At 58.8% G+C, this 82,145-nt stretch carries 76 protein-coding genes, 4 tRNA genes, 2 pseudogenes and 1 riboswitch (1 of these 83 running past the window's edge); of the genes and pseudogenes, 25 read left to right on the top strand and 57 right to left on the bottom strand.

The window, feature by feature from the left end:
* The 6 genes and pseudogenes from ACM6JQ_RS05765 to ACM6JQ_RS05740 all read right to left on the bottom strand — a co-directional run.
* Positions 1-1,245: pseudogene (locus ACM6JQ_RS05765) on the bottom strand (type IV secretion protein Rhs); the annotation flags it as partial.
* A gap of 238 nt (positions 1,246-1,483) precedes the next feature.
* Positions 1,484-1,891 carry an SEL1-like repeat protein gene (locus ACM6JQ_RS05760; RefSeq protein WP_007919747.1) on the bottom strand — a complete coding sequence of 136 codons (408 nt, stop codon included), beginning with the start codon at positions 1,889-1,891 and terminating at the stop codon, positions 1,484-1,486.
* Positions 1,892-2,263 (bottom strand): hypothetical protein, encoded by a 372-nt coding sequence (locus ACM6JQ_RS05755; RefSeq protein WP_003223109.1) that lies wholly within the window; start codon positions 2,261-2,263, stop codon positions 1,892-1,894.
* Positions 2,260-2,601 (bottom strand): helix-turn-helix domain-containing protein, encoded by a 342-nt coding sequence (locus ACM6JQ_RS05750; protein WP_007919748.1) that lies wholly within the window; start codon positions 2,599-2,601, stop codon positions 2,260-2,262. The genes ACM6JQ_RS05755 and ACM6JQ_RS05750 overlap by 4 nt, the downstream gene beginning before the upstream one ends.
* Before the next feature lie 113 nt (positions 2,602-2,714).
* Positions 2,715-3,170 carry a YkvA family protein gene (locus tag ACM6JQ_RS05745; protein ID WP_007919749.1) on the bottom strand — a complete coding sequence of 152 codons (456 nt, stop codon included), beginning with the start codon at positions 3,168-3,170 and terminating at the stop codon, positions 2,715-2,717.
* 294 nt (positions 3,171-3,464) lie between these two features.
* Complete coding sequence (locus ACM6JQ_RS05740) at positions 3,465-4,181, bottom strand: FKBP-type peptidyl-prolyl cis-trans isomerase (RefSeq protein ID WP_007919751.1); 717 nt, start codon at positions 4,179-4,181, stop codon at positions 3,465-3,467.
* A gap of 270 nt (positions 4,182-4,451) precedes the next feature.
* On the opposite strand from ACM6JQ_RS05740, the gene ACM6JQ_RS05735 reads away from it, so the two are divergent.
* Together ACM6JQ_RS05735 and ACM6JQ_RS05730 are read left to right on the top strand one after the other, a co-directional pair.
* Positions 4,452-6,260 (top strand): di-heme-cytochrome C peroxidase, encoded by a 1,809-nt coding sequence (locus ACM6JQ_RS05735; RefSeq protein WP_414893375.1) that lies wholly within the window; start codon positions 4,452-4,454, stop codon positions 6,258-6,260.
* The gene (locus ACM6JQ_RS05730; RefSeq protein ID WP_123374684.1) at positions 6,257-7,423 is read left to right on the top strand and encodes a catalase family protein; all 1,167 of its coding nucleotides are present in this window, start codon (positions 6,257-6,259) and stop codon (positions 7,421-7,423) included. Before ACM6JQ_RS05735 ends, ACM6JQ_RS05730 begins: the two co-directional genes overlap by 4 nt.
* A gap of 113 nt (positions 7,424-7,536) precedes the next feature.
* Here the strand turns inward: ACM6JQ_RS05730 and ACM6JQ_RS05725 are convergent.
* The 4 genes from ACM6JQ_RS05725 to ACM6JQ_RS05710 all read right to left on the bottom strand — a co-directional run bounded on the left by ACM6JQ_RS05725 (position 7,537) and on the right by ACM6JQ_RS05710 (position 8,070).
* Positions 7,537-7,613: transfer RNA gene (locus tag ACM6JQ_RS05725), tRNA-Asp, on the bottom strand.
* A gap of 19 nt (positions 7,614-7,632) precedes the next feature.
* Positions 7,633-7,708, bottom strand: a tRNA-Val gene (locus ACM6JQ_RS05720).
* 190 nt (positions 7,709-7,898) lie between these two features.
* Positions 7,899-7,975: transfer RNA gene (locus tag ACM6JQ_RS05715), tRNA-Asp, on the bottom strand.
* Positions 7,976-7,994: 19 nt separating this feature from the next.
* Positions 7,995-8,070: transfer RNA gene (locus ACM6JQ_RS05710), tRNA-Val, on the bottom strand.
* A 159-nt stretch (positions 8,071-8,229) separates the two neighbouring features.
* On the opposite strand from ACM6JQ_RS05710, the gene rdgC reads away from it, so the two are divergent.
* The 3 genes from rdgC (at position 8,230) to sugE (ending at position 10,701) form a co-directional block, all read left to right on the top strand.
* Positions 8,230-9,150, top strand: coding sequence for a recombination-associated protein RdgC (gene rdgC / locus ACM6JQ_RS05705; RefSeq protein ID WP_007919763.1), 921 nt, complete (start codon positions 8,230-8,232; stop codon positions 9,148-9,150).
* A gap of 151 nt (positions 9,151-9,301) precedes the next feature.
* On the top strand, positions 9,302-10,267 hold the full coding sequence (locus tag ACM6JQ_RS05700) for a bile acid:sodium symporter family protein (protein ID WP_095114098.1): 966 nt from the start codon (positions 9,302-9,304) through the stop codon (positions 10,265-10,267).
* 119 nt (positions 10,268-10,386) lie between these two features.
* Positions 10,387-10,701, top strand: coding sequence for a quaternary ammonium compound efflux SMR transporter SugE (gene sugE, locus ACM6JQ_RS05695; RefSeq protein WP_003223093.1), 315 nt, complete (start codon positions 10,387-10,389; stop codon positions 10,699-10,701).
* A gap of 112 nt (positions 10,702-10,813) precedes the next feature.
* On the opposite strand, the gene ACM6JQ_RS05690 is transcribed toward sugE, so the two are convergent.
* The 4 genes from ACM6JQ_RS05690 to ACM6JQ_RS05675 form a co-directional block, all read right to left on the bottom strand.
* Positions 10,814-12,688, bottom strand: coding sequence for an MFS transporter (locus ACM6JQ_RS05690; protein ID WP_095114099.1), 1,875 nt, complete (start codon positions 12,686-12,688; stop codon positions 10,814-10,816).
* 99 nt (positions 12,689-12,787) lie between these two features.
* The gene (locus tag ACM6JQ_RS05685; RefSeq protein ID WP_414893374.1) at positions 12,788-13,939 is read right to left on the bottom strand and encodes a TDT family transporter; all 1,152 of its coding nucleotides are present in this window, start codon (positions 13,937-13,939) and stop codon (positions 12,788-12,790) included.
* A 105-nt stretch (positions 13,940-14,044) separates the two neighbouring features.
* Positions 14,045-14,356, bottom strand: a complete 312-nt coding sequence (locus ACM6JQ_RS05680) for a cupin domain-containing protein (RefSeq protein WP_095114101.1) — start codon at positions 14,354-14,356, stop codon at positions 14,045-14,047.
* 51 nt (positions 14,357-14,407) lie between these two features.
* The gene (locus ACM6JQ_RS05675; protein ID WP_414893373.1) at positions 14,408-15,595 is read right to left on the bottom strand and encodes an MFS transporter; all 1,188 of its coding nucleotides are present in this window, start codon (positions 15,593-15,595) and stop codon (positions 14,408-14,410) included.
* 91 nt (positions 15,596-15,686) lie between these two features.
* Here ACM6JQ_RS05675 and ACM6JQ_RS05670 point away from each other — a divergent pair, with 91 nt between their 5' ends.
* Together ACM6JQ_RS05670 and ACM6JQ_RS05665 are read left to right on the top strand one after the other, a co-directional pair.
* A complete protein-coding gene (locus ACM6JQ_RS05670; RefSeq protein WP_095114103.1) occupies positions 15,687-16,229 on the top strand; it encodes a TetR/AcrR family transcriptional regulator in 543 nt (180 codons plus the stop codon).
* A gap of 258 nt (positions 16,230-16,487) precedes the next feature.
* Positions 16,488-19,958, top strand: coding sequence for a NahK/ErcS family hybrid sensor histidine kinase/response regulator (locus tag ACM6JQ_RS05665; protein WP_414893372.1), 3,471 nt, complete (start codon positions 16,488-16,490; stop codon positions 19,956-19,958).
* 88 nt (positions 19,959-20,046) lie between these two features.
* Here ACM6JQ_RS05665 and rmuC read toward each other — a convergent pair whose 3' ends face one another.
* Together rmuC and ACM6JQ_RS05655 are read right to left on the bottom strand one after the other, a co-directional pair.
* Positions 20,047-21,411 carry a DNA recombination protein RmuC gene (gene rmuC / locus ACM6JQ_RS05660; protein ID WP_177321054.1) on the bottom strand — a complete coding sequence of 455 codons (1,365 nt, stop codon included), beginning with the start codon at positions 21,409-21,411 and terminating at the stop codon, positions 20,047-20,049.
* Positions 21,412-21,586: 175 nt separating this feature from the next.
* Positions 21,587-21,910 (bottom strand): hypothetical protein, encoded by a 324-nt coding sequence (locus ACM6JQ_RS05655; RefSeq protein WP_007919780.1) that lies wholly within the window; start codon positions 21,908-21,910, stop codon positions 21,587-21,589.
* 962 nt (positions 21,911-22,872) lie between these two features.
* On the opposite strand from ACM6JQ_RS05655, the gene ACM6JQ_RS05650 reads away from it, so the two are divergent.
* From ACM6JQ_RS05650 to ACM6JQ_RS05640, 3 genes are all read left to right on the top strand, one after another.
* Positions 22,873-23,097, top strand: coding sequence for a hypothetical protein (locus ACM6JQ_RS05650; RefSeq protein ID WP_003214941.1), 225 nt, complete (start codon positions 22,873-22,875; stop codon positions 23,095-23,097).
* Positions 23,098-23,370: 273 nt separating this feature from the next.
* Complete coding sequence (locus ACM6JQ_RS05645; RefSeq protein ID WP_095114106.1) at positions 23,371-23,853, top strand: hypothetical protein; 483 nt, start codon at positions 23,371-23,373, stop codon at positions 23,851-23,853.
* A gap of 146 nt (positions 23,854-23,999) precedes the next feature.
* Entirely contained in the window at positions 24,000-25,271 is a 1,272-nt protein-coding gene (locus ACM6JQ_RS05640) for an OmpP1/FadL family transporter (RefSeq protein ID WP_095114107.1), read from the top strand.
* A gap of 179 nt (positions 25,272-25,450) precedes the next feature.
* Here ACM6JQ_RS05640 and ACM6JQ_RS05635 read toward each other — a convergent pair whose 3' ends face one another.
* The 14 genes from ACM6JQ_RS05635 to cobO form a co-directional block, all read right to left on the bottom strand.
* Positions 25,451-26,011 (bottom strand): glutathione peroxidase, encoded by a 561-nt coding sequence (locus ACM6JQ_RS05635; RefSeq protein WP_123374677.1) that lies wholly within the window; start codon positions 26,009-26,011, stop codon positions 25,451-25,453.
* 54 nt (positions 26,012-26,065) lie between these two features.
* Positions 26,066-26,188, bottom strand: a complete 123-nt coding sequence (locus ACM6JQ_RS05630) for a hypothetical protein (RefSeq protein WP_007919790.1) — start codon at positions 26,186-26,188, stop codon at positions 26,066-26,068.
* Positions 26,185-27,393 carry an MFS transporter gene (locus ACM6JQ_RS05625; RefSeq protein WP_007919792.1) on the bottom strand — a complete coding sequence of 403 codons (1,209 nt, stop codon included), beginning with the start codon at positions 27,391-27,393 and terminating at the stop codon, positions 26,185-26,187. The genes ACM6JQ_RS05630 and ACM6JQ_RS05625 overlap by 4 nt, the downstream gene beginning before the upstream one ends.
* Positions 27,394-27,446: 53 nt before the next feature.
* Positions 27,447-27,851: a MarR family winged helix-turn-helix transcriptional regulator gene (locus ACM6JQ_RS05620; RefSeq protein WP_007919794.1), complete on the bottom strand. Its 405-nt coding sequence runs from the start codon at positions 27,849-27,851 to the stop codon at positions 27,447-27,449.
* A 176-nt stretch (positions 27,852-28,027) separates the two neighbouring features.
* Positions 28,028-28,756, bottom strand: a complete 729-nt coding sequence (locus ACM6JQ_RS05615; RefSeq protein WP_414893371.1) for an adenosylcobinamide-GDP ribazoletransferase — start codon at positions 28,754-28,756, stop codon at positions 28,028-28,030.
* Between the two features lies 1 nt (position 28,757).
* On the bottom strand, positions 28,758-29,333 hold the full coding sequence (cobC, locus tag ACM6JQ_RS05610) for an alpha-ribazole phosphatase family protein (RefSeq protein ID WP_414893370.1): 576 nt from the start codon (positions 29,331-29,333) through the stop codon (positions 28,758-28,760).
* Positions 29,330-30,385, bottom strand: coding sequence for a nicotinate-nucleotide--dimethylbenzimidazole phosphoribosyltransferase (cobT, locus tag ACM6JQ_RS05605; protein ID WP_414893369.1), 1,056 nt, complete (start codon positions 30,383-30,385; stop codon positions 29,330-29,332). The genes cobC and cobT overlap by 4 nt, the downstream gene beginning before the upstream one ends.
* Positions 30,382-30,903, bottom strand: coding sequence for a bifunctional adenosylcobinamide kinase/adenosylcobinamide-phosphate guanylyltransferase (gene cobU / locus ACM6JQ_RS05600; RefSeq protein WP_414893368.1), 522 nt, complete (start codon positions 30,901-30,903; stop codon positions 30,382-30,384). Before cobU ends, cobT begins: the two co-directional genes overlap by 4 nt.
* Positions 30,904-31,054: 151 nt before the next feature.
* Entirely contained in the window at positions 31,055-32,506 is a 1,452-nt protein-coding gene (locus ACM6JQ_RS05595; RefSeq protein WP_414893367.1) for a cobyric acid synthase, read from the bottom strand.
* Positions 32,503-33,495, bottom strand: a complete 993-nt coding sequence (gene cobD, locus ACM6JQ_RS05590) for a threonine-phosphate decarboxylase CobD (RefSeq protein ID WP_007919813.1) — start codon at positions 33,493-33,495, stop codon at positions 32,503-32,505. Before cobD ends, ACM6JQ_RS05595 begins: the two co-directional genes overlap by 4 nt.
* On the bottom strand, positions 33,488-34,396 hold the full coding sequence (gene cbiB, locus ACM6JQ_RS05585; RefSeq protein WP_007919815.1) for an adenosylcobinamide-phosphate synthase CbiB: 909 nt from the start codon (positions 34,394-34,396) through the stop codon (positions 33,488-33,490). The genes cobD and cbiB overlap by 8 nt, the downstream gene beginning before the upstream one ends.
* Positions 34,393-35,043 carry a 5,6-dimethylbenzimidazole synthase gene (gene bluB, locus ACM6JQ_RS05580; RefSeq protein WP_414893366.1) on the bottom strand — a complete coding sequence of 217 codons (651 nt, stop codon included), beginning with the start codon at positions 35,041-35,043 and terminating at the stop codon, positions 34,393-34,395. Before bluB ends, cbiB begins: the two co-directional genes overlap by 4 nt.
* Positions 35,040-36,440: a cobyrinate a,c-diamide synthase gene (locus tag ACM6JQ_RS05575; protein WP_414893365.1), complete on the bottom strand. Its 1,401-nt coding sequence runs from the start codon at positions 36,438-36,440 to the stop codon at positions 35,040-35,042. The genes bluB and ACM6JQ_RS05575 overlap by 4 nt, the downstream gene beginning before the upstream one ends.
* Positions 36,437-37,048 carry a cob(I)yrinic acid a,c-diamide adenosyltransferase gene (cobO, locus tag ACM6JQ_RS05570; protein ID WP_003223053.1) on the bottom strand — a complete coding sequence of 204 codons (612 nt, stop codon included), beginning with the start codon at positions 37,046-37,048 and terminating at the stop codon, positions 36,437-36,439. The genes ACM6JQ_RS05575 and cobO overlap by 4 nt, the downstream gene beginning before the upstream one ends.
* 81 nt (positions 37,049-37,129) lie before the next feature.
* A riboswitch (cobalamin riboswitch) is annotated at positions 37,130-37,361 on the bottom strand.
* Positions 37,362-37,524: 163 nt separating this feature from the next.
* Between cobO and ACM6JQ_RS05565 the strand changes: the two genes are divergently transcribed.
* Positions 37,525-38,109 carry a hypothetical protein gene (locus ACM6JQ_RS05565; RefSeq protein ID WP_095114116.1) on the top strand — a complete coding sequence of 195 codons (585 nt, stop codon included), beginning with the start codon at positions 37,525-37,527 and terminating at the stop codon, positions 38,107-38,109.
* Positions 38,110-38,175: 66 nt separating this feature from the next.
* Entirely contained in the window at positions 38,176-39,489 is a 1,314-nt protein-coding gene (locus ACM6JQ_RS05560) for a PQQ-dependent sugar dehydrogenase (protein ID WP_414893364.1), read from the top strand.
* Between the two features lie 132 nt (positions 39,490-39,621).
* On the opposite strand, the gene ACM6JQ_RS05555 is transcribed toward ACM6JQ_RS05560, so the two are convergent.
* The 5 genes from ACM6JQ_RS05555 to ACM6JQ_RS05535 form a co-directional block, all read right to left on the bottom strand.
* Positions 39,622-40,158: a C40 family peptidase gene (locus ACM6JQ_RS05555; RefSeq protein WP_007919825.1), complete on the bottom strand. Its 537-nt coding sequence runs from the start codon at positions 40,156-40,158 to the stop codon at positions 39,622-39,624.
* Between the two features lie 219 nt (positions 40,159-40,377).
* Positions 40,378-40,995: a C40 family peptidase gene (locus ACM6JQ_RS05550; RefSeq protein ID WP_007919826.1), complete on the bottom strand. Its 618-nt coding sequence runs from the start codon at positions 40,993-40,995 to the stop codon at positions 40,378-40,380.
* Positions 40,996-41,209: 214 nt separating this feature from the next.
* Positions 41,210-41,914, bottom strand: coding sequence for a DnaA regulatory inactivator Hda (gene hda, locus ACM6JQ_RS05545; protein ID WP_007919828.1), 705 nt, complete (start codon positions 41,912-41,914; stop codon positions 41,210-41,212).
* Positions 41,915-42,121: 207 nt separating this feature from the next.
* Complete coding sequence (locus tag ACM6JQ_RS05540; protein WP_007919830.1) at positions 42,122-43,195, bottom strand: AI-2E family transporter; 1,074 nt, start codon at positions 43,193-43,195, stop codon at positions 42,122-42,124.
* A gap of 34 nt (positions 43,196-43,229) precedes the next feature.
* Positions 43,230-44,288 (bottom strand): DUF2066 domain-containing protein, encoded by a 1,059-nt coding sequence (locus ACM6JQ_RS05535; RefSeq protein WP_007919832.1) that lies wholly within the window; start codon positions 44,286-44,288, stop codon positions 43,230-43,232.
* A gap of 373 nt (positions 44,289-44,661) precedes the next feature.
* Between ACM6JQ_RS05535 and purM the strand changes: the two genes are divergently transcribed.
* From purM to ACM6JQ_RS05520, 3 genes are read left to right on the top strand one after another with little or no spacing between them, the layout of a single operon-like run.
* Entirely contained in the window at positions 44,662-45,720 is a 1,059-nt protein-coding gene (purM, locus tag ACM6JQ_RS05530; RefSeq protein WP_007919839.1) for a phosphoribosylformylglycinamidine cyclo-ligase, read from the top strand.
* Positions 45,720-46,370 (top strand): phosphoribosylglycinamide formyltransferase, encoded by a 651-nt coding sequence (purN, locus tag ACM6JQ_RS05525; protein ID WP_007919841.1) that lies wholly within the window; start codon positions 45,720-45,722, stop codon positions 46,368-46,370. The genes purM and purN overlap by 1 nt, the downstream gene beginning before the upstream one ends.
* Before the next feature lie 8 nt (positions 46,371-46,378).
* The gene (locus tag ACM6JQ_RS05520) at positions 46,379-47,092 is read left to right on the top strand and encodes a DUF3108 domain-containing protein (RefSeq protein ID WP_095114118.1); all 714 of its coding nucleotides are present in this window, start codon (positions 46,379-46,381) and stop codon (positions 47,090-47,092) included.
* Positions 47,093-47,379: 287 nt separating this feature from the next.
* Here ACM6JQ_RS05520 and ACM6JQ_RS05515 read toward each other — a convergent pair whose 3' ends face one another.
* Together ACM6JQ_RS05515 and ACM6JQ_RS05510 are read right to left on the bottom strand one after the other, a co-directional pair.
* A complete protein-coding gene (locus ACM6JQ_RS05515) occupies positions 47,380-49,005 on the bottom strand; it encodes a methyl-accepting chemotaxis protein (protein ID WP_414893362.1) in 1,626 nt (541 codons plus the stop codon).
* Between the two features lie 130 nt (positions 49,006-49,135).
* A complete protein-coding gene (locus tag ACM6JQ_RS05510; RefSeq protein ID WP_123374664.1) occupies positions 49,136-50,191 on the bottom strand; it encodes an amidohydrolase family protein in 1,056 nt (351 codons plus the stop codon).
* A 128-nt stretch (positions 50,192-50,319) separates the two neighbouring features.
* Here ACM6JQ_RS05510 and ACM6JQ_RS05505 point away from each other — a divergent pair, with 128 nt between their 5' ends.
* Positions 50,320-50,736, top strand: coding sequence for an OsmC family protein (locus ACM6JQ_RS05505; protein ID WP_007919858.1), 417 nt, complete (start codon positions 50,320-50,322; stop codon positions 50,734-50,736).
* Between the two features lie 61 nt (positions 50,737-50,797).
* The gene (locus ACM6JQ_RS05500) at positions 50,798-51,664 is read left to right on the top strand and encodes a pirin family protein (protein WP_414893361.1); all 867 of its coding nucleotides are present in this window, start codon (positions 50,798-50,800) and stop codon (positions 51,662-51,664) included.
* A 245-nt stretch (positions 51,665-51,909) separates the two neighbouring features.
* Here ACM6JQ_RS05500 and ACM6JQ_RS05495 read toward each other — a convergent pair whose 3' ends face one another.
* The 4 genes from ACM6JQ_RS05495 to ACM6JQ_RS05480 all read right to left on the bottom strand — a co-directional run bounded on the left by ACM6JQ_RS05495 (position 51,910) and on the right by ACM6JQ_RS05480 (position 55,619).
* On the bottom strand, positions 51,910-52,638 hold the full coding sequence (locus ACM6JQ_RS05495; RefSeq protein ID WP_095114122.1) for a dienelactone hydrolase family protein: 729 nt from the start codon (positions 52,636-52,638) through the stop codon (positions 51,910-51,912).
* A 68-nt stretch (positions 52,639-52,706) separates the two neighbouring features.
* Positions 52,707-54,611, bottom strand: coding sequence for a molecular chaperone HtpG (gene htpG / locus ACM6JQ_RS05490; RefSeq protein WP_034156253.1), 1,905 nt, complete (start codon positions 54,609-54,611; stop codon positions 52,707-52,709).
* Positions 54,612-54,693: 82 nt separating this feature from the next.
* Complete coding sequence (locus ACM6JQ_RS05485; RefSeq protein ID WP_007919863.1) at positions 54,694-55,146, bottom strand: PaaI family thioesterase; 453 nt, start codon at positions 55,144-55,146, stop codon at positions 54,694-54,696.
* On the bottom strand, positions 55,143-55,619 hold the full coding sequence (locus tag ACM6JQ_RS05480; RefSeq protein ID WP_414893360.1) for a PaaI family thioesterase: 477 nt from the start codon (positions 55,617-55,619) through the stop codon (positions 55,143-55,145). The genes ACM6JQ_RS05485 and ACM6JQ_RS05480 overlap by 4 nt, the downstream gene beginning before the upstream one ends.
* Positions 55,620-55,777: 158 nt before the next feature.
* On the opposite strand from ACM6JQ_RS05480, the gene ACM6JQ_RS05475 reads away from it, so the two are divergent.
* The gene (locus ACM6JQ_RS05475) at positions 55,778-56,014 is read left to right on the top strand and encodes a hypothetical protein (RefSeq protein ID WP_007919867.1); all 237 of its coding nucleotides are present in this window, start codon (positions 55,778-55,780) and stop codon (positions 56,012-56,014) included.
* Positions 56,015-56,092: 78 nt separating this feature from the next.
* On the opposite strand, the gene ACM6JQ_RS05470 is transcribed toward ACM6JQ_RS05475, so the two are convergent.
* A complete protein-coding gene (locus ACM6JQ_RS05470) occupies positions 56,093-56,494 on the bottom strand; it encodes an MAPEG family protein (RefSeq protein WP_414893359.1) in 402 nt (133 codons plus the stop codon).
* Positions 56,494-57,231, bottom strand: coding sequence for a DUF599 domain-containing protein (locus tag ACM6JQ_RS05465; protein WP_007919871.1), 738 nt, complete (start codon positions 57,229-57,231; stop codon positions 56,494-56,496). Before ACM6JQ_RS05465 ends, ACM6JQ_RS05470 begins: the two co-directional genes overlap by 1 nt.
* A gap of 233 nt (positions 57,232-57,464) precedes the next feature.
* On the opposite strand from ACM6JQ_RS05465, the gene ACM6JQ_RS05460 reads away from it, so the two are divergent.
* From ACM6JQ_RS05460 to ACM6JQ_RS05450, 3 genes and pseudogenes are all read left to right on the top strand, one after another.
* A complete protein-coding gene (locus ACM6JQ_RS05460; RefSeq protein WP_414893358.1) occupies positions 57,465-57,644 on the top strand; it encodes a hypothetical protein in 180 nt (59 codons plus the stop codon).
* A pseudogene (locus ACM6JQ_RS05455) lies at positions 57,645-57,863 on the top strand (hypothetical protein); the annotation flags it as partial.
* A 114-nt stretch (positions 57,864-57,977) separates the two neighbouring features.
* The gene (locus tag ACM6JQ_RS05450; RefSeq protein WP_414893357.1) at positions 57,978-58,700 is read left to right on the top strand and encodes a hypothetical protein; all 723 of its coding nucleotides are present in this window, start codon (positions 57,978-57,980) and stop codon (positions 58,698-58,700) included.
* Between the two features lie 95 nt (positions 58,701-58,795).
* Here ACM6JQ_RS05450 and brnQ read toward each other — a convergent pair whose 3' ends face one another.
* From brnQ to sdhC, 10 genes are all read right to left on the bottom strand, one after another.
* Entirely contained in the window at positions 58,796-60,109 is a 1,314-nt protein-coding gene (gene brnQ, locus ACM6JQ_RS05445) for a branched-chain amino acid transport system II carrier protein (protein WP_007919876.1), read from the bottom strand.
* A 402-nt stretch (positions 60,110-60,511) separates the two neighbouring features.
* Entirely contained in the window at positions 60,512-61,393 is an 882-nt protein-coding gene (sucD, locus tag ACM6JQ_RS05440) for a succinate--CoA ligase subunit alpha (RefSeq protein WP_007919877.1), read from the bottom strand.
* The gene (gene sucC / locus ACM6JQ_RS05435) at positions 61,393-62,559 is read right to left on the bottom strand and encodes an ADP-forming succinate--CoA ligase subunit beta (RefSeq protein ID WP_007919879.1); all 1,167 of its coding nucleotides are present in this window, start codon (positions 62,557-62,559) and stop codon (positions 61,393-61,395) included. The genes sucD and sucC overlap by 1 nt, the downstream gene beginning before the upstream one ends.
* Positions 62,560-62,758: 199 nt before the next feature.
* Positions 62,759-64,195, bottom strand: coding sequence for a dihydrolipoyl dehydrogenase (lpdA, locus tag ACM6JQ_RS05430; protein WP_007919881.1), 1,437 nt, complete (start codon positions 64,193-64,195; stop codon positions 62,759-62,761).
* Positions 64,196-64,292: 97 nt separating this feature from the next.
* Positions 64,293-65,513 carry a 2-oxoglutarate dehydrogenase complex dihydrolipoyllysine-residue succinyltransferase gene (odhB, locus tag ACM6JQ_RS05425; protein WP_007919883.1) on the bottom strand — a complete coding sequence of 407 codons (1,221 nt, stop codon included), beginning with the start codon at positions 65,511-65,513 and terminating at the stop codon, positions 64,293-64,295.
* Between the two features lie 44 nt (positions 65,514-65,557).
* On the bottom strand, positions 65,558-68,389 hold the full coding sequence (locus ACM6JQ_RS05420) for a 2-oxoglutarate dehydrogenase E1 component (protein ID WP_007919886.1): 2,832 nt from the start codon (positions 68,387-68,389) through the stop codon (positions 65,558-65,560).
* 251 nt (positions 68,390-68,640) lie between these two features.
* Positions 68,641-69,345: a succinate dehydrogenase iron-sulfur subunit gene (locus ACM6JQ_RS05415; protein WP_007919888.1), complete on the bottom strand. Its 705-nt coding sequence runs from the start codon at positions 69,343-69,345 to the stop codon at positions 68,641-68,643.
* A gap of 11 nt (positions 69,346-69,356) precedes the next feature.
* Positions 69,357-71,129: a succinate dehydrogenase flavoprotein subunit gene (gene sdhA / locus ACM6JQ_RS05410; protein WP_007919889.1), complete on the bottom strand. Its 1,773-nt coding sequence runs from the start codon at positions 71,127-71,129 to the stop codon at positions 69,357-69,359.
* 3 nt (positions 71,130-71,132) lie between these two features.
* Positions 71,133-71,501, bottom strand: coding sequence for a succinate dehydrogenase, hydrophobic membrane anchor protein (gene sdhD / locus ACM6JQ_RS05405; RefSeq protein WP_007919900.1), 369 nt, complete (start codon positions 71,499-71,501; stop codon positions 71,133-71,135).
* Entirely contained in the window at positions 71,495-71,869 is a 375-nt protein-coding gene (sdhC, locus tag ACM6JQ_RS05400) for a succinate dehydrogenase, cytochrome b556 subunit (protein WP_038363944.1), read from the bottom strand. Before sdhC ends, sdhD begins: the two co-directional genes overlap by 7 nt.
* 362 nt (positions 71,870-72,231) lie before the next feature.
* Between sdhC and gltA the strand changes: the two genes are divergently transcribed.
* A complete protein-coding gene (gene gltA, locus ACM6JQ_RS05395) occupies positions 72,232-73,521 on the top strand; it encodes a citrate synthase (RefSeq protein WP_007919904.1) in 1,290 nt (429 codons plus the stop codon).
* A gap of 1,077 nt (positions 73,522-74,598) precedes the next feature.
* Here the strand turns inward: gltA and ACM6JQ_RS05390 are convergent.
* The 3 genes from ACM6JQ_RS05390 to ACM6JQ_RS05380 all read right to left on the bottom strand — a co-directional run bounded on the left by ACM6JQ_RS05390 (position 74,599) and on the right by ACM6JQ_RS05380 (position 77,665).
* Positions 74,599-76,257, bottom strand: a complete 1,659-nt coding sequence (locus tag ACM6JQ_RS05390; RefSeq protein ID WP_007919906.1) for a cation acetate symporter — start codon at positions 76,255-76,257, stop codon at positions 74,599-74,601.
* The gene (locus ACM6JQ_RS05385; protein ID WP_007919908.1) at positions 76,254-76,565 is read right to left on the bottom strand and encodes a DUF485 domain-containing protein; all 312 of its coding nucleotides are present in this window, start codon (positions 76,563-76,565) and stop codon (positions 76,254-76,256) included. The genes ACM6JQ_RS05390 and ACM6JQ_RS05385 overlap by 4 nt, the downstream gene beginning before the upstream one ends.
* Before the next feature lie 248 nt (positions 76,566-76,813).
* Positions 76,814-77,665 (bottom strand): glycine betaine ABC transporter substrate-binding protein, encoded by an 852-nt coding sequence (locus tag ACM6JQ_RS05380; RefSeq protein WP_007919916.1) that lies wholly within the window; start codon positions 77,663-77,665, stop codon positions 76,814-76,816.
* Positions 77,666-77,951: 286 nt separating this feature from the next.
* Here ACM6JQ_RS05380 and ACM6JQ_RS05375 point away from each other — a divergent pair, with 286 nt between their 5' ends.
* On the top strand, positions 77,952-79,547 hold the full coding sequence (locus ACM6JQ_RS05375; RefSeq protein WP_414893356.1) for a beta (1-6) glucans synthase: 1,596 nt from the start codon (positions 77,952-77,954) through the stop codon (positions 79,545-79,547).
* A 95-nt stretch (positions 79,548-79,642) separates the two neighbouring features.
* Here ACM6JQ_RS05375 and ACM6JQ_RS05370 read toward each other — a convergent pair whose 3' ends face one another.
* A complete protein-coding gene (locus ACM6JQ_RS05370) occupies positions 79,643-80,011 on the bottom strand; it encodes a hypothetical protein (protein WP_007919927.1) in 369 nt (122 codons plus the stop codon).
* Positions 80,012-80,235: 224 nt separating this feature from the next.
* Here ACM6JQ_RS05370 and ACM6JQ_RS05365 point away from each other — a divergent pair, with 224 nt between their 5' ends.
* Together ACM6JQ_RS05365 and ACM6JQ_RS05360 are read left to right on the top strand one after the other, a co-directional pair.
* The gene (locus ACM6JQ_RS05365; protein WP_007919928.1) at positions 80,236-81,534 is read left to right on the top strand and encodes a serine protein kinase PrkA; all 1,299 of its coding nucleotides are present in this window, start codon (positions 80,236-80,238) and stop codon (positions 81,532-81,534) included.
* Positions 81,527-82,145, top strand: partial view of a VacJ family lipoprotein gene (locus ACM6JQ_RS05360; protein WP_007919929.1) — the 5' portion only. Its footprint extends 170 nt past the window's final position; the window shows 619 of its 789 coding nt (coding positions 1-619); it begins with the start codon at positions 81,527-81,529; the stop codon falls past the right edge of the window. Before ACM6JQ_RS05365 ends, ACM6JQ_RS05360 begins: the two co-directional genes overlap by 8 nt.

Below are 82,145 nucleotides of genomic sequence, written 5' to 3'. Positions count from 1 at the left end.
AGTCAGGGTCAGCAGTTCTTCACCGGTGACCATCGATACCGGGCAGCCGTTGGTGCAGGTGCGCGGCACGCAATCGGCGCTGTCGCCGTTGGGGTTTTTCGCCTGATCCGGCGAGTCGTCGTGAGGCTCGTCTTTCTTCAACAAGGTGTTGCGCTGCGCATTCCAGCGCAATTGCATCCGGCCCTTTTTCACCCCGGTGGCGATGCCTCGGGCGGCAACGCTTTTGTATTGATCGACGTATTTGATGAACCCTTCGACGATGCCGAACATCGCCTTCACCAAACGCTTCACCGCCGACAGCAATTGCACGGCGCGATCCGCCAGACGCAGCGTCAGATAAGCGATGCCTGCGCCACCACTGACAAACGTCAAGACGACGCTGATCAGCACATCGATGAGCAACTGCACCATCATCATCGACGCCGCTTCCGCCGTTTTGCCGGCGACTTCACTGGGCGGCAGCATCTCAAGCCAAAGGCTGGCAGTGCGCAGCAATAAGCACAGTGCAGCTTCGTCACTGACCAGCAGTTGCAGCTTCTCCATGACCTCGGGCGCAGTTTTCGCCAGCTCGATCAGATCTGCCGCGCCACTGCCCAAGCGCTCAACAAACTGGCCGGGATCCTGGAGAATGTCCGAGAGCAAACCAATGCTGTCCCACACCCCCTCGATGGCCGCCCAGCTCCCGGCGAGCATGCCGTTGCCTGCCGCCGTCGCCACCGACTGCGACCACTGCGGCTTGAAACTCTTCCATTCACTGCGTAGCCAGCCATCCAGCTCAGCGGTCAGGCCGTCATAAGCTTTGAAAAGGTCCTCGACCTGATCCGGAGTGACATCGCTGTGCACCTGCACCCGGTAGAACCTGCCAGGTATTCCTTTGAAAGAGCCCTTGCCTTGCTCATCAAGGGTGATAGGGGTGGTTACGCCACCGTCCATGGCGATCACATCGACCACGATGTTGCCCAGCGGAATGTCGTAGACCGACTCGAACTTGCTCTCGATCTGCATCAACCCGCCCTTCGGGCACTGGACGACACCTGAGAAAAATTCGTTGTCGGTGCTGCTGACGGCAGTGCTATCGGAGCCGAAGCGAATGATCCGCTCCATGCCCATCAGCGACGGCAGATCCGCAGCGTGGCTGACCTTGTCCGCCGCGTGACTGGCCCAATGCTTGAGCTGTTCGCGGTAAATACTGAGGGTGGCGGGAAAGCTGTCGAGTGCTTGCTCGATGCGGGTGACGGCGTCCATCAGCGCACGCGGGTGTGCGAAGTGGACTGAATAAGCGGATCAAACATGAGCGTTCCCTCGCGCAAAAATTAGGCGCGGGAACTGTGCGGGGGATCAATCAGGAAAGAAGTCAGGCAAGTAGGCGATGACTGTAGGACTTATCTGTAAAGCATCACCAGCAGCTAAACAGGTGCACAGAAACGCAAACGCGGCGTGAGGAAAACCTCACGCCGCGTTTATCGTGCGGACACAAATGGATTTACTGCGTTGAATCCCGAGCGCTCAGCTCTTTCAATTTGAGCTCAGCCAACGGATGCCCGGCTTTGGCAGCCATCCCCCACCAGCGTGCGGCTTCGACAGGGTCCGGGAGTTTACCCAGCGTCCCGGCCAGACTGATCACACCGACCTGATAAGCCGCCTTGCCATCGCCTGCGAGCGCCGCCAAGCGCAACAGGCGCACACCTTCTTCACGCGCGCCCAAGCCGACACCGCGAAAGGTCAGGATGTGCCCATAGAAGCTCTGCGCACCGACATCGCCAAGGTTGGCCATGCGCGCAAACTGCCCTTCGAGCCAGCGCCAGCCACGCGGTTGTCGAACGAACCATGACCAGTGAAACAGCCTACGGGCCAGCCAGTAACTGGCCCGCGCCTTGAGTCGTAAAAACACTCAGGCCTCCGCCGATTCCGGGTACTCGTATTCAAAAACACGGACAACTTCCGAAGCATGCCAAGAGGCCGCAGCAACACCATCGGACGGCCCGGAAAAACGCCCCAGACGTTCAACACACTCAAAGAAACCGGTACGCGGCAGGCGACTGGCACCTTGGCTGATCACCAGTGAACTGCGCAACGGTTGTTCGGCCTTGGCATCCAGCGCGGCCAGATGCTCAAGCGCGGCGGTCAAGGTTTGCATGGCCGGTGTCGGCAATTGCAATCGCTCGAGCAAGGCCCGATAAGTCAGTAGATGGCGCTGACGGCGCGCTTGATCCAGTTCTCCGAGCAATCCGTCCCAATGTTGACGACTGATGCGTACGCTCACGATTCATCCCTCCACCCTGGCACCGTCAATTCCCAGGCCAGGCTGCGGCGAATCGCGGCGTCGGGCTGACGCTCGCCACTTTCGATCATGGCCAGATAAGACGGGCTGATGCCTACCGTGCGGGCCAACGCCTCAATGGCGATGCCCTTCCCTTCGCGCAAACTGCGTAGTTGATCCAGACCTGGAAGAATCGTGTCTGGTGAGGCCGCGAGCGGCGTAGGTGCCGGACGCGACGGTGTTTCATTAATGCCTGCTGCTTTTAGTAGAGCCTGATACTGAGCCCACGGCAGAACCGCGTATTCGGGTTCGCCATCGCGTGCAATTATCTGAATATCCATGACTACCCCGTAGGACAACAACACTTAGCGAGTCGGCACTTTTCCCTAGAAGTGTAATCCTAACAGCGGCCAAGGTCGCGGGGGGTATCTATCTGTAGGCGGGTGTTGAGGAATCAGGTTTTTTTCGGCCCCTGAAGTTGCAGTTGCTCGGGGGTATCCGGCAGGCGTTCGACGACTGCGAGCTTTTCCGGTTGCTGACGATTGCGCCACAGGCGAAAGGCATTGAGCTCATCGTCGAGGGTTTTCATCAGCCAGGCGAGGACGGCGATGTCGTCGAGCATGCCGAATACGGGAATGAAATCCGGAATCGCATCCACCGGGCTGAGGAAGTACATCAAACCTGCCACCACCGACACCAGCGCTTTGCCACTGATGGCCCGGTACTCGCCGCGCCAATAGGCCAGGCACAAAGCCTGGAGTAAACGTAAATCGTCCTTGAGTTTACCGAGGCGATTGCCCTGCGCAGCGCCTTTGCTGGCAACCGCAAACAATAAGGTCGGCAAACGGCCGCGTGCGAGCAGGCGGCCGGCCAAGGGCAGGAATCGAGCAAAATTCCACGGAGCTTTCATCTATTCCTCCCGTTGAAATGTTATCCACACAAATTGTGGATAACCTTGTGAACAGAGCTGCATTTCAGCGCTGAAAGCCCCGTTTCATAAGGGCTGCGCTCAGATCGGGCGTTTTTTACTCACATAAAAAACCCCAATATTTCATTGACTTGGCTGCTCAGGGCGGCTAGCGATGGCAGTCTCATTGGCTATGACTCTCCCGACCGCCATCGGTTCGCTCTGTTTACCCTTGCCAGGGTCCAGATGCAACAACGCCCCGCATAAGCGAGGCGTTGTTGTTGAAGCCTTTACCAATTACTTGGCAGCAGCGGCTTCTTTGGCTGGATCCTTGATGGCCAGCAGTTCCAGGTCGAAGACCAGAACCGAGTTGGCCGGGATTGCCGGGCTTGGCGACTGAGCGCCATAAGCCAGATCGCTAGGGATGTACAGTTTGTACTTCTCGCCAACGTGCATCAGTTGCAGACCTTCAACCCAACCCGGAATCACGCCGCTTACCGGCAGATCGATCGGGCTGCCGCGCTCGACGGAGCTGTCGAATACGGTGCCGTTGGTCAGCTTGCCGGTGTAGTGAACAGTCACTACGTCAGTCGGCTTGGGCTGTGGGCCGTCGGCTTTCTTGACCACTTCGTATTGCAGGCCGGAAGCAGTGGTGGTTACACCCGCCTTCTTGCCGTTTTCTTCGAGGAACTTCTTGCCAGCCGCAGCCGACTCTTCGCTCATTTTGGCCATACGCTCTTCAGCACGCTTTTGCAGCGCGGCGAAGGCTTCGACCAGTTCTTCATCTTTCAGCTTCTGTTCTTTCTTGCCGACGGCATCTTCGATGCCCTGGGCTACCGCTTTGGAGTCCAGATCATCCATGCCTTCCTGAGCCAAGCTCTTGCCCATGTTCAGGCCGATACCGTAGGAAGCTTTTTGCGCCGGGGTTTTCAGCTCTACGCTGGTCTGCGAATCACAACCCGCGAGGACCAGGCTAACCAGGGCAACCGCCGCCGCCAACCGATGCTGTTTCATGCTATTTCCTTGTTCATGCGCCGAAAGGGCAATCGAGTAAAGCCGCGAGCTTATCAGGCCGCCACGACCAATGGCTACCGGCATGAGAGCAGGAAACTTCCGATAAGTTCAGGGATTAAAACGCATCGAGGCGAAGCGACGATGAAGCTTCTGTCATCTTGTCCCGACAATCAGCGTCGTTCCTTCTCGCATCATCTGGCGTAATGGCCACTTGCCGCATGGGGGCGTGCTCAGGCATAACAGCGGAACAAATCGACAAGGATGTTTATCTTGCGCCTCTTATTCCGTGTGCTGACCCTGATCGTCGTGCTGCTGGGACTGGTTCTTGCCGTGGTCCTGTATTACGTCGCCAACCCGAAATTGCCCTTCTACACCCCCGCCGAGCAGGTGCATTACCTCGATCAGTGGAGTGACGAAGACCGGCAAACCTACTATTTCACGCCTCAGGGTACGCAGGTCAAAGGCCTTCGCTACGAGTGGTTCCAGGCCTTGGAGCTGCCTTTTTCTGAACAGCGTTTCGCGTCCTCCGATTACCTCGCGCGCTTCGGTTTTCTGATTGATCCGCAGCACAAAGCCACGGCGAACAACCCCGGCAACCTCCCCGTCGGTTTTGCCCGCCATCAGAATCCCGGCAGCTCTGAGCAATATCTGGACATTACTTGCGCCGCTTGCCATACCGGCGAATTGCGCATCAACGGCCAGGCCGTGCGAATTGACGGGGGTACCGCGCAACATGTGTTGCCTTCCAGTGTTCCTACTTTGCGTGGTGGCAGTTTCGGACAGGCATTGGTGGCAAGTCTGACCGCGACTTATTACAACCCATGGAAATTCGAACGCTTTGCCCGGACCGTGCTGGGGGACGAATACGACACGCGTCACGAGCAATTGCGCAAAGACTTCAAAACCTCACTGAATACATTCCTCAAAGTCGCCTGGAACGATACCCATCGCGGCCTCTACCCGACCGAAGAAGGTCCCGGCCGCGCCGATGCTTTCGGACGCATTGCCAATGCGACGTTTGGCGATGCGATTTCCCCCGCCAACTACCGCGTGGCCAATGCTCCGGTGGATTACCCGCAGCTCTGGGACATGTGGACGTTCGATTGGGTGCAGTGGAACGGCTCGGCGCAGCAACCAATGGCGCGCAATATCGGTGAAGCGTTAGGCGTCGGCGCCACCCTGAATTTTTTCGATGCCAACGGCCAGCCGCTGCAAGGCGAAGCACGCTATGCCTCCAGCGTGCGCGTGCGTGATCTGCACAAAATCGAAGAAACCCTGCAAAGACTCAAGCCGCCAGCCTGGCCAGAGGATCTGTTTGGCGCCATCGACAAACCCTTGGCAGCCAAGGGCCGCACGCTATTTGTCGAGAACTGCGCCGGTTGTCACGTACCGCGCCAGACTCAGGAAGGTGAGCGCTGGGTGCAGCATTTGCACATGCTGCCGGTCAATGTCATCGGCACCGACCCGACCGCTGCCGACAATATCGCCAACCACCGTTTCGACCTGACAGCCCTGCAGTGGGATCTGAAAGAACTGGAAAAAATGGACGTCAAACTGCATCCGACACCCAAGGAGCCACTGGATTTGAGCCAGTTATCGGTGGCCAAGGGCTTGGCTTACGTCACCGCTTTCGTCGAAGACCGCGCCTATCGCGAAGCCAACGTCACGCCGCAGGAAAAACCACGCGTGGACGGCTTTGGCCTGCCGATCGGCGTTCGCGAAAAAGTCGCTTACAAGGCCCGCCCGCTGGCCGGTATCTGGGCCACCGCTCCGTTCCTGCACAACGGTTCGGTACCGAACATCTATCAGTTGCTGTCGCCGCAGGATGAGCGCGCCACAACCTTCTTCAAAGGCACCTTTGAATACGATCCGCGACATCTGGGGTATCGCACCGAAGCGTTTACCAATGGCTTCCTGTTCGATACGCGGATCACCGGCAACCACAACAGCGGCCATGAGTTCCGCGCCGGCGAACGTGGTAACGGCGTGATTGGCCGGCTATTGCAGCCCGAAGAACGCTGGGCGCTTCTTGAGTACCTGAAAGTCCTCGGCGGCCCACTGGAGGCGCAACTGCCATGATCTCAACCTTCAAGAAAGAACAGTCGCTGCTGGCCAGATTCTGGTTGTGGCTGGGTCGTTTGCTGGGCAAGGTTCTGTTGATAGCGCTTGTCATCGGCTTGCTCGGCTGGGCCATCGCTACGGTCTGGTTTGCCTGGCAACACCGTGGCCCGGTGTCGGCGCAGGAGCAGATTCCCACCGGCGAAGCGGCGATGACCCAGGACGTGATCCAGACCGCCGTACGCATCGTCGATCAACACCGAGAAAGCACACGGTATCTGCGCGACGCCCATGCCAAGGCTCATGGTTGTGTAAAAGCTCAGGTGCAGGTGTTGCCGCAACTCGCGCAGTCGCTGCGACAAGGCGTGTTCAGTGAGCCCGGCAAAACCTGGCAAGCGATGATTCGCCTGTCCAATGGCAATGCCTACCCACAGTTCGACAGCCTCCGCGACGCGCGGGGCATGGCGATCAAACTGCTGGACGTATCGGGAAAACAGCTGCTTGGCAATCGCCAGTCACAGCCTGAGCAGGATTTCGTGATGTTCAGCCACCCGAACTTTTTTGTCAGCGATGTCGCCGAGTACCGTCAGAATGTGGCGGCGCAGGCTGACGGCAAAAAGGTCATGGCGTTTTTCCCCGGCTGGGATCCGCGCAGCTGGCAGATCCGCCATTTGTTTATTGCCTTGGCAACGCTATCGCCGCCACCGGACAGCCCGACAGCGACGACATACTTTTCGGTTTCCCCCTACAAGTTCGGGGAAGCCAATGCAAAGTTTCGTGTTGCACCCGATCCGGACAGTTGCCCTGCCTATACACTGCCCAAACAGAACCACGACCTGCCGAATTTCCTGCGCAGCGCTTTGACTCAGCAGTTGTCGACGGACCGGATACCAGCCTGTTTCGTACTGCAGATCCAGCGCCAGGATGCCAACAAGTACATGCCGATCGAAGACACCAGCATCGAATGGCGCGAGCAGGACTCACCCTTTGAAACGGTCGCGCGGATTACCCTGCCGCCGCAGGATTTCGATACCCCGGCGCTAAATCTGGCGTGTGACAACCTTTCGTTTAATCCGTGGTTCGGGCTTGAGGCGCATCGGCCGATTGGCGGGATCAACCGCTTGCGTAAAACGGTATATGAGGCAGTGAGCGACTATCGACACAGCCAAAATGCTGCGCAGTAGCACGGTGTCATGACACCGTGGAAACTTGAAATCAACAAATCCGGGACAGCAAAAAGCCCGCACTAGGCGGGCTTTCTGTGGAATCTGGCGTTCAGTGTTCCAGATTCCGAATATGGCGCAGCGGACGGGACTCGAACCCGCGACCCCCGGCGTGACAGGCCGGTATTCTAACCGACTGAACTACCGCTGCGCGAAACGCTTGAAACGAATGGTGGGTGATGACGGGATCGAACCGCCGACATTCTGCTTGTAAGGCAGACGCTCTCCCAGCTGAGCTAATCACCCTTCGCTTCGTTACGGGACGCATTATGCCACAAGTTTTCGTAAAGTGTTGATTTAATTGAATTTTTTTCAAATAAATCCGAAAACCGGTAAAACGACACATCCCGCGGATACAACCTTGGAGCAGAAAAAAACCCGCCTTGGCGGGTTTTTCCGTGGTGACCTGGCGTTCAGTGGTCCAGGTTACCGAATATGGCGCAGCGGACGGGACTCGAACCCGCGACCCCCGGCGTGACAGGCCGGTATTCTAACCGACTGAACTACCGCTGCGCTAAACACTTGAAACGAATGGTGGGTGATGACGGGATCGAACCGCCGACATTCTGCTTGTAAGGCAGACGCTCTCCCAGCTGAGCTAATCACCCTTCGCTTCGGTGTGGCGCGCATTCTACGGAGCGACCCAACCTCTGGCAAGCACTTTTTTAAATAATTTTCTCAGGCCTTCCAAAGGCTTAGAGAAGGGTTGGCCTATGAGACGGCGAAGACAATAATGCCCCCCTTTGTATAAAGGAGAGACTCACCCCATGTGGTTCAAAAACCTGCTTATCTATCGCCTGACCCAAGACCTGCCTGTCGATGCCGAGGCGCTGGAAACTGCACTGGCCACCAAACTGGCGCGTCCATGTGCAAGCCAGGAGTTGACCACCTACGGTTTCGTCGCGCCGTTCGGCAAAGGCGAAGATGCTCCATTGGTGCACGTCAGCGGTGACTTCCTGCTGATTTCCGCGCGTAAAGAAGAACGCATTCTGCCGGGCAGCGTCGTGCGTGACGCGGTCAAGGAAAAGGTCGAAGAGATCGAAGCCGAGCAGATGCGCAAGGTCTATAAGAAGGAACGCGACCAGATCAAGGATGAAATCATCCAGGCGTTCCTGCCGCGCGCCTTTATCCGTCGCTCGTCGACCTTCGCCGCCATCGCGCCGAAACAGGGTCTGATCCTGGTCAACTCGGCCAGCCCGAAACGTGCCGAAGACCTGCTGTCGACCCTGCGTGAAGTGATCGGCACCCTGCCCGTCCGTCCGCTGACCGTGAAAATGTCGCCTACCGCGACCATGACCGAATGGGTCACCACGCAAAAAGCCGCCGACGACTTCTATGTACTGGACGAGTGCGAACTGCGCGACACCCACGAAGACGGCGGTATCGTCCGTTGCAAGCGTCAGGACCTGACCAGCGAAGAAATCCAGCTGCACCTGAGCACCGGCAAAGTGGTCACTCAGTTGTCGCTGGCATGGCAGGACAAACTGTCGTTCATGCTCGACGACAAGATGACTGTCAAACGTCTGAAGTTCGAAGATCTGTTGCAGGATCAGGCGGAACAGGACGGTGGTGATGAGGCACTGGGTCAACTGGATGCCAGCTTCACCCTGATGATGCTGACCTTCGGTGATTTCCTGCCGGCGCTGGTGGAAGCGTTAGGTGGCGAAGAGACTCCGCAGGGGATCTGATCGGTTTTTTGTGTGAACGCTTAAAAGATCGCAGCCTTCGGCAGCTCCTACAGAGGACGTGTTTTTCTGTAGGAACTGCCGGAGGCTGCGATCTTTTTGCTGGCGACGTATGCTTAGCTTCCTAACGCTTTCACATAATAAGGATCAAGCCATGCGCGCACTGGCTGCACTCAGCCGCTTTGTCGGCAATACCTTCGCTTACTGGGTTCTGATTTTCGCGGTGATTGCGTTCCTGCAACCGGCGTGGTTCCTCGGCCTCAAAGGCGCGATCGTACCGTTGCTGGGCCTGGTGATGTTCGGCATGGGCCTGACCCTCAAACTTGACGACTTCGCTGCCGTCGCCCGCCATCCGTGGCGCGTGGCGCTGGGCGTAGTCGCGCATTTCGTGATCATGCCCGGTGTGGCGTGGTTGCTCTGCCAAGTGTTCCACCTGCCGCCGGAAATCGCCGTCGGGGTGATTCTGGTCGGCTGCTGCCCGAGTGGCACTTCTTCCAACGTCATGACCTGGCTGGCCCGGGGTGATCTGGCGTTATCGGTGGCCATTGCCGCCGTCACCACCCTCCTCGCCCCACTGCTGACCCCGGCGCTGATCTGGCTGCTGGCTTCGGCATGGCTGCCGGTATCGTTCATGGAGCTGTTCTGGTCGATCCTGCAAGTGGTGTTGCTACCGATCATTCTTGGCGTGGTTGCCCAGCGTTTGCTTGGCGACAAGGTTCGTCACGCCGTCGATGTGTTGCCGCTGGTGTCGGTGGTCAGCATCGTCATTATCGTCACCGCCGTCGTGGCCGCCAGCCAGGCGAAAATCGCCGAATCCGGTCTGCTGATCATGGCCGTGGTCATGCTGCACAACAGCTTCGGTTATTTGCTGGGCTACTTCACCGGGCGTCTATTCAAGCTGCCGCTGGCCCAGCGTAAGTCGCTGGCGCTGGAGGTGGGTATGCAGAATTCGGGATTGGGCGCTGCATTGGCCAGTGCGCATTTTTCGCCATTGGCGGCGGTGCCGAGCGCGTTGTTCAGCGTTTGGCACAATATTTCCGGCGCGCTGCTGTCGACTTACTTCCGGCGCATGAGTGAAAAGGAAGATCGCGAGACCCTGGCGCAGCAAGCGGCTGACTGACCTCGAAACTTGATCCCCGGGTTAATGCTGGTCAAACTAGCGCGCAACGCGGGGACGACCCTGCGGCTCGATCGAGTTATTAATCTGGGGACGACCCCGTCTATCGATGGAGGTCTTGCATGTCCTGGATCATTCTGTTTTTCGCCGGCCTGTTCGAAGTCGGCTGGGCCGTCGGCCTGAAATACACCGACGGCTTCACCCGCCCGCTGCCCACCGTTCTGACCGTTGCGGCCATGGCCATCAGCCTTGGCCTGCTTGGCCTTGCGATGAAGGAATTGCCGCTGGGCACGGCCTATGCGATCTGGACCGGTGTCGGTGCCGTGGGCACGGTGATTGCCGGGATCATTCTGTTTGGCGAGTCGATGGCGTTGATTCGGCTGGCCAGCGTAGCGTTGATCATTACCGGGTTGATTGGCCTCAAGGTCAGCGCTTAAGCCACTAGCGCTTTCGAGCAGGCTCGCTCCCACACTCAACCGCGTTCCGTCAGAGGAATACGATCAACTGTGGGAGCGAGCCTGCTCGCGAAGAGGCCCTTAAAATCGCCGACTATCTGACGGCCCCGCGCAACTCCCCCACCAACACTTGCAACTGCGCCGGCTCAGCAGCATCCACGCCCACCGGCGCACCCGCCACCAACGTCACCCGCGACCACAACCGCCGAAACACACCTTTATTCGGATCGCGACTGAAGAAACTCCCCCACAACCCCTGCAACGCCAACGGAATCACCGGCACCGGCGTCTCCTCGATAATCCGCGTCAGCCCACCGCGGAATTCGTTCATCTCGCCATCGGCAGTCAACTTGCCTTCCGGGAAGATGCACACCAACTCACCCTCCTTCAGATATTGAGCAATGCGCGTGAAGGCCTTTTCGTAAATCTGGATGTCTTCATTACGTCCGGCAATCGGAATTGTTCCCGCTGTGCGGAAGATAAAGTTCAGCACCGGCAAGTTGTAGATCTTGTAGTACATGACAAAGCGAATCGGCCGACGCACCGCGCCGCCAATCAGCAAGGCATCGACGAACGACACGTGGTTGCACACCAGCAATGCCGCGCCTTCATCGGGAATCGCCTCAAGGTTACGGTGCTCGACGCGGTACATGGAATGGCTGAGTAGCCAGATCATGAAACGCATGCTGAACTCGGGGACGATTTTGAAGATGTAGGCGTTGACGCCGATATTCAGCAGCGACACCACGAGGAACAACTGCGGGATCGACAGCTTGGCCACGCTCAGCAGCACGATCGAGACGATGGCTGATACCACCATAAACAACGCGTTGAGAATGTTGTTGGCGGCAATCACCCGCGCCCGCTCATTCTCGGCAGTGCGCGACTGGATCAAGGCATACAGCGGCACGATGTAGAAACCACCGAAGATGCCGAGACCGAGAATATCGACCAACACCGCCCAGGTGTGCACGAAGCCCAGCACCTCAATCCAGCTATGGCCAGTGACACTGTCGGGAATTCCGCCGGAGTGCCACCAGAGCAGCAGGCCGAACACAGTCAGACCAAATGAGCCGAACGGCACCAGACCGATCTCGACCTTGCGCCCGGACAGCTTCTCGCAAAGCATCGAACCCAGCGCAATACCGACCGAGAACACCGTGAGAATCAGCGTTACAACGGTTTCATCGCCGTGCATCCATTCCTTGGCGTAAGCCGGAATCTGCGTCAGGTAAATCGCCCCGACAAACCAGAACCACGAGTTGCCGACAATCGAGCGTGACACCGCCGGAGTCTGGCCCAGACCGAGTTTCAACGTCGCCCACGACTGGCTGAAGATGTTCCAGTTCAGGCGCATTTCCGGGGAGGACGCCGCTGCACGGGGAATGCTGCGACTGGCCAAATAGCCCAGCACGGCAATCCCGACGATCGCGCAGGACACCAACGGCGCATAGTGCGAGGAAGACATGATGACCCCGGCGCCAATCGTCCCGGCGAGAATCGCCAGAAACGTGCCCATCTCCACCAGGCCGTTGCCGCCAACCAGTTCATCCTCGCGCAGCGCTTGCGGCAGGATCGAATATTTCACCGGCCCGAACAGCGCCGAATGCGTGCCCATGGCGAATAGCGCCACCAGCATCAGCGACAAATGATCGAAGAGGAAACCGACCGATCCTACGGCCATGATCGCGATTTCCGCGAGTTTGATCAGACGAATCAGCGCGTCCTTGGCGAACTTTTCGCCAAACTGCCCGGCCAGTGCCGAGAACAGGAAAAACGGCAGGATAAACAGCAACGCACACAGGTTGACCCAGATCGAACGGTCACCCTCGATGGTCAGCCGATAGAGAATGGCGAGGATCAGCGACTGTTTGAACACGTTGTCGTTGAAGGCGCCGAGCGACTGCGTGATGAAGAACGGCAAGAAGCGCCGGGTGCGCAGCAGGTTGAACTGTGAGGGGTGACTCATCTTCCGTGTTTCCCTGATGTTTAAGGTAGAGAGGCCTGGGTACTGCTTATTGGATTCTCGAAGCGCGATCCAGGCCACACCTTACCTAAACTTTTCAGGTTATTTCTTCAAACCTGCAATGCACGGCGAGACAAACAGCTCGCCACGCCAGGCGCCCTGCACGGTGCGTTTACCGACGATCAGCCACATCACCGCCAGCAACATCACCAACAGCGTGCCGACGACGCTGAAAAACGTCAGGTTCAAGGTGCTCGCCAGTTTCAGGGTTGCCAGCGAATACACGCCCAACGGAAAGGTGAATCCCCACCAGCCAAGGTTGAACGGGATGCCGTCACGCAAATACCGCACGGTGATCAGCAGCGCCATCAGCATCCACCACAGCCCAAAGCCCCACAGGGTAATGCCAGCAATGAGTCCCAGACCCGAGGCGATCTCGCCGATGCCCGGCAGACCGTTGGCCGCGAAGATCGCTGGCGCATCACCGCCGAGCAGCAACATGCCCAGCGCACCGGTACCGATCGGACCGAGGGCCAGCCAGCTCGAAGCGGCCATGTTTTCGTGTGGCAGTTTATGCAGGGCCATGCGCAGCAGCAGAATCGTCAGAATGCTGAACGCTACCGGCAGGGAAAAAGCCCAGAGCACGTAGCTTGTCGTCAGTACCACCAGTTGCGAGTGGGCATCGTTGAGATGCGGCGCGAGCAAACCACCGCTGGCCGCTGCCACTTCGGCTGCGACGACCGGCAACAGCCAAACGGCGGTCATCTGGTCGATGCTGTGTTCCTGACGGGTAAACATCAGGTACGGAATCAACACGCCGCAAGCCAGTGACATGGCCACATCAATCCACCACAGCACTTCGGCAAGATGAATCACACCGTCGCCCCAGCGCGGCAGGCCGAACAGCAGAAATCCGTTGATGATCGTCGCCAGGCCCATGGGAATGGTGCCGAAGAACATCGACACGGTGGAGTGGCCGAAAATCCGCCGCGCTTCATCGAAGAACAAGATCCAGCGTGCGGCATAGGCAGCGGCAAACACGCTGAACAACAGAATGTTGAACAACCACAGACCTTCGGCGATGGCGTGCAGGCCTGGAATGGCCAAAGGCAATTGCGCCAGCGCCAACGCCAGCACACCGGTGCCCATGGTGGCAGCGAACCAGTTCGGGGTGAACTGACGGATGACTTCGCGTGGATGCTGAAGCTGGCTGAACGGCATGATGCCGGGTTTGGCGCTATTGGGGCAAATCATCATGAACTCCTGTCCTCCGGTGAGGTTGAGTCCATGGTAGAACCGAATCGAATATCTATATAACGGGTAATATCTCTAACTGTTATCTGTTTTACCAATAAGCATTCAGACGCTGCCCTCGCTCTCGATCACCAGAATCCGCGCAGAACCTTGCGGATGGGCGACGTGCTCGGTGCCGACGCTCGCATAGAAGATGTCACCGACATCCAGCTGCACCTGTTTTTCTTCGCCCAGTTCGCGGTAATGCATCAGCACTTGCCCATCCAGCACCACAAACACTTCCTCGCCGTCGTTGATGTGCCATTTGTACGGCTGATCGGTCCAGTGCAGGCGCGTGGTGATGCCGTTCATGTTGGCGATGTCCAGCGCACCCCAGGCGCGCTCGGCGGTGAAGGTTTTGCTGCGAATAATCTTCATGAGTCGATCCGTGAGAAGAAGGCGGGCCAAGGCTAACCGAAACCGCAGTGATTATGGAGCGCGGCACACTTTGGCTGGCGCAGGACGCAGGCTGAGCAACAACGCGGCGACAGCCAACACGATCAAAATCGCCCCGTAACCATCGGTGGTCACCAGCAATCCGTAGCTGCGCGACAAGTGCCCGGCGAGCAACGCCGGCAGGCAGAACGCCAGATAACTGAGCACGTAATACGCGGCCATCAACCCCGCGCGCTCATGGGCCAAGGCCAGCGGCACGAGGCTGCGCACCGCACCGAGAAATCCTGCACCGAAGCCGCAACCGGCCACCAGCGTGCCAAGGAAAAACAGCGACAGACTGGCGCTGTGCACACCCAGCAGAATCAACACCAGACCAATCGGCAGCAGGCTCGCGCCTAGCTGCAATGCCCGTGCGGCGGGACGATTGCGCAGGGTGAAAATCATCAATGCACCGGTCACTGTCAGGGCGGCCACGGTTGCGCCGCCGATCAGATTGGACGTCGAACCGGTGGCGGTGCGCACCAATGACGGTGCCAACGAGGCGTAGAAACCGCCGAGCGCCCACGTTACCGTATTCAGCGGCAACACGCGCCACAAGGTGGCCCGCGCTTGAATCGGCACGTGCAATGTCGGCCGCAACGAGGCCCACGCCCCCGCTTGCGGAGTGACGCTTTCCGGTAAGCGCCAGACATAAATGCCCTGCAATACAAACAGTGCGAGCAGCAGCCAATAGCTCAGTTGCAACGGCGCTGGCGCAAATTCGGCCAGCAAACCGCAGCCCATACCGCCCAATGCCATGCCAAGCAACGGCGCCACACTGTTGATCAACGGTCCTTGCTGACGGTCGGTGTCGAGCAACGTCGCGCTTAAAACGGCGGTGGCCATGCCGGTCGCAAAACCTTGGAGTACACGCGCACTGATCAGCCAAGTCACACTGTCGGCGTAGATAAACAGCAGCATCGCCAACGCGTTGAGCACCACAGCGGTGAAGATCACCGGTTTGCGCCCGAGGTGATCAGACAGCGAGTCGACTGTTAATAGCGCCGCCAACAGACTGAGTGCATACACGCCAAAGATCAGCGTCAGCACCGCGGCCGAGAACTGCAGTTGATCCTGATAGAGGTGATACAACGGCGTCGGCGCCGTGGAGGCGGCGAGAAAACTCAGTAAAGTCATCGCCAGAAACCACAGGCTGGATCGGTTGTTAGCAAGGCTGGTCATGGGCACACTCCGCAAAAGCTAATTTTTTGCTTTTGCGGAGTGTGCTACTGCCTCGCGCTTAAAGCAAATTCTTTGTGTTAAGGTCTGCCGCATGGCTATTAAAGAAGGTTTACGCCCCGGCGGCCGCAGTGCCCGGGTGCAAGATGCAATTCATTCGGCGGTTCGAGCGCTCCTGCAAGAACAGGAGCGCTCGACCGTGACCGTCCCGCAAATTGCCGCGCGCGCCGGGGTGACGCCGTCGACGATTTACCGGCGTTGGGGTGATCTGTCGGCGTTGCTGGCAGACGTCGCCCTCGCCCGCATGCGCCCGGACAGCGAGCCGGCGCAAACCGGCAGCTTGCGCAGCGATATCCGCGCGTGGGCCGAGCAGTATCTCGACGAGATGAGCTCCGAGCCTGGGCGCAACATGATGCGTGACGTGCAAGCGAGCGCGACGCCGGGGTATTGCGTGACGATCATCGGCGCGCAGTTGCAGACGATCATCGAGCGGCATCCGGATGAAGTGGCACCGAGTGTCGATCGGCTGATCAATCTGGTGGTGGCGCCGGTGGTGTTCCGGATTCTGTTTTCGGCGGCAGCGCTGGAGGTGGATGAGCTTCATCGGCTGATTGATATCGCGCTGCGTCAGGACTGACACCGATATTCATGTAGGAGCTGCGGCACGCTGCGATCTTTTGATCTTGATTTTGAAAGATCAAAAGATCGCAGCCTCGTTTCACTCGACAGCTCCTACAGGATTCGATGCCTGGCAATGTCAACGCACAACGCCTCCATTCAAACCTGCGACACCCCGCCACGCCACGACCTTGGTCGACACTGACTAACCGCCCCGCGCATGCGAGACTGTCCGCCCGGGCAGGAGTGCCGGGGAGTCATTTGTCGGGAGTGTTGCATGTCGCTGTCCACCGGGCTGATCGCCGCCGTCGCCCTGGCCTATATGGCCATCATGTTCGCCATCGCCTTCTACGGCGACCGCCGCAGCGCGCCGTTGCCGCCGCGCATGCGTGCCTGGGTGTACAGCCTGTCGCTGGCGGTTTACTGCACCAGTTGGACGTTCTTCGGCGCAGTCGGTCAGGCGGCGGAACAACTGTGGTCATTCCTGCCGATTTACCTCGGGCCGATCCTGCTGTTGGTGGGCGCGCCGTGGGTCCTGCAAAAAATGGTGATGATCAGCAAACAGGAGAACATCACCTCCATCGCTGACTTTATCGCCGCGCGTTACGGCAAATCGCAATCGCTGGCGGTGGTCGTTGCGCTGATCTGCCTGGTCGGCGTCCTTCCTTATATCGCCCTGCAACTCAAAGGCATTGTCCTCGGCGTGAACCTGCTGATCGGCGCCGGTGCCGACGCCATGGGTACCCGCGCCCAGGACACCGCGCTGATCGTGTCGCTGGTACTGGCGCTGTTCACCATAGTCTTCGGCACGCGCAACCTCGATGCCACCGAACACCACCGTGGCATGGTGCTGGCGATTGCCTTCGAATCGCTGGTCAAACTGTTCGCGTTTCTCGCCGTCGGCGCCTTCGTCACTTATGGCCTGTATGACGGTTTCGAAGACCTGTTCAACCAAGCCATGCTCGCCCCACGCCTCGAGGAATACTGGAAAGAAACCATCAACTGGCCATCGATGGTGGTGCAAACCGGCGTGGCGATGATGGCAATCATCTGCCTGCCCCGGCAGTTCCATGTGACGGTGGTGGAGAACATTGATCCGCAGGATCTGCGCCTGGCCAAATGGGTGTTTCCAGCGTACCTCGCATTGGCTGCTTTGTTTGTAGTCCCGATCGCTTTAGCCGGTCAGATGATGCTGCCAAGTGACGTCTTGCCCGACTCCTTCGTGATCAGCCTGCCACTGGCTCAGGCGCACCCGGCGCTGGCGATGCTGGCGTTTATCGGCGGCGCATCAGCGGCGACCGGCATGGTGATTGTCGCCAGTGTGGCGCTGTCGACCATGGTCTCCAACGACATGCTATTGCCGTGGTTGCTGCGCAGAAATAACGCCGAGCGCCCGTTCGAAGTGTTCCGCCAGTGGATGCTCTCGGTACGCCGCGTGAGCATCGTAGTGATTCTGCTGCTGGCGTACGTCAGCTATCGCTTGCTCGGTTCGACCGCGAGCCTGGCGACCATCGGCCAGATTGCCTTTGCTGCGGTGACCCAACTGGCACCCGCGATGCTCGGCGCGCTGTACTGGAAACAGGCCAACCGCCGCGGTGTTTTCGCAGGCCTGGCCGCCGGTACTTTCCTGTGGTTCTACACGTTGATCCTGCCGATTGCCGCACACAGTCTCGGTTGGTCACTGAGCAGTTTTCCGGGGCTGGCTTGGCTGCACAGCAATCCGCTGAACCTGCCGATTACCCCGCTGACCCAAGGCGTCGTGCTGTCACTGGCCGGTAACTTCACCTTGTTTGCCTGGGTCTCGGTGTTATCCCGCACGCGCGTGTCGGAGCACTGGCAGGCCGGGCGTTTCATCGGACAGGAGATCAGTGCACGGCCGAGTGCACGCTCGATGCTGGCGGTGCAGATTGACGATTTGCTGCAATTGGCCGCGCGTTTCGTCGGTGAGGAACGTGCGCGGCAGAGCTTTATTCGTTTCGCTTACCGTCAAGGCAAAGGCTTCAACCCGAACCAAAATGCCGACGGCGAGTGGATCGCCCATACCGAGCGTTTGCTGGCCGGTGTGCTTGGCGCGTCCTCGACCCGCGCGGTGGTAAAAGCCGCCATAGAAGGTCGGGAAATGCAACTGGAGGATGTAGTCCGAATCGCCGATGAAGCTTCGGAGGTCCTACAGTTCAACCGCGCCCTGTTGCAGGGTGCAATCGAGAACATTACCCAGGGCATCAGCGTCGTCGATCAGTCGCTGAAACTGGTGGCGTGGAACCGGCGTTATCTGGAGCTGTTCAACTACCCGGACGGCTTGATCAGTGTCGGCCGACCGATTGCCGACATTATTCGCTACAACGCCGAGCGCGGTTTGTGCGGCCCCGGTGAAGCGGAAGTCCACGTTGCTCGTCGTTTGCACTGGATGCGCCAGGGCCGCGCGCATACGTCTGAGCGGCTGTTCCCCAACGGCCGGGTGATCGAGTTGATCGGCAACCCGATGCCGGGCGGCGGCTTCGTCATGAGTTTCACTGACATCACCGCATTCCGCGAAGCCGAACAGGCGCTGACCGAAGCCAATGAAGGATTGGAGCAACGGGTCAGCGAACGTACCCAGGAACTGTCGCAACTCAACGTCGCCCTGACCGAAGCCAAGGGCACTGCCGAGGCGGCCAATCAGTCGAAAACCCGTTTTCTCGCGGCAGTCAGCCATGACTTGATGCAACCGCTGAACGCCGCCCGGCTGTTCTCCGCCGCCCTCTCCCATCAGGACGACGGCTTGAGCGGCGAGGCACAGAAACTGGTGCAGCACCTCGACAGTTCGCTGCGCTCGGCCGAGGATCTGATCAGCGATCTACTGGATATTTCCCGACTGGAAAACGGCAAGATCAACCCGGATCGCAAGCCGTTCGCCGTCAATGAGCTGTTCGACACTCTCGGTGCCGAATTCAAGGCACTGGCACAGGAACAAGGTCTGACCTTCCGTGTGCGCGGCAGTCATCTGCGCATCGACAGCGACATCAAATTGCTGCGCAGGATTCTGCAGAATTTCCTCACCAACGCTTTCCGCTATGCCAAGGGCCCGGTGCTGCTCGGGGTGCGTCGACGCGGCGGCGAACTGTGCCTGGAAGTGTGGGATCGCGGGCCGGGGATTCCGGAAGATAAACAGCAGGTGATTTTCGAGGAATTCAAACGCCTCGACAGTCATCAGACCCGCGCTGAAAAAGGCCTCGGGCTGGGTTTGGCAATTGCCGATGGCTTGTGCCGTGTACTCGGCCACACCTTGCGTGTGCGCTCGTGGCCGGGGCGCGGCAGTGTGTTCAGTGTCCGCGTGCCGCTGGCCCGCTCCCAAGCCGTGCCGGTCAGCGCCGTCGCTGAATTGAATGGCAAGTTGCTGAGCGGCGCGCAGGTACTGTGCATCGACAATGAAGACAGCATTCTGATCGGCATGAACAGCTTATTGAGCCGCTGGGGCTGTCAGGTATGGACGGCGCGTAATCGTGAGGAATGCGCGGCGTTGTTGAACGACGGCGTGCGACCGCAACTGGCGTTGGTCGACTATCACCTCGATCACGGGGATACCGGTACCGAGTTGATGGCGTGGTTGCGCACACGCCTGGGCGAACCGGTGCCGGGGGTGGTGATCAGTGCTGACGGGCGACCGGAGATGATCGCGCAGGTGCACGCGGCGGGCCTGGATTATCTGCCGAAACCGGTGAAGCCGGCGGCGTTGCGGGCGTTGTTGAGTCGGTATTTGCCGCTATAGAAGCAAAAAGATCGCAGCCTTCGGCAGCTCCTACAGGATGTACGCCGTACCAATGTAGGAGCTGCCGGAGGCTGCGATCTTTTGATCTTTATTCAGGGAGTTCGACGAGACCATCGACGTCGGTCATCGCCCGCTCCAGCAAATCCGCCGGCAAACTCTTGCTCGCCCGTGCACCGAGCAACTTGAGCTGTTCACTGCGACTGACCAGATTGCCGCGCCCTTCTGTCAGCTTGTTACGCGCTGAGCTGTAGGCTTTATCCAGCTGTTGCAGTCGATTGCCGACCTCATCGAGATCCTGAATAAACAGCACGAACTTGTCGTACAGCCACCCGGCGCGCTCGGCGATTTCCCGAGCGTTCTGACTTTGGCGCTCCTGCTTCCACAGACTGTCGATCACGCGCAACGTTGCCAGCAACGTGGTCGGACTGACGATGACAATGTTGCGGTCGAAGGCTTCCTGAAACAGTGATGGCTCAGCCTGCAACGCCGCCGAAAACGCAGCTTCTATCGGCACGAACAGTAAAACGAAGTCGAGGCTGTGCAGGCCTTCCAGACGTTTGTAATCCTTGCCGGCCAGGCCTTTGACGTGATTGCGCAACGACAGGACGTGCTGCTTGATCGCGATCTGCCCGAGGGTGTCGTCGTCGGCAGCCACGTATTGCTGATACGCGGTAAGACTCACCTTGGAGTCCACCACCACTTGCTTGTCGCCCGGCAGGTAAATGATCACGTCAGGCTGGAAGCGCTCGCCGTCCGGGCCTTTGAGGTTGACCTGGGTCTGGTACTCGCGGCCCTTTTCCAGACCGGCGTGTTCGAGCACACGCTCAAGAATCAGCTCGCCCCAGTTGCCTTGGGTTTTCTGGCCTTTGAGGGCACGGGTCAGGTTGGTGGCTTCGTCGCTCAGACGCAGATTGAGCGCCTGCAAGCGCTCCAGTTCCTTGGCCAGCGAGAAGCGCTCGCGGGCCTCGGCCTGATAGCTTTCTTCCACACGTTTTTCGAAGGATTGAATGCGCTCCTTGAGCGGATCGAGCAACTGTCCGAGCCGTTGCTGACTGGTCTCGGCAAAACGCTGCTCGCGCTCATCGAAGATCTTCCCGGCCAGTTCGGCAAACTGCGCCCGCAGTTCATCGCGCGAACCTTGCAGGTCGCTGAGGCGTTGCTGATGACTTTCCTGCTGTTCGCGCAGTTCGGCGTTCAGTGAGGCGGCCTGTGCGTCGAGGCGGCGCAGTTCTGCTTCCTTGTTCGCACGTTCGAGGTTCCAGGCGTGGGAGGCATCGCGAGCGTCGTCGCGTTCGATCTGCAGCAGTTCGACTTCCCGGCGCAGAGCCGCCAGTTCAGCTTGCTTGGCGGCATTGGCCTGACCGAGATCGGCGATCTCATCGCGACTGGCGTCGAGCTGCGCGTTGAGCCCATCCTGTGCCAGTTGCGCCATGGCCAGACGTTCTTCGAGCAGAGCCACCTCGGCCTGCCCATTGCTCGCCCGGCGTTGCAGTTGCCAGGCCAGCGCCAGCAGTGGCAATCCCGCTGCTGCAAGCCCCAGCAATACGCTGGTCAAGTCCATAGCCATAGCCACTCCCGCCGATCTTATAAAGCCTGAAGGTTAACCAAGGTGTCAGGTCTTGGACAGCTCAGTCTTCGAGCAGACCGAGTTCCTGCTGCGCACGACGGTCGCCGGCGCGAGCAGCCTGGCGCAACAGATCCTGACCGATGCGACGGTCCCGTGCGTTACCGCATTCGCGGCACATCAATTGGCCGAGACGGCTTTGCGCAACCACCACGCCATCACGCGCCGGTTGTTTGAGCAGGCGGCCAGCGAGGTGTTTTGCATTGTGACTGTCGCTCAGGCGCGGGCTGTCGAGCAGCCATTCGGCAACGCGAACGGAAAATCGCTTGGGCGGGGTAACAGGAGAAGGCTGTGAGGTAACAGAGTCTGATACTGAGCGAAACTTCATAAAGCACTGTGGGACGAATCGGAAGGCGCGCCACTCTACTCTCTTTTTCTTACAGGTAAAGTCGAAAAACAACCCGGCACGCCCGTCCTAGAGCAAGCGCTCGGGACAATCCACAGAAGCTGTGGATAACTCAGTGGACAACCGCCCTCCAACCCTCGCAAAGCCTTATGGAATGGGGCTCGCAGTCAAACTGACGATTTTTTCACCAACAAAAAAAAGCGATGTTTTTCATTGACTTAAACTTTCGTTGCAGGCAGCCATCGGGGTCAGGATTGGTATGACAGCGCCGTTACAGCCTGCGCAACTAATGTGCACAAGTACCTGTTACCTGGTTATATCGCTGCGCTTTTTCGGGTCGTTTTGGCGATCGGTGGGGGAATAAACCAGTCTGGCGCGCGCCTCGATGAAAATATCTTCACCGACCGACGGTCAATCAATGCGCCAATTCCGGGCATTTGAGCAAACACGCCAAGCAGCCTCAAGCTGTGGCTGCGATGTTTTTCTACACGAAGTTTGCTTTACCCGTTTCGATCCGTTAGTATTCGCGGCGTTAGTACCAAGCTGAAAGTCAATTCCGGTCGAACACATCCCCACGGTCAGCCTTCTACCAAGAAGCCCTACCGAAAAAGCGGGAACGACCCCTCGATGGTTTCCAGGTAAATCTTGCGACGACACTGCCTTCGAATGATGCGAAGGGTGTTGCGAAGAACACTTACTCTGACCGAACCAACCTGCAAATTGATCAGGATCTTCACCCCGGGCCCAGAACCTTTGCCCTCGTTGTGATGCCTGCCCTCCTAAGTACCTACCTGCCAGCCCAAGCGCGCCAACTTATCAGCGCTTCAAACTGGCTGCTTTGTTCCAGTCGGGTTCTTCGTTTGACCAATGGTGGTCGACGTTACTGGAACGTTTTAACGTTGCACGGTTCTTATCCGTGTCATTTGTAGGAACACCTAATAACTATGTCTACTCAAATCCATACTCAGGATGCCATTCGCACCCTAACCAACGCTTTTGCACCAATGAACTGCCTGATCATGGCCGCTCGCAAAGGCTGCTTCAGCTTCACACTGGTCAACGAACACGGTATCGCCCGCCACAGCGAGCGTCTGTACCCCGATCAGTACTCCAGCGCTGAACCGCTGCAGGCCGTGATCGATCGTACCCGTCAGGCACTGGTTGCCTGAAAGCCGAAAAGGCTGCAAAAGCAAAAGCCCCGCACAAAATGCGGGGCTTTTTATTGCCCGATGTTTCGCTTTTACCCCTCAGCGGCTAAGCACCATCGGATATAACGAATATTCCCCGCAGCGGGAAATATTTTAAAAACAGGCCTTTACGTCGCGAATATGACACTACACTTCAACTCAAGCGGCGTGATCCGCTTGCGGCGAGCCTGAACCGATCCACAGCTGCCAAGCCCCCTTCAGGACTCGCCATTAATAACAAGAACCGAGGGTTTTATGGGTATCGCTGCCAGCGAACTGTGCCGCTACGTGATCCGTCCTACGCTGATCTACCTGGGACGTCACAGCGCGACTGCCGAATCTCTGCTGCTGGGCATCGCCGCCAGCCAGTCAGCCCTGGGTTCCGCCCTGCATGACCGCCGCGGCCACGGGCTTTACCGCATCGCCGAGCACCGCCATCAAGCCCTTTGGGATGATTACCTGGCACTCGATCCGGAACGCGCCAGCCTGGTTCGCGGCCTCGCCAGCCAGCATGCCTTCCTGACCGGCCCGCACCTGGAATTGACGGTAAACCTGCGTTACGCCACGGCCATTGCCTGGCTGCTGGTTGAAGAACAAAACCCCACCCTCCCCGATTCCAACGATTTGCTGGGAATGGCACGTATCTGGCGTCAGACCTTTCAACCCCAAGGTCGCCTGCGCGACTTCACTTACGCCTGGCACACCTGTGTTTCAACGGTGAATCAGGTCGCCTGCTGACCGACCGGTTTCAAAAGATCGCACAACAGGTCGCGATTTTGGTCGGATTGTCCTACAAAACCGCTCTAACTCAAGGCATACGGACTATAGCGCTGGGACGAAAATGTTGGTAATTTTCGCCCCGGTGATCATCAGGAGTTCTAATAATGAAAAAAGTCATGCTCAAAACCACCCTTAGCCTCGCCGTTACCCTTGCCTCCACTCAAATTTTCGCGGCCGGCTTTGCCCTCAACGAACAAAGCATCAGTGGGATGGGGACTGGTTTTGCCGGGCGATCTTCTTCTGCTGACGACGCAAGTACTGTTTATGGCAACCCTGCCGGCATGTCGCGCATCAAGCGTGAACAAGTTACCGGTGGTGTAGCCGTTGTCGATGCTCATACCGATATCAGCAATGCCAGCTCCAGCCCTAACGGCGGCAGCAACAAAGGCGACATGGTGCCTTTCACCGCTGTACCTATGGGCTTCTACGTGAAACCGATCGATGAGCATTGGGCATTCGGCCTCGGTGTTTATGTGCCGTTCGGCCTGATCACTGATTATGAAAACGGCTTTGCCGGCCGTTACTTTGGCAGCAAGTCCGAAGTGCAAGTCATCACTTTCCAACCGACCATCAGCTACGCCTTCAACGACAAGGTATCGATCGGTTTCGGTCCAACCATCAACCGCATTGACGGCTCGCTGGAGTCCAACCTGTCGATCACTCAAGCCCTGCCGGACGGCAAGGTCAAGATCAAGGGTGACGACACCGCACTGGGCTACAACGTCGGCCTGCTGGTACAAGCCACCGACAGCACTCGCGTCGGTCTGACGTACCACTCGAAAGTCGACTACAAGCTCGAAGGCGACACCAAGGTCAACTACGGCGCACTGGCCCTGGTCGGTGTGGGCGCCAACCAGAAGTACGACGCTTCGCTGAAGATCACTACCCCTGAATCGGTCGACCTCTCGGTAACCCAGGCGATCAACGATCGCTGGAACGTTTATGCCGGTACTACCTGGACCCGCTGGAGCCAGCTGGAGAAAATCACCGTCAAGAACTCCGGTGTGCAGCCGCTGCTGGCCGGTCAGTTCGGCGAGATCACCGAAGACCAGAACTGGCACGACTCCTGGGCTTACGCCGTGGGTACGTCGTACCAGCTGAACAAGGAATGGGTACTGCGTACCGGTCTGACTTTCGACCAGTCGCCGACCAACAACGTCGACCGCTCGCCACGCATTCCTACCGGCGACCGGACGATCTTCAGCATCGGTGCCGGCTGGAGCCCGACCGAAGATCTGACCATCGACGTGGCCTACTCGTACCTGAAGGAAGAGTCGGTCAACATCCGCAACCAGAACGATCGTGGCCAGAGCTACAACTCGAAGTATGAAAACTCGGCAAACGGTTTCGGTGTCGGCGCGACCTACCGCTTCTGATGCTGCGCGGCGAGGCTAATCCCTCGCCCACAAAAAGCCCCGCTCTCTTTGCAGAGGCGGGGCTTTTTTATGCCTGAAATTTGTACGACCTGTAGGAGCTGTCGAGTGCAACGAGGCTGCGATCTTTTGATCTTTTTTTTTAAAATCAAAAGATCGCAGCGTGCCGCAGCTCCTACAAATCAGGGTTTCAGCGGTTTCGAGGCAATCGCCTTTTCGATCGCGGCGATAAACTCCGGATCATCGGGTTTGGTCAGGCTGGAGAAATTGGCGATCACCTTGCCCTGGCGATCAACCACATATTTGTAGAAATTCCACTTCGGTGCGCTGCTCTGTGCCGCCAGCACCTGGAACAGATGCGTAGCGTCATCGCCACGAACCTTCTGCGGCTCGGTCATCGCGAACGTCACGCCATAGTTGGCATAGCAGACCTTGGCGGTCTCGGCGCTATCCTTCGATTCCTGCTTGAAGTCGTTGGAGGGCACACCGAGCATTTGCAACCCTTGCGGCTCAAAGCGCTTATGCAGCGCCTCAAGCCCTTCAAACTGCGGCGCAAAACCACAGAAACTCGCGGTATTGACCACCACCAATGGTTTGTCGGCGTACTGCTTGCACAGATCGATGGATTCCTTGGCTCGCAACTTGGGCAACGAGCCTTGCAGCAATTCGGGACAGTCAGCGGCCTGGACCAGGCCAGCCATCGCCATCAGCAACGCGGGAACAGCACACCAGCGCATCAGCATGTCGAACATCCTTGAGCAATCGTCAGACTTCGACGTTACTCGCCACGCCTCGTTCTAGCAAATGCTCATGCCCAACTGCATCAGCGCCAGGCCACCCTGATGCCAGCCCCACCACACCAGCGCCAGCAATGCAGCGCCGAGTGCGGTGATGGCCAATCGTGGCCAGAATCGGCTCATGCGCCACTCGCTGCGGTTTGCAGACGCGCGACCGGTCGTTCGCGCACCGGCCAGTTCAGCGCGGCCGCCAGCAGACTCAGCAGAATTGCCACTTGCCAGATCAAGTCATAACTCCCGGTTCGGTCATACACCACCCCGCCCAGCCAGCCGCCCAGGAATGAGCCGAGCTGATGAAACAGGAACACAATGCCACCGAGCATGGACAGGTTTCGCACACCAAACAAGGTCGCCACCGTACCGTTGGTCAACGGCACCGTCGACAGCCACAAGAAGCCCATGGCCATGCCAAACAGGTACGCCGACAGGGTCGTCACCGGCAGCCACAGAAACAGCACAATCACCACCGCGCGCAACAGGTACAACGCTGTCAGCAGACGCGGTTTGGACATGCGCCCGCCCAGCCAGCCGGCAGTGTAAGTGCCGAAAATATTGAACAGCCCGATCAGCGCCAGCACCGTGGTGCCGACACTGGCGGGCAGATGCTGATCGACCAGATACGCAGGCAAGTGCACACCGATGAACACCACCTGAAAACCGCAGACAAAAAAGCCGAACGCCAACAACCAGAAACCCGAATGCGAACAGGCTTCGCGCAGCGCTTCGGACAGGGTTTGTTCATGGCCAAGCACTGGTAACGGCTTGTCCTTGAGCATGCTCACCAGCGGCACGATCAACGCCACCAGCAGGCCCAGCACCAGCAGCGCGGCCGACCAGCCGAGCCAGCCGATCAGGCCCAGCGTGCCCGGCAACATGGCGAACTGGCCGAAAGAACCGGCGGCGCTGGCGATACCCATGCCCATGCTGCGTTTCTCTGGCGGCACAGCACGACCCACGACACCAAGAATGACCGAAAACGAAGTGCCCGAAAGACCGATACCGATCAGCAGACCGGCACTCAGTGACAGCGTTACCGCCGAATCAGACAGGCCCATGCACACCAGGCCCGCCGCGTAGAGGATCCCACCGACCAGCACCACTTTTGCCGCGCCGAAACGGTCAGCCAGTGCGCCGGTAAACGGTTGTGCCAGGCCCCAGATCAGATTCTGCAAGGCAATGGCAAAGGCGAACACTTCACGCCCCCAACCGAACTGCGCACTCATCGGTGACAGGAACAAGCCGAAACCATGCCGCACGCCCAATGACAACGCCAGGATCAGCGCACTCCCGACCAACACCCAACCGCACGTACGCCACATCGATGTCATTATTGTTCTCCGCTTGCGGGTATATACCCGCTTGAGTTTGGAAAAAACCGGCCTCAGGCCAGTTCATCCAGCAATCTGAGCAAGGTTTCGCGCTTCTCGGCGCCCAGTCTGTCGATCAATCGCTGCTGCGCCGCTTCCCAGGCCGGCAGTGCCGCTGCCAGGCGTTGCACACCGGTCTCGGTGAGCTTGACGATGCGATTGCGCATGTCCTCGCCTTCGGCCAGCGCCACCAGCCCCTCGCCTTCCAGCACCCGCAGATTGCGCCCGAGGGTGCTGCGGTCCAGACCCATCGCCTCGGCGAGTTCCGAGATGCTCGGTTGATCCAGACGCTGCAGGTTGCACAGCAAAGAATACTGGGCAACATTGATCCCGAAGCCGTCGAGAGCGCCGTCGTAATGCCTGCTGACGCCACGAGCGGCGCGACGCAGGTTGGTGCACAAACACTGAGAAGGAAGCATGATGCGTGTATATACCCGCGACTGTGTTAAATCAAGTTACAGATGAGTTTACCCATAACATTTGTGGCGCCTGACACACCGCTATCGCGAGCAGGCTCACTCCTACAGGGGAATGCATTTCAAATTGTAGGAGTGAGCCTGCTCGCGATGGGGCCAGCCCATCCAGCAATAATCTCTTAGACCAAAACCAATCCCACCAGCACCACCATCTCCAGCAATTCCAGCAACGCCCCCGCCGTATCGCCTGTCGTCCCGCCCAACCGCCGCATCATCACCTGCCGTAGCCAGACAAACACAACGACAGCAATTACCAGCGCAACGACCGCACTGAATCCGGCAATCAGCACGCAGACCAATGCACTGACGCCCAACCCCCACCACCCGGCCTTGCGCGGCAAATGATCAGCCAGCGCCTGCCCCAACCCGCCAGCCCGCACGTACGGCGTGGTCAGAAACAACCCGAGCAACGCCGCACGCCCGAGCAACGGCACGATGATCAGTGCCAGACCTTGCTGCTGTTCGATCAGCGCCAGCAGCGCAGCAAACTTGAGCAACAACACCAACACCAGCGTGACCACCGCAATCGGCCCGCTACGCGGGTCTTTCATGATCGTCAGCGTACGCTCGCGATCACCAAAACCGCCGAGCCAGGCATCGGCGCTGTCGGCCAGACCATCCAGGTGAAGTGCGCCGCTGAGCACCACCCACGCCGTCAGCAGCAACGCCGCATGCAGCAACGGCGCGCCGCTCAAGGCAAGATTCAGCGCCCACAGGATCAGCCCGAACAACAGCCCCACCAGCGGATAAAACAGCAGCGATCGCCCAAGCTGTTCCGGCTCAGGCATCCCCGGCAAACGAATCGGCAGGCTACTGAGAAATTGCAGGGCGATCCACAGCGGCAACATGTCAGTGACCTTCCTTGAGCGAACCACCGGGTTCAACCTTCAGTGCAAACAACGCGCCGTGAGCGACTTCAACACTGAGCAGTTGTTCGCGTGGCAGCCCTCGCGCTTGCGCCAACAGCAGACGCATCACGCCGCCATGACTGATCAGCAAAATCCGCTCACCGGCGTATGCAGTGTGCAGGCGCGCAACCGCTGCCAATACTCGCGAGGAAAACTCGCTGACCGGCTCACCCTGCGGCGGCGTAAAGGAATACGGATCAGCCCAGAACAGCCCCAAGGCCTCGGCATCCGTCTCCATCAACGCCGCTGCGCTCTGCCCTTCCCATGCGCCGAAATGCAGCTCTTGCAGATCCTTGTCCAATTGCACTGGCAGATCCAACTGCTCACCCAGTTCGGCGGCAAAGCGAGCGCAACGCTGCAACGGCGAACTGACCAGACGATCCCATGGCCCGCTGTCGACCACCGCCGCACGCATCTGCGCCCAGCCCTTTTCGGTCAGTGCATCATCGAGACTGCCACGCAGGCCACCGCCCAGTTCAGTCTCACCATGGCGCAGCAGATCCAGATTTAATGTCATGCCGGACGATCCGCCACCGCCGCTTCAGCGAACGTCGCCATCTGCCCGTGCAGATCACAGGCCAGACGCAACAAGGGCACCGCCAGCGCCGCGCCACTGCCCTCGCCCAGACGCAAACCGAGTTCCAGCAACGGCTCGGCCTGCAGGGTTTCCAGCACATGGCGATGGCCCGGCTCGGCACCGCGATGACCGAACAACAACCACTCGCGGCAGGCCGGATTCAAGCGCACCGCGACCAGCGCCGCGACCGTGCAGATAAAGCCGTCGACCAGCACCGCAACACCTTCTTGAGCCGCGGCCAGATAGGCACCAACCAGCGCGGCGATTTCAAAACCACCCAGATTGAACAGGGTCTGCAACGCATCGCTACGCTGTGCGGCGTGCAATGCCAGCGCCCGCTCGATCACTTGCGCCTTGTGGCTGACACCTTCGGCATTCAGTCCGGTGCCGGGACCGGTCAGATGCGCCACCGGGCAATCGAGCAAGGCACAGGCCAAGGCACTCGCTGCCGTGGTGTTGCCAATGCCCATTTCGCCACCAATGAACAACTGCGCGCCCGCCACTTTTGCGCGCAGCAGACTGTCGCGACCCGCCTGCAATGCCTGCTCGCCCTGGGCCTGAGTCATCGCCGCGCCCTGCACGAAGTTCGCCGTGCCCGCGCCGATGTTCAAATGGCGCACACCCGGCAGGTTCAGCGCTGGATTCACCGTGCCCAGATCGACCACTTCCAGCTGCGCGCCGAGCTGACGCGCCAGCACGCTGATCGCCGCGCCACCGCTGACAAAGTTGAGCAGCATCTGCCCGGTGACTTCTTGCGGGAACGCCGAAACACCTTCAGCCACCACGCCGTGATCACCGGCAAAAATCGCGATCCACACCTGCGCCAGCGTCGGTTTGATCTGGCCTTGCAGGCCGGCCAACTGCACCGCTACCGATTCCAGTCGACCGAGCGAACCGGCCGGTTTGGTCAGTTGCTGCTGCCGCGCCGCCGCTTGTTCAACGACATTGATGTCGACTGGTTTGCACGGGTTCAGCCACCAGGATTGAGTCATAACGCAGGTCCTTTCAGAGTCAGGGGCAGGCCGGCGACTGTCAGGACAACACGCTGAAAGCGCTCGGCCAGAGCTTGATGCAGCCAACCGGCTTCATCGACGTAACGGCGAGTCAATTCGCCCAGCGGCACGACACCCATTCCGGTCTCGTTGCTGACAAAAATGATTTCACCCGGCAAGGACGCCAGGCAGTCGAGCAAGGCTTGGCGCTCGGCGGTGAGGCGTTCGGCGTCATCGAGCATCAGCAGATTGGTCAGCCACAGGGTCAGGCAATCGACCAGCAGGCAACGCTCGGCGCTGGCGGATTCGCGCAGGACGCGGGCCAGTTCCAGCGGCTCTTCGATGAGCGCCCACTCGGCAGGTCGGCGCGCGCGGTGATGGGCGACGCGGTCGCTCATCTCGCCATCAAGAGGTTGGCTGGTAGCGATGTAGGTGACCGATAGATGGCTGTCGCTGGCGAGTTTTTCGGCCAGACGACTTTTGCCGGAGCGGGCGCCGCCGAGGATCAGTTGGAGCATGGGGGACATCCTGAAAATTATGTGTTGAAGCCATAGGCGCTATCGCGAGCAGGCTCACTCCTACAAGGGATCTCGAGCAACCCAGAGTTTTGTGTAAAACACATAACCCTGTAGGCCTTCGCCTGCTCGCGATGAGGCCATTAAATTCACCTCAAATCCCACAGAGCTGTCGCAACAACTCGGTATCCAGATGCTTTTCCACCAGATCCGCCAGCCGCTCGATATCGCGTTCGCGCAAGCCGTGATAATCCACCGCCTGCACATCGCTCAACCCGGCCCAGCGCAGCAACGCCGCACTCGCCGCCGGCGATTCGAACAAGCCATGCAAGTAAGTGCCGAACACTTGCCCGTCAGCACTCTGCGCACCGTCGCAACGGCCGTCATCCAAATGCACCGCAGCGTTTTCCAACGCCGGTCCGCTGGTCACGCCGGCATGAATTTCATAGCCGCTGACGTCGGCATCTTCCAGCACCAATCGTCCGCGCACATTGCGCAACTGCTTCTCGGCCTCAAGCGTTGTTTCGAACGTCAGCAAGCCCAAACCGGCACTCGTGCCCGGCGCGCCTTCGAGGCCGAGTGGGTCATGCACCTGCTCGCCAAGCATCTGCAGACCGCCGCAAATCCCCAGCACCTTGCCGCCGTAACGCAAGTGCCGAGAGATCGCCGCATCCCAGCCACTGGCGCGCAGGTAGGCCAGATCGCTACGCACGCTCTTCGAGCCCGGCAGGATGATCAGGTCAGCCGCCGGAATCGCCTGCCCTGGCCCGACAAATTGCAGATCGACCTGGGGATGCAGACGCAGTGGATCGAAGTCAGTGTGATTGCTGATGCGCGGCAGCACCGGCACCACCACTTTCAGCACTTGTTCGACCTTGTCGGTCTGGCGTTGATCAATGCCGTCCTCGGCCTCAAGGTGCAGATCCATCACATAAGGCAACACGCCCACCACCGGTTTGCCGGTGCGTTGCTCGAGCCAGTCGAGACCCGGTTGCAGCAAGGCGATGTCACCGCGAAAACGGTTGATGATGAAGCCCTTGACCCGCGCCTGTTCGCTCGGCGAGAGCAATTCCAGGGTGCCGACCAGATGCGCGAAAACCCCGCCGCGATTGATGTCGGCAATCAGCAGCACCGGGCAATCCACCGCCTCGGCAAAGCCCATGTTGGCGATGTCACCGGCGCGCAGATTGATCTCCGCCGGCGAACCCGCGCCTTCGACCATCACCAGCGGATACGCAGCGCTGAGCCGCTCGTGGGACGCGAGCACCGCTTTCATCGCGATGGCTTTGTAGTCGTGATACGCCACGGCGTTCATCGACGTCACCGCGCGACCATGGATGATCACTTGCGCGCCGGTGTCGCTGTTGGGCTTGAGCAGTACCGGGTTCATGTCGGTGTGCGGATCGAGGAATGCCGCTTGCGCCTGCACCGCTTGCGCGCGACCGATCTCACCGCCGTCGGCGGTCACAGCACTGTTGAGCGCCATGTTCTGTGGCTTGAACGGTACGACCGCCACGCCTTGACGCGTCGCCCAGCGGCACAGCGCCGTCACCAGTGTGCTTTTACCGGCATCGGAGGTGGTGCCTTGCACCATCAGGGTGGTCATGCGTGATCCTTGGCGAAAGCGATTAAAGCGTGTTCCAGACGCGCCTCTTCAGCCGCGTCGGCAGGCAGGCCAAAACGCAAACTGCTGTTGTGAGTAAAGATGCGCAGGAGGATGCCGCGACGGGCCATGAACGCGTGCAACGCCTCGGCGTGTTCGGTGATCAGCCACTGGAACAGCGCGCAACCGCCCTGCGGCTTGAAGCCGTAGCGTTCAAGCAGCGCTGCCAGTCGTTCACTGGCTTCATCGCTGCGAATCCGTTGGCGTGTGTGCCCTTCGGTGTCTTGCAGACACGCTTGGCCAAGCACCCGCGTCGGCCCGCTCACCGCCCAAGGCCCGACCTGTTCGGCGAGCAGCTTGAGCAACTTGCGCTCGGCCAGGACAAAGCCCAGACGCACCCCGGCCAGACCGAAAAACTTGCCGAACGAACGCAACACAATCAGCCCGACTTGATGGGCATGCGGTGCCAGGCTCAGTTGCGGCGTGTTGTCCATGAAGGCTTCATCGACCACCAGCCAGCCACCGCGCCGGGCGAGCCGCGCATGCCAGTCAAGCAGGCGTGCCGGGGTCAGACTCAGGCCGGTCGGGTTGTTCGGATTGACCACCACCAGCACGTCGAGGCTGTCGAGAAAGAATTCGACTTCCTGCTCCAGCACTTCGCGCACGATGTAACCGCTGCGGCGCCAGGCTTCGGCATGCTCGGCATAACACGGCGACAACACACCGACCTTGCCGGCGCGACGCAAACGCGGCAACAACTGGATGGCCATCTGCGAACCCGCCACCGGCAGCACTTGCGCAGCACCGTAGTAATCACACGCAGCTTGCTCCAGACCGTCATCGGTTTCCGGCAAGCGTGCCCAGGCGCGCAGCGGGATCTCCGGGATCGGAAACGGCCACGGCGCCAGACCGCTGGACAGGTCGAGCCAGTCAGCTTCAGCGATGCCGTAATCGAGTGCAGCCTTGCGCAGCCGGCCACCGTGCTCAAGCATAGAATTCAGCCCCCACGCAGAGAATCAGCAGCCATAACCATACGCCGCGCTGAACCAATTGCCAGCCACGGTCGATGGAATCGGCATCGGCCGGTTGCCCTTCGCCGAGTTGCGGACGGTCGTGAAGTTCGCCGTGATAGATCGCCGCGCCGCCCAGCTCCACGCCCAAGGCACCGGCCCCGGCAGCCATCACGGGACCGGCGTTGGGGCTGTCCCACTTCGGCGCCTGTGTGCGCCAGCACTTCAACGCGAGTCGGGTTTTACCCAGCAGCGCGTAGGTCAACGCCACCAGACGCGCAGGAATGTAGTTGAGCACGTCGTCGATTTTCGCCGCGGCCCAACCAAAGCGCTCGAAGCGTTCGTTGCGATAACCCCACATCGCATCGAGCGTGTTGCTCAAGCGATAGAGGACCACGCCCGGCGCACCCGCCACGACAAACCAGAACAGCGCGGCAAACACCGCATCGCTGCCGTTTTCCAGCACCGACTCGGTGGCGGCGCGGGCGACGGCGGTGCTGTCGAGTTCATCGGTCTGGCGGCTGACCAGATAGCCCACGCGTTTGCGCGCCTCGTCCAGATCATCTGCGCGCAAAGCAGCGGCCACCGGCGCGACATGCTCGCCGAGGCTGCGCATGCCGAGGGCGCAATACAATGCAAGAATCTCGACGACCCAGCCCACGTACGGCGCCCAGGACAATGCGGTGGCGAGCAAGGTCAGCGGCAGCACCGCGATCACCCACGCTGTGACGCCATGACTGCGCCAGCCACGACCACCGGCGTTGAAACGTTGCTCGATGCGCCCGGCGAAATTGCCGAACGCCACCAGCGGATGCCAGCGTTTCGGTTCACCGAGCAGCGCATCCAGCGCGACCGCGGCGACACTCAACAACGCCACACTCATTGACTCACTCCCCAATAATTTTCATACAGCAACTCATTGAGCGGCCGCGCCTGCGCCCACCCTTCGAGTACCAGCATCGGCGCCGGATAGAATTCCTTGACCGGGCCCAGACACAAAACGGCGAGAGGTTTAGCGCCTGCGGGCAATTTCAGCAAATCCGCCAGTGCCTGCGGCTCGAACAGCGAAACCCAGCCAATGCCCAGACCTTCGACGCGCGAGGCCAGCCACAGATTCTGAATCGCGCAGGACAGCGAGGCCATGTCCATTTCCGGCAGCGTGCGGCGACCGAAGATGTGTTTTTCGCGATCGTCCATCAGCGCGGCGACCAGCACTTCGGCGCAGTCATGGATGCCTTCGACCTTGAGTTTCATGAACTCGTCACTGCGCTCGCCGAGGGCTTCTGCGGTGCGGATGCGTTCTTCTTCCACGAGGTTCTGGATCTGGCCGCGCAAGGTTCTATCGCTGATGCGGATGAAGCGCCACGGCTGCATGAGGCCGACGCTTGGGGCCTGGTGAGCGGCTTCCAGTAGTCGGCGCAGCAATTCCGGCTCGACGGTGCCGCCGGTGAAGTGGCGCATGTCGCGGCGTTCGGCGATGGCTTTGTAGACCGCTTGGCGTTCGGCTTCGGAAAATGCGTTGTCTGTCATGGCCCCATCGCTGGCAAGCCAGCTCCCACAGGGGATTGGATTTCTTCAGGAAGCTCACCGCCCACTGTGGGAGCTGGCTTGCCAGCGATGGCGGCATGGAGGTCGGGTGCAAACAATGCTGCGATAGCCGCGGGACTCGACGGGAAGTAGAAGTGCACATAAGAGGCCGTCATCCGCCCCTCACGATAAACCGCCTCAGCACCGCGTCCGCCATTCGGACTCAAGCCACGCGCAATCGGCGTCAGCTCAGTCGTCGTCAACGAATGATGATAAGTGTGCCCACGCAACGATCCTTCCGGCAAATCCACTGCTTGCAGCGCCAGTGCAGCCAGACGCTTCTGCATCACCGCGTCGCCCTTCAGCAGCCCAACCAACTCAGCGCGAGAGCCTTCAACGTCAGTCAAAGAATCCAGCAAATACAGCATCCCGCCACATTCGGCGAGCAACGGTTTGCCCGCTGCGTGATGCGCACGAATCGCCTCCAGCATCGCGGTGTTCTGCGACAACGCAACGTGGTGCAATTCCGGATACCCACCGGGCAAATACAGGCTGTCCGCCTCAGGCAATTGCGTGTCGCGGATCGGCGAGAAGAAACTCAACTCGGCGCCCATCGCCCGCAACAGATCGAGACTCGCGCCGTAGGTGAAGGCAAACGCCTCATCACGGGCAACGGCGATTCGCACATTCTTCAGCAGCGGCTCTACAGCGATCACATCAGGCGCGGCGAATTCCACGGCCGGTGGCAGCGCTACCTCGCAACTGCTGGCCAATGCATCGGCGGCGGCATCGAGACGCACATCGAGGTCATTCAGTTCGCTGGCCTGCACCAGGCCGAGATGACGACTCGGCAGTTCGATACCGGTCTCACGGGACAACGCGCCATACCAACGCAAACCTTCCGTGAGGCTGCCTTCGAGCAATTGCGCATGGCGCAAGGTGCCGACGCGATTAGCCAGTACACCGGCAAACGGCAGGTCCGGCTGATACTTCGCCAGGCCCAGCGCCAGCGCACCAAAGGTTTGCGCCATGGCCGTGCCGTCGATCACGCCGAGCACCGGCACGCCGAAGTGCCGCGCCAGATCGGCGCTGGACGGCGTGCCATCGAACAGGCCCATCACGCCTTCGATCAGAATCAGATCCGCCTCATTGGCGGCTTCCCACAACAGACGACGACTTTCCTGCTCGCCGACCATCCACATGTCCAGTTGATACACCGGCGCACCGCTGGCGCGTTCGAGAATCATCGGATCGAGAAAGTCCGGGCCGCATTTGAACACGCGCACCTTGCGCCCCTGATTGCGATGCAAACGGGCCAGTGCGGCGGTGACGGTGGTCTTGCCCTGACCGGAAGCCGGCGCGGCGATGAGCACCGCCGGGCAGTGACGTGGCTGATTCAAAGTTCGACGCCTTTCTGCGCTTTGATGCCAGCCTGGAAGGCGTGTTTGAGCATGCCCATTTCAGTCACGGTGTCGCCCATTTCGATCATTTCCGGCTTGGCCGCGCGACCGGTGACGATCACATGCTGCATCGGCGGACGCGCCTGCAAATCGCTGAGCACCTGATCGAGATCGAGGTAACCATGTTTGAGGGCGATGTTGAGTTCGTCGAGCACCACCAGACCGATCGACGGATCGCGCAGCAGTTCGCGGGACACGGCCCACGCGGCTTCGGCGGCGGCGATGTCGCGCTGACGATCCTGGGTTTCCCAGGTGAAGCCCTCGCCCATCACATGAAAGCGCACCTGCTCAGGGAAGCGGCGGAAAAACAACTCTTCGCCGGTGCTGTTGCGGCCCTTGATGAACTGCACCACGCCGCACTGCATGCCGTGGCCCATGGCGCGGGCGAGCATGCCGAACGCCGAGCTGCTTTTGCCTTTGCCATTGCCGGTCAGCACCAGCACCAGGCCACACTCGTCAGGCGAGTTGGCGATGCGTTCGTCGATCACGGCTTTTTTGCGCTGCATACGCGCCAGATGGCGTTCGTCGCGCTCGGGGGAATCGGTCATGGGGGGAGCTCTCCGTTGAGGCTGGATAACGGCGGGCAGGCACAAGAATAGACGGCAAAAAGCCTGGCATCGCCCACCGTGATGCCGCTGGATGGATCAGGCCGGTCTCCGGGCTCATGAGCGGCGTTTCGCCTGACTGCGCGCCTTCCCGCTTCTTTCGAGGCAGTGGCTCAAGGCGCAGTTTTCACTCATTTACCGTTGCGGGGGCAGCGCCGGGATCGTGGTGGTTCTTCGCTTGAAGACAACCCTCACCGGCTTCCCTGTTTCACTCTGTCGACGCAGGTCACAGAGCACCTGAAACAAGCCGCGAAGGTTAGAGGGTTGGGGGTGGAGCGTCAATTAAAGAGGCGGTCATCGGGCGAATAACTGCCGCCGATCAATTATCTGACGCCAATCTTGTGCCACACTGATACAAATGATATCAAAGAGCCATGCTTTTCCCGAAAAGCCCACTACAACAATAAAGGATGATGACGATGCAAGGCATGATCATCAGCAACCCGCGCCTGGAATTCCTGCGCCCGGTGCTTGAACGCTGGTTTGACTGTATCGACCGTTACAACGCCGTGCGCGGCGACAGCGACACCCCTTACTGGCATGACGAGAAAGCCAATCTCGGATTGCTCTCGGCCGCAGCCTGGATGGCTGAGCTGGTGACTTTGAACGGCACTGCCACGCGCAAGCAGAATGAAGAAGGCGAGCGCAATGCCCGCGCCGATCTGTTTCTCGCCGGTGCCGAAGACCGCGCCTTTATCCAGGCCACCCAGCGCTGGCCAAAGGTTACCAACCTCAATCTGACCCAAGCCCTGCTGGACATCACCAACGACGCCAAACGCATCAGCTACGCCAGCGACCTCAAGCTCGGCTGCCTGTTTGTCGCGCCGCAAAAAGCCCAGCACAGCGCCAGCCCCGAAGAGCTGCAGGACATGGTCGACGACCTGCAAAAGGAACACACTTGCGCGGTCGCCTGGTATTTCCCCTACGCCTACCGCAAGTTACGCAGCGAAGCCGGCAATTATCACCCGGGCATCGCCGTGCTGTTCAAGGAAGCGCGCGGTTGAGCAGTTGAACCATCGGGCTTGCGCCCTCCTCTATGATTAGGAATGCATTCATAGGGAAGATCAGCAATGCGCAAGCCCCAGCTCGTTTTTGTCATCGCCTTCGCCGGAGGACTCGCCGCCTGCGGTGAAACCTCCAGCCTGCAAGTCTCCGACGGCACCGGCCCGTCACCGAAGCTGCCCGAACCGAACAAGACCCTGATCCCGACGGTGAATATCGCCCCGGCGATCGGCTGGCCCGACGGCGGCAAACCGACAGCGGCGGCTGGCACCCAGGTCGCGGCATTCGCCGAAGGCCTCGATCATCCGCGCTGGCTCTATGTGCTGCCCAATGGCGATGTGTTGGTAGCGGAAACCAATGCCCCACCAAAACCGGATGACAGCAGCGGGATTCGCGGCTGGGTGATGAAGAAGGTCATGGGCAAGGCTGGCGCTGGCGTGCCAAGCCCAAACCGCATCACCCTGCTGCGTGACGCCGATCACGATGGCGTCGCCGAGACCCGCACGGTGTTTCTGCAAAACCTCAACTCGCCGTTCGGCATGACCCTGGTTGGCAATGACCTGTACGTCGCCGATACCGATCGCCTGCTGCGTTTCAACTACGAACCCGGCGCGACCGAGATCAAATCGCCGCCGATCAAGGTCGTCGATCTGCCCGGCGGCACGCTGAATCACCACTGGACCAAAAACGTCATCGCCAGCAAGGACGGCAGCAAACTGTACGTCACGGTCGGCTCGAACAGTAATGTCGGCGAAAATGGTCTGGATAAAGAAGAAGGCCGCGCGGCGATCTGGGAAGTCGATCGGGCGACCGGCAATCACCGCATCTTTGCCTCGGGCATCCGCAACCCCAATGGCCTGGCCTGGGAGCCTGTCAGTGGCGCGCTGTGGACAGCGGTCAACGAACGCGACGAGATCGGCAGTGATCTGGTGCCGGACTACATCACTTCCGTGAAGGACGGTGGTTTTTATGGCTGGCCGTTCAGCTACTACGGCCAGCACGTCGATGTGCGTGTGTCGCCGCAAAATCCGGACCTGGTGGCCAAAGCCATCGCCCCGGATTACGCAGTCGGCCCGCACACCGCCTCACTGGGTCTGAGCTTCGCCGAGGGCAACACGCTGCCGGCGCAGTTCAAGGAAGGCGCGTTCATCGGCCAGCATGGTTCATGGAACCGTAAACCGCACAGTGGCTACAAAGTGATTTTCGTGCCGTTTACCGGTGGCAAGCCGAGTGGCAAACCGGTGGATGTGCTGACCGGTTTCCTCGACAAGGACGAGAATGCACTCGGTCGCCCGGTGGGCGTGGTGATCGATCAGCAAGGTGGCTTGCTGGTGGCGGATGATGTCGGCAACAAGGTGTGGCGAGTGTCGGCCAGCAAATAATTTTCGCCATGCACAAACAACTGTAGGAGTGAGCCTGCTCGCGATAACTTCGTATCAGTCGACATCATCATTGACTGAACGACCGCTATCGCGAGCAGGCTCACTCCTACATGGGATTGTGGGCTGCTTGAATTACGGGTTATGCGCCAGATGCTCCGGCTGCAGCACCCGCTTGGCACTCAGATAAGCTTTCTGCCAGTACGCCTTCGACAGGCTGTCCAGCTTCACCGTGCCGCCCGTGGCCGGCGCATGCACGAAGCGCCCTTCCCCGACGTAAATCCCCGCATGACTGACCTGCGAGCCGCCATTGGTGGCGAAGAAGATCAGATCGCCAGTCTGCAAGCCTTCTTTGCCGACATTCGGTGCCTGCATGACGATCAGCTCACGCGTCGAACGCGGCAAAGAGATGCCCGCCGCATCACGGTAGACAAAACCGATCAGCCCGCTGCAATCAAACCCTGAATCCGGCGTGTTGCCGCCCCAACGATAGGGCGTGCCGACCAGACCGAGCGCGCGAAACAGCACGTCTTCAGCAGCAGGCGAAAAAGCTTGGGAGGGGCCGAACACGACCGGTGCGCGAACCACCGGCGCAGGAGGCGGTGTGCGACTGGCGCAGGCGCTGAGCAGCGCTGCGAAGAAGATCAAAGTGAGGCGGGCCGACATCGTCATAAGCAGAACATCCTGATCTGGCTGCGGCTTTTTCTGCCGATGGACAGAAAACAAAACCGCCTGCGTGAGCACGCAGGCGGTTTGCCATCAATATAGATACAGGATTCTAGCGGCTACGCGGCAAACTTCAAGTAAGACTTTAACTTCACCTTGTAAAGTCTAAGTCTACTCCGTTACCGCAAGCCTGATTGTCGCCGCGAACGCAGCGACAACAAGGGATTACTTGCGAGCAGTGACTACAGTTGGAGCGTTGGCCAGAGCGCGTTTCGCTTCGATGAAGGTCTTGCTCCAGTAGCTGTCACCCAGGCTGTCGATGCGAACACCGCCGCTGCGACGACTGCTGGAGTGGATGAACTGGTTGTCACCGAGGTAGATCCCGGCGTGACTGACACGACCGCGACGACCGTTGGTGGCGAAGAACAGCAGATCGCCCGGCTCAAGGTTGCTGCGCGAGACCAGCGGCGCATCAACGTTGATCATTTCGCGGGTCGAGCGTGGCAGGTTCATGCCGGCTTCTTCGCGGAACAGGTAGCCGATGAAACCGCTGCAATCGAAACCGGCTTCAGAGGTACCGCCGAAACGGTAACGGGTACCGATCAGGGACATGCCGCGTTCGAGGATGCTGTCGGCCAGAACAGGAAGCTGATAAGGCTTCTTGCCATTGAATTCGTTGAGTTCTTTTTCGGTGTCCAGCTCTTCCTGATAAATAACGGAAGATTGGGCCGTGGCAGAATTTTTAACCTGTTGAGGCTGCTCTTGAACTGGAGAATGAGCAGCGCAACCGTACAACAGGGTGACGAGTGCGAGAGGCACGAGGGGTGCGAAGCGCTTTAGCATGGGCACGACCGTGGCTGATAGTTGTAAAGAAGCCGAGACTATGCCCGCTATCAGCCTCATTTGCAAATTCAATCGATCTTTTTGTGACTTCTCGGTTTCTCGTTTACATCTAAGCGCTTAAGCCCATTTGAACCGAGACGCGGCCTGCACAGCTTGCAGGAAAGCGGATTTTCTGGCGCCTGAATTATGCCGAAACGCGCTGAAAGCCGCGCCGCTACCAGCCTAGGGTCTCTTTGAGGAAGGGAATGGTCAGCTTGCGTTGAGCCTGCAACGAGGCCTGATCGAGCTGCTCAAGCAAGTCGAACAGCGCACTCATGCTGCGGGTGCCGCGCGTCAAAATAAAATGCCCGACTTCATCGGTCAGATGCAGACCGCGACGCGACGCGCGCAATTGCAGGGCGCGCAATTTGTCTTCATCGGAGAGCGGGCGCATCTGGAAAATCAACGCCAGGGTCAGGCGCGATTTCAAGTCAGCCAGTTTGACCGGCAGTTCACGCGGAGAGGTTGACGCGGCGATCAGCAGACGCCGACCGCTGTCACGCAGACGGTTGAACAGATGAAACATCGCCTCTTCCCAGTCAGCCTTGCCGGCAATCACCTGCAAGTCGTCCAGGCAAACCAGTTCGTACTGCTCAAGGTTGTCGAGGATTTCGACGCCGCGATCCATCAACTCGGCCAACGGCAAATACACCGCCGGCTCGCCCATTTGCTCAAAACGCAGACACGCTGCCTGCAACAGATGCGTACGCCCTACGCCGTGTTTGCCCCACAGGTAGATCAGGCTTTCTGTCCAGCCGGCGTCGGCTTCGCATAGACGCTCGACATAGCCGAGTGCAGCGGCATTGGCGCCTGGGTAGTAGTTGATGAAGGTGGCGTCGTCACGCAGACGCACACCTAGGGGCAGCTGAATCGGTTTCATGCTGACTGAACAGTTCTCAAGGAACCGTTAGTGGCCTCTGTGTAAAGTTTGCGAAGTTTATACCCGTGAAGCTGAGCGCACAATGCGACAGAGTCCAAGCAAAATCAAAGGTTTGCGTTAACGCACCGGTTTTATGACAGATTCCTTGGCGCCAGCGCCTGCAGGACACGGGCCAACCCGGCGATTTGCCGGGCCGCCCCTGCGCCATTACAACTGCGGATCGTCAACACCACTATAGATGTCGGAATCCTTGTACAAGTCGTGCACATGGCGCACCAGCACCATGATCACCGCCGCCACCGGCAACGCCAGCAGCACACCGGTAAAACCGAACAGCTCGCCACCGGCCAGAATCGCGAAGATCACCGCCACCGGATGCAGACCGATGCGATCGCCCACCAGCAGCGGGGTCAGCACCATGCCTTCCAGCGCCTGACCGACCATGAACACCGCGACGATCCCGACCATCGGGTACAGATCGCCACCGAACTGGAACAAACCGGCAATCAACGCCGCGCCAATACCGATCACAAAGCCCATGTACGGCACGATCGCCGCCAGGCCCGCGATCAGACCGATCAACAGCCCCAGCTCCAGCCCGATAATCATCAGGCCCGCCGCGTAAATCACGCCCAGCGCCACCATCACCAACAACTGCCCGCGAACAAACGCGCCCAGCACCTCATGACATTCACCGGCCAGCGATACGATAGTCTCCTCCCGATCGCGCGGCAGCAGACTGCGGATCTTGGCCATCATCACGTCCCAGTCACGCAGCAGGTAGAAACTCACCACCGGAATCAGCACCAGATTCGCCAGCCAGCCAATCAGCGCCAGACTCGACGCGGTCGCCTGACTGAGCACCACACTGACGATGTCGGTGGTCTGGCCCATGTGTTCGCTGATCGCCGCTTTGACCTTGTCGAACTTCCAGAAACCATCCGACAGACCCAGCTTCGCCTGCGCCCACGGCAACGCCGTGTGTTGCAGCCAGTCGAGCATTTGCGGCGCCAGTTCGTATAACCGCAGCAACTGCTTGGCGAGCATCGGCACCAGCACCAGTAACAGCGCGGTGACGATCAGGGTGAACAAGGCAAATACCGCGATTACCCCCCACGTACGCGACAGCCCGAGTCTTTCCAGGCGATCCACCAGCGGATCGAACAGATAAGCCAGCAACAGCGCCACCAGAAACGGCGTGAGGATCGGGTGCAGCAACCATACAAACGCGCAAAGCAGGATTACCCCACCGAGCCAGAACCAACGCCGCGTATCGGCCATGTACCACTCCTGTAGCTTCTATATAAGGAAAGACTTACCAGCGAAACCGCAACGAAGGTGCTGCTGGTGCCGGGGCCGGAGCCACGACAGGTGCTGCGCCCGCAACCGCAGGTTGTGGTGCTGCGACCGGCACCGGGGCTTCAGCCGGCAACTCCTGCAACTTCGCCAGCGACAATTGCGCGCGCATTTGATCTGCACTGCCGTTGACCCGATAGACGATGCGATCGCCATCAACACTTTGCAGACGCACGCCAAACGGCTCAAGTAACCGCAACAGCGCCGCGTAGTGTTCAAGATTCATCCCCTGCACTTCCAGAGTCTGCTGCCCCGAAGCGCCCGGCTTGGCAACAAACCGAGGCGCCAGCCGCTCAGCCACCGCCAGCATCACCGCGTCAGCGACCGCAGCCTGATCGGCGCCCTGCACACTGCCAGCCTCTTTCTGATCGCCCAGCCACAGGTGCCACTTGGCCTGCCACTGCCCGCCCTCTTCACGGGCATGCACCGCGAGCAAGGCATCAGCGTTGTAGCGTTCGGACGCGCCGCGCAACGGCGCCGGATCCGTGCCTTCCAGCGCTGGCGCCGTGGCAACCAATTGCTCACTCAAGTCCGCCAGCGGCAAACGCAATGGCAAGCCGCGATGTTGAGCTGCCGTACGCAACGGCGCCGCAGCGGCCTGACCATCACCGACCAGACTGGAACCCTCAGCCGAATCGTTGAGCCACCAGCTCAGAATCGACGGGCGACTCGCACCCCACACCGACAACCCGGCACGCCGCAGCGCCTGCTCGGTGGTCGCCGGATCGAAATCGACTTTCAGCACCTCCGGCGGCCCGGCATCAAAACCGAATTGACTGATGATCTGCTGCGGATCCTTGCGAATCGCCGCCAGCCCCGGGTTTTGCGCAGCCTTCGGATCACCAGTCAAACGCAAGACCAACGTGTCGAGCGCCGCCTGCGTGGCGCGATCACGCTCTTCCGGTGCCTGGCCATTGACCGGCTCACGTACTTGATAGAGGCCTTTGAGGTTTTCGGCGTGACTCGCCAGGCTGATCAGCGACAAGCAACCCACAAACAACAATTTACAAAAACGCATGGAAAATTCCCGTCGACAGGAGCGGCTGGAACAGGCCGCGTGAATCGGTTGAGCAAGGCTGTGACAATCTGCCAGCACCAAACATTCACACGACAGCGGTAAGTTTTTGCACAGTGATAACGATAGACGGTTAATCGCCACACCTTATACAGGCACCCGCAGGCCTTAATTGCAAAAAATTTCCCGAGATATGGCCCTGCCCGTCGGTGCGAGGATGGCCGCTGCCCCTCAAGCCTGATAAAATCGCGCGCCTTCGCAGACCGGCAACAGCCGGGCACCTCGAAACTCGCGTGAGGCCATCGCCCCGTCGATTTCGAAGTTCCCGCTGAACTCGGTCGTTACCCCTGAATCCCCTCCCCTAAAGGCCTGGATCATGAGCAAGCAACCCTCCCTGAGCTACAAGGACGCCGGTGTAGACATCGACGCCGGTGAAGCATTGGTCGAACGCATCAAGAGCGTCGCCAAGCGCACTGCGCGCCCGGAAGTCATGGGCGGCCTGGGCGGTTTCGGCGCCCTCTGCGAAATCCCGGCCGGCTACAAGCAGCCCGTACTGGTTTCCGGTACCGACGGCGTCGGCACCAAACTGCGTCTGGCGCTGAACCTGAACAAGCACGACAGCATCGGTATCGACCTGGTTGCCATGTGCGTCAACGACCTCGTGGTTTGCGGCGCTGAGCCACTGTTCTTCCTCGACTACTACGCCACCGGCAAACTCAATGTCGACACCGCTGCCCAGGTAGTGACCGGCATCGGCGCTGGCTGCGAACTGTCGGGTTGCTCGCTGGTTGGCGGCGAAACCGCTGAAATGCCTGGCATGTACGAAGGCGAAGACTACGACCTGGCCGGCTTCTGCGTCGGCGTCGTGGAAAAATCGGAAATCATCGACGGCTCGAAAGTCGCCACCGGTGACGCCCTGATCGCTCTGCCATCCTCCGGCCCGCACTCCAACGGCTACTCGCTGATCCGCAAGATCATCGAAGTCTCCGGCGCCGACATCGAAAACATCCAGCTCGACGGCAAACCGCTGACCGACCTGCTGATGGCCCCGACCCGCATCTACGTGAAGCCGCTGCTCAAGCTGATCAAAGACACCGGCGCCGTCAAAGCCATGGCCCACATCACCGGTGGTGGCCTGCTCGACAACATCCCGCGCGTTCTGCCAAAAGGCGCTCAGGCGGTGGTTGACGTGGCTAGCTGGACTCGCCCGGCCGTGTTCGACTGGCTGCAAGAAAAAGGCAATGTTGACGAAACCGAGATGCACCGCGTGCTGAACTGCGGCGTTGGCATGGTTATCTGCGTGGCTCAGGAACACGTAGAAGTTGCACTGAACACCCTGCGTGACGCCGGCGAACAGCCTTGGGTCATCGGTCAGATCGCTGCCGCTGCCGAAGGCGCTGCCCAGGTTGATCTGCAGAACCTTAAGGCTCATTAATGTCCGCAACCTGTGATGTCGTGGTGCTGTTGTCCGGCACCGGCAGTAACTTGCAGGCTTTGATCGACAGCACGCGGACCGGCGACAGCCCGGTCCGCATCGCTGCAGTGATTTCCAATCGCGCCGACGCCTACGGCCTGCAACGCGCCAGTGACGCGGGTATCGCCACCCGCTCGCTGGATCACAAGGCATTTGAAGGCCGCGAGGCCTTCGATGCTGCTCTGATCGAACTGATCGACGAATTCCAACCGAAACTCGTGGTGCTGGCCGGTTTCATGCGCATTCTCAGCGCTGATTTCGTTCGCCACTACCAAGGGCGCCTGCTCAACATCCACCCGTCGCTGCTACCCAAATACAAAGGGTTACACACTCATCAGCGCGCGCTGGAAGCCGGCGACACGGAGCACGGCTGCTCCGTGCACTTCGTCACCGAGGAACTCGATGGCGGACCACTGGTCGTACAGGCAGTATTACCGGTAGAGTTGCACGATACGCCGCAGAGTCTCGCGCAGCGAGTACACGTTCAGGAACACCTGATCTACCCGATGGCAGTACGCTGGTTTGCCGAAGGCAGGCTGGCACTCGGTGAACACGGTGCTTTACTGGATGGCCAGCTACTCGCGGCCAGCGGCCACTTGATTCGAAACTAGGAGATATTATGCGTCGCGCCCTGCTCTTCGCTTGCGCTCTGCTCGCCCTGCCCTTCGCGCAGGCAGCCGAACTTCAACCGTTCTCCGCCAGCTACACCGCCGACTGGAAGCAACTGCCCATGAGCGGCACCGCCGAGCGCAGTCTGGTCAAGGAAGCCAACGGCGTCTGGAAGCTCAGCTTCAAGGCCTCGATGATGATCGCCAGCCTGACTGAAGAAAGCACCCTGACCCTGGACAAGGACACCCTGCTGCCGCAGTCCTACCACTTCGAACGTGGCGGCCTGGGCAAAGCGAAAAAGGCTGATCTGGATTTTGACTGGAACAGCAAGATGGTCACTGGCACCGACCGTGGCGACGCGGTGAAAATCCCGCTGAACCGCGGCATGGTCGACAAGTCCACCTATCAACTGGCGCTGCAGCATGATGTCGCTGCCGGCAAGAAGACCATGAGCTATCAAGTGGTCGATGACGGCGAAGTCGATACCTATGACTTCCGCGTGCTGGGTTCGGAAAAAGTCGAGACCAAGGCTGGTCAGATCGATGCAATCAAGGTCGAGCGCGTACGCGACCCGACACAAAGCAAGCGCATCACCGTCCTGTGGTTCGCCAAGGACTGGGATTACCTGCTGGTTCGCCTGCAACAGGTTGAAACCGACGGCAAGGAGTACAACATCATGCTCCAGGACGGCACGGTCAACGGCAAAACCGTTAAAGGCAGCTGATCCGCCGCTGCATCAAAGAGCCCCGCGAAATACGGGGCTTTTTTTTTGCGTGCTGGATTGGAGATTTGTGCCTGGCTCGCCCCTCACCCCAGCCCTCTCCCGAGGGAGAGGGAGCTGACCGAGATGTCTGGCGCCATGCATCGACCTGAAAAGTCGAGTCGATTATGGATTCCCCAAAGCAAGATCAGGTCGGCGTAACCCGCTAATCTTCCACGGTCAGTCCCCTCTCCCTCTGGGCGGTCCGACGTTTCGGGAGGGTTAGGGTGAGGGGCTTTTGAAGGCGAACCTCAAACCGAAAACTTCGCCACCATGCTGTTCAGATCCACCGCCAACCGCGACAGCTCCTGACTCGCCGCACTCGTCTGATTAGCCCCCGCCGAGGTCTGCATCGCCAGATCACGAATGTTCATCAGATTGCGATCCACCTCCCGCGCCACCGCTGCCTGCTCTTCCGAGGCACTGGCGATCACCAGATTACGCTCGTTGATCAGCGTGAATGCCGAGGCGATCTCTTCAAGTGCAGTCCCGGCAGCCTTGGCCAATTCCAGCGTCGAACGCGCCCGCACATTGCTTTGCTGCATCGAACCGACCGCTGAATCGGTGCCCTGCTGAATGCCGCCGATCATCTGTTCAATCTCTTGCGTCGACTGCTGGGTGCGATGCGCCAAGGCCCGCACCTCATCCGCCACCACGGCAAACCCGCGCCCGGCATCACCGGCCCGTGCAGCCTCGATCGCAGCGTTCAACGCGAGCAGATTGGTTTGTTCGGCAATCGAACGAATCACATCCAATACTTTGCTGATGCCATGAACCTTCTGCGCCAGATCTTCGACCTGCGACGCATTGTTGGTCACGTCTTCGGCGAGCAACTCTATCGACGAAACGGTTTGGCGCACTTGTTCACGGCCATGCTGAGCAATGCGATCGGACTCACGCGAAGCTTGCGAGGTGGCCATCGCATTGCTGGCCACCTCTTCCACCGCAGCGGTCATCTGATTGACCGCAGTAGCGGCCTGCTCGATTTCCAGACTCTGCTGATGCAGCCCGCGCGTGGCGTCTTCCGTGACGCAGCTCAGCTCTTCCGAGGCCGAGGCCAATTGGCTGGAAGACTCGGATATTTGCCGGATAGTGTCGCGCAGGTTGTGCTGCATGCTCTTGAGCGCATGAAGCAGTCGCGCCGGTTCGTCCTTGCCGCTGATGCTGATATCACCGGTCAGGTCCCCACCCGCCACCACCTCGGCGACACCCAACGACTGCGCCAGCGGCAGCACAATGCTGCGCGTCAGCAGCAGGGCGAGGCCGATGGTGATCAGCGCGGTCACGCCGATCATCACCCCGACCCACACCCGCGAATTGATAAACACCAGTCGCGCCGCTTCAGTGGCGAGATTGGCGTTGTGTTTATTCAGTTCGACCAGCTCGCGCAGCAGCACCGCGATTTCGTCGGCCAGCGGACTCATCTGGCCGTTGAGAATGGTCGCGGCTTCTTCCACGCGATTCTGCGCAGATAACTGCATGACCTGCGCCTGAAACTCCAGGTACTGATGCTCGGCAACCTTGAAGCGATCAAACAGCTTGCGCTCTTCGGGCAGCACGATCAGCACGTCGTAACGCTGCTGAGCCTCACTCAGCACCCCACGCAGCTCATTGAGTTTGACGACATTCTGCTCCAGCGCCTGCGGATCGCGATTGAGCAACAGGCGCATGGTCAATGCGCGCAGGCGCAGCATGTCCTGACTCATCTCACCGACCGCCATGACGCTGGGCAGCCAATTGTTATCGACCTCGTCAGATTGGGCGCGCATGTTCGACATTTGCAGCAAAGCGAACGCCCCGAGGGCAAACACCATCAGCGCCAACAGCCCAAAACCGAGGCCGGCGCGCGGGGCAATATTGAGACTACGGATACTCATTGCTCTGGTTCCTTCCAAAAGCGCTGCATCAACCCTGCAGCTGGTTGCTTTAGAAGGTATCGGCCCGGCGAAAATTTGCGTAAGACCAAAACGTGATATCAAAAGGCCTTAATACTCCGAACCGTGGGCATTAACGATTCAGCGCGGTTTTGCCGGACTTGAGCACCGTTCGCGGCAAGATCGCCAGGAAATTATCCCGAGCGACTTTTTTCGCAACGTCCTCGGGCAACGCATCAAGGAACGGCTTGAAGCTATGCATTTCCTCACCGAGCTTGTTGAAACGCCCTACCACGTCCGAGCCAAGCATGAAGCGGTCCGGGTACTTCTCGACCAGCGCCAGCCATTCCGGGCGCGGCTTGCCCTGCTCGTCCAGCAGATACGGCGTGAGCATGCTCCACGACAAATCAATGAACAAATTGGGGTAAGCCTCGAGCATGCGCGTCAGGGTCGGCAGCAAGAACGGCAACTGTGTCTGATGCCGATGAATTTCAGCACTGGTGCCTGCGTGCGCCCAGATAAATCGCGTGTGTGGGTGATTACGCAGCGGCTCTTCGACTTCCTTCAGATACAGCGGATTCTTCTCACGCTTGGAGGTGATATTGGAATGCAGCATCACCGGCAGATCGTTCTCGGCGGCGAGATGATAGATCTTGGTCATCGCCTCGTTGTTGGCCCGCGGCGTGTCGCCGGACGTCAGCGCCGTGAGGTCGTCATGCCGGGTGAACACCTCGCCGATGCCCTGCCACAGCCCCGGATACAGATCGAGCATGCGCTGGATGTGTGCGGCAGAGTTCTTGTCGTTGGGGTTGAAGCCCGACAGAAACGGATGAAAGTACGGCCGCTGCTCGGCGCTCAGCTTTTGCACGGCGTCGGCGACAATCACGTCGGTCGCACTGTACCAATAGGCATCAGCGTCATCGCCAGCGTAGTAGCGCGGACGCTTGGGTTCGTCCTCATGCCATTTTTTCGCCACCGGAATGCCAGAAATCATCACATGCTCGACGGAACCGTCCTTCATCGCCGTCAGCAGTTTCGCCATGCCTGCGCTTTCCTGGAAAAAATCCACGTAATGCAGGTGCGCATCGCTGTAGGTGTATTCGCGGGCGCTGACGTTGCCGGCAAGCAGCAGAAGACAGGCAAGACTCAAACGATACAGGGACACAAGTAATCTCCGGCAAGTAGGCATAGCCTAGACCCCGCCCTGACGACAAGGGTTCATCCCGCAGGAAAGTGGAACGCGTGCCGGTGGGAATGCTCTATAACTGCAAGGTCTTTTTTGATCGAACGACTTTTCCTACTGCCAGTGAGGTTCCCATGACCGTTACCGTCAATACCGTCTCCGCTGAAGGTTTTCGTCACACCGTACAGATTGATGACCACGAACTGTTTGCCGACGTGCCGAAATCCGCCGGCGGCGAAGGCTCGGCGCCTGAGCCGCACGACTATTTCGATGCCGCCCTCGGCGCCTGCAAAGCGCTGACCCTGAAGATGTACGCGAAAAAGAAAGACATTCCGCTGACCGGCGTCGGGGTCGACGTCAAACGCGACAACAGCGAAGAACAAAAAGGCAAATACGTCCTGCACGTCACCCTCACTCTCAAAGGCGTACTCACCGATGCCCAGCGTGAGGAACTGCTGCGCGTCGCCGACCGCTGCCCGATTCATAAACTGATGACCACAACCGACGTCAGCATCGAAACCCACGCCCCGCAAGGCTTCGACAGCCAGTAATCCTCCTCATGCCAGCGGCGGGTTATGCTTCTGGCATCACCCGCTCAGCCTGGAATGCACCATGGACACGCAACCTCTGATCATCCGCCCGCGCGCCGAAGACGTCGAAGGCCAGCCGATTCTGCGCCCGCTGCCGTCAGCCAAATGCCGCAGCGTCGGGCCTTTCGTGTTTTTTGATCACATGCTCGAGACGGTTTATCCGACGGGCAAAGGCATGAACATCCGACAGCACCCGCACATTGGTCTGTCGACGCTCACGTATCTGTTCGAAGGACAGATCCAGCACAAGGACAGCCTTGGCTCGGATCAGATGGTCAGCGCTGGCGATGTCAGCTGGATGACTGCCGGTAGCGCGATTGCTCACGTTGAACGCACGCCTGAGCCGTTGTGGGACAAAAGCTTCACCATGCACGGTTTGCAGATCTGGCTGGCGTCGCCCAAGGATCACGAGCAAGGCCCGGGGCATTACAGCCATCACCCGGCAGCGACGTTGCCGGTCAGCGATAACCTCGGTGTACAGATCCGGATGATTGCCGGGTCAGGCTTTTGCCTGGAATCGCCGGTGCCGGTGCTTTCTCCTACGTTGTATGCGGAAGTGCAGATGCAAACCGCGACCACGTTGCTGATTCCGACCGAGCATGAAGAGCGGGCGGTTTATGTGCTGAGTGGGGATGCGCAACTGAACGGTGAAGCGCTTGAACCGCATGCGCTGGCGGTATTGCCGGCCGGGGAAGAGATGAGTCTGTTTGCCGAGAGTGATGTTCACGCCGTGGTGTTTGGCGGCGCGCCGCTGGACGGGCCTCGGCGGATCAACTGGAATTTTGTGGCGAGCGATCCGGCGGCGATCGATGAAGCGCGGCGCAAGTGGGCGACCGGGGACTGGCCGACGGTGCCAGGGGAAGTTGAGCGGATCGAGTTGCCGCGCTGAAAAGCCACCCTCACCCCAGCCCTCCCGAAACGTCGGACCGCCCGGAGGGAGAGGGAGCCGACGGAGGTGTCTTCAGTCATCCATCGACCTGAGATATAGCGTCGATTATAGGTTCAGCTAAACACAGCAGACGATTTCGGATTCACATAAGCATTTTCAGTCGGCGGACCTCTGAAATATCCCCCAATCAGTCCCCTCTCCCTTTGGGAGAGGGTTAGGGTGAGGGGCTTTTGCTTTTCAGGCTTTTAGCCCTTGAACACTTCATCCAGCAAATCATGCATCGACTTGAATGCGCGCTTGGCGGTCTTCGCGTCGTACATCATCTTGCCCGGCACATTGGCATGCGGATCGGTAAAGGAGTGCACCGCACCGCCGTAGCTCAGCAGTTGCCAGTCCACTTTCGCCGCGTTCATCTCGTCTTCAAACGCCGGCAACTGTTCTTTCGGCACCAACGGGTCAGAAGCACCGTGCATCACCAATACCGAACCCTTGATATTCTGCGCATCGGCAGGATTCGGCGAATCCAGCGTACCGTGGAACGACACCGCAGCCTTCACCGCCGCGCCAGTGCGCGCCAGATCCAGCGCACAGCAACCGCCAAAGCAGAAACCGAACACCGCCAGTTTCGACGTATCGACCGCTGCTTCGCCCTGCTTCTGCAATTGCTCGAACGCCGCTTGCATACGTTTGCGCAGCAGCGCGCGATCATCCTTCAACGGCATCATCGCCGCACCAGCCTGATCAGCGTTTTGCGGGCGCACCGCCTGACCATAGACGTCAGCGATCAGCACCACGTAGCCCTTGGCCGCCACCGATTTGGCTATCTCTTCGGCACCGGCGCTGACGCCCATCCAGTTCGGCGCCATCAACAAACCCGGAAGCGCGCCGTTGTGCTCGGCGTCGAATGCCAAACGACCTTCATAAGGCTGGCCGTCGATCTGATAGACCACGGATCGTACAGTGACTTGGCTCATTTCTGACTCCTGATTGGTTAAACACCAGAATGAAAAAACCCGCCGAAGCGGGTTTTTCTACGACTTGGTTAAACCGACAGCTCAACCAGCAGCTTGTTCAGACGGCGCACATAGGCGGCCGGATCCTTCAAGCTGTCGCCCGCCGCCAGCGCAGCCTGGTCGAAGAGAATGTGCGACAGGTCGCCAAAACGCTCTTCGCTCTGCTCGCCATCGAGTTTCTCGATCAGCGGGTGGCTTGGGTTGAATTCGAAGATCGGCTTCGAATCCGGAACCTTCTGACCGCTGGCTTCGAGGATCTGACGCATTTGCAGACCCAGATCCTGTTCGCCGATGGCCAGAATGGCCGGCGAATCGGTCAGACGATGCGAAACCCGTACTTCAGCCACGGAATCGCCCAGCGCAGTTTTCAGACGCTCAACCAGACCTTCTTTGGACTTGGCGACTTCTTCTGCGGCTTTCTTGTCCTCTTCCGAGTCCAGGTTGCCCAGATCGAGGTCACCACGTGCCACGTCGACAAAGGTCTTGCCGTCGAACTCGCTGAGGTAGCTCATCAGCCACTCGTCGATACGGTCGGTCAGCAGCAGCACTTCGATGCCTTTCTTGCGGAAGACTTCCAGGTGCGGGCTGTTTTTAACCTGCGCGTAGGTTTCGCCGGTGAGGTAGTAGATCTTGTCCTGACCTTCCTTGGCGCGGGCCAGGTAGTCGGCCAGACCGACGATCTGCTCGCCGTCGTCGCCATTGGTCGATGCGAAACGCAGCAGACCGGCAATTTTCTCTTTGTTGGCGAAGTCTTCTGCCGGGCCTTCTTTCATGACCTGACCGAAATTCTTCCAGAAGCCCTTGTATTGCTCAGGCTCGTTCTTCGCCAGTTTTTCCAGCATGTCGAGCACGCGCTTGGTCAGCGCGGTCTTCATCGAATCGATAATCGGGTCTTTCTGCAGAATTTCCCGCGACACGTTCAGCGAAAGGTCGTTGGAGTCGACCACGCCTTTGATGAAGCGCAGGTACAGCGGCAGGAACGACTCGGCCTGATCCATGACGAACACGCGTTGCACGTACAGCTTCAGGCCTTTCGGCGCTTCACGCTGGTACAGGTCGAACGGTGCGCGGGCCGGCACGTACAGCAGCGAGCTGTATTCGAGCTTGCCTTCGACTTTGTTGTGGCTCCAGGCCAGCGGGTTTTCAAAGTCGTGCGCGATGTGCTTGTAGAACTCCTGGTATTCCTCGTCCTTCACTTCAGTGCGCGGACGGGTCCACAGAGCGCTGGCGCGGTTGACGGTTTCCCATTCAACGGCCGGAGCCTCTTCGCCTTCGGCAGCTGCCGCTTCTTTCGGCAGCTCGATCGGCAAAGCGATGTGGTCGGAATACTTCTTGATGATGTTGCGCAGACGCCAGCCATCGGCGAATTCGTCTTCGGCGGCTTTCAGGTGCAGGACGATACGGGTGCCGCGCTCTGGCTTGTCGATGGTGGCGACTTCGAACTCGCCCTCGCCTTTCGACGACCAGTGCACGCCTTCGCTGGCCGGGGTGCCGGCGCGACGGCTGTACACGTCAACCTGGTCGGCAACGATGAAGGCAGAGTAAAAGCCCACGCCGAACTGGCCGATCAAGTGCGAATCTTTCTTCTGATCGCCAGAAAGATTCTTCATGAAATCGGCAGTGCCGGATTTGGCGATGGTCCCCAGGTGGGTGATCACATCGTCACGGTTCATGCCGATACCGTTGTCTTCGAGGGTGACGGTCTTGGCGTCCTTGTCGAAACTCACACGGATTTTCAGGTCAGCGCCGCCTTCAAGCAGCTCTGGCTTGGCCAGGGCTTCGAAGCGCAGTTTGTCGACAGCGTCAGAGGCGTTCGAGATCAATTCGCGAAGGAAAATTTCCTTGTTGGAATACAGCGAATGGATCATGAGGTGCAGCAGCTGCTTTACCTCGGTCTGGAAGCCCAGGGTTTCCTTTTGAGTTTCCACACTCATGGTCATCAAACTCCAATCAGATGGCAGTGGCCGCGACCCGAAATGGTCGGCGGCGGGTTGTCTTGTGAGTTTGGGGCGCTGTTCAGGATTTCAAGGGCTCATCGATTTTGAAGTGCGCGCGAGCGGTGGCAATCGGTTCGCTTTCGGTACTTTGCCAGGCGGTGATGGCGACGTTGGCTACACGCCGGCCCTGGCGACACACCTGACATTTGGCCCAAGTGTCGCGAAACTGCCCGGCGCGTAGGTAATCGAGAGAGAAGTCGATGATCTTCGGCACCCCGGGCGCACCGGTGAAGATCAACAGATGCAGGGCGGCGGCCAGCTCCATGAACCCGGCGATCACCCCGCCATGGATTGCCGGCAATAAAGGGTTACCAATGTTGTCCTTGTTCGCAGGAAGCTTGAACAGCAATTCATCGCCGACGCGTGAGCATTCGATGCCGATCAGCCCGGCGTAGGGAATCAACTGCAACAGCGGCGCGTAATCGCCCTGCGCGTGAGCCTTGAGCAATTGCTGCTTGAGGTCATCGCTCATTGCCCTTCTCCCTTTATTACACCGCCAAAGCCTTTTGTGCCTTTGAGGGCCTTGCCCATGCGCATGAACGTACCGACCACATGGGCGATCGGCTGCTCGGGATCGTCCTGATAGGCGAAACCGCGAGCGAAGATCACGTCGGTGGTCACCCGGTAGCACTGAGCGAAGCCATACACATCTTTATCGGGTTCGGCGGCATGCATGTAGTCGATGCGCAGGTCGAGCGTCGGGCAGACCTCGAATTCCGGCAAAACGCACAGCGTGGACATTCCGCAGGCGGTGTCCATCAACGAAGTGATTGCGCCGCCGTGGATCACGCCGGTCTGTGGATTACCTACGATTTTCGTGCTGTACGGAAGGATCACCGTAAGCCCTTCGCTGGACGCGCTGTGCACGCGCAATCCGAGTACCTGACAGTGTCGCAGCACGGAGAGAAACCGCGTCGCGCGCTCAAAAACGGGGTTTCCGTCCATTTGATAATTACTCTCGTTAGAGCCTTTTGCCAGTAGTAAGCAATACAGCAAAAGTTCCGTGTAAAAACAAACTTATATATCTGAAAGAAATGAGGAACTTAACCTGTAGCGCCGAGTTCTTAAGGCCAGTAGTTATTTTCCATAAGGAGAAACACCCCATGCGTAAGACTTTTGCTATTGCCTTGATGTTGACCGCTTCCCTCGGTCTCGCTGCCTGCGATAAAAAATCCGAGGACAAAGCTCAAGATGCCAACCAACATGCTGAACAAGCTCAGCAAGACATGAACAAAGCTCAGGATAAAGTGAACGACGCTGCGAAAGAAAACGCCGAAGCTGCCAAAGCTCAGGCTGAATCGAACGCTGCTGCACAAGAAGAAGCTGCCAAGAAGCAATAATTCGCTTTTTGCTGCAGAAAAAAGAAAACCCGCCAAGTGCGGGTTTTCTTTTGCCTGTCATCTAGCGCCAGGCTCGTCTTAGAGCAAGACAGTTCTAAAAGTCGGACTAATCATCAGTAGCAACGAGCACAGTACGCCAACTACCCAAACCAGGCTGCGCAGCTTGGGTTGGTCGGCCAGATAGAGCCACAAATAGAGAATCCGCGCGATAACAAAAACGATCGCCAATGTATCGATCAGCCATCCTGCCGTCTGAGTGGTGTGCGCCATCAACACGCCGACCGCGAACAACATGAACGCTTCAATCGTATTCTGATGCGCCGCCAGCGCCCGCGCGCCGTAGCCGGTCAGTTGCGCCTGTTGCTGACGTGGCAGGTGGTTGTTGTAACCGCCCAGCTCTTTCATCGCCTTGCCCACCGGCATACGCGCGATATAAATCAACAGCGCAGTGATAAACACACACCAGAACGGAATACTCATCAAGCGACCTCTTTGTTTGTCTCGGGAATGGGAGCTTCTGTAGGGGTATAGACCATGACATCGAGAACGTCGGAATGAAACTCGCGGCGGTACAAGACCAACACCACCCCGGCGCTCATCAGCATGAACAGCCACGGGCTGACGAACCACGCCAGCATGGTCATGCCGAAGTAGTAAGAGCGCAGCCCGAAGTTGAACTGGTTCGCCGCCATCGAAATCACCCGCGCCGCCCGCGCAGCGAACGCCTTGCGCTCCTGTTCGGAGACATGTCGCTCACCGATCATTGGCGCCGACCCGACCAAAACCGCCGCAAAATTGTACTGACGCATACACCAGCTAAAGGTGAAGAAGGCGTAGACGAACACCATCGCCAGACACAGCAACTTGATTTCCGACATGCCCTGCGATGCCTGCTGCACCATCGGGATGTCAGCCAGCAACGACACCGCCCGCTCCGAGGCACCAAGCACGGTGAGAATGCCGGCGAGGATGATCAATGTGCTGGAGGCGAAGAACGAGGCGTTGCGTTCAAGATTACCAATTACGCTGGCGTCGGCGATGCGGTTGTCACGCAACAGCATGCGGCGCATCCAGTCTTCGCGGTACAGGTGCAGCACGCTGGCCAGACACGCTGTATCGCGGCCTTTCCAAGAGGCATAACGGGTATAACCACCCCAGCAGATGACAAACCAGATGGCGGCGAGCAGGTGAATCAGGTTGGCTTGGATGAACGACATTCGTTTTCCTGAGCATGAGGAATGATGGGAGTAACCCTTTGTTTCGACGTATTGGCTCGCAAAAAGACACGCTCATTCGAGAGTCGAATTTATTCAAAAATAGACCGCAGCTATTAATTTGCGAAGGCTGATACCTGTCAACTCTGACAGTAGCGCCGAGGGTGAGGCGGGCATAAGGTTGTTTATGACCAGAGAATACTGACAGGCACGCTAACCCAGACAAGGACTCGATCATGACACCTTCGAACGCTGCACTGCCCATTGACGCAACATTCGGTAATCAAGGGTATGCCGACTCTTTTGCTCCGGGAAGCCAGGCTCTGAGCATCGCAGGCCTGCGCCCTGATGGAAAAATCCTTCTCGTGGGACAAACCTTTGTAGACGGCAAGGTCAGTTTTCATTTGGCGCAATAACTGGCGGACGGCGCTAACGATACTGGCTTCAACAAAAACGGTTCGATCGTAGGTACGTTTACAGGTTCGGGACAAGCCAGCGGAACTGGCGCCTGTCTTTATAAAGACGGGAAGGCGCTGCTTTTCGGGTTTCAATATGATGAGGACCAAGGGAACCGGTTTGCGCTTGCCAGATTTTTCGCTGATGGTGAAAGAGATCGCGAGTTCGGTCCCGATGGGACGGTTTACATCCCTTTTCTCCCGCAGTCCAAATCGCAACCATCAAAACCAGGGACTTTCGCTAACTCGAGTTCCAGAACCAGGGTAGTACTGACCGCTGATGAAAAAATTCTCGTGGGTCAAAGCAACCGACTGTTCAGACTTGATCAGGAAGGAGTTTTTGATACCACTTTTAACGGCAAAGGCTGGTTAGATCTTGCACTGAACATCTCTTCGATTTCGGTTTCTGAGAATGGAGTCATCACAGTCGCAGGCGCGACAGCGGCCTCTCGAAAAGGAGTGATCGTGCGTCTGAATGTAAATGGAACGCCCGATGAAGACTTCGGCGATGATGACACTGGAACTGTCTACTTCCCATCGGATTACCCGACCAGCGTACGAAGCCTGATGCTACGTGCTGACGGTAGTTTTTTTATTGCCGGTGAAGTCGACACCGCTCCTAACGACGATTGGGGTAAAGGGCGCAGGGGAATGATGGCCGCGTACAACCCGAACGGTAAACCAAATATTGCATTCAATCAGGGTACGCCTATCGTCACTGATCTTGGATTAACCGACGGTTGCAGTTGGTTCGATCTGAGTGGGGAGCCTAAGGATGGTCTGGTCGTGGTGGGAGGCACGGGACAAAGAACAAGAGAGCAAATGCTCGCCTGCCGCTATCTGGCAACGGGAAAACCAGACACAGACTTTGGTGAAGGCAAGGGATACGTTACTCAGTACTTGGGGCCTGGTATGCAGTGGATTTCGGTGGCAGTGCAGCCCGACAAGCGAATACTCCTGAGCCGCGCAAGCGACAACATCAATTTAGGGGCTCTGGTCGTACGTTATCGGGGCTGAGAATTATCAGCTTTCATAAAAAATGCCCCGTATCGATTGATACGGGGCATTTCCGTTTAAGCGTTGAAGACCCGCTTTTGGCGGGTCAGGTAACGTCAGGCAACCGCTTCGCTGCGCTTGCCGAGCATGCGATCACAAACAACCGCAACCACCAGCGTCATCACGCACGGCACCAGCCATGCCAGCCCCTGCTCGCTCAGCGGCAAGTGGGACAACTGCGATGGCATCCAGCCGGCCAGACCGGCGCCTTTCAGCGCGTCGATGGTGCCGAAGATGAACGACACCAGCATCACCGGACCGAGGATACGGCCGTGCTCATGCCAGAAGTCTTTGCAGAAGCTCAGCGCCACCAAGACGATGCACGGCGGATAGATCGCGGTCAGCACCGGAATCGAGAAGGCAATCAGCTTGGTCAGACCCAGGTTGGACACCAGCAGCGAGAACGCCGCCAGAATGATTACCAGAGTCTTGTAGGACAGTGGCAGCACACGGCTGAAGTATTCGGCACACGCACAAGTCAGACCGACCGCCGTCACCAGACACGCCAGCGAGATCAGCACTGCGAGGAAACCGCTGCCCAGCGAACCGAAGGTGTGTTGCACATACGCGTGCAATACCGCCGCGCCATTGGTCGCGCCCGCTGCTACTTCGTGGCTGCCGGAACCAAGGCGGAACAGGCTGACATACACCAGCGCCAGACCGACACCGGCAATCAGGCCAGCGATGATCGCGTAACGGGTGATCAGCGCCGGCGACTCGACGCCACGGGAGCGGATCGCGTTAACGATGACGATGCCGAACACCAGCGCGCCGAGGGTATCCATGGTCAGGTAACCATTGATAAAGCCTTGGGAGAACGGTGCCGCCACATACTCAGGCGTGCCGTGACCGATATCACCCGCCGGCAAGGCGAATGCAGCGATGCCGAGCACTGCCAGTGCGATGATTTTCAGCGGCGCGAGGAAGCGGCCAACGGTGTCCAGCAAACGCCCAGGGTAGAGCGAGATGAAGAACACCAGCAGGAAGTACACCGAGCTGTAGAGGAACAGTGCCAACGGGCTTTCGCCGGTCAGCGGCGCCAAGCCTACTTCAAACGATACGGTCGCAGTACGCGGGGTGGCGAACAACGGGCCGACCGCCAAGTAGCAAGCCGCGGCCAAAATGCCGCCAGCGATCTTGCCGATCGGGCTGCTCAGCGCATCCATTGCCCCACCGACCTTGGCCAATGCAACGACGGTGATCACCGGCAGACCCACCGCGGTGATCAGGAAGCCCAGCGCGGCCATCCAGACGTGAGGTCCGGCCTGCAAGCCAACGATCGGCGGGAAAATGATGTTGCCTGCCCCAACGAACAGGGCAAATGTCATAAAGCCAAGTGCCAGGATGTCCTGACCTTTCAAAACTTTCATTAAGGTAATACCACACTACTGAATCGGAATTTAGAGGGGGATTGCCCTGTGTAATTAGGGAAATGCTGTCGATCCGTATGGGACTGACCCTTAAAGCGCGTTGCATGCCTTGTGGGCGGCAGACGCAAAAATGGCTGCTAGCCTAACGAATTTGGCCTGCAAACGCACTGTTAGAGGGCGAACTATCCGATACGCGACGTTTCTGTGTCGCGTTTACGTATCTATTTTTCGTTGGTACGGCAAAGATCAAAAGATCGCAGCCTTCGGCAGCTCCTACAGGGGATCGCAATTCTCTGTAGGAGCTGCCGAAGGCTGCGATCTTTTGATCTTCCAAATTGCAGAAACAACAAAGGCCACCCGAAGGTGGCCTTTGTCAGCAGAGTTGCAAGCTAAGCGCGAGGCTTACTTGACAGCCCAACCGGTCAGCTCGGCCAGGGCCTTGCCGATGTCTGCCAGCGAACGCACGGTTTTCACGCCTGCGTCTTGCAGCGCAGCGAATTTCTCGTCTGCAGTGCCTTTGCCGCCAGAGATGATTGCGCCAGCATGGCCCATGCGCTTGCCCGGAGGAGCAGTCACACCAGCGATGTAGGAAACAACCGGCTTGGTCACGTGTGCCTTGATGTAGGCAGCCGCTTCTTCTTCAGCCGAACCGCCGATCTCACCGATCATGACGATCGCTTCGGTCTTCGGGTCTTCCTGGAACAGCTTCAGGATGTCGATGAAGTTCGAACCCGGGATCGGGTCACCACCGATGCCGACGCAAGTCGACTGACCGAAACCGGCGTCAGTAGTCTGCTTAACAGCTTCGTAGGTCAGGGTGCCGGAACGCGAAACGATACCGACTTTGCCTGGCAAGTGAATGTGACCTGGCATGATGCCGATCTTGCACTCGCCCGGAGTGATAACGCCTGGGCAGTTAGGGCCGATCAGGACTACGCCCAGCTCGTCGCACTTAACTTTAGCGTCCAGCATGTCCAGGGTAGGAATGCCTTCGGTGATGCAGACGATCAGCTTGATGCCGCCGAATGCCGCTTCCAGGATCGAATCTTTGCAGAAAGGAGCCGGAACGTAGATCACGCTGGCGGTAGCGCCAGTGGCCGCTACTGCGTCTTTAACGGTGTTGAACACTGGCAGACCCAGGTGCTCGGTGCCGCCTTTGCCAGGAGTAACGCCACCAACCATTTTGGTGCCGTATTCGATGGCTTGCTGGGTGTGGAAACTACCTTGCGAACCGGTAATACCCTGGCAGATAACTTTGGTGTCTTTATTGATCAGGACGCTCATTATTTGCCCTCCGCAGCTTTGACAACTTGTTGAGCAGCGTCGGTCAGGCTGGTAGCAGCGATGATGTTCAAACCGCTTTCTGCCAGTACTTTAGCGCCCAGCTCAGCGTTGTTGCCTTCAAGGCGAACAACAACCGGGATTTTCACGCCGACTTCTTTCACAGCGCCGATGATGCCTTCGGCAATCATGTCGCAGCGAACGATGCCGCCGAAGATGTTGACCAGTACTGCAGCGACGTTGGTGTCGGACAGGATGATCTTGAACGCTTCAGTTACGCGTTCTTTGGTAGCGCCACCACCTACGTCGAGGAAGTTGGCTGGCTTGCCGCCATGCAGGTTGACGATGTCCATGGTACCCATGGCCAGGCCAGCACCGTTGACCATGCAGCCGATGTTGCCTTCCAGTGCTACGTAGTTCAGTTCGAACTTGGCAGCGTGCGCTTCGCGCGGATCGTCTTGCGACGGATCGTGGAAAGTCTTCAGCTTAGGCTGACGGTACATTGCGTTGGCGTCGATGTTGATCTTGGCGTCCAGGCAGTGCAGATCGCCGTCAGCCTTGATCACCAGCGGGTTCACTTCCAGCAGAGCCAGGTCGTGATCCTTGAACAGCTTGGCCAGACCTACGAAGATCTTGGCGAACTGAGCAACCTGCTTGCCTTCCAGACCCAGCTGGAATGCCAGCTCGCGACCCTGGAATGGCTGAGCGCCAACCAGTGGATCGATAGTGGCCTTGAGAATTTTTTCTGGAGTGTCGTGAGCGATTTTCTCGATGTCCACGCCACCTTCGGTGGAAGCCATGAACACGATGCGACGGCTCGAACGGTCAACGACAGCGCCCAGGTACAGCTCTTTAGCGATATCAGTGCACGATTCAACCAGGATCTTGGTGACTGGCTGGCCATTGGCGTCAGTCTGGTAAGTCACCAGACGCTTGCCCAGCCACTGCTGTGCGAAGGCTTTGGCGTCTTCTTTGCTGCGAACCAGCTTGACGCCGCCCGCTTTACCGCGACCACCGGCGTGGACCTGGGCTTTGACAACCCACTCACTGCCGCCGATTTTGTCGCAAGCTTCTGCTGCTGCTTCCGGGGTGTCTACTGCGTAACCAGTGGAAACTGGCAGGCCGTATTCAGCGAACAGCTGCTTACCCTGATACTCGTGAAGATTCATGCTTTTTACCGTCTTCGTTAGGTACTGCGCATTCGGCGCTGCGCTCGTTTGAGTGCCGCGCCACCTGTGACTGCTGCTTGCGTAGCCTTTCCGGATAACCGGTGCAGCTACGCAAGACTGCGTCCAGCGGACATTCCGCGGTGAGACTTGCTCGCAAGGCTCACGACGGGCCGTTACCGCCGTGGTTTCTTATTGTCTGTTAACGCTTTTTGCGGTTGGCAATGTGGATGGCGCCGCCATTCACAGCCAGAGCAGCTTCGTGCAAGGCTTCAGACAGGGTCGGATGGGAGAAAACCATCATGCCCAGGTCTTCAGCGCTGGTGCCGAATTCCATACCGATCGCGCCCTGCTGAACCAGTTCTGCAGCGCTCGGGCCAATCACGTGCACGCCCAATACGCGGTCAGTCTTGGCATCAGCGATGACCTTGACGAAACCACCGGTATCGTTGGCGGCCATGGCACGGCCGGAAGCGGCGAACGGGAAGGTGCCGACGTTAACTTCAACGCCTTCAGCTTTCAAGGCCTGCTCGGTTTTGCCAACCCACGCGATTTCCGGGTGAGTATAAATAACCGAAGGGATCAGGTCATAGTTCATCTGGGCTTTGTGGCCCTTGATGCGCTCGACAACCATGATGCCTTCTTCGGATGCCTTGTGCGCCAGCATCATGCCGCGAACCACGTCACCGATGGCGAAAACGCCCGGTACGGTGGTCGCGCAGTGATCGTCAACGTGCACGAAACCGCGCTCGTCGAGGGTCACGCCGCTGTCGGCAGCCAGCAGATCAGTGGTCACCGGACGGCGACCAACGGCTACGATCAGCTTGTCGAACGTGATGGTCTGCTCGCCGTTGGCATCGGTGTAGTTCACAACGACTTCGTCGCCATTCACTTTCGAGCCGGTTACGCGAGCGCCCAGTTTGATGTCCAGACCTTGTTTGGTCAGGGTTTTCAGCGCTTCCTTGGAAACAGCGGTGTCCGCTGCCATCAGGAAGGTGTCCAGAGCTTCGAGGACAACCACTTCCGAACCCAGACGCGACCACACCGAACCCAGTTCCAGACCGATCACGCCAGCGCCGATCACGCCCAGACGCTTAGGTACGGATTGGAATTCCAGAGCGCCAGTCGAATCGACGATGACTTTCTGATCAACCGGAGCCGGTGGAATGTCGATCGGACGCGAACCTGGAGCCAGGATGACGTTTTCAGCTTCGATGACTTCAACCGAGCCGTCTGGCTTGGTGACTTCGACCTTCTTGCCAGCCAGCAGTTTGCCGTGGCCCTGGATCGAAGTAACGCCGTTGGCCTTGAACAGGGTGGCAACGCCGCCGGTCAGGTTCTTGACGATGCCAGCCTTGCGGCCAACCATCGCAGCGACGTCCATTTTGACTTCGCCAGTCGAGATACCGTGAACGTTGAAGCTTTCTTTCGCTTCCTTGTATTTCCAGGAACTGTCGAGCAGCGCCTTGGAAGGAATGCAGCCCACGTTCAGGCAGGTGCCGCCCAGGGCTTGCTTGCCTTCTGCGTCGGTGTACTTCTCGATGCAGGCAGTGGTCAGACCCAGCTGCGCGGCCTTGATGGCAGCCACGTAGCCACCAGGGCCAGCACCGATCACTACTACGTCAAATTTCTGCGACATTCAAAAAATCCTCTTTAGCGAAAAGCTTCAAGCCGCGCGCCCCAAGCCAAGCTGCCCTTTCCTGCAGCTTGAAACTTGAAGCCCGCGACTGCTTCTATCAGATATCCAGCAACAGACGAGCCGGATCTTCCAGCAGGTTCTTGATGGTCACCAGGAAGGTCACAGCTTCTTTGCCATCGATCAGACGGTGATCGTAAGACAGTGCCAGGTACATCATCGGACGGATAACGACCTGACCGTTGATGGCCATAGGACGCTGGATGATGTTGTGCATGCCCAGAATCGCTGCCTGCGGCGGGTTGACGATCGGGGTCGACATCATCGAACCGAAGGTACCACCGTTGGTGATGGTGAAGGTACCACCGGTCATCTCGTCCATCGACAATTTGCCGTCACGGGCTTTCTTGCCGAAAGTGGCGATGCCGCCTTCGATTTCAGCCAGGCTCATCAGCTCGGCGTTACGCAGAACCGGAACAACCAGGCCACGGTCGCTGGAAACGGCAACGCCGATGTCCGCGTAGCCGTGGTAAACGATGTCGCCGCCGTCGATCGACGCGTTGACAGCCGGGAAGCGTTTCAGCGCTTCAGTAGCGGCCTTGACGAAGAACGACATGAAGCCCAGGCGTACGCCGTTGTGGGACTTCTCGAACAGATCCTTGTACTTCGAACGCAGGGCCATGACTTCAGTCATGTCGACTTCGTTGAAAGTGGTCAGCATCGCCATGTTCGACTGTGCTTCAACCAGACGCTTGGCCACGGTGGCACGAACGCGGGTCATCGGTACGCGCTTCTCGATGCGGTCGCCAGCGGCGAACACAGGAGCGGCAGCCGAAGGAGCAGCAGCCTTGGCAGGCGCGGCAGCCGGAGCGGCTTTCTTGGCAGCAACAGCAGCCACCACGTCTTCCTTGGTCACACGACCACCTTTGCCGGTGCCGGCAACGGAAGCGATGTTGATGCCGTTTTCTTCAGCCAGCTTGCGCGCAGCTGGAGCAGCAACAGGATCGTCTTCGCCTTCGCCAGCAGCTGGAGCGGCGGCAGCAGCAGCCGGAGCAGCAGCGGCGGCTGGAGCAGCGGCAGCGCTGCCCTCTTCGATCGAGCCCAGTACCTGGTTGGAAAGAACGGTATCGCCTTCGTTGGCAACGATTGCGCCCAGCACGCCGTCAGCTTCAGCCAGGACTTCGAGTACGACTTTGTCGGTTTCGATGTCGACGATCAGGTCGTCACGCTTGACGGCCTCACCTGGTTTCTTGTGCCAAGTGGCAACGGTGCCATCGGCAACCGATTCCGGGAATGACGGGGCTTTGATTTCGATAGCCATTATCTGTGGGTCCTTAAAATTCGGTTTCAGTCAGCGCGAAGGCGTTAAACAGTGAAAGCATCTTGCAGCAGTTTTTCCTGCTGCTCGGCGTGCATCGATGCGTAACCACAAGCAGGTGCAGCAGAAGCCTCACGGCCCGCGTACTCAAGTACGAGAGACTTGTCGAGGTTACCGATGCTACGGCGCAAGTGATGCTGGCTGCAGTACCAGGCGCCCTGGTTCATCGGCTCTTCCTGACACCAAACGGCATTTTTGACGTTGGTGTACGGAGCCAGGACTTCTTTCAAGTCGTCCTCAGGGAATGGATACAGCTGCTCGATCCGCACGATGGCGATATCTTCACGGCCTTCGGCACGGCGTTTTTCCAGCAGGTCGTAGTAGACCTTGCCGCTACACAGAACAACACGCTCGACCTTTTTCGGGTCCAGAGTATCGATTTCCGGGATCACGGTCTGGAACGAACCTTCGGCCAGATCTTCCAGGGTCGAGATGGCCAGTTTGTGGCGCAGCAGCGACTTCGGCGTCAGCACGATCAACGGCTTGCGCAGCGGGCGAATCACCTGACGACGCAGCAAGTGGTAGATCTGTGCTGGCGTGGTCGGTACGGCGACCTGAATATTGTGCTCGGCGCACAGTTGCAGGTAACGCTCAAGACGTGCCGAGCTGTGCTCAGGGCCCTGACCTTCGTAACCGTGTGGCAGCAACATGGTCAGACCGCAGAGACGGCCCCACTTGTGCTCGCCGCTGGTGATGAACTGGTCGATAACAACCTGTGCACCGTTGGCGAAGTCGCCGAACTGGGCTTCCCAGATCACCAGCGCATCCGGCGTGGTGGTCGAGTAACCGTATTCGAAGGCCAGTACCGCTTCTTCCGACAGGAACGAGTCGTACAGGTCAAAGCGTGGCTGACCGTCGTACAGGTGCTGCAGCGGAATGTAGGTGCCCGCGTCTTTCTGGTTGTGCAGAACAGCGTGACGGTGCGAGAACGTACCGCGGCCGATGTCCTGACCGGTCATGCGGATCGGGTGACCTTCGAACGCCAGGGTCGCGTACGCCATGGTTTCGGCGTAACCCCAGTTGATCGGCAGGCCGCCGGCTTGCATCTTCTGACGGTCTTCGTAGATCTTCGAGACCTGACGCTGAACCACGAAGCCTTCCGGAATTTCCAGCAGCTTGGCGGACAGTTCTTGCAGGGTCTTCAGATCAAAACGCGTGTCGTGACGCGCAGTCCAGGCGTGGCCCAGATACGGACGCCAGTCCACGAACAGTTCTTTGTTCGGCTCTTTGACCAGCGATTTCACTACATGCAGACCGTTGTCCAGCGCGTTGCGGTATTCGTCGACTTTCGCCTGAACACGCTCTGCGTCCAGTACACCGCCCTGGGTCAGACGATCAGCGTACAGCTCACGGGTGGTGCGCTGCTTGGTGATCTGCTGATACATCAGAGGCTGAGTACCGCTTGGCTCGTCGGCCTCGTTGTGGCCGCGACGACGGTAGCAGACCAGGTCGATCACCACGTCACGCTTGAACTGCATGCGGTAGTCGATGGCCAGTTGGGTCACGAACAACACGGCTTCCGGATCATCACCATTCACATGGAGGATTGGCGCCTGGATCATCTTGGCAACGTCGGTGGCGTACTCGGTGGAACGCGAGTCCAGCGGGTTGCTGATGGTGAAACCGACCTGGTTGTTGATCACGATGTGCACGGTACCGCCGGTCTTGAAACCGCGGGTCTGCGACATCTGGAAGGTTTCCATGACCACGCCCTGACCTGCGAATGCAGCGTCACCGTGGATGGAGATCGGCAGAACCTTCTCACCGGTCGGGTCGTTACGACGATCCTGACGGGCGCGAACCGAACCTTCTACCACCGGGGAAACGATTTCCAGGTGGGACGGGTTGAACGCCATGGCCAGGTGAACTTCACCGCCGGCGGTCATCACGTTGGACGAGAAGCCCTGGTGGTATTTAACGTCACCGGAACCCAGCTCGACCTTCTTCTTGCCTTCGAACTCGTCGAACAGCTCGCGCGGGTTCTTGCCGAAGGTGTTGACCAGCACGTTCAGACGGCCACGGTGGGCCATGCCGATGACGACTTCCTTGGTGCCGTAGGAACCGGAACGCTGGATCAGTTCGTCGAGCATCGGAATCAGGCTTTCGCCGCCTTCCAGACCGAAACGCTTGGTGCCCGGGTATTTGGTGCCCAGGTATTTTTCCAGGCCTTCACCGGCAGTCACGCGCTCAAGCAGGTGGCTCTTGATGTCGGCGGAGTACGTCGGACGACCACGCACGCTTTCCAGACGCTGCTGGAACCACTGGCGCTGCTCGGAATCGGTGATGTGCGTAAATTCAGCGCCGATGGTGCGGCAATATGTCTGCTGCAACGCTTCGTGAATTTCGCGTAGGCTCGCTTCCTCTTTGCCGATGAACAGGTCGCCGGCACGGAAGGTCGTATCAAGATCGGCATTGGTCAAGCCGTAATGATTGATCGACAGGTCTGCAGGTGCAGGACGCTGCCACAGTCCCAGCGGGTCAAGCTGGGCTGCCTGGTGGCCACGCATACGGTAGGCCTGGATCAATCGCAGCACTTCAACCTGCTTCTTCTCGTGCTCACTGCTCACGCTGCCGGCGGAAACCGGTTGGGCGCGGCGCTGGTTCTTTGCCAGCAGCACGAAATGATCGCGAATTGTGGAGTGCGAAACATCAGTGGCAGAGTTGCCGTCGGCAGGCAACTTCTGAAAGTAGGTGCGCCACTCTTCTGGCACAGCGTTAGGGTCGTGCAGGTAGAGCTCATAAAGCTCTTCCACATAGGCAGCGTTTCCACCTGAAAGGTAGGCGCTGTTCCACATGCGCTGCATCACGCTTTCTTGCATGCTTGGTCACCCTCGGTTAGGGGAACACCATCGATGTCGACACCGAGCAAACTTGCAGAAGTCCGAATGCAGCGACTAAAACAAGCCACTTAGGATCACACTGATAGTCCGGGTACCAGCCCGGATGCCCCTGCTTGTCTCATTTCTTCAAAATAAGAGCGGCAGCTTGTGGCTACTGCTCTGGTTATAGCCATGACGCGGGTTGAAGCCCGCGCCACAGCCTCTACGGTGCAGCGGTTACAGCAGCTGAATCACACGCCGCTCGAAAGCAGCATGTTACGGATGTGACCGATGGCCTTAGTCGGGTTCAGGCCTTTCGGACATACGTTGACGCAGTTCATGATGCCCCGGCAGCGGAAGACGCTGAACGGGTCATCGAGCGAAGCCAGACGCTCGTTGGTCTTGGTGTCACGGCTGTCTGCCAGGAAGCGATAAGCTTGCAGCAGCGCAGCTGGACCCAGGAACTTGTCCGGGTTCCACCAGAAGGACGGGCACGAAGTCGAGCAGCAAGCGCACAGGATGCACTCGTACAGACCGTCGAGCTTTTCGCGCTCTTCTGGCGACTGCAGACGCTCGATGGCCGGAGCCGGCGTGTCGTTCTGCAGGTAAGGCTTCACCTTCTCGTATTGCTTGTAGAAGATGCTCATATCGACGACCAGGTCACGGATAACCGGCAAACCTGGCAGCGGACGAACAATCAACTTGTTACCTTTTACAACGGCGGACAGCGGCGTGATGCACGCCAGACCGTTCTTGCCGTTGATGTTCATGCCGTCGGAGCCGCAGACGCCTTCACGGCAAGAGCGACGATAGGAGAAACCCTCGTCCTGCTCTTTGATCAGGGCCAGCACGTCCAGCACCATCAGGTCTTTACCACCGGTATCGACCTGGAATTCCTGCATGAACGGCGCAGCGTCCTGATCAGGGTTGTAGCGATAAACACTGACTTTCAACATGGCGGTCACCCTTAATAAGTCCGGACTTTAGGTTCAAAAGTCGGAACAGTCTTCGGCGAGAAGTTCACGGCACGCTTGGTGACGCGCTTGTCACCCGGGAAGTACAGGGTGTGGCACAGCCAGTTTTCGTCGTCACGATCTTCGAAGTCCTCACGGGCGTGAGCACCGCGCGACTCTTTACGGACTTCGGCAGCGATGGCGGTAGCTTCAGCCACTTCCAGCAGGTTTTGCAGTTCCAGCGCTTCGATACGGGCAGTGTTGAACGCCTGCGACTTATCGTTGATCTTCACGTTGGCGATGCGGGTACGCAGGTCAGCGAGCTGAGCGATACCTTTCTGCATGTATTCGCCGGTACGGAATACGCCGAAGTAGTTCTGCATGCAGCTTTGCAGTTCGCGACGCAGGGTTGCCACATCTTCGCCATCAGTACGGCTGTTCAGCGCGTTCAGACGCGACAGGGCAGCTTCGATGTCGGCTTCGGTAGCGTCGTCGTATTCGATGCCATCAGTCAGCGCTTTTTCCAGGTGCAGGCCGGCAGCGCGGCCGAATACCACCAGGTCGAGCAGCGAGTTGCCGCCCAGACGGTTGGCACCGTGCACCGATACGCAAGCCACTTCACCTACTGCGAACAGACCAGGGATGATCTGATCCACGCCTTCGGCGTTCTGGGTGATCGCCTGGCCGTGGATGTTGGTGGCAACGCCGCCCATCATATAGTGGCAAGTCGGAACAACCGGAACCGGCGCAACAACAGGGTCAACGTGAGCGAACGTCTTCGACAGTTCGCAGATGCCTGGCAGACGGCTGTGCAGCACTTCCTCGCCCAAGTGGTCGAGTTTGAGCATTACGTGGTCGCCATTCGGACCGCAACCGTTGCCGGCGATGATTTCTTTAACCATCGAACGAGCAACCACGTCACGACCGGCAAGGTCTTTGGCGTTCGGAGCATAACGCTCCATGAAACGCTCGCCGTGCTTGTTGATCAGGTAACCACCTTCACCACGGCAACCTTCGGTAACCAGTACACCGGCGCCGGCGATGCCGGTCGGGTGGAACTGCCACATTTCAATGTCTTGTACCGGCACGCCAGCACGCAGAGCCATGCCGACGCCGTCACCGGTGTTGATCAGGGCGTTGGTGGTGGAAGCGTAGATACGACCTGCACCGCCGGTAGCCAGTACGGTGGCCTTGGCGCGGATGTAGGTGGTTTCGCCGGTTTCGATGCAGATCGCGATCACACCGACGAATTCGCCTTCCTGGTTTTTCACCAGATCGACAGCGTAGTACTCGTTCAGGAACGTAGTACCAGCTTTCAGGTTGCCCTGATAAAGGGTGTGCAGCAGTGCGTGACCGGTACGGTCGGACGCCGCGCAAGTACGTGCAGCCTGACCGCCCTTGCCGTAGTCCTTGGACTGACCACCGAACGGACGCTGGTAGATACGGCCTTGCTCGGTACGCGAGAACGGCAGACCCATGTGGTCCAGCTCGAAAACCGCGGCCGGGCCTTCCTGACACATGTACTCGATAGCGTCCTGGTCACCGATGTAGTCGGAGCCCTTGACGGTATCGTACATGTGCCAGCGCCAGTCATCGTTCGGGTCAGCGGACGCGATTGCGCACGTGATGCCGCCCTGGGCGGACACAGTGTGCGAACGGGTCGGGAAAACCTTGGTGATCACGGCAGTCTTGTGACCGCCCTGCGCCAGTTGCAGCGCAGCGCGCATGCCGGCACCGCCACCACCAATAATGATGGCGTCGAAAGAAATCGTTGGAATGTTAGCCATGAATCAGATACCCCAGAGAATCTGCACACCCCAGACGAAGTAAGCGAACATCGCGATGCCGCAAACTGCCTGGAAAAGGAAACGTACTGCAGTCGCGGACTTGCCCAGCGCCATTGGCGTCAGGTAGTCGGTCGCGATGGTCCACATGCCGACCCAGGCGTGAGCGCCAAGGGCAACGAGGGCCAGCAGACTGAAGATACGCATCCCGTTGTGAGCGAACAGGCCGTGCCACTGGTCGTAGCCAATGCCCGGATTCGCTGCAAGGTATCCGATCAGGAAGATGAAATAAGCCGCGAGAACAACCGCAGACACACGTTGCGCCATCCAGTCATAGAGGCCCGAACGCGAAAGGTTCGTAACGCTGGTTACCATATCCAAACTCCTGCCAGAACGATCAGCACCACGGAAATGGCGATGATGATTTTCGAGCCCAGGCGGCCGCCTTCCAGCGTCTCACCGATGCCCATGTCCATGATCAAGTGGCGCACACCGGCTACCAGGTGATACAGCAGAGCGGACAGGAGGCCCCATGCTACGAACTTGGCCAGCGGGCTGGTCAAGCATGCCTTCACTTCGGCAAAACCTTCCTCGGAACCCAGAGACTTGCCCAATGCATAAAGCATGAAGCCGATACCCAGGAAGAGGATGATGCCGGAAACACGGTGAAGAAACGACGTAACGCCGGTGATGGGGAGTTTGATGGTCCTTAGGTCTAGGTTTACAGGTCGTTGGCTTTTCACGGCTTTTTTTTCACACTGAAGAGCCCCTAACAATCAGGGCAAAGTTGTTGGGGAGTGCACTGGTCAGGTAACCACCACCCAGGGATGCGACCCCCAACAAAGCTGGCCCAAAAGCCCTTGGCGGTCGGTGGCCGAGTATAGACAGTTAGGTTACTAATGACAACGCAATCACCTACCCCAAATAGCTGATTGCACAAGTCGTATAAAAGGCGTAAATGGCAGTCAATTTCGAGGAAAAAGTGCGCTTAAAGCCTTCTGGAGCAAGACTTTAGGCAAATTGACATTCGAATTTATCTCACTATAGTGGTGCGGGCCCTGCGTGGGGGGTCTGTCTGATGGTTCAAGCATAAATAGGAGGCCACATGGCTGACAAAAAAGCGCAGTTGATCATCGAGGGCGCAGCCCCCGTCGAGCTGCCCATTTTAACCGGCACCGTTGGTCCCGATGTAATTGATGTTCGGGGCCTGACGGCCACGGGCCGCTTCACTTTCGACCCTGGTTTCATGTCGACCGCCTCGTGCGAATCGAAGATCACCTATATCGACGGCGACAACGGCATTCTGTTGCACCGCGGCTACCCGATCGAACAACTGGCTGAAAAATCGGACTACCTGGAAACCTGCTACCTGCTGCTCAACGGCGAACTGCCGACCGCAGAACAGAAGGCCCAGTTCGTCAGCACCGTGAAAAACCACACCATGGTTCACGAGCAGCTGAAAACCTTCTTCAACGGCTTCCGTCGCGACGCCCACCCGATGGCCGTCATGTGCGGTGTAGTCGGCGCCCTCTCGGCCTTCTACCACGACTCCCTGGACATCAATAACCCGCAGCATCGCGAAATCTCCGCGATCCGTCTGGTTGCCAAGATGCCGACCCTGGCAGCGATGGTTTACAAGTACTCCATGGGCCAACCCATGATGTACCCGCGCAACGATCTGACGTACGCGGAAAACTTCCTGCACATGATGTTCAACACCCCGTGCGAGATCAAACCGATCAGCCCGGTGCTCGCCAAGGCCATGGACCGGATCTTCATCCTCCACGCCGACCACGAGCAGAACGCTTCGACCTCTACCGTGCGCCTGGCCGGCTCTTCGGGTGCCAACCCGTTCGCCTGTATCGCCGCCGGTATCGCTGCACTGTGGGGCCCTGCCCACGGCGGTGCGAACGAAGCCGTGTTGACCATGCTTGACGAGATTGGCGATGTTTCGAACATCGACAAGTTCATCGCCAAGGCCAAGGACAAGAACGATCCGTTCAAACTGATGGGCTTCGGTCACCGCGTTTACAAGAACCGCGACCCTCGCGCGACTGTCATGAAGCAGACCTGCGACGAAGTGCTGAAGGAACTGGGCATCAACAACGATCCGCAACTCGAACTGGCCATGCGCCTGGAAGAGATCGCGCTGACCGACCCGTACTTCATCGAGCGCTCGCTGTACCCGAACGTCGACTTCTACTCGGGGATCATCCTCAAGGCGATCGGCATTCCGACCAGCATGTTCACGGTGATTTTCGCGCTGGCACGTACTGTTGGCTGGATCTCCCACTGGAAAGAGATGCTCTCCAGCCCGTACAAGATTGGCCGTCCGCGCCAGTTGTACACTGGTTACGAGTCGCGTGACATTTCCAAGCTGGAAGACCGCAAATAAGACTTGTCTTGCGATGACGTCTTAAAGTTGTACCGGGAACGGCCTCTATTTATATAGGGGCCGTTTTTGTTTGTCTGGAGTTTGGGATTTTGGGTTTTGGGATTGGGGGCATATCCGTTTCTTCGGGTGCTGCCGCTGGCGGTTTCGCTCTTACAGCGAGTCCCTTTTTCAAACGCCAAAAAGGAACCAAAAGGCTTTGCCCCGGCGTACGGCACTTCGCTGAGGCTCAGTGTTCCCTCGCTACGGTGTCCATCCGGGGGCATCGCCTACGGTTTGCTTCGCTGCACCTCCTCTCGATGAATGCGGCTTCGCCGCACGGCGCTGCGCGCCTACCCCCGTATGAACACCTACGCTCGGCCTGCCGATGGGGCAAAAGATCAAAAGCCAAAGCCAAAGCCAAAGCCAAAGCCAAAGCCAAAGCCAAAGCCAAAGCAAGATCAAAAGCCAGATCAAGAGCCCCTCACCCTAGCCCTCTCCCGGAGGGAGAGGGGACTGACCGAGTGGTTTGGTAGAGGTACGCCGACGTGCGATACCGCGTTGAACTCAGATTCTGAAAAGCTCACAAATCGGCTCCCTCTCCCTCGGGAGAGGGCTGGGCGGGCGGCGTTCCGATGAGGGGCAAATCCACCACCGAACCAAAGCCGAACACACGCTCTTCACCACTCAACAGGATGAGCGTTAGCTCGGCTGCAGCTCTTGATCTGTAAGCGACGTCGGAAGGCTGAGTGGAGGGATTGATCCGGGCGTGGGAGCGCAGCGACCGTTTGGCGAAGCCAAACACAGCGAGAGGAGGTGCAGCGAAGCAAACCGTAGGCGCTGCGCCCGGATCGATCCCGCAGCGAAGGAACCCCGAGCCCCAGCGAGCGGGCCGGACGTAGGAGCAAGCGTTTTTTGCTTACTTTTTTTGGCGTTTGAAAAAAAGTGAGTCGCCGTAAGGGCGAAACCCTAATCAGCCGTTACCGCAGCAACGGATATACACCCAATAAAAAACACACCAAAGTCCGATAACCGCCCACAAAAAATGCCCCGATCTCTCAACCGGGGCATTCAGCACAACATTACAAAACCATCAAACCATCAATGCGAAACCGCCCCACTCGCCCCCAACCCCGTCTGCGAACGCACAAACTGCGGGAAGAACAACGCCCGCTCATTGTCCGCAGCCGCCGACTTGTCAGTAATCGAGAAGAACCAGATCCCCACAAAGGCAATGATCATCGAGAACAACGCCGGATACTCGTAAGGGAAGATCGCCTTCTCATGATGCAGAATCTGCACCCAGATGGTCGGGCCAAGGATCATCAAGCCAACCGCACTCACCAGACCCAGCCAGCCGCCAATCATCGCCCCACGAGTGGTCAGCTTCTTCCAGTACATCGAAAGCAACAGCACCGGGAAGTTACAGCTGGCAGCGATCGAGAACGCCAGGCCAACCATGAACGCAATGTTCTGACTTTCGAACAAGATGCCCAAGCCAATCGCCAGCACCGCCAAGGCAATGGTGGTGATCTTCGAGACACGAATCTCGTCCTTCTCGTTCGCCTTGCCCTTCTTGATCACACTGGCATACAGGTCGTGAGAAACCGCCGAAGCACCGGCCAGAGTCAGACCGGCAACAACCGCCAGAATGGTCGCGAACGCCACCGCCGAGATAAAGCCGAGGAAGATACTGCCACCGACCGCGTTGGCCAAATGCACCGCCGCCATGTTGTTGCCGCCCAACAGCGCGCCAGCAGCATCTTTGAAGGCCGGGTTAGTGCTGACCAGCAGGATCGCGCCGAAGCCGATAATGAAGGTCAGGATGTAGAAGTAGCCAATGAAACCGGTTGCGTAGAGCACGCTCTTGCGGGCTTCTTTTGCGTCACTCACGGTGAAGAAGCGCATCAGAATGTGTGGCAGACCAGCCGTACCGAACATCAGCGCCAGACCCAGCGAGAACGCCGAAATCGGATCCTTGACCAGACCGCCTGGGCTCATGATCGCTTCGCCTTTGGCGTGAACCTTGATCGCTTCGGAGAACAGCGTGTTGAAGTCGAAGCCTACGTGCTTCATCACCATCAGCGCCATGAACGAGGCGCCGGACAGCAACAGCACAGCCTTGATGATCTGTACCCAAGTGGTCGCCAGCATGCCGCCGAACAGCACGTACATGCACATCAGCACCCCCACCAGAATCACCGCGACGTGGTAGTCCAGACCGAACAACAGCTGAATCAGCTTGCCGGCACCGACCATTTGCGCGATCAGGTAGAACGCCACCACCACCAGCGAGCCGCAGGCAGACAGGGTGCGGATCTGGGTTTGCCCGAGGCGGTAGGACGCCACGTCGGCAAAGGTGTATTTACCCAGGTTACGCAGGCGCTCGGCGATCAGGAACAGAATGATCGGCCAGCCCACCAGGAAGCCGATCGAGTAGATCAGGCCATCGTAGCCGGAGGTGAACACCAGCGCGGAAATCCCCAGGAAGGACGCCGCCGACATGTAGTCACCGGCGATCGCCAGACCATTCTGGAAACCGGTGATCTTGCCGCCCGCCGCATAGTAGTCGGCCGCCGAATTGTTTTTCTTCGAGGCCCAGTAGGTGATGTATAAGGTCGCGCCAACGAACGCGACGAACATCAGGATCGCCGGAATGTTCAGTGGCTGCTTGGCCACTTCACCGGTCAACGCGTCAGCCGCCCAGACACTCGGCGCGAACGCCGCAACACTCAATAAAGCCAGTAGACGCCGGATCATTGCTGAGCCTCCTTGAGAATCGCATTGTTCAAGTCGTCGAACTCGCCATTGGCGCGGCGCACGTAGATAGCGGTGAGGATGAATGCAGAAAGAATGAGTCCGACACCGATTGGAATTCCCCAGGTAATCGAGGATTCCGGACTGAGTTTCGCGCCCAGAATGTGTGGCCCGTAAGCGATCAACAGGATGAAGCCAGAGTAAAGCCCGAGCATGATCGCCGAGAGTATCCAGGCGAACTTTTCCCTTTTTCGCACCAGCTCCTTGAATCGGGGACTGTTTTGAATCGAGAGGTAAATGCTGTCGTTCATTGTTTTTATCCTCGCAGCACAGATTATTGTTGGAACGTAGCTAATGTATGCGGCTGCGAGCGCGGTAACAGACGACCTTAGTAGTAGAACGCCATGACGTATTTGCCATTCTTGAGCACACACAAAAAACTGTGGGAGCTGGCTTGCCAGCGATGGCGTCGTGTCAGCCAACTATTAGTCAACTGAGAGAACGCTATCGCGGGCAAGCCCGCTCCCACAGGGTTCGTGGTGAACGATGCTATTTCGGGTTATTTAGTCCAGTCAGCCACGCGATCCGGGTGTTTGGCTACCCAATCCTTGGCCGCTGCGTCAGGCTTGGCACCGTCCTGAATCGCCAGCATGACTTCGCCGATTTCGTCTTTCGACGCCCACTGGAAGTTCTTCAGGAACTTGGCCACTTCCGGTGCTTTGGTCGCGAGTTCTTTGCTGCCGATGCTGTTTACGGTTTCGGCTGCGCCGTACACGCCTTTCGGGTCGTCGAGGAAGCGCAGTTTCCACTTGGCGAACATCCAGTGCGGCACCCAACCGGTGACCGCGATGGATTCGTTTTTCTTCTCGGCACGGGTCAGCTCGGCAATCATGCCGGCGCCGGAACTGGCTTTGAGGCTGTATTTGTCGAGACCGTAGTCCTTGATCGCCTGATCGGTCTTGAGCATCACGCCTGAACCGGCGTCGATGCCGACGATGCGATTCTTGAAGGTGTCGTCGGTTTTCAGGTCTTCGATCGACTTGGCTTTCACATACTCCGGCACGATCAAGCCGATTTTCGCATCCTTGAAGTTCGGGCCGTAATCGACGACCTGATCCTTGTTTTTTGTCCAGTATTCACCGTGGGTCACGGGCAGCCAGGCCGAAAGCATGGCGTCGAGTTTGCCGGTGGCCACGCCCTGCCACATGATCCCGGTGGCGACGGCTTGCAGTTTCACGTCGTAACCGAGTTTCTGCTTGATCACTTCGGCCGCCACGTGGGTGGTCGCGACGCTGTCGGACCAGCCGTCAACGTAACCGATGTTCAGGGTCTGTTTTTCTGCGCTGGCGAAAGTGGAACTCATCGCAAGCACCAGAGCAGCACTTGCGCCTAAAAGTCGTCGCATCTTCATCGTTACTTCCCCGAAATGCTGCGCCCGACGGATGACGGGCGGCGTCAACGTATTGTTATGGTGCACGGCGCCCCCATCACGCCTGACCGCAAACTTGTTAGAACATCAGCGGAGCACTGATGGCTTGATCATCAACCTCAGGCGGCAGTCGACCTGCTCTGCCAGCGACCTCAAGACAACGAGAAACGACATCACAAGGCCATTAATGACGTCTGAATATTTGGCGCCAGACAATCCGCCCGAACTTTGCATGTCAAAATCATGCGAGCCACCAACCCCTCTATAAATGCAGGTAACATGCGTCGCTTTGCAGCCACTCGGCCTGACCATGTCCGCGAACTCCCGCTTCCCTTTTCTGCCTTATCTCTTCGCCTGCCTGCTGGGGCTGTTTGCACTCGCTGGCTTCTGGTACGGCCTCGGCCAACCGGTGATCCTGCCGGACGCCGCTACGCCGACGCATAAATTGCAATGCGCCTCCTACACCCCGTTCGATAAAGACCAGTCGCCGTTCGACGTGCCGTTCAAGCTGCGCCCCGAGCGCATGGACGCTGACCTCGCGCTGCTGGCGACACGTTTTGAGTGCATTCGCACCTATTCGATGACCGGCCTCGAGGCGCTGCCGGATCTGGCGCGCAAACACGGCTTGAAATTGATGATCGGCGCGTGGGTCAACAGCAACCCGGTAGACACCGAGAAAGAAGTCGACCTGCTGATCAAATCAGCCAACGCCAACCCGGACGTGGTCAGCGCGGTGATCGTCGGCAACGAAGCGCTGCTGCGCAAGGAAGTCACTGGCGCGCAACTTGCCCGGTTGATCAACAAGGTCAAGGGCCAGGTCAAGCAACCGGTCACCTATGCCGATGTCTGGGAGTTCTGGCTCAAGCATCCGGAAATCGCACCGGCGGTGGATTTCCTGACCATCCACTTGCTGCCGTACTGGGAGGATGATCCGTCGAACATTGACGTCGCCCTGCAACATGTCACGGATGTGCGTCAGGTGTTCGGCAATAAATTCGCGCCGAAAGACGTGATGATTGGCGAAACCGGCTGGCCGAGCGAAGGCCGCCAGCGCGAGACCGCCCTGCCGAGCCGGGTCAACGAGGCCAGGTTCATTCGTGGTTTTGTCGCAATGGCCGAGAAAGAAGGCTGGCATTACAACCTGATCGAAGCGTTTGACCAGCCATGGAAGCGCGGCAGTGAAGGCGCGGTGGGCGGTTACTGGGGACTGTTCGATGCTGATCGTCAGGACAAAGGCGTACTCGCCGGACCGGTGACGAATGTACCGTTCTGGAAAGAATGGCTGGCGGTCGGCGGGTTGATTTTCCTTGGCACGCTGATCCTTGGCGGTCGCGTTCGGACCACGCGCTCGGCGCTGGTGTTGCCGCTGCTGGGCGCCCTCGCCGCTTGCTCGATTGGCGCCTGGGGTGATCTGGCGCGGGTGACCACGCGGTTCACCAGTGAGTGGCTGTGGGTCGGTTTGCTGACGGCGCTGAATCTGTTGGTACTGGCACACGCGGCACTGACGCTGAGCGCGCGAATTGGCTGGCGTGAGCGGGTGTTCAATCTGCTGGAGCGGCGCGCCGGCTGGCTGGTCGCGGCAGCAGGCTTTGCCGCAGCGGTGATGATGCTGGAGATGGTGTTTGATCCGCGTTATCGCAGCTTTGCAAGCATGGCGTTTGTGCTGCCGGCGCTGGTTTATCTGTGCCGGCCGGTCAGCGTGCCGCGTCGTGAAATTGCCTTGCTGACCTTCATTGTCGGCGCGGGGATTGCGCCGCAGCTGTATCAGGAAGGTTTGCAGAATCAGCAGGCATGGGGTTGGGCGTTGGTGAGTGTGTTGATGGTGGCGGCTCTGTGGCGCTGCCTGCGCGTTCGAAAATACTGATCAAAAGCAAGATCAAAAGATCGCTGCCTTCGGCAACTCCTACAAGGTGTACGCCATTTCAATGTAGGAGCTGCCGAAGGCTGCGATCTTTTCCATCAGGCGCTACGGGACTCGCGGACCAACCGCAACCCGGCAATCACCAGCGCAAACACTGCCAACGTGGTGTTGTACAACGCCAGTGCCGGCATCCCAAACACCAGCGCCAGCACCGCCAGCCACCACCCTGCCCGCCCCGGCAAGACAAAACCGATCAACGCCGCACCCAGCGCCGTCCAGCCCAACACCTTGAAGTGAATCATCAAGCCAAGGTTCGACCGCACCTGACATTCCCAGCGACTGGCCTCGTCGACGCAGATGCCCACCCACTTGCCGTCTTCCATAAAGCCATAACGCGCGCCATAACTGGCGGCCAGCCACAACGGCAACAGAACGAGCAGTAAAATCACGGGCAAACGGCGGGACATGAAACACTCCAATCTTCGGAAATCGGCGGCCAGCTTAATCTGCCGCCAGCCGTGTGCAAGAACTAACAACTGTTAACTGTTCATTCAGGGCGTGCAAAGTGTATCGTCCAGCTACTATTACTCCGAATTCTGCCTGTTTGGTGCCGCAGCATGGCACTTTGGCGCAAACCCGGTGGTCATAGCCTGCGAACTTCATTCGGCACCTTCCTCTAAGGGATCTAGTCATGCTCCGTTCCTTGCGCTTCGCCGCGCTGTTCAGCGGCCTTATTTTGAGTGCGTCCGCACTGGCGGTGGATATCGACGCCGCCAGTTATGGCTACCCCCTGACCAACCCGTTCGAGGCGACCATCGCCACGACGCCGCCGGACTTGCGCCCGGAATTGCCGCTGGACGACGACATCAATCAGTCGGACCGCAGCCTGACCTTGCGCCCGGAGCGAGAGTTCATCCTGCCGGACAACTTCTGGGCGGTGAAAAAGCTCACCTACCGCATCGCCACCCAGGACAAACCGGCCCCGCTGATCTTTCTGATTGCCGGCACCGGCGCACGTTATGACAGCACGCTCAACGAATACCTGAAAAAGCTCTACTACAAGGCCGGCTACCACGTCGTGCAGTTGTCGTCGCCGACCAGTTTCGACTTCATCAGCGCCGCCTCACGCTTCGCCACCCCGGGCGTGACCAAGGAAGATGCCGAAGACATGTACCGGGTGATGCAAGCCGTGCGCGCGCAAAACCCGAAACTGCCGGTGACCGAGTACTACCTGACCGGTTACAGCCTCGGCGCCCTCGATGCTGCTTTCGTTGCGCATCTGGACGAGACGCGCCGCAGCTTCAATTTCAAGAAAGTCCTGCTGCTCAATCCGCCGGTCAACCTCTACACCTCGGTGACCAACCTCGACAAGCTCGTGCAAACCGAGGTGAAAGGCATCAACACCAGCACCACATTCTACGAGCTGGTGCTGTCCAAGCTGACCCGCTACTTCCAGCAGAAAGGCTACATCGACCTCAATGACGCGCTGCTTTACGACTTCCAGCAGTCCAAGCAGCACCTGACCAACGAACAGATGGCGATGTTGATTGGCACCTCGTTCCGGTTCTCGGCAGCCGACATTGCCTTTACCTCGGACCTGATCAACCGTCGCGGCCTGATCACCCCGCCGAAATTCCCGATCACCGAAGGCACCAGCCTCACGCCGTTCCTCAAGCGTGCGTTGCAGTGCGACTTCGACTGCTACCTGACCGAACAGGTCATTCCGATGTGGCGTGCACGCACCGACGGCGGCAGCCTGCTGCAACTGATTGATCAGGTGAGCCTGTATGCGCTCAAGGATTACCTGCACGACAGCCCGAAAATCGCCGTGATGCACAACGCCGATGACGTGATCCTCGGTCCGGGCGACCTCGGTTTCCTGCGCAAGACCTTCGGTGATCGACTGACCGTTTATCCACTGGGCGGCCATTGCGGCAATCTTAACTACCGCGTCAACAGCGACGCCATGCTGGAGTTCTTCCGTGGCTAAATATCTCCTGCTGATGGCAGCGCTCCTCTGCGCAGGCGTGGCCCAGGCCGACAACAGTAAAGCCAACGCACCGGTCGTCGTCGACAGCGACGGCTTCAAGGAACCGCTGTCCAAACTCAAGTTCAACCCGGGGCTGGATCAGCGTGAATTCGAGCGTTCGACGCTCAACGCGCTGAACGTCTACGACCCGTTGGAGTCGTGGAACCGCCGGGTTTACCACTTCAACTATCGCTTCGACCAATGGGTGTTCCTGCCGGTGGTCGATGGCTATCGCTACATCACGCCGAGCTTCGTGCGCACAGGCGTAAGCAACTTCTTCAACAACCTCGGTGACGTGCCGAATCTGGTCAACAGCCTGTTGCAGTTCAAAGGCCAGCGTTCGATGGAAACCACCGCGCGCCTGCTGCTCAACACCACCATCGGCATCGCCGGTCTGTGGGACCCGGCTACTGCCATGGGCCTGCCGCGCCAGAGCGAAGACTTCGGTCAGACCCTGGGCTTCTACGGTGTACCGGGCGGCGCCTACTTCGTGCTGCCGATCTTCGGACCGTCGAACATCCGTGACACTGCCGGTCTTGCCGTGGATTACACCGCCGAATCGGCGATCAACT

This window comes from Pseudomonas sp. IT-232MI5 (assembly GCF_949767845.1).
Taxonomy (GTDB): Bacteria; Pseudomonadota; Gammaproteobacteria; order Pseudomonadales; family Pseudomonadaceae; genus Aquipseudomonas.
Note: the sequence above shows the minus strand (reverse complement) of the source record. Positions and strands in the feature narration are given on the sequence as shown.

What these genes read in the sequence shown, in the direction of transcription:
- ACM6JQ_RS05750 (WP_007919748.1), bottom strand. Translation starts at nt 2,601, where the DNA reads ATGGATATTCAGATAATTGCACGCGATGGCGAACCCGAATACGCGGTT.
- ACM6JQ_RS05745 (WP_007919749.1), bottom strand. Translation starts at nt 3,170, where the DNA reads ATGAAAGCTCCGTGGAATTTTGCTCGATTCCTGCCCTTGGCCGGCCGC.
- ACM6JQ_RS05740 (WP_007919751.1), bottom strand. Translation starts at nt 4,181, where the DNA reads ATGAAACAGCATCGGTTGGCGGCGGCGGTTGCCCTGGTTAGCCTGGTC.
- ACM6JQ_RS05730 (WP_123374684.1), top strand. Translation starts at nt 6,257, where the DNA reads ATGATCTCAACCTTCAAGAAAGAACAGTCGCTGCTGGCCAGATTCTGG.
- rdgC (WP_007919763.1), top strand. Translation starts at nt 8,230, where the DNA reads ATGTGGTTCAAAAACCTGCTTATCTATCGCCTGACCCAAGACCTGCCT.
- ACM6JQ_RS05700 (WP_095114098.1), top strand. Translation starts at nt 9,302, where the DNA reads ATGCGCGCACTGGCTGCACTCAGCCGCTTTGTCGGCAATACCTTCGCT.
- sugE (WP_003223093.1), top strand. Translation starts at nt 10,387, where the DNA reads ATGTCCTGGATCATTCTGTTTTTCGCCGGCCTGTTCGAAGTCGGCTGG.
- ACM6JQ_RS05690 (WP_095114099.1), bottom strand. Translation starts at nt 12,688, where the DNA reads ATGAGTCACCCCTCACAGTTCAACCTGCTGCGCACCCGGCGCTTCTTG.
- ACM6JQ_RS05685 (WP_414893374.1), bottom strand. Translation starts at nt 13,939, where the DNA reads ATGATTTGCCCCAATAGCGCCAAACCCGGCATCATGCCGTTCAGCCAG.
- ACM6JQ_RS05680 (WP_095114101.1), bottom strand. Translation starts at nt 14,356, where the DNA reads ATGAAGATTATTCGCAGCAAAACCTTCACCGCCGAGCGCGCCTGGGGT.
- ACM6JQ_RS05675 (WP_414893373.1), bottom strand. Translation starts at nt 15,595, where the DNA reads ATGACCAGCCTTGCTAACAACCGATCCAGCCTGTGGTTTCTGGCGATG.
- ACM6JQ_RS05670 (WP_095114103.1), top strand. Translation starts at nt 15,687, where the DNA reads ATGGCTATTAAAGAAGGTTTACGCCCCGGCGGCCGCAGTGCCCGGGTG.
- ACM6JQ_RS05665 (WP_414893372.1), top strand. Translation starts at nt 16,488, where the DNA reads ATGTCGCTGTCCACCGGGCTGATCGCCGCCGTCGCCCTGGCCTATATG.
- ACM6JQ_RS05655 (WP_007919780.1), bottom strand. Translation starts at nt 21,910, where the DNA reads ATGAAGTTTCGCTCAGTATCAGACTCTGTTACCTCACAGCCTTCTCCT.
- ACM6JQ_RS05650 (WP_003214941.1), top strand. Translation starts at nt 22,873, where the DNA reads ATGTCTACTCAAATCCATACTCAGGATGCCATTCGCACCCTAACCAAC.
- ACM6JQ_RS05645 (WP_095114106.1), top strand. Translation starts at nt 23,371, where the DNA reads ATGGGTATCGCTGCCAGCGAACTGTGCCGCTACGTGATCCGTCCTACG.
- ACM6JQ_RS05640 (WP_095114107.1), top strand. Translation starts at nt 24,000, where the DNA reads ATGAAAAAAGTCATGCTCAAAACCACCCTTAGCCTCGCCGTTACCCTT.
- ACM6JQ_RS05635 (WP_123374677.1), bottom strand. Translation starts at nt 26,011, where the DNA reads ATGCTGATGCGCTGGTGTGCTGTTCCCGCGTTGCTGATGGCGATGGCT.
- ACM6JQ_RS05630 (WP_007919790.1), bottom strand. Translation starts at nt 26,188, where the DNA reads ATGAGCCGATTCTGGCCACGATTGGCCATCACCGCACTCGGCGCTGCA.
- ACM6JQ_RS05625 (WP_007919792.1), bottom strand. Translation starts at nt 27,393, where the DNA reads ATGACATCGATGTGGCGTACGTGCGGTTGGGTGTTGGTCGGGAGTGCG.
- ACM6JQ_RS05620 (WP_007919794.1), bottom strand. Translation starts at nt 27,851, where the DNA reads ATGCTTCCTTCTCAGTGTTTGTGCACCAACCTGCGTCGCGCCGCTCGT.
- ACM6JQ_RS05615 (WP_414893371.1), bottom strand. Translation starts at nt 28,756, where the DNA reads ATGTTGCCGCTGTGGATCGCCCTGCAATTTCTCAGTAGCCTGCCGATT.
- cobC (WP_414893370.1), bottom strand. Translation starts at nt 29,333, where the DNA reads ATGACATTAAATCTGGATCTGCTGCGCCATGGTGAGACTGAACTGGGC.
- cobT (WP_414893369.1), bottom strand. Translation starts at nt 30,385, where the DNA reads ATGACTCAATCCTGGTGGCTGAACCCGTGCAAACCAGTCGACATCAAT.
- cobU (WP_414893368.1), bottom strand. Translation starts at nt 30,903, where the DNA reads ATGCTCCAACTGATCCTCGGCGGCGCCCGCTCCGGCAAAAGTCGTCTG.
- ACM6JQ_RS05595 (WP_414893367.1), bottom strand. Translation starts at nt 32,506, where the DNA reads ATGACCACCCTGATGGTGCAAGGCACCACCTCCGATGCCGGTAAAAGC.
- cobD (WP_007919813.1), bottom strand. Translation starts at nt 33,495, where the DNA reads ATGCTTGAGCACGGTGGCCGGCTGCGCAAGGCTGCACTCGATTACGGC.
- cbiB (WP_007919815.1), bottom strand. Translation starts at nt 34,396, where the DNA reads ATGAGTGTGGCGTTGTTGAGTGTCGCCGCGGTCGCGCTGGATGCGCTG.
- bluB (WP_414893366.1), bottom strand. Translation starts at nt 35,043, where the DNA reads ATGACAGACAACGCATTTTCCGAAGCCGAACGCCAAGCGGTCTACAAA.
- cobO (WP_003223053.1), bottom strand. Translation starts at nt 37,048, where the DNA reads ATGACCGATTCCCCCGAGCGCGACGAACGCCATCTGGCGCGTATGCAG.
- ACM6JQ_RS05565 (WP_095114116.1), top strand. Translation starts at nt 37,525, where the DNA reads ATGCAAGGCATGATCATCAGCAACCCGCGCCTGGAATTCCTGCGCCCG.
- ACM6JQ_RS05560 (WP_414893364.1), top strand. Translation starts at nt 38,176, where the DNA reads ATGCGCAAGCCCCAGCTCGTTTTTGTCATCGCCTTCGCCGGAGGACTC.
- ACM6JQ_RS05555 (WP_007919825.1), bottom strand. Translation starts at nt 40,158, where the DNA reads ATGACGATGTCGGCCCGCCTCACTTTGATCTTCTTCGCAGCGCTGCTC.
- ACM6JQ_RS05550 (WP_007919826.1), bottom strand. Translation starts at nt 40,995, where the DNA reads ATGCTAAAGCGCTTCGCACCCCTCGTGCCTCTCGCACTCGTCACCCTG.
- hda (WP_007919828.1), bottom strand. Translation starts at nt 41,914, where the DNA reads ATGAAACCGATTCAGCTGCCCCTAGGTGTGCGTCTGCGTGACGACGCC.
- ACM6JQ_RS05540 (WP_007919830.1), bottom strand. Translation starts at nt 43,195, where the DNA reads ATGGCCGATACGCGGCGTTGGTTCTGGCTCGGTGGGGTAATCCTGCTT.
- ACM6JQ_RS05535 (WP_007919832.1), bottom strand. Translation starts at nt 44,288, where the DNA reads ATGCGTTTTTGTAAATTGTTGTTTGTGGGTTGCTTGTCGCTGATCAGC.
- purM (WP_007919839.1), top strand. Translation starts at nt 44,662, where the DNA reads ATGAGCAAGCAACCCTCCCTGAGCTACAAGGACGCCGGTGTAGACATC.
- purN (WP_007919841.1), top strand. Translation starts at nt 45,720, where the DNA reads ATGTCCGCAACCTGTGATGTCGTGGTGCTGTTGTCCGGCACCGGCAGT.
- ACM6JQ_RS05520 (WP_095114118.1), top strand. Translation starts at nt 46,379, where the DNA reads ATGCGTCGCGCCCTGCTCTTCGCTTGCGCTCTGCTCGCCCTGCCCTTC.
- ACM6JQ_RS05515 (WP_414893362.1), bottom strand. Translation starts at nt 49,005, where the DNA reads ATGAGTATCCGTAGTCTCAATATTGCCCCGCGCGCCGGCCTCGGTTTT.
- ACM6JQ_RS05510 (WP_123374664.1), bottom strand. Translation starts at nt 50,191, where the DNA reads ATGCCTACTTGCCGGAGATTACTTGTGTCCCTGTATCGTTTGAGTCTT.
- ACM6JQ_RS05505 (WP_007919858.1), top strand. Translation starts at nt 50,320, where the DNA reads ATGACCGTTACCGTCAATACCGTCTCCGCTGAAGGTTTTCGTCACACC.
- ACM6JQ_RS05500 (WP_414893361.1), top strand. Translation starts at nt 50,798, where the DNA reads ATGGACACGCAACCTCTGATCATCCGCCCGCGCGCCGAAGACGTCGAA.
- ACM6JQ_RS05495 (WP_095114122.1), bottom strand. Translation starts at nt 52,638, where the DNA reads ATGAGCCAAGTCACTGTACGATCCGTGGTCTATCAGATCGACGGCCAG.
- htpG (WP_034156253.1), bottom strand. Translation starts at nt 54,611, where the DNA reads ATGAGTGTGGAAACTCAAAAGGAAACCCTGGGCTTCCAGACCGAGGTA.
- ACM6JQ_RS05485 (WP_007919863.1), bottom strand. Translation starts at nt 55,146, where the DNA reads ATGAGCGATGACCTCAAGCAGCAATTGCTCAAGGCTCACGCGCAGGGC.
- ACM6JQ_RS05480 (WP_414893360.1), bottom strand. Translation starts at nt 55,619, where the DNA reads ATGGACGGAAACCCCGTTTTTGAGCGCGCGACGCGGTTTCTCTCCGTG.
- ACM6JQ_RS05475 (WP_007919867.1), top strand. Translation starts at nt 55,778, where the DNA reads ATGCGTAAGACTTTTGCTATTGCCTTGATGTTGACCGCTTCCCTCGGT.
- ACM6JQ_RS05470 (WP_414893359.1), bottom strand. Translation starts at nt 56,494, where the DNA reads ATGAGTATTCCGTTCTGGTGTGTGTTTATCACTGCGCTGTTGATTTAT.
- ACM6JQ_RS05465 (WP_007919871.1), bottom strand. Translation starts at nt 57,231, where the DNA reads ATGTCGTTCATCCAAGCCAACCTGATTCACCTGCTCGCCGCCATCTGG.
- ACM6JQ_RS05460 (WP_414893358.1), top strand. Translation starts at nt 57,465, where the DNA reads ATGACACCTTCGAACGCTGCACTGCCCATTGACGCAACATTCGGTAAT.
- brnQ (WP_007919876.1), bottom strand. Translation starts at nt 60,109, where the DNA reads ATGAAAGTTTTGAAAGGTCAGGACATCCTGGCACTTGGCTTTATGACA.
- sucD (WP_007919877.1), bottom strand. Translation starts at nt 61,393, where the DNA reads ATGAGCGTCCTGATCAATAAAGACACCAAAGTTATCTGCCAGGGTATT.
- sucC (WP_007919879.1), bottom strand. Translation starts at nt 62,559, where the DNA reads ATGAATCTTCACGAGTATCAGGGTAAGCAGCTGTTCGCTGAATACGGC.
- lpdA (WP_007919881.1), bottom strand. Translation starts at nt 64,195, where the DNA reads ATGTCGCAGAAATTTGACGTAGTAGTGATCGGTGCTGGCCCTGGTGGC.
- odhB (WP_007919883.1), bottom strand. Translation starts at nt 65,513, where the DNA reads ATGGCTATCGAAATCAAAGCCCCGTCATTCCCGGAATCGGTTGCCGAT.
- ACM6JQ_RS05420 (WP_007919886.1), bottom strand. Translation starts at nt 68,389, where the DNA reads ATGCAAGAAAGCGTGATGCAGCGCATGTGGAACAGCGCCTACCTTTCA.
- ACM6JQ_RS05415 (WP_007919888.1), bottom strand. Translation starts at nt 69,345, where the DNA reads ATGTTGAAAGTCAGTGTTTATCGCTACAACCCTGATCAGGACGCTGCG.
- sdhA (WP_007919889.1), bottom strand. Translation starts at nt 71,129, where the DNA reads ATGGCTAACATTCCAACGATTTCTTTCGACGCCATCATTATTGGTGGT.
- sdhD (WP_007919900.1), bottom strand. Translation starts at nt 71,501, where the DNA reads ATGGTAACCAGCGTTACGAACCTTTCGCGTTCGGGCCTCTATGACTGG.
- gltA (WP_007919904.1), top strand. Translation starts at nt 72,232, where the DNA reads ATGGCTGACAAAAAAGCGCAGTTGATCATCGAGGGCGCAGCCCCCGTC.
- ACM6JQ_RS05390 (WP_007919906.1), bottom strand. Translation starts at nt 76,257, where the DNA reads ATGATCCGGCGTCTACTGGCTTTATTGAGTGTTGCGGCGTTCGCGCCG.
- ACM6JQ_RS05385 (WP_007919908.1), bottom strand. Translation starts at nt 76,565, where the DNA reads ATGAACGACAGCATTTACCTCTCGATTCAAAACAGTCCCCGATTCAAG.
- ACM6JQ_RS05380 (WP_007919916.1), bottom strand. Translation starts at nt 77,665, where the DNA reads ATGAAGATGCGACGACTTTTAGGCGCAAGTGCTGCTCTGGTGCTTGCG.
- ACM6JQ_RS05375 (WP_414893356.1), top strand. Translation starts at nt 77,952, where the DNA reads ATGCAGGTAACATGCGTCGCTTTGCAGCCACTCGGCCTGACCATGTCC.
- ACM6JQ_RS05370 (WP_007919927.1), bottom strand. Translation starts at nt 80,011, where the DNA reads ATGTCCCGCCGTTTGCCCGTGATTTTACTGCTCGTTCTGTTGCCGTTG.
- ACM6JQ_RS05365 (WP_007919928.1), top strand. Translation starts at nt 80,236, where the DNA reads ATGCTCCGTTCCTTGCGCTTCGCCGCGCTGTTCAGCGGCCTTATTTTG.